This is a genomic window from Acidovorax sp. 100, assembly GCF_003688355.1.
GTDB classification, from domain to species: domain Bacteria; phylum Pseudomonadota; class Gammaproteobacteria; order Burkholderiales; family Burkholderiaceae_C; genus Acidovorax; species Acidovorax delafieldii.
In genome coordinates this window covers 911,235-1,024,263 of record NZ_REFD01000001.1, presented here as the reverse complement: position 1 = coordinate 1,024,263, position 113,029 = coordinate 911,235, and the positions used below count along the sequence as shown (strand labels likewise).

The following is a 113,029-nucleotide window of genomic DNA, read 5'->3' as shown; positions in this document are numbered from 1 at the left end:
CAGGGGGGCGTCTGCTCGGTAAAACCCGCTCATGAGTAGTACTCCATCTACATCCGCAGCCGGCGATCCATTTCGCGCATCGTCGTCGAACAACCACGAAGCCACGTGGCACGCCCCTGCAGACTGCCCCCAAAGAACCAGCGGAGCTGCGTCGCCGTTGGCTTCGCGGTCTTGCATCGTCCACCTAACTACTGCTTGCAAGTCCAGTGTGCCAGCAGGCCAGCTGTGGTCTGGGGCGAGCCGGTAGTTTGGCAGCACCGCCGTAAATCCTTGGCGCGCGAGCCAGCACCCGATGTTGCGGTAGAAACTGCCATCACCGTTCTTGTCCCCGGCGACGAAGCCACCGCCGTGCACGTACATTACGGTCGCACGGCTTCTTCCACTGGGCCGATAGACGTCCAGGCGGTGGCGCTCATGCGGACCATAGACTTGGTCGAGATGCTCATCACCCGAGGGTGCGAGGTCCAACAAGGGGCGGTAGAGCGCGCGTGTCCCGGTAAGTACCTCGCCGTCGAAAGCCGCACCGAACGCGGCCAGTTGCCGTTTGATATCGGCGACGGTGTCATTTTGTAGAGCCTTCACCTTGAAGTTCCTTTCAGCTGTGATTCAGATACCGATGCTTCATCAAGACAGCGCAAATTTTCGAGTCCGCGTTTTTCGCTGTTGACGCCGAAGTGTGTCCAACCGTGTTCAAGCTCGACCAAGCCTCGGTAGCCACGGCGCGCTAGCACCTTTAGCACGCCCATGAAGTCCACTTGCCCTGTTCCTGGCTCCAGGCGGCCGGGACTGTCGGCGAGCTGCACAATCTCGATGTGATCCCATGCGGTGTCGAGTTGGCGGAGCAAATCACCGTCCATAGACTGCACGTGCGCGGTATCGAAGATAAGACGCACTGCCGGGTTGTCCACTGCGCGCACCACCGCGAGCGCATCGGGCATGTGGTGCAGCAGCATGCCGGGCACGCTCTGGTGATTCAGCGTCTCCAGGCACAGCACAAGACCGTCTCGTTCCACGAGATCAGCGGCATATCGCAGGTTCTGCACAAAGACCTGTTGCTGTTCGGCTATGGGTCGCCGCGGGTCTGAGCCCCCGAGCACTGCGAGTTGGCGCGCGCCCACACGCCGCGCCGCCGTTGAAGCCTGCGCCATTTCGTTTGCGATCCAGCGACGCGCATCGTCGCTGTCCGTGGCCCAACTGACGTTCCGTAGTTGGTCGAAGGTGGTGTAAAGCAAGCAGCCCGCCTGCAAGTTACGCTGTGCGATCGCGCGGCCCACGCGCTCCTGCTCTTCCGCAGATCGCGCGCGGCCGGCGGCGTAGAGCACACCCGCAAATCCCTGGTCGGCCGCGAAGGCCACGTGGTTCACCGGGTCGTTGCTGCCGACCAAGGCGCTGAACAGAGGCTCGAATGGCGGGCGGTAGCCGAGGTGGGGTGCGTAGCGCAGCGCCCAGTTCATGAAACCCCCTTGAGGAAGCGCCGAGACAGCGCACCGGGGTTGAGACAATTCGCAGGCTTTGCATCGTCGAGCAGCAAGGTCCGGAGCGCGTCAATGGCCAGGGTGCCCATCCCGTTGCGCGCGTCGTGTGTAGCGCTACCGATGTGTGGCAGCAGTGTGGTTCGCGGCAGTTGCTTAAAGCGTGGGTCGATCATCGGCTCATTACAGTAAACATCGAGGCCCGCGCCGCCCACCTTCCCCGACGTGATCGCGGAGATGAGCGCATCTTCATCCACCAAGTCACCACGCGCGATGTTCACAAACACCGCGCCGGTCGGCAGTAGCTTCAAGCGTTCGGCGTTGATTGCACCCCGCGTCTGCGGTGTCGAAGGGGCGCAGGCGCAAAACACGTCGCTATGGGCCATCAGCGATTCGAGCGAAGCGTGGTAGGTGTATGCGCTGGCTGATGAGTGCCGTGTGCGATTGTGGTAATGCACCTGCATGCCAAAGGCCAATGCACGTTGCGCAATGCCCATGCCGATCCGGCCCATGCCATAAATTCCCAACCTTCGACCGGTGAGCTGCTGGCCGAGAAAATGCGTAGGTGACCAAGGTCCCCAGTTGCCGTCTCGCAGGGTGGCTTCGGCTGTGGACGCATTGCGTGCCGCAGAAAGAATCAGCAATAGCGCAGTTTCGGCGACGGCATCGCTCAATACATCGGGGGTGTTGAAGACGGGCACGCCGCGATCGGCGGCCGCTTCGAGATCGATGTGGTCATGGCCCACCGAGTAGGTGGCGATGGCCCGCACTGAACTTGGCATTTGCTGCAGTGTGCCCGCGTCCAGCCGATCGGTGGCCATTACCAGCAAGGCATCGCAGCCTTGCGCCCATGGCAACAGCTGCGCACCAATAGGGTAGTCGTGCGGCCATAGCTTGACCTCGAACGATGCGTCCGCCAATTTCAACACTGGCTCTGGAAGGCCGCGCGTTATCAAAAGGTTTGGTCGGCCCATGGCAATGCCTTCCGATCTTGCAAGAGAGATATATCGATGTCGGCGACGCGCTGTGTGCCGCACAGTTGCATCGCTCGGCGCAGCTCTTCCGAGAGTATCTGCAGTGCGCGCTCTGCTCCCGCTTCGCCACCGGCCGCCGCTCCGTACAACGTCGCGCGGCCGATCGCCACCGCCTGTGCCCCAAGAGCGACCGCCTTCACGATATCGGTGCCACGACGCACACCAGAATCGAGCAACACCGGCACGCGGCCCTTCACCGCCGCAGCCACGTCCGGGAGGGCATCCACGGAAGACATGGCGCCATCCAACTGGCGGCCGCCGTGGTTGGAAACCCAGATCGCGTCGACACCAAGCGCGGCGAGTCGCGCCGCATCATCACCGCGCAAAACTCCCTTGACCATGAACTTTCCAGCCCAACGGTCTCGCAAGCGCTTGAGCGCGTCCCAATCGAACGACGCGTCAAGGCTCTGCCCGACCTTTGCCGCAATTGACGCACGCGGATCCTGGTGGCCTTCAAAACCCGCTAGGTTTTTGAAGCGAGGTTGACCATGGCGAAGCATTTGCAAGCACCAACTCGGATGGCAGGCAAAGTCGAAAATGGTGTGCGCATTCGGCCGGAGCGGCACAGTGAATCGGTTGCGCAAATCTCGCTCGCGCTTGCCGCCCGCGACGAGATCCAGTGTGACAACCAACGCCTCGTAACCAGATCGGTCCGCGCGTTGGAGCAAAGTGTTCGCGAAGGACTCATCGCGCAACACATACAGCTGAAACCAAAGACGTCCCCCCACGGCGGCGACTTCTTCGATCGACGAGGTTGCCATCGTCGACAAGGTGTAGGGAATCCCCAGCAGCGCGGCCACACGCGCAATCGACACATCTGCTTTCGGCCAACCCGCTCCGATCGCACCGGTTGGAGCGACTACTAGTGGCACAGCCGACTGCCTACCGACGATAGTGGTGGACATATCGGGCTGTTGTACGTTCACCAGCACGCGCGGGCGCAACCGCAAGCGCTCGAAGCCCTCGCGGTTGGCGCGCAGGCTGATCTCGTCGTCCGCACCACCATCGAAAAAATCAAACACACCACGCGGCAGCCGCGACTGGGCAAGATGGCGCAGGTCTTCAATCGAGCAAGCCTCGGCCAGCCTTCGCGAAAGAGCTGTCATGTTCACGGAGTGGGTGTCTTGGAGGCTGCGAACTTCACGTCTGGAAATGCCGCCACCGAGCCTGCACCTCCGTCCACCGCGATCACTTCGCCGGTTATATGCGCACTCAGGTCCGAAGCAAGGAACAACAGTGGCCCGGCGATCTCTGCCGGCGTGGCGGGGCGCCCGATCGGAATGACCTTTCCAATGGCGTTCCACGCGTCTTCGTCTAGCCGCTCGTTCAGGCGCGGAGTCCGCACATAGCCTGGTGCAACCGCGTTGACGCGCACCCCCCGACCCGCGTACTCCACACCGGCACAGCGCACCAGGTGATGCAGCGCGGCTTTGGAGGTTGCGTAGGCGCTCTGATTGGGCACGGCGCGATTGCCGCTCATTGAGCCCACAAAGGCCATGCTGCCGCCTCCATCTGCGGCCATCATCTCGCCGCCGATTTGGATAGCGAGGAACGCATGGCGCAGCACAATGTCGAACTGCTGTTCCCAGCCAGCGTCGTCCACGGCCGACAAAGCCTTGATGCCCGCCACACCGATGATGTCCACCATGCCGTGCACGCGGCCGAAATGCTGACGCGCCGTGTCAAACACGCGCTGCATTTCGGCGCGAGATGTCACGTCTGCTACGCACGGGACGCCGCCTACTGCATCGGCGATCTGGCGCGCGAGCTCTTCGTCACGGTCCACGCAGAGCAATCTCGCACCAGCTTGCGCCAGCGCATGCGTAGCCTGTTCGCCGATACCTTGCCCCGCGCCCAGGACCACAAACCCGCGGCCTTGCAGGCGCAGCAGCGAGAGGTAGTCGGGCGTGCCGCCAGAAATGAGGTCGTTCATGCAGATGTGCCTTTCATGCCGCAGCGGTTTCACGGTGGCTTGGCACAAGATCCTGCCAGAGCGCTCCGTCTTCCATTTGCACATCGCAGGCGCTGACACTCCGCAAGTCCAGCCCCACACCGGGCGGCGTGCCGTTCTCGGCCGCAACTTTCACTGCATTGAGCAGCGCGCGTCGAACACGCACGACGCCCTGGTCGGCCGGCACGAGGTGCTCCTTGGAGCGGTCGTACAGCGGACCTTGCGACAGTGCGATGGTCGCGTCCTCCACCTCAACACCAACCAGCCCGGTCCAGCTGTCCTTCATACGCTCGCGATCCTGGCCAAAGTTGTCTGCCCAGGTGGATGTATACGCGCAGGATTTGCGGTCGTAGTAGCGCTTGTCGTCAAGACCCAGCAACTCAATGATCTTGTCATCAGTCACCGGCGCATTACCGTGCACCACGATGTAGGTGCTGGTGTGTGTGTCGTCATCGGGCACCTCGAACACAGTGAACAAAAACGCGGGGGCAGGGATGATGCGGCCGTAGGGAATAATGAAAGGCACCACACGTGCGTTCTTCACTCCTGGCTCGTTGGTCTTGCGCAAGGCCACATACTGAAAGCCGAACGCAGTCTCTTCGATCTTGAGCGCGGGCTCGAGGTCGTTGGACACGAGCGCTGCCGGGTTCACCACATCGGGATTGGGCACGAAACTGTCATCGATCCAGCCTGGTCGGGCCATGTTGGTGTGCAACACGCCGACGTGCGAACTGTCCTCCCCGCCTTCGACCAATTGCAGGTAGTTGCAGCTCACGTTGACGCGTAGTGCCACGCGGTGTTCGGGCTGTGCTTCCATGAACGCGTACCGGGAGAACTCGGGCACCTGGTCTTTCGGCCCAACGTACGCCCACACCAAACCGCCGGCTTCGCGCACAGGGTAGGCCGGCGCCTTCATTCGTTCGCGGTACTTCGGATCGGCGTGGTTAGGCGTTTCCATCACGCGGCCCTTCACATCGAACTTCCAGCCGTGGTAAAGGCAGCGCAGGCCACCCTCTTCCACCCGACCTAGTGCGAGCGAAGCCCCTCGATGCATGCAGAGTTCGTCGAGCATGCCGACCTCCCCCGCAGTGTCGCGAAACACCACGTAGTCCTCACCAAGAAGACGCACACGCAGTGGAGGTGCATCAGGCGATGGCAGTTGCATTGAGGTGCACACGGGGTGCCAGTAACGGCGCATCAGTACACCCATGGGTGTGCCAGGGCCTACGCGGCATAGAGTGTCGTTGTCTTTGGTGCTTAACATGTTGATGTCCTGTGTGTCTGTGAAGTGGGTGTGGCACTGGCCTAGTGCGTTCGATCAGCCGATGCGGCCACGCTGATGGTCTTCAAGATGCGATGTTGCGGTACGAGGGTTCGCCAGTCTTCGCTCTGGCCGATTTCGGCTGACGTCCCCACAACGCAGCTCACGTCGGCATGCAGCGAAGGCGGCTCTTGCCCTTCGCGAACCGCACGGGCGCTCGCCAGCAATACGCGGTACAGGCGACTGATCGCGATGTCGGCGGTGGACAGCATCTCTTGCGAGCGGTCGCGGATCGCCCCACCAGAGACACTACACGCCGCGTCTTCTTGCGTGAAACTGGCCAGGCCGGTGAAGTGACCGGCTCGTTGTAGTGCGCGGTCCTGGTGGTATCCGTTCGTCCAGCTCATTGCTGTGGGACCGTCGCACGTGGTAGCAGTCATGCCGTGGCGCGAGAGCGTCTCGTCATCTAGGCCCACGAACGAGAGCTGCTGCGTGCGCAACGGCTCTTGGCCAATCGGCTTCTCGGGATTCCACCAAACGTGGTAGAAATTGCAACGCTCGTCGTTGACCGGCACCACGGCGAACCACAGATCGCCATTCGGATTGGCAACAAAGCAGGGCGCGATGAACGACGCCACGCGAGCCATGCGGCGGCCGTCGCCAGCGCCGCGCATGGCGACGTAGTGAAAGCCGAACTCGGTCTCTTCCGCTTCGATCTGCGGCGAGGCATCGAACTGCATATGGTTGGTCTTCTTGGCAAAGTCCAGCTCTGCGCCGTTTGTCTTGGCCAAGCCCGATGCATGCAGCACCGTGAGGTGCGACGAGTCCACAAGGCCTTCCACCACCTGCACGAAGTTGCAGTTAACGACCGCATTGGCGTTGATACGGTGGTCGGCGTCAACATCCATGAAGGGCAAACGAGGGAACGCCGGCTCCTGCTCGCGCGGGCCGAGGTAGACCCATAGGAAGCCACCTGCTTCGCGCACCGGGTAGGTACGGCCTTTGATGCGTTCCTTGAACTTCGGATCTGCCACGTTGGGCGTATCGAGCACCTGACCATCGACAGCGAATTTCCAACCGTGGTAGATGCAGCGCAGGCCATCGCCTTCTGCACGAGCTAGCTGCATCGACGCTCCGCGGTGCAGGCATGACTCAGCGAACAGCCCGGGGCGGCCGGCCTGATCTCGCCAGGCGACGAAGCGCTCGCCCAGTAGTTCGATTACCCTCGGGTCCGCGCCTGCAGCTGGCATCTCACTCAACTGCAGGGCCGGCAGCCAGAAACGACGCATGGCGTCACCCTGGGCTGTTCCAGCGCCTGTTCGGCACATCAACTCGTTGTCGTGTTTGCTAAGCATGGAAATTCCTTTCGTGGGCGGGGTATCTTTTAATCAGAGGTCCAGCACAAGGCGAGGCGTGCACGAACGTGAGCAGCAGGGCATGAAGTGTTCATGCTTTTCTTCGTCGGTCAGGTAGAGATCGCGGTGATCGGGCACTCCTGCGAGTACGCGGGTCTGACACGTGCCACACACGCCGGCCTCGCAAGACAGCGAGAGCGGAACGCCTGCGTCGATCAGCGCCTGCGCGGCCGACTGGTCGGCCTTCACTGAAATGCAGCGTCCGCTATGACTGAGCTCGATCTCGAACGGACCGTCGGTCGAATGGTCAATAGGTGCGGCAGCGAAATACTCCCGGTGCAGATGTGACTCCCCCCAACCGAGTTCGCGTGCAGAGGACAGCACGTGGTCCATGAACCCGGTTGGTCCGCACACATATATTTGCCTGTCCACTACAGGTGAACCAATGACGGCACGTGCATCCAACAGCTGATCAGCGGCGCCATCATCAGAATGCACCTGTACGCGGTCGGCAAAGCCGGCGGAGCGCAAACGATCAAGAAATGCCATGCGTGCCGGCGTACGGCCGCTGTAATGCAGCTCAAACGAACGCCCTTCGCGCGCCAGCTGTTCTGCCATACACATGATGGGTGTGATGCCTATGCCGCCCGCAAAGAGCATGGCGTGGTCGGGTCCGCTGTGCAACTGGAAATGGTTGCGTGGGCGCGAGATCGATAATATGTCGCCTTCTTTTACTCCATCGATCAAGCGCACCGAGCCGCCTCGGGATTGCGGGTCGCGCAGCACCCCGATGCAATAGCGCGGCAAGCTATCGGGCAACTGATACAGAGAGTACTGACGTACAGGCCCACCTGGAACATGCACGTCAATGTGTGCGCCAGCCTCAAACCCGGGCAGCTCGACCCCGTCGAGCGGCGCGAACTCGAAAGCGACTACGTCTTCGGCCACGACCTTCCGTGCGGCCACACGCACTTGCAATAGCGTTTCCATCAGCATCTCAATTCATCTTCCATGGAAGATATTAAGTTAAAAAAATAGAAGACTTAGATCAAGGCCACAACCGGGCTCTTCAGCCTCTGAATCACCACCGGAGAACCGCCAATGCGGCGCTGTTGGAGCCAGCGCGCTAGACCAAGGTCCATCACCTGCGCGTGGCGCGGAAACCATTCTGCAAGTGCTTGCGCGAAGTGCCGCACGACCTCGTGTCGACCTTGTGCCAACGCATCGCGCACTTCGTCGAGCGACTTCAACACGGCAGCATGTTCGTCAACATGGCAGCCCGCCGAGCTGTAAGCGCTGTCGCGCATAGCGTCATCTTCCTCTAAGAAGTGACGACGTGCGTGGCTTTCGAATGCGCTCAGCGCTGCACCTTGCTGGGCATCTGTGGCACGCAGCATCGCGTCCACGCAGTCAACAAATTCTCGGTGCGTGTCGTCCATGCCGCCGTCTCCAACACTGAACTCCTCGTCCCATACGAAGCTGGTCTCGCCATTTCGAAAGCTCATTGATTGGGCTGTGGCAGGAGATTGCGGGGGATTAAATTGCGCTGCGCTCATGACGCACCTTCCGTTTCGGGGTCTTTGCGGCGCGCGATCAAGTCGCGCCAGTCCTCACTCGTCATCAAGCCGTGCCGGCCTTGAACCTGCGACCAGTTCACGCCCCGCGCTATACCCAACGGCGGTTCACCTCTTTCTACCGCATCGGCGCATCCAAGCAGAGTGCGATATAGACGGGAAATGCCGATGTCCGCGGCCGACAGCATTTCGTGTCGGCGGTCTCGCACTGCACCCGCCGACACAGATGCCGCGACGTCTTCCTCGATCAACCCAGGCAAGCCGCTCCAGCTGGTACCCAGCCGCATGGCCTCGCGGTCCTGATGAAAGTTGTTGCGCGGGTTGGGACGGTCGGTCCGACCAAGCGTATCGTCAGTCAGCCCAAAGCCGTCGAGCACCTCGGGCGTAAGACCGATGAACTCAAGGTGGCGGCTGCGCAGAGGTTCACGGTTCAGCTCTTGCGTATCGCTCCAGAATACGTGGATGAAGCTCGTGCGCACATCGTCCAGCGGAACCACGAATGTGGCTATGTCGCCGTTCGGGTTAAGCACGCAGCAAGGCGCGACGAATGCGGCGATGCGCGCCTCGGTGCGAGGACCGTGTTCGTCATCGATATCGCGAAGCGCGGCGTAGTAAAAGCCGAAATCCGTGTCCTGCACCTCTAGGCGGGGCGCGAGGTTGCGCTGCATCGAGTTCACCTTCTGAGCAAAGCCCAGGTCCACCTCGCCAGACTGCTGAAGCCCGTTCATGTGCAAGACGCCGAGGTGCGAGGAGTCGACCAACCCTTCGATCACCTGAACGAAGCTGCATTCCTCCACATGTCGGGTTATGAGTCGCTGCGCATCCGACAGATCCATCCATGGCCAGTGTGGAAACGCCGGCTCACTTTCACGCGGTCCAAGGTAGGCCCAGAGCAAGCCACCGGCTTCGCGCACAGGGAAGGTACGGCCTTTGATGCGGCTTTTGAAGTTGGGGTCGGCGACGTTGGGCGTGTCGATTACCGTCCCATCGACAGAGAATTTCCAGCCGTGGTAGATGCAGCGCAGACCGTCCCCTTCGGCCCTAGCCAGTCGCATCGAAGCGCCCCGGTGTAGACAGGACTGGTGGAACAGACCCGCGCACCCTCTGTTGTCGCGCCAGGCCACGAAGCGCTCGCCCATCAACTCAACACCGTGCGGATCGTCGCCTTCAACGAGATCGGCGGAGTTCATGAAGGGCAGCCAATAGCGGCGCATAGCTTTGCCCATGGTGTCATCGGGGCCAATGCGACACAGGCGCTGGTTAGATTCGTGGCTTAGCATCTACTTGCTCCTAGTTCAGTGATACACCGACCCACCGTCGACGGCCATGATCTGGCCGGAAACAAAAGCCGCATCGCTACTCGCGAGGAACGCCACAGCGCCCACGATGTCGGCGGGCCATCCGTCACGTGGCACTGCGCGCGTTTGTATCGCGGCGTCTCGGTAGGCCGAGAGAAATTCCTTGTTGGCGAGATTGCCTTCGCTCAGCGTATATCCCGGTGAGACGGCGTTCACGGTGATGAAATCCTTTCCCAGTTCGCGGGCAAGCGCGCGCGTCATCGTCATCAATGCGCCTTTGCTGGACACATAGTCGAGCATGAATGGGGCGCCTTTGAAGGCTGTTCCCGACGTGATGTTGACAATACGTCCGTGCTGTTGCTCGCGCATGTGCGGCGCGACAGCGCGCGCGCATAGGAAAGGGCCCATAGCGTTGACATCCTGCATGCGTCGCCATTCGGACACTGTAATTTGCTCGAACGGTCGTAGCTCAATCGTGGCGGCGATAGCCGCGTTGTTCACCAGGATGTCTATGCGACCAAACGTCTGTACGGTTTGCTCGACCATTTTCTGGACCGAGGCTTCATCCGACACATCTGTGTACACGGCCAAGGCGCGCGCGCCACGTGCACGTATCTGCTCAGCGACGGGCTCGGCGTCGGCCACATCGGCCAGCACCACGGCCGCGCCCTCGGATGCCAACCTCTCGGCGATAGAGCGGCCAATACCAGTTTGCGCGCCGGTAACGATAGCCACCTGTCGGTCGAATCTCATGGGTTGGTTCTCCAAGTCAATGCCCAAGGCCCATCAGCCCGGCGAGTTGCGTTTCTTCGCGGGCGAGCGTGGCGGAAGTGCCTTCGTGCACGCAACGTCCTCGGTCCATCACGATGCATCGGTCAGATAGGTCAAGCGCAATGTCCACGCGTTGCTCCACCAGGAGCAATGCGATCGATCCTGACTGCACGATTTTTCGAATGCTGCGGACCAGATGTTCTACGATGATGGGGGCCAGACCCTCGAATGGCTCGTCCATCAACATCGCGCGTGGGTTACCCAGTAGAGCGCGGGCAATTGCCAGCATTTGCTGCTCGCCACCTGATAGTTGGTTGCCGTAGCTGGCTAGGCGCTCGCCCAGTCGAGGAAACAGTTCGATCACCCGCGGCTGCGTCCAGTGACCCGGGCGGGCGGCCACCTGGAGGTGCTCAGCTACTGTGAGGCTGGGAAACACCTCTCGCCCTTGCGGTACATAACCAAGGCCAGTCCTTGCACGCTGGTGCACTGGCAAATCGTTGATTTCTCTCCCGTCAAGCGAGACTACTCCACTGCGGCACTGCGCGCGCCCCATGATGAGTTCCAGTAAGGTGCTCTTGCCCACACCATTGCGACCTATGATGGCCAGGGTCTCGCCGCTGGCTATCCGCAGACTTACGTCTTCGTTCACTAGAGTAGGCCCCCAGCCACCGCTGAGTTTCTGAATCTCAAGCATGGGCTAGTGCTCCATCGAAGCGTTTCTTGCCGGCAGCGCCGAGGTAGACCGATTGCACCTCGGGATGTGACATTACCTCGGCGGGCCTGCCTGACATCAACAGCGCGCCATTTACTAGAACCGATACATCGGTTGCGAAGCGGCGCACCATCTCCATATCGTGCTCGATCATGAGTACGGCAATATCGCGCGGGAGGCTTTCGATGGCGCCGTGCAGTAGATCAAGTTCATTGCTTGGAATGCCGGCGGCCGGCTCATCGAGCAGTAAGACGCGCGGCATGAGTGCCAGGGCCAGTGCGATCTCCACCAGGCGTTGGCGGCCGTACGCGATTTCATTCACCTTGTTATGTCGATCAGCCTCCAGCTTGAGTTGTACTACCAGTTGCTCAGTGCGCTCTAGCAGGTCTTTCTGGCGTCCCGCAGCATGCCAGATGCAAAAGCCGCGACCCGCCGCCTGCGCCACCGCGATGAAGATGTTCTCAAACACGCTGAGTTGCGCGAACAAGCTTGAGATCTGGAACGTGCGCACCAGACCCTTGCGTGTGCGCGCCGCTGCGGAGGCGGACGTCACCTCTTCGCCAAACAGACGCAAGCGGCCCTGGTCGGGTTGGATAACGCCTGTGAGCAGGTTGACCAGAGTAGTCTTGCCTGCACCGTTGGGGCCGATTAGCGCGGTGCGCGCACCCACGAGCAGGGAAAGACTCACATCCTGCGTGACGTGTAGAGCTCCGAAGCGCTTGCTCAACCCGTTGGCCTCCAGGGCAATGGACGGCGTTGCACTCATGTTTTGTCCTTGCGCAGGCAGCGCATCGCCGACTGCAAGATTCCCAATATGCCCCCGCGGCCGAACAGGACCACTACGATCAACAGCAGGCCGATGACCAACATCCAGTAGAAGGGATTCCATTGAGAAGAAAAATGTTTGAGCATCATGTAGACCGGTGCGCCCACCAGTGCGCCGTGCAGCCCGCCAATTCCACCGAGCACTAGCATGACTAGCACGTCGACCGATGTGTCGACGGCCAGCACGCCCAAGCCGACAAACGCATTCGCCTGCGTGAACAGCGCACCGGCCATGCCTGCGACCGTTCCGCTGATCACGTAAGCTAGCGTGAGGTGCGGCAATACGAGATTGCCGATCAAGCGCATACGAGCCGAGTTCTCGCGCACGCCCTGAAGCATGACGCCGAACGGTGATGCCACCACCCGCTTGAGCAGCACGAAGACTACGCACAGCCAGGTCAGCACATAGAGGTATGCAGTGGCGCCACCCAGACCCCATTCAAATATGCCCAAAATTGGCGCGAACTGGATGCCGGCCAGACCATCGTCGCCGCCGGTGATGGTGGTGGCCTTGTGCGCGGCCTCGAACACCAACACACCAAGTGCCAGCGTCACCATCATGAGGGGCAGGCCGGTCAGACGTAGTAGGAACGGTCCGACCACCGCGGCAAGTCCGGCCGAAGCTACCCCGGCAACAATCACTGCGCTCACTGGCTCGGTCCAGCCTGCGAGGGACAACCAGCCTGCCGCATAGGCGCCCAATCCGAAGAACACTGCATGCCCCAGTGAGAGTACGCCTGAGAAGCCGAGTAGCAGATCGAACGACATCACCAACACCACCATGATGAGCACGGTGGTGCCCAGTGCGAGGTACTGCGGCAGTAAAAAGTAGCAGGCCAGTGCGACGGCAAGCCAAAGCAACTCGCCCACACGCCACCGGTGGCGGCTTAGGATGGAGTCTTGGGGAATGGTGGTCATGGTCAGGCAGTCTGGCGGCGCACGAGCAGGCCTTTGGGGCGCCACACCATCAGACCGATCAGCAACAGGTAGATGAAGAAGGCGCCGTATTGAGGGAACAGGTAGCGCCCTGCGGTTTCGACCACGCCCACGAGGATGGCTACGGCCACTGAAGCCGAAACCTGCCCGTGACCGGCTAGCGATACGATCACCAGCATGAGCACCAGGTACTTCATTGGCCACATGGGTTCCATTGGCAGCATCGGTGCGGCGAGGATGCCGCCCAGCGCGGCGAGGCCGCAACCCAGCGCGAAAGTGGCGGAGAAAAGCATCGGAACATTCATGCCCATTGCCTGTGCCATACCCTGATTGTCGACCGCAGCGCGCAAGCGCGCCCCGGTGCTGGTGCGCTCAAACACCCACCACAGCCCACCGATGATCACGATACAGATGCCAGAGGCGACCACGCGGTATAGCTCAAACTCCCGGATGCCCAGGTCGATGTTGCCGCGCAAGTAGGTCGGCAGTTCCATTCGCACGATGTTCGGGCCGAACAGCATGGTCACGACAGCAATCACCACAAAGTTGAAGCCGATTGTCACCAGTACTTGATCAAGGTGGCTGCGTTTGTAGAGACGCACGTACAGCACCCTTTCGGCCAGCACGCCAAAGGCGGCGACGCAGAGCACTGCGGTGGGAACGGCCACTGCGTACGGCCAACCTTGCTGCTGCATCAGACTGATGGCTAGATAGCCCCCGATGGCGGCGAATGCGCCGTGTCCGAGGTTGATCACGTGCATGAGACCCATGGTGATCACCAAACCCAGCGCGATAAGGCAAAGGACGAGACCGTACGAGAGTCCGTACAGAAGAATGAATGCGACAGTAGACACGATGTTCGCAATGATTGAGGCCGAAGACGGAAAGACAGGACGTCAGAACTTCACTTCAGCGGCGTGGGCTTAACCTGCTCCCAGGTTTTCACCACCCGATTGCTCTTCACACCGTCTGCACCCTTCACCACCTCGCGCAGGTAGAAGTTCTGGATAGGCTCGCGCGTCACGGGGTCGACAGTGATGGACCCTCGTGGACTCTTCCAGGTGAAGCCAGGCATCGACTTCATGGCGACTTCGCCGTCGAAGGGCTTGCCCTTCTGATCGTTGAGCATCTTGTAGGCCAAGTGCATGGCATCAAATGCACCGATACTGAACGAGTTCGGCTTAACGGTCGCGCCGGCGTTCTTCTTCAGCCAGTCGGCAAAGGCAACGTTCTCTGCGTTTTTAGCGTTGGCGTCGATGTAGATGATGGAGTTAAAGCCCACGATTGAATCGTCGAACAACGGCAGATCGCTATCTTCGGCCTCTCCTTGGCCAATAATCAAGACCTTCTTCGTCAGGCCGCGTGCCGCCAACGCCTTGCTGAATGCCACTGAAGCTGCACCTGGCGGAATAAAAATCTGCAGTACGTCTGGATTGGCGTTGGCGATGCGTTCCGCAATGGGTGCGAAGTCGGCAGTGTTGAGCGGAATGCGCACATTGCCTACGATCTCCCCGCCTTCGCTCTTGAACTTGTCAATGAACGATTGCTCGACGATGTGGCCTGGAGCGTAGTCGCCCACCGCAACGTAGCCGCGCGACTTTCCTTGTTGGCGAGAATAGGCCGCCGCCAGCTCGGCTGGCTGGTTGATCGCCTGTCCCATGCGAACAAAGAAGGGCGACATCTTCATTAGCGCAGGCGTAGCGGCGTTTACGATAAACAGCGGCGTCTTGGCCGCGTTGGCAACTGGAGCAGAGGCTGCCACCTCCGGGCTTAGGTAGAAGCCTAGGAGCATCGACACTTTGTCTTTCACCACCAACTCTTCGGCCAGGCGCTTGGAAAGCGTTGGGTCAGCTCCCGCGCTGTCACGATAGAGGACCTCGACCTTACGGCCGCCCGCTTGGTGACCGTTGAGCGCCATATAGGCATCAACGCCTTGGCGATATGACTGCCCTGAAACCGCGAAGGGCCCCGTAAAAGGTCCAACGACACCGATCTTGATGATGTCTTGCGCCAGTGCTGCCGGCGCAGTTGCAATCAGTGCGCCGCCGGTGGCGACGGCGCCCAACAGGCGCAAAAGTGTTTTCTTCATAGGGTTTACCTAAAACGTGGGGACAGAGGGCGCTATTAAAGGAGGGGCATGGCATCTAGCAAACTCCCCACTTAATGTCTTCCATGGAAGATATCATCCGACTCGAATCTGCCTCATAGGGAAAACCAGCGCCCATAGCCTGTGAAGTCGTTAAGAGGGTGCAGTCAGTGCAAAGCTAAGATACAGACTTGAACTGAAAAAATCTTCTAAGGAAGGGAAATGGCAAGATGAAACACAGCCCTCGCTCCCAAAGCAAAAGCCGGCTCCACGCTGCCACGGAATCGTCTGAGCAGAAGCCGCAACTGCCTGGTCTGGGCGAGCTCATCACGCTGCAGTGGCAACGCGAGCGTGAGGATTTGGACCTGCAGAACTTTTTGCTGGCGATCTACTTCATGCGCCTTGGCACGCTAGTGGATCGAGCTTACGACCGCTACTGCCAGAAGCATTTCAGCATCAATGGCGGCGACATGCGTCTGATGCTGGCCCTGCGTCGCAGCGGGCCGCCTTACGTGAAGCGCCCTACCGATCTGTTTCGTGCACTTCTCGTGACCTCTGGCGCGATCACGAAGAAGGTTGATCGCCTGGAAGCGGCAGGCTACGTCGGGCGCTCTGTCGACCCGAGCCACAGTGGCGGCTTCCTGGTACACCTCACCAAGAAGGGCTTACACGCGGTGGAGCAAGCTATCGAGCACCTGGCCAACCACTCGGTGCTGGCACCCGCTATGGCGCGATTGAGTCCGGAGATGCGCAAGCAGGGTTCCGAATTCACCCTGCACATGCTTTCTGCGCTGGAGCACGCGGAAATCGATGCAATGGATGGGGAAAAGCCGTCGCCGAAGAGCAGTCTCAAGTAGCCGCATCGACACCAGTTTGGTCCTGGACGCGCTGCTGGTGGCGCTGTAGCGTCGCAGGCCGAAAGTCCCTGTCAAGGTGCACTCGGATCAGGGTCGCCAATTCACTGGCCACGAGTTGCAAGCGTTCTTGCGCGAACATAGTCTGATCAGCAGCATGAACCGGAGAGGCAACGACCGCGGTAGTGCCGTTGCAGAGAGCCTCTTCCAACTGCTCAAGCGCGAGCGCGTGCACTGCCGGATCTACCACACGCGTAGTAGGGCACGCGCCGAAATTTTCAACGACATCGCAATGTTCTGTAGCCCTAAGCGGCGCCACGGCACTTCCGGCAGTACCTCGCCGGTTGATTTCGGACGACGCCTCTTTCTACGGATCAAGATTGACTAGAGAATCCCGTGCGATTTCACCTATGACATTGCGATCGTCGCCAGCAGTCGTGCCAACGCTTCGGGTTGGGATAGAAATGGGGAATGGCTGGTATTCATCGAATGCACGATCGTCTTGTGTTGCGGAAACTCCGCGTCAGCAGTGTCGATCATTTTCTGCGCTAAAGCCGGGACTACTGCCCGGTCTTGAAGGCATTTAATGTAATGGCGCGGCACGGCCCCCCACTTTGAAGCGCTCCGGGTGATAGGTGTAACTGCAGGCGCTACCGGCTCATCGGGTGTTAGCAAATTCCCCATTGCAACGGAAACGTCTTCAGCGACGTCGGCGTAAAAGGCCGATTTCAGCTTAGCTTGATAGACTGGATCGGGACTATCTGGATCAATGCGGTTTGCGCCCGTGGCTACGGCATCGCCGATCATGAGACCAGGCACCTCATTCAAGGCTCCTTCTGGCGCAAGAGACGTCTCCAAGAGTGTCTTTCCATTGAAAGGCAGAAAGGCGGTAAGGTAAACCAGCTTTGAAAGCTTACCGCTGGCGATCTCGCCAACTTGGGTGATGGTGGCTCCTCCAAGGCTATGCCCGACAAGCACCACCTTTTCATTACCGAGACCACGCATCCTGTCGATAGCCTCGACTACGTGATTTGCGTAGTCATTCAGCGTAACGTTGGCAACGGGGGAGGGCTCCATAGCGAAAGCGGGTGCATTGAAGGGGCGTTGCCTCCAACTTCTCGGCAGTCGCGCTCGCAGGCCATGGCCAGGAAGGTCTACAGCCACCGCCGCATGGCCAAGCTGGGCTAGAAACGCTATCACCTCGGTATATGTGCTGCTGTTGTGCCACGCACCATGCACCAGCACAAAAGCGGGCTTGCTGGTGTTTTCGGCCTGGCTGCCTCCGCAGGCGGCAACACCGGCTCCGAGTAGACCAGAGGAAAGATACTTCATTGCGCCGCGGCGCGACTCACTGACTTGCATACGTTGTCTCACTCAAAAGTTGTGTTTCGACAAGTGTGTAGTCAAGCACTCCAACGCGCGGTCGTAGAGGGAAATTTTTGTCTGACAGCGCAAAAAATGGACTTCCTGTGTTGGCTGAGCCTTTTGCGATGCTGGTTGCACTGCCAATCCGCGTGTAAACCCTATGAAATGTCAAAGATCTGCTGGCTAAGCTCACGTTGCATAACAAGCAGGAGATCAGTGCAATGGAGTGGTCCCTTGGTCAGCGGGGGTGGAGTTCACTGCGCGAGCGTGCAGTACTCGATCACTGCTTCGTCAAGATGCAACTAGAGTGGGCTCACTCAGGGCGAGAGCGCATGTGGGTTAGACACCGCGATGTTGGCGCACTGAAGGTAAACAATGTGAGAGGAGATTCTGTTCGCTTGTATCGCACGCGACGATTCGCGGAGCTCGATAACTGCTCTGTTGTGTTCCTGAATTTGGTACTTGCTGGGAGTGGTCGAATCGAGCAGGCTGGCAGATCTCACCGTGCCGAGGCCGGCGAGTTAATGCTCTTCGATGGCATGCAGCCGTTCGTAGTTGAAGGTTGTGGCCCGGATGCCCACATGCTTGTAGTCCGAATCCCGTATGAGGAGTTCGGGCGTGGGATAACTCAACTGCGCGAACAATGTGCGGTGCATGTTGGTACCAAGTCTCCCTGGATACATGAATGTATCGCGGGAGTACTCGCGCCGCTCTGCAAATGGCACGGCGAGGTCGATGGGACAACCGGTGAGGCGGTCGCGCAAGCCGTTGTGGCGCTGCTCAGTGCGGTGTCTCATGCAGTCCCGGAACCTTGTGCTAGCCAAGAGGGCGATGCCCGACGGCTGCGCCGGTTCATCCAAGATAACTACTCCAACGTCAACTTAACGCCTAGCGATATCTCTTCAGCGCTCGGTCTCCCTCTTCGCCGCCTGCACCTTCTGTGTGCGGCAAAGGAAACCAGCTGTATGGAGATGATTTATGCTCAAAGGCTTGAGCGGGCGCGAGCGGTCTTGCTGACGCAATCGACCTCGAGGAGGTCGATGCTCGAAGTTGCCCACGCTTGCGGGTTCTCGTCGGCTGCTCACTTCAGTCGCAGATTCGCACGACACTTCGGCTACAGCCCCAACGCATTGAAAATCTTAAAACACCAACGGATGAACTCCGGCATCGAAAGCGTAGAGTCCGGTGTACTGGGCGGCGGCATCCGATAAGCGCGTGCTCGCGAGCCAGCAGTGAAGCACGTTGTTGATTTCCACGCAGAAGTGATCCACTAACCCCCAACGGGTTACCTCCGCGTGGAAGTAGACAATCTGGTTCTCATTGCCGGATCTTTCCTGCAGCACTAACAATCGACAGTTCCACAAACCGCGATCCCATGCGCAGCCCCTGCCGGTACCCCACCGTGTATCCGCCCAGATCTACGTTGTCGATGTTCTCCAGTGCGGCGGCCAAGCCTTCGCGATTGAGCTTGGTTCCCGCACGGCGGACCACCTCGGCGATCACTTTCGCAGTGATGAAGCCTTCCATCATGGCGTAGCTCACAGGCACATCAGGTTCGCCACTTTTGGCATGTACCTCTCGAAACTCTTTGCTCAGTTTGCTCGAAACTCGATAGGGGTTTGGCGTAACCTGCGCGATCGAGATGCCTTGCATGTGTTCGTCTCCCAGTCGCTTGGACATTTGCTCCAGATCCACATCTGAGGAGGCGAAGAGACGAGCAGTCCCCCCTTCCAGTCTGTATTTCTCGACAAATGCAGCGGCGGCCGCGCCGCTGGCGGCCATGATGATGGCCTGGGGCTTCGTCGCAAGAAACGTTCGATTGGCGGCCTCTATACGCAAAGTGTCAGCTTCGTAGGAGGCTTTGGCGACGAGCTTTCCACCATGCTTCTTGATGGTTTCATCAGCCCTTGCGAGCAACGCTGACGCATAAGCACTTTCCTCATAGAAAAATCCAAGCTGGGTGACGCCTACTGTTGCCAGGTGCTCTGTGATTTTTCCAATCTCTTCGCGCAAGTCAGCGCGAACGTTGTATAGCTGGGGGATGTCCGGCTGGAATGCTCCACTACGATAGCCAATCAGCGCAATTTTCTCCCTGGCAAGGATGCCTGATTTCTGCAACGCTGCGAGGTTGCTGCTACCCATGTATCCCGCAAGCAGTACGGGGCGTTGCTCGGAGAGAAGCTGCTCAGTCGCAGCCAGGGTTTGATCGACTGTGCCGGCATCGTCTTTGCGTGCCAACACCAGAGTGTTACCGTTGATCCCGCCGGTCTTGTTGACGTGGTTAAAGTACATCTGCATTCCTGCAGAGTACCCACGAGCATCACCGGCTCGAAGACCCGACAGCGGAGCCACCTGACCGACCACGACAGGCGCAGCCATTGCGGCTCCAAAAAATGCTGCGCTGGCCAACGCACCAAATGCGATACCCCAAAATCGGTGGACCGTAGCCCTCCCAAAAACTGCTCTATGCATATATCTCTCTCTTGATTATTGCTGCAGCGTCAAGCCTCGTAGTCGGCGCATTCTCAAGGTAACTAGCCGCATTTTTGAATGAGGGAAATCCACATCCATCGAGCCAGAGTTCACCTCGACTCCGACTCACCTCAAGTTAGTGCAGCATCCACTCCGGTTAGCTGCGGATCGCCCCTGAGCGTATGGTTTGGAATGAGCAGCCCAACCATTCACTGTCACTGCGCATTGAGCAGTGCCAGCGCCTTGCGCTTGCCCATTTTTGAGTACTTCAGCCATGCGCTCCAACTGCGCTGCCCGTGGGTGTACGTGGCCCGACTCCAACTTGTAAAAAGACAGCGATGAAGCACCCAGCAGCAGGGCCAACTTGTCGGGAAGGCTAAGCAGCTTCCCGGGACCATCGTGCCTGCGCCCGTTGGTTCGCTTTGAATCAGCCGTTAGAGATCCAGGACCAGCCTAGGCGACTTGGAGCGTGAGCAACATGGCAGAAACTGGTCGTTCTTGGCGTGCTCCTCTTTCGTCAGGAACATGTCTCTATGATCGGGCTCTCCCTCAAGCACTCGAGTCAAGCAAGTGCCACACACACCTTGCTCGCAAGAAACTAGAACGGGGACACCGGCATCCTCGAGCGCGTGAACCACCGTCTGCTCCTTCGAGACAAGCACAATGCGACCCGAACTCGCGAGCTGCACCTCGAAGCTGCCGTCCGACTCCGACTTCTCCGGCGCAGCACCGAAGAACTCGTAGTGCAGTTGATCTTCTGACCAGCCGTGCTCGCGCGCATTGCTCAACACAGCATCCATAAAACCCTTGGGGCCACAGACGTATAACTGCACTCCTGCAGCCGGACTTTTCAGAGTCGACTCAAGCTTCAACTTCTGTTCGTCTGGTCCATCATCGAAATGGAAATGTACTTTCGGCGCAAAGCTTGAGGAACCGATGCGCGGCAAAAATGCGGTCCGCTCTCGTGAGCGAGCGCAGTAATGCATTTCGAAAGACTCACCGATGGCGGCAAGCCGCTCGGCCATGCACAGAATTGGCGTGATACCAATGCCGCCTGCGAATAGGATGGAGTGATTGGCCGCATGAGCCAGTGCGAAGTGGTTCCTAGGCGGGCTAATCGTGAGCACGTCACCTTCATTTACTTCTTCGTGAAGTGCGCGCGAACCGCCCCGGCTTTTCTGGTCTTTCAGAACGCCAATCACATACCGGTGCGTCTCGCCAGATTCATTGCACAGCGAATACTGTCGAGTGATACTCCCAGGCAATTCCACGTCGATGTGTGAACCCGCAGAGAAGGCAGGCAAATGCAGGCCATCGGCACTCACGAGCTCGAACGTGCAAATATCGATCGCTTCAATGGTCTTGCGTTGGACGCGCACCTTCAAACTTGCAGCTGCTTTCACAATAATCTCCCAAACTAAGATAAAGGCTGTGGCGGACAGCTAGATCTACCAACACAAAACTGCTGTTGCAGGCGCTGCCTAGTCGGTCCGCTTCCATTGGCCGGCGCCGATCAGCAAGTCCGATTGCCGTAGTCCATACGCATCAAGGGGTTCAACTCAAAGAAGTTTGCTTCCGCTGCGAACGGCGTCATTGCTCAACCTTTACGTTGCCAGCGCGGATCAGCTCTCGGTAGTGCTCATAGTCATTCTTGACCGCACTCGAGAATTCAGTAGCCGAGCCGCCACCTGGTAGTGAGCCGATATCTTTCAATCTCGCTTGTACCGACGGTGTGCGAAGGGCTTCGTTAACGTCCTGGTTCATTTTCTCCACGATGTGTTTGGGGGTTGCCGAAGGCAAAAAGAGACCGATCCAGTTCAACCTCTCGAAACCCTTCAGTCCGCCCTCGGCGAGCGTCGGCACGTGAGGCAACGACTCCGCGCGCTTCGAGCCCGTCACTCCAAGAGCAACTGCTTTTCCAGATTCCAGAACTTGGCGAGCGGTCGTGTACGGCAGCAAACCGAATTGCACTTCGCTGCTCATCAACGCCTGCGCAACGGGTGCCGTGCCTTGATAGGGGACGTGGATTAGCGAAAGACCAGCGCTTCTCTCTAGAGCAATCAGCAGCAAATGAGCAGTGGAGCCATTGCCGAATGAGCCGAACGCGAACCTTCCAGGTTCCGCTTTGACGACCTCCGTGAAACTCTTCACGTCGCGAGCCTTAGTGGAGGTTGAGGCGACAAGAAAAAGCGAGTCAAAAGCCAAAGGCACGACGGGTGTGAGATCCTTAAAGGTGTCAAAGGGCAGCTTACTGCGCAAGCTTGGGTTCTGCACAAGCAGCGCAATGTTCACCAGAACCGTGTGGCCGTCGGGCTTTGCGCGAACCACTTCACCGGTCGCAATAATTGAACTACCGCCAACCTTGTTGTCGATGACCACAGGCTGCTTCCACATCTCAGATAGACGCTGCCCAACCAATCGGGCAACGGTGTCCGGTCCACCGCCAGCGGCGAAAGGAACGACGAAACGCACCGGGCCGGTCGGATAGTTAGTGTCGGCGGCGGCCGGTGCATTGATGAGAGCGCTCGCCAATGTGGCGAGAAGTCCATAAACAAGACTGCTACAAAATTGACTTTTCATTTGAGTGTCTCCGAGTTACAGAACTGGACCGACGCTGGATGAGGCGGCGACGTATTCACGAATCATTTGTTCCACAAGTTGACGAGTGGATTGCCGCGGACCTGCAGATGCGATTCCGTGTCCTGCCGACCACGCCGCGCTGTCCGACCAGCTGCCTACGTTCAGAGACGGAGCGTTTGCCGGGTCGAGGCCCAGCCGCTTGAGAGAAGCCGTCATCAGATTTGCAGGAATGCCACTTGCGGCCTTGCTCAGCACCAAATCGTCCAGCGATCCATTGGCTACCGCGTCCTTGTACTCGTTAGCTGCAGCGCTCTCGTCTGTTGCGATGAAGGGGGTTCCGATGTAGGCAAGATCGGCACCAAGGAGTTGTAGTGAATAAGCCTGTGCTCCGTCAGTGATGGCACCGGCCACCGCGACAACGCCGGTGTAGAACTTTCGTACTTCTTTGACGAAGGCGATCGGATTGATCCATCCGGTATTGCCGCCAGCGCCCGCGCACACAAGCACCAATCCATCCACGCCCGCGGCAGCAGCCTTGCGAGCATGCTCGATCGAGATCACATCGCACCAAACGCGGCCACCGTACGCCCGCACTGCATCCATGACAGGGCGAGGCGACCCGACGCTTGTGACTACAAGGGGGCAACGGTGCGAAGCTACGATGGTCAAATCGTCTGCGAACCGCGGGTTGCTGGCATGCGCGACGAGGTTGATGCCCCAGGGCGCGAATTGGCCCGGACCGAACGCACGGATGGCAACGGCCATGTCATGTAGAGCCGAATCAAACTCAGCCGAGGACGCCAAGTTGTGTGCGGGAAGCACTGCAACAGCACCTGCCGCGCCCGCCTCCAGAACCAGGCGTGCCGTAGTCACCATGTACATCGGCGCGACCACGATCGGCGCGCGCAACCCGGCCCACCATTCGTCACGGCTGCCATCAATGCGCATAGAGTGCAGCATGCTCTTGCTCACACCAGCGGTTCTGCAAGACTGTCACGCAGTTTGCGCTTCAGAATTTTCCCGGCTGAGTTACGCGGAAGCACATCACGAAGGATGATCTGCTTAGGAGTTTTCACTCCGCCCAGTTTGTCGCGGCAAAAGGAGCGCAACACCTCCGGCTCAAGTGACTGACCAGGCCTTACCACGACGACGGCACATACCGCTTCGCCCCACTTCGGATCGGGCACGCCTACTACAGCGGCCTCCAACACGGCGGGGTGCTCGAACAACACCGCCTCCACTTCGGCCGAGTAGACATTGAAGCCGCCGGAGATGATCATGTCTTTCTTGCGGTCAACAATAAAGAGGAAGCCTTCCTCGTCGAGCCTCCCGATGTCACCTGTATGGTGCCAGCCATGGGTGCGCATTGCTTCCGTGGCCGCCGGATCCCCAATGAAGCACTGCATACCTCCCAGCGAGCGCGTCACGATCTCACCGACCTCGCCTGAAGATAGTTGTCGTCCCTCCTCGTCCATGATCGAGACCTCGCCCTGAGCTGTGGCCCGACCAGCACTGGCGAGGAGGTGCTCATCACCCCCTGCAATTCGCTCATGGTCCTCCCGGGTCAGTGATGTGACCGGGTAGATCAGCTCAGATTGGGAGTACACATTCATTAGGATGGGCCCAAAGACTCGCATCGCCTGTTGCAAGCGAACTGGCGAAATTGCCGAGCCGGCGTATATCAGCACCTGCAACGAGGACAGCTTGCGCGGCTTTCTTAACTGCTCATCGAGCATTCCGTAGACCAGCGTCGGCGGTGCGAACAGCAAGGTTGCCGACTCGCGCTCAATGGCATCTAGAATGTCGCTGGGATGTGTTGAATCGAGCAGAACCTGGGTGCAACCCATTCCCGTAGTCGCATATACAACGCCCCCCGCGACGTGCGTGATAGGCCCTACCACCAGTTGCTTACCGCCTGACGTTATCTTGAGCAGTTCGCGGTAGCCACGCGCCATGGTCGACATGCCAAGGTGGCTGTGCACTACCCCCTTCGGCTCGCCAGTGGTTCCACTGGTCGGGAAGATGGCCGCAGCATCGCTGCCATTTGTGAACTGTTCGGGAAAGCGCTCTTCAGTAGCAAGATCGCGCCAAGCATCGAAAGCGGGTCCGCAATCCGGCTGGGAGTCGAGTGGCACCACACAGCGCAGCCCTGGCACTTCGCGTGCGAGAAGGTCCCGTTCGATCAGACCGGTTTGGACGAACAGGGCCTTGCAATTGAAGCGACGCAGCAGCACCAGGTTTTCGGCAACACTATTGCGTGCGTTCAGCGGAACGAAAAGCGCCTTGCATCGCAGCGCCCCGTAGATTGCTTGCAGCATGCGGAGGTCATTGCGCGACCACACTGCGATCGCTTCGCCCGGCTGCACGCCTTCGCGACGCAGCCCATGTGCAACCTTATGCGTAGCCGCCACGAATTCGGAGTAGGTGAGCGCTTTTTCACCCTGCACGGAGTGCAGTCGCTCGCCATCGGCTCGAGCAAAGGCATCCAGTTCAACAACAAGGCTCTGCATACTTATATTCCTGGAGTGATCAGAGTGCGATACGTTCGGCGTCGTACGAATACAACCAGTCGTATCGCTGGCTGACGTTTTCTTCGCTCCACTCTCGATTGACGAATGCGCGAGCCTTGGTGGGATCGAGCATCTCGTCGTTGTGGAATCTCTTGCCGTTTTCCTCGGCCTTGCTCACGATCTTGTTCGCGCGTTCAATTCGCGCCCCGTCGTAGGCCTGCAGTGCAGCACCGATGTCCGACTTCTCGTCGAGGGCCCGTGCCAGCACGTACCCGTCTTCGATGGACATCGCAGCACCTTGTGCCAGGAATGGCAGGGTGGGATGGCAAGCGTCGCCCAGCAACGTGATACGCCCCGTGCTCCAACGCTGAAGCGGTTTGCGCCCTCGCAGGGACCATTTGAAAGGGGTTTCGATCTGGTCGATAAGGGCGTGCACGTGAGAATGCCATTTGGAAAAGTCTTCGTGCAGTTCCTCATGCGAGCCTTGCTGCGACCAGGACTCCGACGTCCACTCAGCCTTCTCGACGACCCCGACGAAGTTGAGGAGCTCGTTCCGACGTATCGGGTAGGTCACGATGTGTGCCCCTGGTCCCACCCAAAGGACGCTAGTAGCCTGCTGCAGTTTCGCGGGCAGCTGGTCCATCCTCATCACGCCGCGCCAGGCCATGTTGCCGGAATACACAGGCTCGCCATCGCCGAATATCTGACTGCGGATGACCGAATGCACGCCATCGGCGCCCACGACGAGGTCGCCTGATGCGGACGTGCCGTCTTCGAATTCCAGTTGCGCCACATCAGCGTCGTGGCTGACGTTCTTGATCCTCTTGCCCAAATTGATCGTTCCTGGGCTGGCAGCCTCGACTGCCGATGCCAGGATGTTCATAAGGTCCGGCCGATAGACAGTGAAGTACGGCGCACCGAATTTGTGTTCCGAGACTGTTCCCAGATCGAAGTAATCCCAGCTTTCACCGCTATCCCACAGCCGCAGCTGTTTGCCGCTTGGGCGTGAAACGACAGCCTCCAGCTGAGTGCGTAGGCCGAGCGCGAACAGCACTCGGTTCGTATTAGCGCTCAACTGCAAGCCGGCACCAACCTCGCCTAGCTGCTTGGCTTGTTCGTAGACCTGGACGGGAAAGCCTCGCTTCAGCAGCGACAGTGCGGCCGTCAATCCGCCGATGCCTCCGCCGGCGACGAGGATCTTGGGTTTCGTGGTGCTTGTCATACCTTGTCTCCAACTTGATGTGCTCGACCGGTCAAGCCGGCCAAGCGAACGTTCCGATTGCGGTTGCGGCCAACTGGCCCGAATCAGCTCCGACGATCTGCACCTTGGCAAAGCTCAAGGTTCGGCCTGAACGTACTACCTCCGCATGAGCAACCAAGCTCTCGTTGCCAAGGCCGCGCATGTAGGTCACGTGCAGATCGACTGTGGCAACCGGACGTCTGCCGCGGCCATCGCACCATAGGGCAAAGCACATGGCCGAATCAGCGAGCGCGGCGATCGCCTGGCCAGAAAAAAAACCGCCTTCGCGGCAGGCTGCCTCACTCGATGGCATCTTCAGGCTCGCTGCGTTCTCCCCCAATTTGTCGACGGTGATCGACAAGGAACGCACGCAACCGGGCATCACCTCGCGCAGAACCTCGTCTGCGTTGTCCATGGTCAGGGAGCTCACGCTGTCTCTCCGATCGAATGAAACTTCGATCCTGATTTCGCCCGATCGCGCAGCGACGCTGGCGCCTCGAATCGCTTCCCGAAGCGGGCGGCCAAGGCTTCGCACTCCTCAACGAATTGCGCTAATCCCACGTCGTCGATATGACCCAGCACGCCACCGCGCCAGATTGGATAGCTCCAGCCAAGCACTGCGGCCGCGTCGAGCTCCAACGGGTCACTGGCGACGCCTTCGTCGATGGCATGCACCGTCTCCAACGATTGGATATGTAACAACCGCTTTGCGACCTCGCTGACTGCGGGCTGAATTTCCGCCGGCGGAAACAGTTTGGACAGCCCCTCCCAGATCACCTTTCCTTCAGGGGAGTAGTCGTACACCCCACCCGCGCCTTTACGGCCGACACGCCCGGCGGCTACCAGGCGCTCGGCAGCCTCGAGGGCACCCTGAGAGTCCGAAGCCGTTCCCCGACCGTCGCGCGCAAGGCTGCCCAAGATGTCTGTGAGCAGATCGTAGGACGTCAGGTCCCCCATGGTCAGAGGCCCGATGGGGAACCCCGCGATCACTGCTGCGTTGTCGACGATAGCGGGTGAGATGCCCTCTTTCAACATATGCAGCGCTTCACGGGTGTACGCTGCAACGACCCGAGAGGTATAGAAACCCGGCCCATCGTTCACGACAACTGCCGTCTTGCGCAGCAACTTGAGCAGGTCGAGCGCGCGGCTCATGGTCGCGGCAGACGTATCGTGACCCATGATCACTTCCACGAGTGCCATCCGGTCGACCGGCGCAAAAAAGTGCAGGCCGATCAGGTTCTTTGGCTGAGCGACGCCCTTGGCCAGGTTCGTGATCGAAAGTGTGGACGTGTTCGTTGCAAGCAACACATCGGGGCCGGCGGCGGCAATGACTCGAGCGAACACGTCGGTCTTTGCTTCGGGAACCTCGATCACCGCCTCGACGACGACTTCGCAGCCTCTGAGCATGCCGTAGTCCGCGCCGGCCTCGAGCCGCGAAAGAATAGCCTCGCGCTCCTGTGCGGTCATCAATTTGCGTTCGACAGAACCGTCGAGCGTCTTGGCGATACGCTCGAGGCCACGCGTTGCTGTTTCCTGGTCCCTATCGAGCAACACCGTTTGCAGGCCAGCGCGCGCGCAGACCAGGGCGATACCGCCGCCCATGAGGCCTGCGCCGATCACCCCCACTCGACGCGGTTCGAATGGAGGCGTCACCGCATCTCTGCGCTTTTGTTTCCGAGCGGCGTTGCCAGCGATGAATTGAGTACGAATGCGGTTCTTGGCCGCAGGGGAGATCACAGCCTGGGCGAAGTAACGCTTCTCGATCACCAACCCGGCGTCGATGTCGCGCTCGAGCCCTTGACCCAGCACCTGGAGCAGTGCTCCCGGCGCATAGTCGCCAGGAGGTGTCTTGCGGCGCAGTTGCGGCCAGGCATTGAAGAAGAACGCGCGGCCTTTGAGCGACTGCGGTTCGAAGTCCGGATACTCGAAACCTTTCCGATCCCAAGGCTGCTGTGCATCCGGCCCGGAAAGCACCCAAGCGCGTGCAGCATCAATCAGCTTGTCCGCCTGCACAATCTCGTCAATGAGCTTGAGCTTGAGTGCCTCCTGCACACCGATCGGCTTGCCTTCCAACAGGAGTTTGGACGCTGGAGCAATCCCAATCAGGCGCGGCAACCGCTGTGTGCCGCCGGCACCAGGGATCAGGCCCAAGGTGACTTCGGGTTGGCCAAGCTTCAGACGCGGATCGTCAGCTGCCACACGGCGGTGGCAGGCCATCGCCAGTTCGAGGCCGCCACCAAGCGCAGAGCCATTGAGCACTGCCACAAAAGGCTTTCCCGAGCGCTCCATACGCCGCAGGCAGGAACTTATGGCATCCACCTTTGCATTTGCTTCCTCAACGGTGCGCGCGGCGTAGAGTTCAAGTAGGTCACCTCCGGCCACGAAATCACGCTTGGCTGAGCGCACCAGCACCCCCTTTACGGATTCGTCGGCGATTGCCTCATCGACAGCCGCAGCAAAGGCTGTGATCGCCACGTCGCTCTTCACGTTGACGGGGCTGTCCGGGTTGTTCCAGACGATGTGGGCTACGCCGTCGGCGTCTTTCTCGTAGTTGATCATTTTCGATATTCCCTAGACCAGTTCAACAATGGTGGCCACGCCCATGCCAAGGCCAGTGCACATCGTCACGAGGCCGCGGCGCAGGCCACGGCGTTCGAGTTCGTCAACGATAGTGCCGATCAACATACCGCCCGTGGCGCCGACGGGGTGACCAAGCGCGATGGCTCCGCCCGCAACGTTGACCTTTTCGTGGGGCACGCCAAGATCCTTCATGAACTTCAGGACCACGGATGCAAATGCCTCATTGACCTCGAAGAGGTCGATGTCCCCAATGCTGAGTCCCGCCCGAGCCAGTACCTTCTCGGTAGCGGGCGTGGGTGCGGTGAGCATGATGCAAGGGTCGGCAGCGGCACTTGCAGTTGCCACGATCCGAGCGCGCGGCAACCTTCCGAGGCGGGATCCTACTTTTTCGCTGCCGATCAAGACGGCCGAAGCTCCATCGGAAATCGCCGAGGAATTCCCGGCGTGGTGTATGTGGTCAATCCGATCAACTTGCGGATAGCGATAGCGCACAGTCGCATCAAAGCCCATCTTCTCGCCGCTGGTTAGGAACGAAGCCTTCAGTTTGGCGAGCGACTCGACAGTCGTTTCCGGCCGAACCAACTCGTCTTGCGCCAGGCAGAGCGTGCCGTTGGCATCGCAAACTGGAACGATAGATCCCCGAAACCAGCCCTCGCGTTGTGCTTCCGCCGCGCGCTGGTGGGACGCTGCGGCAAATGCATCCACGTCGCTTCGCTTGAAACCTTCCAGGGTAGCGATCAGGTCGGCAGCCACACCTTGCGGTGTCTGCATAACTTGGTCGTTAAAGAAGACATCAGAAACGGAAGGTCCCCCCGTACCAAACAGCATCGGCACGAGGGAATTCATTTCCACCCCTCCTGCAACTACGCAGTCTGCTTGGCCACTCATTACCTTCGCAGCGGCGGCGTTGACCGCATCCAGTGCAGAGCCACAGAAGCGGGCCACCATGAAACCTGGCACTTTATCTCCATAGCCCGCAGCTAATACCGCCGAGCGAGCCAGGTTGGCGCCTTGATCGCCGACCGCTTCAACGCAGCCCATGATCACTTCGTCCACCAGCGCGGAATCGAAGCCACTGCGCTCGGGAAGCGCGCGCAGCACAGTGCTGGCCAGTTCAAGTGGCGAGAGCGTATGAAGCGATCCGTTAGATTTGCCGCGCGCCCGAGGCGTACGGACGGCATCGTAGATAAATGCTTGCACGTAAATTCCTATGCTTTATTGATCGACCGTGAACAAAAGTTCGTGCGAGGTCTGGATGTCATGAAATGCGGCCCGAAAGAGACGCCGAGATCCTTGACGCAGCTCGAACCACAGTGCCTGCCCATTCGATTGCGTCAGTGCCTCCAACCAGCCGATATTCCGGAAAGGCATCTAAAAAACTACTAATTGCAATCTGCGCTTCAAGCTTCGCGAGGAAAGAACCCAGGCAAAAGTGTGGTCCATGACCAAACGCCAAGTTAGGCACTGGCTTGCGAGTGATGTCGAATTGATTCGGATCTTTGTATACCTTCGGGTCACGGTTGCAGTGCGCGAGAAAGACCCGCACAAAGTTGCCTGCAGGGATAACCGAGCCGCCAAGATCGACGTCTTCCAGCGTCGCGCGCATCGTAGTTTGGTGCACAGGCCCGTCGAAACGTGCGACCTCTTCCACCATCTGTTGCAGCAAGCCTCGATCCGCAATTAGTTTCTGACGCTGCTCGATGTGCCGGTCAAGAAGGATGAGCGCGTTTCCGATCAAACCCACCGTGGTCTCGTGCCCGGCGATGAGCAGCAGGAAGGACATACTCACCAGTTCTTCATCTGTCAACACGTCGGAGGCGAGCCGAGATGCGCACATGGCGGAAAGCACGTCCGGTTGCTCGTCCGGTGCAACGTCGGGGTCAATGGAATCGCGCTTCGCCGCCACCAGTCCGGCAAGGTAGTGCAGCAACTTGGCCCTGCACTCGGCTTGATTCGACGCACCGGGAATCATGGATTGCGTGGCGAGATGGCGGAATTCCCCCCTGTCGGCAGGTGGTACGCCAAGGACGTTGCAGATCATTGTTAACCCGATGGGGTAGGTGAACCCCGAGACAAGATCGACCTGATCCTTGCCACGCAAGTTATCGATCACCTCCACAACAAGACGTTCGACCTGCTCTCGCAGCAATTCGATGCGACGGGGCGAGAACGACAGGTTGACGAGCTGACGCAGGCGCGTGTGCTCTGGCGGATCGGTGTTGAGCAAATTGCTGCCCTTCACCGCAGAGATTGGGAAGCCAGCGCTGGCGGCCTCGAGGCCCTGTCGGTCCAGCGCTTTGTGCATTGCCGCAGCCGACTTCGAAATGCGCTGATCGCGCAAGGCCTGACGAGCGAGGTCCGAATCGAAGATTCCGTAGTACTCAACGCCGACGTGACTCTTCAAGACGCGCACCGGACCAGCAGCGGCCAAGGACGCGTACTCGGGGTATGGATCCAACATAGATTCGAAGTTGGGGACCTGAACCGCGACTGCCGAGTTAAGAGAACTGTTGTTCATGATGTACTCCTAGTGATCTCCGACCCGGCGTTAATCGAGCTTGATGTTGTTGGTCTTGATTACTTGCGCCCAGCGTTTTTGCTCGCGCGCGATGAACGATGCGACCTCCTCGCGGCTGCCCAACATGCGCTCGAATCCGAGAACGTCGTAACGCTCCTTGACGGCCTGGCTGTCGAGCACCGCAACCAACGCTTCGCGAAAGCGACTGACCTGCGCCGGGGGTGTCTTCGAAGGCACCACCACGGCTTGCCACGCATAGGTCTCGAATTCGGGTAGACCCTGTTCGATGAACGTGGGAACGTTAGGAACGTTCAGAGAGCGCTTGGCGCTTGAAATACCGAATGCTTTGATCTTCCCCGCAACGATGTACTGACGGGCTGTCGCCAAGTCAGCCATGCCAAGTGGAATCTGCCCTGCAACCACATCGAGAATTGCTGGGGCTGCACCTCGGTAGGGTATGTGTGCCAACTTCAGACCCGATTGGGCTTTCAACAACTCGGCTGCGAGATGATGTGGAGTAGCTGGGCCTGCGGACGCGTAAGACAACTCTTGCGGACTTTTGTTCACCCAAGCGACAAGCTCCTTGAAGTTGTTCGCCGGAACGTCCATTGATCCCACTAGAACCATCGGAGTGCGGGCCTGCATGCCGAGCACGATGAAATCCCGCTCAGGAGAGTAGCGAAGCTTCGGGAACAGGCTGCTGTTCGTTGCCAACGTAGAGAAGTCGGCAGTGAAAATCATGTTGCCGCCCTTCGCTGCGGCGACATAGTCCGCAGCAATTTGCGTGCTAGCGCCAGGCTTGTTTGTCACGATGATGGTTCGGCCGAGATTCTTGGACATGAGTTCCGCAAGAAACCGCGAGCTCGAGTCGGCGCCACCGCCAGGTGGAAACCCCACCACCCACTCAATTGTCGAAGCTTCGTCGGATTGGCCTAAGACGGGTAGCGCAGCCGCGGAAAGCAGCGTGGCGATCATGGAACGGCGGGATGGATTGCTTGTCTTCATGTCAGTCTCCAGTTCGTTGTTGAGCTTCAAATTGACCCATTTCGTGCTTCAGAGTGTCAGCACCGTTCGGATACCTACGCCTTGGCGCAAGTCATCGAACGCCTCGTTGATTTCTTCCAGTGGGCGAAGACGCGTGAGCAAGGCGCTGAGATCGAAGCGCCCGCCGCAACACAGGTCGAGATAGCGCGGCAGGTCGCGTTGCGGATGGCTGTTGCCGAGGAAGGAGCCGCGCACCGTGAGTTGGCGCATCACAATGTCCAAAGCCGGAATGGCAAGCGGCACTCCGACGGGCGGGACCCCAATGAGAGTGATAGCGCCTCCCTTACGGACGAGCTTGGAGGCGTATGCCAAGGTCTGGGCGCTGCCAACAACGTCGAAGACGTGATCGAAGCCACCTTTTCTGGAAACTAGCCCGGAGACATCCGACTCAAAATCGGGTGTCGTTGGGTCAAGGACACTGTCAGCACCAAACAAAATTGCGCTTTGTCGACGCTGCTCATGGACTTCAATCCCGACGATCTCGCGTGCGCCTGCGACTCGAAGGGCTCCAATAAGAGACAAGCCAACAGCACCTGTCCCGATGACCGCAGCAATGTCGCCACCCTTCACCTGGGCGATGTTCAGCACCGACCCGAGCCCGGTTTGCACGGCGCAACCGACAAGACAGGCCTGCGCCAAAGGCAGGCCTTCGGGCACGGCGACAACCCCGCTGCGCTCGGCAAGGACGAACTCAGCAAAAGCGCCAAGACGCAGGCCACGCGTAATCGGCATGCCTCGCAGTCGGACCCGCGGAAGTGCCGCAGCTCGATCCAGCGGGCTAAGTGGCCCACCCGATCGGTCGCACATCACGGGCTGACCAGACAGACAACTGGCACAGTTTCCACAAGGTGCCTTCATGGAAAGCACTACGCGATCTCCCACCTTCAAGTCATCCACGCCTTCGCCAACGGCTGCAATGGACCCGGCCGCCTCGTGGCCAAGAATGACGGGAAACGGATAGGGAAGCTTTCCTGCAGCGATGCCCAGATCTGACTGGCAGACCCCGCAATGGCTCACGCGAACCAGCACTTCGCCGCGAGCCGGGTCGTCGATTTCAACCCCATCAACGACCTCTAACGGTGCTTCCGGCTTGAATTGAATGGCCGCACGCATCGTCCTCATACCAGTACACCTCTTGGCACATTGAGGACTTTGCGCACACTGAAGTCGTCCGCGCCCCACTCGCCGAGCTCGTAGCCGAACCCACTGGCCTTGGTCCCGCCAAAGGGGATTGCCGGGTCAGGCGGAACCGCATGCTGATTCACGTACAGGTTGACTGCCTCAAGGCGTGCAGCCACCTTTGCCGCAACGTCCGGATCACCCGACCAGACAGAGCCTCCGAGGCCATACGGCGATGCGTTGGCCCGCGCAACCGCTTCATCAATTTCGTCGAAGGCGAGGATGGGCAGCGCTGGGCCGAACTGCTCTTCGGCAACCAGGCGAGCATCGTCCGCGAGACCACTGACGATTGCCGGACGCAGAAAGTGACCCGGCCATTCACCAATCGCCTCCCCACCAGTGTGGATTCGGCCGCCTCTTTGCTTCGCGTCCGTCAAAAGGTCGCGAACGTGGTTCCGCTGAGTTGCCGTATGTAGCGGGCCCATCTGCGTGTCAGGCGACAAGCCGTGCCCAACGCGCCAACCCGCAGCAATCGCAGTCATACGTTCAACGACCTCATCATGGACTCGACGGTGAACATACAGACGCTTGATCGCGCAGCACAACTGGCCGGCATTGCCGAAGGCATTTGCAAAGAGGCGGGGTGCGATCGTTGCAGGATCCGCGTCATGCAAGACGATCGCTGCGTCGTTACCCCCGAGTTCGAGGGTCAGGCGCTTCAACGACTCTGCAGCCGTTGCCATGACGCGTCTGCCAGTTGGGCTCGATCCAGTAAATGAAATTTTTCCGAGGCCTTCATGTCTGACCAGCGCTTCGCCGATGTCTCCGTTTCCAGTGACGGTGTTGAAGGTTCCAGGGGGAAGCACCTGGGCAAACAACTGAGCAATGCGCAATGTCGTCAAGGGGGTGGTTGGCGCCGGCTTAACCACGACCGAATTCCCCGCCCACAACGCCGGACCCAGCTTCATCATCAGAATGGTCACAGGAAAATTCCACGGCACGATGAGACCGACTGCGCCGATGGGGGCACGTATCGCGCGAACCAATCCATCCTCGTTTTGCCGAATGATCTTGTCGTCTTCGACGAGCGTCGAAAAGTAGCGCAGCAGCCGATCCCCCATCTCTATCTCTCTACGTGCCGCCATGAGCGGCTTGCCCTGCTCTCGACTGAGCACCTCGGCCAATTCCTCTTCATGGCTTATCAGCTGGTCTGCACACTTGCCAATGGCCTCGCGTCTCAGCGCAGCATCGTTAGACCAGGCCGATTTCATGGCGGCGCGAGCAGCCACCACGGCTTCATTTAGCTGCTCTGACGAGGACTGCGGCACGTTGGCCACCACCTCTAGCGTGGCGGGATCAAACACTGGTACAGAGTCAAGCGTTGCCGCTGCGCGACCTCCGCAGGTATTGACGAAGCTGTTTTGCATGAGTACTCCAAAAAGGTGGTTGATGTCTCTTTGTCATCTAGGTGCCTTGGCAAGGCCGCTGCTGCATTTCCGATCCCGCATTCCAAGGAAAGAGCAGCAACGCCAAATGTTGAACAGGACAGTCCATCCGAAAAAATGAATTCGTGTTCACCAAGCCAATGACAGCCGAAATTGAACACTCTTACTATGTGTAGCGTCGTGCAATCCCGAAGACACGCATAGTAAATCATGATTCACTTTTGCAGTAAAGGTCCTTCCTACTAGGGGTTTCCACTATGATTTGCTCCACGCACCCGACTTCCACATGTCAAAATTTCGCACATGAATGACGATTCAGAACTAAATGAGCCCTTGCCGCGAGTAACGAAGGGGACGCTGACGCGCAGTGCCATCACGCAAGCCGCGAAACGGGTAATCGCGATCGATGGTTTCGCCGGGATGAAGGTCGCGGATGTCATGGCCGCAGTGGGCAAGTCACCAGGCGCGTTCTATGTGCATTTCAAAAGCAAAGAAGCACTGTTGCACGAGCTTCTTGCGGTCTTTCAGCACCGTCTTCGAGTTGAAGTGAACGCTCCGCTGCGCGCTGATGAGGATCCCTCAGCGCATTTGGAGAATCGACTTCGTACGTTCTGGCGGATCTATCGCGAGGATTGGCCGATCGCAACTGCAGCCTTCCAGATGTCGATGACCGACAAGCAGTTCGCGCGTTCATGGCACAACATTCGCCAGCAAGGGATTCGGGGATTCGCAGCGGTCGTGCGCGCAGCCCAGAAGAGCGGCGGTAGCGTGGGCCTGGACCCGGAACTTGTCGCTTCAGCAGTCACGTCGATGATCGAATACGCTTGCTACAACTGGACAGCAGCGACGGGTGATTTTCCAGACCGATTTATCGACGACGAAACCGCGATCGGAGTTCTATCTCATCTTGTCCTGCAAGCTTTGCGCGGAAGCGAAGTGCCAACCTGTCAATAGCGGAGTGATCCAAAGTGCACAGTGCCCCGGGCAGTTCCACCAAAGTAAGGGGCGGCGATTCCACAATGAGGGCCGCGCGTGAAGCGGGCAATGTCCCCACGACGGAGGATCCCCATTTCCACCGTGCCTGCACGGGCGCAGGAATGCTGAACACGAATAAGAAGCTGTGGGGCCAGGAGGTTGGATTGGGGGGTGTACTGAAGATCTGCGAGTTTCATGGGGCGAAGAGGGGTCAAAACCTGGCAATCTAGGCAACAGACTGAGACCCACATCGCGCCAAACTATCTGCAGCGTGATTTTGATGCCAGTGGTCCAAACCAGAAGCGGGTGGTCACCAGAGCAAATTCTCAAGGCTTGCGGGTCGACTTCCCCTACGATCCGTCATGCGGATCTCCCATGAATTTTTCTACCATGCACCGCACATCCAGGGCCGCGGAGCTCTCACGCGTGGGTTGGCGACCTACTGCGCACAGGCCGCGCATTACGCATGCCCCGGGCCAGAGCGCAAGCTTAAACATGGGCGTACGTTAGCGAAGAGTAATGATCTCCAGCCGGCCTGCAGAGGCCGAGGACCGTGCCGTTGCTGGTCACGGGGAAGGGGACCTGATCAGCGGTCTGCACAGGTCTGCCATCGGCACGTTGATTGAACGATCCACCCGTTTCACCATGCTCGTACGCCTGCCTCGCGAAGCCGGCTACGGGCTGACTCCAAGTACGAAGAACGGCCCCGCTCTGGCGGGATATGGCGCCGTAACCATGTCGATTTGGTGTTCGGGTGGCAGGCAGTGGCATCTCGTACTATCAGGGCCATGAATACATTTTCCAATGCCTTTCGCACTGAAGTCGTCCGCATGGCGCGCAAGGAGCTCAAACCTGAACTCCAGGGCATGCGCAAGGCGATCACCGGCCACCGATCGGAGATCGCGGCACTGAAGCGGGAAGTGAAGAGCCTCACCTCGCAGCTGAAGGCGGCTCAACGCCAGACCAAGGTTGGGGGCGTGGCTGCACCATCTGATCAACCCAAAGTTTCGAGACGCGCCGCACGCGAGGAGTTCTTGTTCGCCCCGGTGATGCTGACCCAGATGCGCCAAGCACTGGAAGCGACGCAACTTCAGATGGCAGCTTTGCTGGCCGTCTCTCCACTCACGTACTCGCGGTGGGAGAAGGGGCAGGCTCACCCCCGAACCAAACAGCTGGCGAAGATTGAGGAAGTGGTGAACATGGGGCCAGCCAAGGCCGCAAAGAAGATTCGCCAGGCTGCGAAAGCCTGAGGTCTATTCAGCGCTGCGTGCGGGGCGCAGCGTCTTGCGGGAACTAGGCGAAGCTGCCTTTCTGGATTTGCAAGAGCGTCGCTCGGACCACGGCCAGCCCTTCGGGCTCTTGCAGCACATCTAACGGGCGGCGGTTTCCAAATGCGGGAAGTGGCGCCGCTAGCCACTCCTGCAGCCAAGCCTCGGCGTTGAAGCCTTCAGGATTACCAGACTCCACCACGATCTGCTGGACCAGGTCCGTCAGAACTTGTTGGAGATGTGCGTCGTTGGTGTGGGCCATTCCGCATTCTGGTCTCGTGCCCTGCCACTCGCAACCCTGGAGCCGAGCCTCGACATGACGATGCAATCCGCGTGTTTGCCTACCACGCGCGCGTTAGATAACATGGCCGTGTTACTGTCGTCGCCGTCATGCCCTCCTCCAAGACATTGCCACGAACTGCGCAAGCGCTGCAGCGCGTGGCTGGGCTGTTCGAATCCAAGGGTTGGAAGGTCCAGGCCAGTGAGCCCGGCAGCACGGGGCCGGACCTCGTCGTTCGGCGGCGGGGTACGCGCTACGGGGTGGTACTCAAAGCCACATCAGAGGGGCGGGCGGACCGCGTGATTCCGCTGTTGTCCCAAGCCGTGCTTGAGGCCCGGGCATATGCCCTTCAGTCGCGTGGATCCATTCCCCTGGCCGTGGTGCATGTGGACCATGCGCCGAGAGCGCTCATTGCCAGTGTGATGGCTTTTGCGCAGGAGTTTGCGGCGGAGGTTGCCGTGGGCTTCGTCTCTGCGGAGGGGGCTAGTGAGTTTCGGGGGGAGGGACTGTCAGATCTCCACAGTGCCGTTCCTTACAGGCCACGACAGGTCAAGAGCACGCTGATTCGCACGGACAACCTGTTTTCTGATCTGAACCAGTGGATGCTGAAGGTCTTGTTGGCGCCAGAGCTGCCAGAGGGGATGTTGAACGCTCCCCGGGGCCGGTACCGCAATGGGGTGGAGCTTGCGCGGGCTGCGCAGGTTTCCGCAATGACTGCCTCCAGGTTCTTGCAGCAGTTGCGGCGCGAGAGATTCCTGCTGGAGTTCGAGGAGTTCCTCACGCTGGTGCAGAAAGAGGAGCTGTTCGAGCGCTGGAGCGCAGTCGCGCCGTACGGCACAGCAGATGTGCCTGCCCGGTTCTTGGCCAACATACAAATTGGCGAACGTGTTCAAGAGCTCTTGAACAAAGTCGAAGGAGATGCCTGCCTGGGGCTGTTTGCGGCAGCGGATGGGCTCCGCGTGGGGCATGTGAGCGGTGTGCCCAGGTACATCAGCGTTCGCCGTATGCCTCGGTTCAATCGGGCGTTTCCAGGGACCAATCCATGGAATGCCCTCCAGCCTTTTCCGAAGGAGGCGCCGCACGTGTTGCTGCGGGTGGCAAGGTTTCCGGAATCGACGTTTCGTGGGGCGGTGCGGCGGGATGGGGTGATGGTGGCCGATGTGATCCAGGTCTGGCTGGATGTTTTGAATCACCCGACGCGGGGGCAGGAGCAGGCGGAGCACATTTTTAGGAAGGTGCTACGGCCTTTGCTTTGAAACGGCTGTCTTGAACGCAGCCAAACACAGGATCGACCGAACGATCACTTGGCAACGCTCCTTAAGACGGCCTCGCCACTCGTGCCGTGCTTGTGCAGCGCCCGGTCGATGAGCCAGGAGAACCCACTTGCTTTGACGCACAGTCTTCGCAGATGCATTGGTTTATGGGGGGGCTGATCGAGCAAGGCTTTGGCTGGGCCAAGACAGTGGGCGGCATGAGGCAGGTGATGGTGCGTGGGGTCAAACGCGTGGACCAGATGTTCGTGCTGACGATGGCCTCCCACAACCTGATGCGCACGCTGGGGCGATGGGGACAAGTGCGTCTGCAGGGAGTTATTGAGGGCAGATGGGCGCAAAAGCGGCATCCAACTTGCGAAAGAACGACTGATTGCCTGCTGCAATTGCAAGATGTCAAAGCAAGCGAGCCCGCCTGCGACTGCGGGGCCGGACTGACTTGGAATCTGGGGAGTATTTCTTCATCCTGCGAGAGGACGCTTTTGAGATATTGTCCGGCGCCACCTAAATGTTTGTACGACAAGAAACGTCACGTACACACCTAGCGTGAAAAGAATTACTGGAGCCAGTCGGCGAGTGCGGCCAGTACGACCGATGACAAAAAGCCTACGCGTCCTAAACAGTTGCACTTTTGCTGATATAGCAAACAACCTCCGAGCACTCGTCCATAGTGAGTGCACCAACTCAGGCACTCATGACGAAGTGGGGTTGAGGATCCGCCGTACCTAAGCAGGCCAACTTCGCGCAAGCTGCTTCGTGAGGTGGGGGAAAGCTTAGCTCGCGTGCCAAGTGCCTCTTGTGTTCGATCCCGAGGTCACATCAACAACGCCGCGCCGATCACCTGCGGTCGACACACGCCAATTGCCCTGATTTGCATATCTTTTGAACCAATGTTTAGACAGCTGAAAGTTCGCTGCGACTTCAACTTGATTGAAGGGCCTCGCTGCGCTCGGCCGGACTTCCACTACGACTGCCAGATGACCTTATTCTTTACAAACTCAAGGGTGTGCTAATAACCTTGCCACCCGAGACGCAGACCATAACCTTGTCACCGTCTTCAATCAGGCCAAAGTCGGTGATGGCCTGGGCCACCTGGCGCACCAGGCGCTTTTCGAGCTTGAGCGCGGCGTGGGCGGCGGCTTTGGCAGCCGCTGCGGCAGCGTCGTCGCCCTCCACAAAGGAAGAGGCGGGCGGGGTGGCGGTATCAAGCATGGAATGGACGGACCAGACGGCGAAACGGGAAGGCGCAATGAAGGGGGGATTGCAAGGTTGCCGCACCCAGCGGCGCCTTGCAATGGGCTGCCGCACTGCGCTGGTACGGCATTGACTACTATTTTTATAGCTACCAGCGCATATAGAACAGGCGCCAGCAGCCAATTCGACTCAAATTCAGGCTTCTGCGGGGTAGAACATCTTGCGGGTGGGCACGTTCTCGACTGCCTTGGCGATGGCGCCGATGTGGTCCGGCGTGGTGCCACAGCAGCCGCCCAGAATGTTGACCAGCCCCTCGGCCGCGAACTCATGCACCAGGCGGCTGGTGATTTCTGGCGTTTCGTCAAAGCCGGTGTCGCTCATGGGGTTGGGCAGGCCGGCGTTGGGGTAGCAGCTGATGAAGGTGTCCTCGGCCACCCGGTTCAGCTCCTGGATGTAGGGGCGCATCAGCGTGGCGCCCAGAGCGCAGTTCAGGCCAATGGCCAGCGGGCGCGAGTGGCGCACGCTGTGCCAGAAGGCGGTGACGGTCTGGCCCGACAGGATGCGGCCCGAGGCGTCGGTCACGGTGCCGCTGATGATGAGCGGCAGGCGCTCGCCGCTCTTCTCAAAGAACTCGTCAATCGCGAACAGCGCCGCCTTGGCGTTCAGGGTGTCGAAGATGGTCTCGACCAGCAGCACGTCGGCGCCGCCTTCGACCAGCGCCTCGGTCTGCTCGTAGTAGGCAGCGCGCAGGGTTTCAAAGTCGATGTTGCGCGCACCGGGGTCGTTCACATCGGGGCTGATGCTGGCCGTCTTGGGCGTGGGGCCGAGGGCGCCGGCCACAAAGCGGGGCTTGTCGGGCGTGCTGTATTTGTCGCAAGCGGCGCGCGCCAGCTGGGCCGAGCGCAGGTTCATCTCGCGCGCCAGCTCGGCCATGTGGTAGTCCTCCTGCGCCACGGTGGTTGCGCCGAAGGTGTTGGTCTCGATGAGGTCGGCGCCAGCCGCCAGATAGCGCTCGTGGATATCGCGGATCACGTCGGGCCGGGTGATGCTGAGCAGCTCGTTGTTGCCCTTCACGTCGTAGGCAAAGTCCTTGAACCGGTCCCCCGCGCCATCCGGCCCGGTGTAGCCCTCGCCCCGGTACTGCGCTTCACCCAGCTTGAAGCGCTGGATCATGGTGCCCATGGCGCCGTCGAGGATGACGATGCGTTGGGCGAGGATGTCGGGCAGTTGCGCAGCGCGCGTGTAGTGGAGGGCTTGCATAGGCCCCTATTGTAGAAAGTGCGGCCCCTAAGCCCTTGCAGCGCACAATATGCGCCTGCCGCGCTCAGGGCCAAGCCCTGGCGCGCCAGAAAATACTGGCCTTATCGGCACCAAGCGCTTGATTTATATGCGCTTGCAGCTATCCATTTCAGAGTATCCGCTTGTCCTCTCGCCCGTCTCCCGCGCTGTCCCCTGCCCATGCCGTTTTGCAGGACGTTTTTGGCTACGAGCAGTTTCGCGGCCCGCAGCAGGCCATTGTTGAGCACGTGATCGCCGGTGGCGATGCGCTGGTGCTCATGCCCACCGGCGGCGGCAAGAGCCTGTGTTACCAGGTGCCGGCCATCGTGCGCCAGCGGCAGGGGCGCGGGGTGACCATCGTGGTCTCTCCGCTGATCGCGCTGATGCACGACCAGGTGGGGGCACTGCACGAGGCGGGGGTGGATGCGGCCTTTTTGAACTCCACGCTGAGTTTTGACGAGGCACAGGATGTGGAGCTGCGCCTGCAGACTGGCGACATCACCCTGCTGTACGCCGCGCCCGAGCGGCTGAACACGCCGCGTTTTCTGGGCCTGCTCGATAGCCTGTACGAAGGCGGCCACCTCTCGCTGTTTGCCATCGACGAGGCGCACTGCGTGAGCCAGTGGGGCCACGACTTTCGCCCCGAATACCGCGCGCTCACGGTGCTGCACGAGCGCTATGCGGGCGTGCCACGCATTGCGCTCACGGCCACGGCCGACGACCTCACACGCGCCGACATCATCGAGCGGCTTCATCTGGAAGACGCGCGGCTGTTCATCAGCAGCTTCGACCGGCCCAACATCCGCTACACCATCGTCGAGAAGAAGGACGCCACCACCCAGCTGCTGCGCTTCATCGAGCGCGAGCACGCGGGCGAGGCGGGCGTGGTGTATTGCCAGTCGCGCAAGCGCGTGGAGGAGCTGGCTTCCACCCTGAGCGACGCGGGCATCACCGCCCTGCCCTACCACGCGGGGCTGGACACCAAGGTGCGCCAGAAGAACCAGGACCGCTTTCTGCGCGAAGAGGGCATCGTGATGGTGGCCACCATCGCGTTTGGCATGGGCATCGACAAGCCTGACGTGCGTTTTGTGGCCCATGTGGACATGCCCAAGAACATCGAGGGCTATTACCAGGAGACCGGCCGCGCGGGCCGCGACGGCCTGAATGCCGATGCCTGGATGGCCTATGGCCTGAACGACGTGGTCAACCAGCGCCGCATGATCGACGAGAGCCCCGCGGGCGAGGAGTTCAAGCAGGCGCTGCGCGGCAAGCTCGATGCGCTGCTGGCGCTGGCCGAGGCCACCGACTGCCGCCGCGTGCGGCTGCTGGCCTATTTCGGCGAGCAGTCCACGCCCTGCGGCAACTGCGACAACTGCCTGACACCGCCCGCGATCTGGGATGCGACCGACGCGGCGCGCAAGCTGCTGTCCACCATCTACCGCGTGAACCAGGCCAGCGGTATCAGTTTTGGCACGGGGCACATCATGGACATCCTGCGCGGCAAGAAGACCGAGAAGGTCGCGCAGTTCGGGCACGAAAAAATCTCCACCTTCGGCATTGGCGCGGACCTGACCGAGCCCCAACTGCGCGGCGTGCTGCGCCAGCTGATCGCCACGGGCGCGCTCGGCCTGCAGAAGGTGATGCTGGACAGCGGCCACAGCTTTGACACCCTGTGCCTCACGGAGGGCTCGCGCGCCGTGCTCAAGGGCGAGGTGCCGGTGCAGCTGCGCGAATCGGTGTCGTCCGCCCCCGCCAAGCGCACGCGCAAGGGCAGCGCACCGCCAGCCGCTGCCGCCAATCTGGGGCCCGACGCACAGGTGCGCTTCATCAACCTCAAGGCCTGGCGCGCCGAAGTGGCACGCGAGCACAACCTGCCCGCGTATGTGATCTTTCATGACGCCACCCTGGCGGCGATTGCCGAGCGCAACCCGGGGTCGCTGGATGACTTGCAAGGCATCAGCGGCATGGGAGCGAAGAAGCTGGAGGCGTATGGGGCGGAGGTGTTGAGGGTGTGCACAAGCACCTAGCCCGGCTGGGTGGGGTAGCCGGGGGAGAGGAGTTTGTATGCCTTGCCGTGGAGGCCCCAAAACACCAGCGCAACACGCGCCCGCCGTGCTTGATATGCATCAATCATTAGGCGCAATATCAGCACCAATGGCGCACCAGTGTGTTCTGTATTGCCTGATTTATTAACAAATTCTCGACCAATACACTGACCTCACCTTCTGTACGAACGGGGTTGCCAGGCAAAGGCCCAAAAGGTTTCGCCGCCTCGCACGTGGAAGGTGCACCGTTGTCGAGGTCATCATGTCATCGCTCCCACTCACTGCTTCCTCGTTCGCCTCCCGTGAGGCGAACGATCCCCTGATGCGCGTCCTGCGCATGCTTGTGGGCTTTTTCTACCTGCCCCATGTGCTGTCCAAGATCGTCGGCTTTGCAGGCACCGTGGTGTTCTTCGGCAAGGCCGGCTTCCAGCCGCCGGAGGTGTTTGTGGTGTTGTCCGGTTGCATGGAACTCGCGGTGGGGGTGGCGCTGCTTATGGGCGTGTTCACCAAGTACGCGGCGCTCCTGTCCGCTGGCCTGATGGTTGTGGCTGCGGGCGCGATCATGATCGTCAACGGTGTGGGCTGGTACTGGAACAAGTCCGGGGTGGAATACCTGGTGTTCTGGGCCGTGGCCTCCCTGGTCGTTTTTGCCGATGCATGGCGCAAGGAACCGGGCCTGCTCGGCTGGGTGCCCGGCCGCAGCTGAAACCAGCGCTGAACCCACGCGACCAGGGCGGCCTACGACACGACGTGGCTGCCCTGTTCGCTTTTCTGCGGGCGCGCCGCCGTAGGATCACCCCCAACGTTGCAGGGCTGCAACTTCCACCGCACGGCCCCCGCGTTGGCCAGCGTGTTGCCCAGCACCTGCAGTTCCTCGGTTGGGAACAGCCCGGCATGCCAGGTGGTGCGGCACTCGTACGCCACGCCACTGGCCACCAGAAGACCCAGCGACTCCCATGCACGGCCCCCGCTGCCCGGCACACCCGTGATGGCGTCGTACCGATGTTGGGGTCCCTTGATGTCCAGCCCCACCCAGTCCAGCAACGGCAGCAAACCGGCCAGTCGTTCGGGGTACATGCCCCCGGTGTGCAGACCGGTAGCAAAACCCATGGCGCGAACTTCCGCCAGGGCTGCGGGCAGCGCGGCCTGCAAGGTGGGCTCGCCGCCAGAAAACACCACACCATCGAGCAGGCCCCGGCGGCTTTCGAGAAACACCCGCATCTGCGGCCACGGCATCGCGGCGGGTGCCGTGGCGTCCAGCAGTTCGGGGTTGTGGCAGTAGCTGCAGCGCCAGGGACAGCCCTGGCAATACACCACCGCCGCGAGCCGGCCCGGGAAGTCGATGGTGGTGAGCGGCGTGAGGCCGCCCACGCGCAGCGCCTCAGCGGATGTTGCTGCAACCACGCGACTGCTCAGAGAAAAAACGGCGCTCGTGGTGCTCGCCCTGCTTGCCGACGTTGAAGCTCGCCACCGGACGGTGGTAGCCCATCACGCGGGTCCAGACCTCGCAGGGCTGGCGCTCGGTGTCGGTGAGCTGGATGTCAGCAATGGCAGTGTGTTCGGTGGCGAAAAAGTGGCTCATGGGTGTGTGCTCCTTGGGGTCAATAAACGGGCGTGCCGCAGCGGGTGCTGCGCCGCCAAGGGCAACGGGGCAAAGGTTGAACGGGGTTCTGCCTGCCCCGTTGATTCACTATGAAATCAATAGCTGTCTGTGCTTATAAAACCGGCACCAACGGGCTGTTTGACGTCAATGCGCGGCAACCCTGCGTTCAGGCCGCCCGTGCCGCACGCTTGGCGGCCAGGCGTTCTTCATCGCAGCGCGGGCAAAACGGGTGCTCGCCCGCCAGATAGCCGTGGCTGGGGCAGATCGAGAACGTCGGCGTGACGGTGATGTAGGGCAGGCGAAACCGTGTGAGCGCGCGCCGCACCAGGTCGCGGCAGGCCGCGCCGCTGGACAAGCGTTCGCCCATGTACAGATGCAGCACGGTGCCGCCGGTGTATTTGGCTTGCAGCGCCTCCTGGCGCATCAGGGCCTCGAACGGGTCGTCGGTGAAGCCCACGGGCAGCTGCGACGAGTTGGTGTAGTACGGCTGCTCGGCCGTGCCCGCCTGCAGGATGCCGGGCCAGCGCTTCTTGTCTTCCTTCGCGAAGCGGTAGGTCGTGCCTTCGGCGGGTGTGGCCTCCAGGTTATAGAGGTGGCCGGTTTCCTCCTGGAAGGCGGTCATGCGCTCGCGCACATGGTCGAGCAGGCGCACCGCGAAGGCGTGGCCCCAGTCGCTGGTGATGTCGTGCTGGTCCGCCGTGAAGTTGCGGATCATCTCGTTGATGCCGTTCACGCCCAGCGTGGAAAAGTGGTTGCGCAGCGTGCCGAGATACCGCTTGGTGTAGGGGAACAAGCCCTGGTCCATCAGGCGCTGGATCAGCTTGCGCTTGGTCTCCAGGCTTTGTTTGCCCAGTTCCAGCAGGCGGTCTAGCGCGGCGAGCAAGCCCGCTTCATCCCCGGCATGCTGGTAGCCCAGCCGCGCACAGTTGATGGTGACCACGCCCAGGCTGCCCGTCTGCTCGGCGCTGCCGAACAGGCCGTTGCCGCGCTTCAAGAGCTCGCGCAAATCGAGCTGCAGGCGGCAGCACATGGAGCGCACCATGTTGGGCTCCAGCTCGGAGTTGATGAAGTTCTGGAAGTACGGCAGGCCGTACTTGGCCGTCATGTCGAACAGCAGGCGCGCGTTCTCGCTCTCCCACGGGAAGTCCTTGGTGATGTTGTACGTGGGGATGGGGAAGGTGAACACCCGACCCTTGGCATCGCCCGTGGTCATCACGTCGATGTAGGCGCGGTTGATGAGGTCCATCTCGGCCTGCAGGTCGCCATACGCGAAGGGCATCTCCTGGCCCGCGATCACGGGCACCTGCTCGCGCAGGTCTTCCGGGCAGGTCCAGTCGAAGGTGAGGTTGGTAAACGGCGTTTGCGTGCCCCAGCGCGAGGGCACGTTGAGGTTGTAGACCAGCTCCTGGATGCACTGGCGCACGGCGGCGTAGTCCATGGCATCGATGCGCACAAACGGCGCCATGTAGGTGTCGAACGACGAGAACGCCTGCGCGCCCGCCCACTCGTTTTGCAGCGTGCCCAGGAAGTTCACGATCTGTCCCACAGCCGAACTCATGTGTTTGGGCGGCCCCGCCTCCACCTTGCCCGGCACGCCGTTGAGCCCCTCGTGCAGCAGCGTGCGCAGCGACCAGCCTGCGCAGTAGCCGCTGAGCATGTCGAGGTCGTGGATGTGGATGTCGCCTTCGCGGTGCGCCTTGCCGATCTCGGGCGTGTAGACGTGCGACAGCCAGTAGTTGGCCGTGACCTTGCCCGCCACGTTCAGGATCAGCCCGCCCAGCGAATAGCCCTGGTTGGCGTTGGCGTTCACGCGCCAGTCGGCACGCGTGAGGTATTCGTTGATGGAGCTTTCCACATCGACCAGCGTCTGCCTGTCCGCGCGCAGCGTGGCGTGCTGCTCGCGGTAGACGATGTAGGCACGCGCCGTGGCCAGGTGGTTGGCGGCGATGAGGGTCTGCTCGGCCACGTCCTGGATCTGTTCGACCGTGGGTGCCTCGCCATGGAAGCGGTGGAACAACACCTTGGTGACCTGCGCGGTGAGCAACGCGGCTTCTTCTGCGCCATATTCACCCGAGGCCTGGCCCGCACTGGCCAGCGCAGCGCGGATGCGTTCGGCATCAAAAGGAGCGCGCTGGCCGCTGCGCAACACAACATCGCGGGGCAGGGTGACAAGGGTGGGCGCCATGGGTTCGACCAATCTATGGAACGGTTTAGAAACACTACCTATGGTGTCCACGATACCCATCAAACACTATAGGTAGTTTGACCCAACACAATCGAGGCGGTAAGCAGGGGTAAAAAAATGCCGGCACAAAGGCCGGCAAAAGGAAGGTGCCGTCAGGCCCTACCGATGGATCAGAGGTGCATGCGCAGGCATGCAGTGGGAGCAGGAGGACTGCTTAATGGCAGGCGGCTTCTTCCTCCTCGATGCGGGGATAGAAGTCATGGTCTTCGCGCTGCATGCGCTCGAACACCCGGCGCAGCACCACGTTGGCCTCATTGCGGAAATCCTGCGCATCGCGGCGCACGTTCTCGGCCGTGTTCCAGCGGCGCGCGAAGGCGTCGTAGGCGCTGGCAATCGAGGCCATCTCGCTCTGGTACTGGCGGCCCAGGCGCGCCAGTTCCACATTGCCGCCACGCTGCAGCGCGGGATACAGCACCTGGTCTTCCACGGCCAGGTGCAGCTTGATGGTGCCGCTCATCGCCACAATGCCCTGGGCGATGGCCGTGGCGTTGGCCTCCACGCCTGCGTGGGCCAGGGCGCGCAAGGTGGCGATGCTGCGCAGGATGTCGGTGTGCTGGTGCTTGAATTTTTCGAGGTTCATGGACAGTCCTTGTGGGATGAATGAAGGACCTGCGCTGCCGCCGAGGGGGGTGGTGGCGCGCGGCGCAGGTCGGTGGCGTATCAGCGGCGGGTCTCCGCGAGGTAGGCGCCAGCGTTGGCAGCAGGGGCCCGCGAGCCAAACACGCCGCTTACTACCTGCCAGGCCATGGCCAGCGCGCCGACAATGAAGACCACGTCGCCGAAGGTGCGCACCCAGCGCAGCGTCTGGATGAAAGGCTGCTGCATGAAGGCCTCACCCCGGGCGTACCACAGGCCTTCGCTCACGCTGGCGTGGAACTGGAACAAGCCGATGGGCAGCAGGCTGGTGGCGATCATCAGCACCAGGCCGGCATTGAGCCACCAGAAGCCCGTCGTCATGAGCCGCTCACTGAACACCAGCTGCGGCCGGATGTAGCGCAGCACCAGCAGCGTGAAGCCCAGCGCCAGGAAGCCATACACCCCGAACAGCGCGGCGTGGGCATGCACCGGCGTGGTGTTCAGGCCCTGCACGTAGTACAGCGAGATGGGCGGGTTGATCATGAAGCCGAAGACACCCGCGCCCAGCATGTTCCAGAAGGCCACGGCCACGAAACACATCAGCGGCCAGCGCAGGCGGGCCATCCAGGGCGTGCGGTGCTGCAGGCGCCAGTGTTCCCAGGCCTCGTGGCCCAGCACGACCAGCGGCACCACTTCGAGCGCGCTGAAGGCTGCGCCCACGGCCATCACCGGGGTGGTAGTGCCTGCAAAGTACAGGTGGTGGAAGGTGCCGGGCACACCACCCAGCATGAACAGCGAGGCCGAGGCCAGGCTGGCCGTGGTGGCCATGCGCACCGACACGAGCCCCAGCGTCGAGAAGATGAAGGCCAGCGCCGTGGTGGCGAAGACTTCGAAGAAGCCCTCTACCCACAGGTGCACCACCCACCAGCGCCAGTACTCCATCACCGACAGGTGGGTGCGTTCGCCGTAGAAGAAACCCGCGCCGTAGAACAGGCCGATGGCCACCACCGACGCCGTCAGCAGCGCCAGCAGGTTCTTGTCGCCGCCGGGGGTGCGCAGCGCCGGCACGATGCCGCGCAGCATGAGCACCAGCCAGAAGGCAATGCCGGTGAACTTGCCGATCTGCCATAGGCGGCCCAGGTCCACGTATTCATAGCCCTGGTGGCCCAGCCAGAAGTTCCACTCGGGCGGCATGATCTGCGCGATGGCCAGGTAGTTGCCGGTGAACGAGCCCACGACCACCACCACCAGCGCCCAAAACAGGATGTCCACGCCCAGCTTCTGGTAGGCCGGTTCCTTGCCGCCGTTGATGAGCGGCGCGAGGAACAGGCCGGCAGCCAGGAAGCCCGTGGCGATCCAGAACAGCGCGCTCTGGATGTGCCAGGTGCGCACCAGCGAATACGGGAACCACTGCGACACGTTGATGCCGTAGAACTGCTGGCCCTCCACCGTGTAGTGGGCCGTGAAGCCACCCAGCAGCACCTGGAAGCTGAACAGCGCCACGATGAGGAACAAATACTTGCCCAGCCCGCGCTGCGACGGCGTGAGCGGCACGCGCGAGAGCGGGTCGTGCTGGGGTGGCGTGGGCTCCACCTCGTCATGCTTGCGCAGGAAAGACCAGCCCCACACGAGGAAGCCCACGCCCGCCATCATCACGACCACACTCATCACCGACCAGACCATGTTCTCTGCGGTGGGTTGGTTGCCTATGAGTGGCTCGTGCGGCCAGTTGTTGGTGTAGGTGGCTGTGGTGCCGGGGCGCTCGGTGGCGGCGGCCCAGGCCGTCCAAAAGAAGAAGCCCATCATCTGCGCGCGCCGCTCGGCGCTGGGCAGGGTGTTCTCCTTCATGGCGAAATGCTCGCGGGTCTTGTGCATCGCGGGCGCGTCGCTGAAGAGCTGGTCGTAGTACAGCGCGGTCATCGCGATCGCGTCGGCCCGCGTGGACGACACCGTGGCCACACCCGTCTCGAGGCTGTAGGTGTTGGTGCGGTACTCGGTCTTCATGCGGTCGCGCAGCACGGCCTGGGCGGCGGCGTCGAGCTCGGCAAAGGGCTTGCCGTGCGCACGCTCGGCGGCGACGTCAAGCCAGTTGAGCAGCTCGCGGTGCAGCCAGTCGGCTGTCCAGTCGGGCGCCTGGTAGGCGCCGTGGCCCCAGATGGAACCCAGCTGCATGCCGCCCACCGACTGCCAGGCGGTCTGACCGTCCAGGATGCTGTCGTGGGTGTAGAGAACTTCGCCTCCGGCGGTGGCGATCTTGTCGGGAATGGGCGGCGCGGTGCGGTAGACCTCGGCACCGTAGTAGCCCAGCAGGCTGAAGGTGACGATGAGCACGCCGATCAGCGTGAACCAGAGCTTGCGGTAGTTACCCATGGCGGGCCTCCTGCCTCAACAGAACAACAACGAAGGGGCGGCGCCAGCGGGCGCTGGCGGCATGGGGTCGGGGTCTTGTGGTCATGGCTTTTCGGAACGAGTGAATCGGTGTCACTGCCCACATCGCAAGCGCCGGACCAGGGCCGCAGGCCCATCAAATCAACCACTTACGCCGTTCATGGTCTTTTTAACCGCCTCTATATAGGGTTTAATTCACCCATTAGAGGTAAATATCACCATGGACCACCGCTCCCTGCTGGCCGACCTGGCCACCGACCTGCCCCAGGCTGTGCGCCTGCAGCGGCTGGTGGACCACCTGCGCACGCGCTTTCATTCCGGCGCCGTGGCGCTGCTGCAGCTGGAGGAAGACCACCTGCGCCCCGTGGCCGTGGAGGGCCTGGTGCGCGAGGCGCTGGGCCGGCGCTTTGTGGTCGGCCAGCACCCCCGGCTCGCGGCCATCCTGGCGCGGCGCGAGGTGACCTGCTTTGACCACGACAGCACCCTGCCCGACCCCTACGACGGCCTGCTCGACACCCTGGTGGGCGAGCCCCTGCCCGTGCACGACTGCATGGGCGTGAGCCTGTGGGTGGACGGCCAGCCCTGGGGCGTGCTGACGCTCGACGCACTGCAGACCGGCACCTTCGGCGACGCCGCACGCGCCGCGCTGGCCGACTGCAAGGTGCTGGTGGAGGCGGCCGTGCGCATCTCGCGGCTGGAGCGCGAGGTGCAGGCGCTGCGCAGCGCCCCCCACACCCGCAGCGCCGACGACGAGCGCACCACCCGCGCGGGCGACGGCGACATGGAGATCGTCGGCCAGAGCGAGCCCCTGCTGCGCCTGCTGCACGAGCTGGAGGTGGTGGCAGGCTCGGACCTGCCCGTGTTGCTGCTGGGTGAAACCGGCGTGGGCAAGGAGCTGTTCGCGCGCCTGCTACACCGCCAATCCACGCGCCGAACCAAACCGCTGGTGCACGTGAACTGCGCGGCGCTGCCCGAGTCCCTGGCCGAGAGCGAACTCTTTGGCCACGTGCGCGGTGCGTTCTCCGGCGCAGTGGCCGATCGGCCCGGGCGCTTCGAGGCGGCCGAGGGCGGCACGCTGTTCCTAGATGAGGTGGGCGAGCTGCCGCTGGCCGTGCAGGCCAAGCTGCTGCGCACGCTGCAGAACGGCGAGATCCAGCGCCTGGGCGCCGACCGCCCGCGCCGCGTGGACGTGCGCGTGATCGCCGCCACCAACCGCAACCTGCGCGACCAGGTGCGCGACGGCGCGTTTCGCGCCGACCTGTACCACCGGCTGTCGGTGTACCCCGTGCCCATCCCGCCGCTGCGCGAACGGGGCAACGATGTGCTGCTGATTGCGGGCCGCTTCCTGGAACTCAACCGCGCGCGCCTGGGCCTGCGCAGCCTGCGGCTGTCCACCTCGGCACAGGCGGCACTGCGCCGCTACCCCTGGCCCGGCAACATCCGCGAGCTGGAGCATGTGATCAGCCGCGCCGCCCTCAAGGCCCTGAGCCGGGGCGTGAACCGGGCCGACATCGTGACGCTGGAGCCCGCGCTGCTCGACCTGGACGCCGACGCGGCCAGCGCGGCCCATGCCCCGCTGAACACCAGCGCCTCCACCCCGGCGGCAGAGCTGCCCGCGACCGCCACCACCCCAAACACCGCCGACAGCCCGCTGCGCGATGCCGTGGATGCCTGCCAACGGCACGCCATCACGCAGGCCCTGGCGCGCCACCAGGGCAACTGGGCCCAGGCCGCGCGTGCGCTGGAGGTGGACGCGAGCAACCTGCACAAACTGGCGCGCAGGCTGGGAATCAAATAGACAATCAAAATTGATAGCAAACAGTGCATGAATTTCTAGCGCTTGCGGCACTTTTCATTCAATTTCTTGCCCGGCACCCGCCACAGTGCTCCACCGGCCCGCGTTGCGCCACAATCGGCCCATGCTGACCCTCCAAGACATCCGCGACGCCGCCACCCGCCTGCAAGGCCAGGTGCTGGACACCCCCTGTGTGGAATCCAAGACGCTCTCGCAGATCGTGGGCGCGCAGGTCTTCCTCAAGTTCGAGAACCTGCAGTTCACCGCGTCCTTCAAGGAGCGCGGCGCCTGCAACCGGCTCACGCTGCTGACGGACGAGGAGCGTGCGCGGGGTGTGGTGGCCATGAGCGCCGGCAACCATGCCCAGGGCGTGGCCTATCACGCGCAGCGACTGGGCCTGCGCGCCGTGATCGTGATGCCGCGTTTTACCCCCGGTGTGAAAGTGGAGCGCACGCGCGGTTTTGGCGCCGAGGTGGTGCTGCATGGCGACACCCTGGAAGAGGCACGCGCCCACGCCTACGCGCTGGCCGATGCGCAGGGCTTGACCTTTGTGCACCCGTATGACGATGAAGGCGTGGCCGCCGGCCAGGGCACGCTGGGCCTGGAGATGCTGCAAGCCGTGCCCGAACTGGACACGCTGGTGATTGCCGTGGGCGGCGGCGGGCTGATCTCGGGTGTGGCGACGGCGGCCAAGGCGATCAAGCCCGGCATCGAGGTCATCGGCGTGCAGACCATGCGCTTCCCGGCCATGGTCAACGCGGTCAAGGGCACGCACCACCCGCAGGGCACATCAACAATAGCCGAGGGCATTGCCGTGGGCACGCCGGGCAAGATCACGCAGGAGATCGTCAAGCGCCTGGTGGACGACCTGGTGCTGGTGGACGAGGGCGACATCGAGCAGGCGGTGCTGATGCTGCTGGAGATCGAAAAGACCCTGGTCGAAGGCGCAGGCGCCGCCGGCCTGGCGGCGCTGGTGCGCTACCCCGAACGCTTCCAGGGCAAGCGCGTGGGCCTGGTGCTGTGTGGCGGCAACATCGACCCGCTGCTGCTGGCGGCCATCATCGAGCGCGGCATGGTGCGCTCGGGGCGCCTGGCGCGCATCAAGGTCAGCGCACGCGATGTGCCCGGCGTGCTGGCGCGCATCACCGCCACCGTGGCCGACGCGGGCGCCAATATCGAGGAAGTGCACCACCAGCGCGCCTTCACCATGCTGGCCGCGCAGAACGTGGAGATCGAACTGGTGCTGCAAACCCGGGGCAAGCCCCATGTGGATGAGGTGCTGGGACAGCTGCGGGCGGCGGGCATGCAGGCCGACCTGATCTGAGAGCCTGTTCATAGAGACCACAGGGTTTTGCTCCTGCACAGGTTCTCGCGGCTAGAATTGCGCAAGTTTTAAGCATCTGGAGCCCACCATGTCTGACCACAACAACTCGCACGCCCCCGCAACACCATCGAACGACCCTGTGGAAAACGTCGTTCACGTGGTCCCCGTCGTGCTGCCGGTGGTGGGCGGCATCATGATGTTCCTGCTGGCGTTCATCGCCGTGATGATGGCCTGACCGCTCCGGCAGGCCTCCACCACAGCCCCGCAGTGCGGGGCTTTTTTTCGTCCAGCCCCCACTCCCACCCTCGTTTGACCTGGAGAACCCCCATGAGACCCGGACACGCACTCGTCCTCTTTTCCGGAGGCCAAGACTCCACCACCTGCCTGGCCTGGGCCCTGGAGAACTTTGCCCATGTCGAAACCATCGGCTTTGACTATGGCCAACGCCACCATATCGAACTGCAGGCGCGGCAGACCGTGCTGTCATCGCTGCGCGCGCAGTTTCCACAGTGGAACGCCCGGCTGGGCGATGACCACATGCTGGACCTGGCGGTCCTGGGCCACATCAGCGACACGGCGCTGACGAGCGACACCGAGATCCAGATGACCGCCGCAGGCCTGCCCAACACCTTTGTGCCGGGGCGCAACCTGCTGTTCTTCCAGCTGGCGGCTGCCGTGGGCTACCGCCGGGGCCTGCACACCCTGGTGGGCGGCATGTGCGAGACCGATTTTTCGGGCTACCCCGACTGCCGTGACGACACGCTCAAGGCGCTGCAGGTCGCGGTGTCGCTGGGCATGGGACAGCGTTTCACCTTCGATACCCCGCTGATGTGGCTGGACAAGGCCGAGACCTGGGAACTGGCCCGGGCCCTCGGTGGGCAGGCACTGGTCGATCTGATCGTGAACGACTCGCACACCTGCTACCACGGTGTGCGCGACACGCTGCATGCCTGGGGTTATGGCTGCGGCACCTGCCCGGCCTGCGCGCTGCGCAAAAGCGGCTATGAGCGCTGGAGCGGTGCCACGACCGCCTAGTCCCAAAGTCCACGAAGATGGGGGCAAGAACCATGCATAAGCCTATGTTATTTTTGCATGGTTTTGACCCCAGTCTGACAGACAAACCGGCGGCAGATTCATAAAATTGACATCCCAGCCGACCCGCGGAATCCGTGGAACTAGCCTCCACCCGTGGGGCTGACACACGCTCCCGCCCGCCGACTGAGCACGAAAGCCGTTTTTTCAAAGGCAGCGCTCAGCACCGCAACTGCCCCAGGCCTCGCCGTGACCCGCCCGGTCCGCTTCCTTTGAAAAAACGTTTTTTCAACTTAGGAAGCTCCCCGATGAACGCACCCACGATGCAGGGCCTGAATCTCAACGCCCCCGCTTACGTCAAAAACGCCCGGCTGCTCGCCTGGGTGGCCGACATGGCCGCCCTGTGCAAACCCGACAGCATCTACTGGTGCGATGGCTCCAAGGAAGAGTACGACCGCCTGTGCCAGCAGCTGGTCGATGCCGGCACCTTCAAGAAGCTGAACCCCGCCAAGCGCCCCGGCAGCTTCCTGGCCTGGTCCGATCCATCGGACGTGGCCCGTGTGGAAGACCGCACCTACATCTGCTCGGCCGCCAAGGAAGACGCTGGCCCCACCAACAACTGGATGGCTCCCGCTGAAATGCGCGCCACGCTACAGCCACTGTTTGACGGCTGCATGAAGGGCCGTACCATGTACGTGGTGCCGTTCAGCATGGGCCCACTGGGCAGCCACATCGCCCACATCGGCGTGGAGCTCACGGACAGCGCCTACGTGGCCGTGAACCAGCGCCTGATGACCCGCATGGGCAAGGCCGTGTACGACGTGCTGGGTGTGGAAGGCGAGTTCGTGCCTTGCATGCACACCGTGGGCGCGCCCCTGGCCGAAGGCGAGAAGGACACGACCAGCTGGCCTTGCAACCCCAAGGTCAAGTACATCGTGCACTACCCCGAAACGCGCGAGATCTGGTCCTACGGCTCGGGCTACGGTGGCAACGCTCTGCTGGGCAAGAAGTGCCTGGCTCTGCGCATCGCATCGACCATGGGCCGCGACCAGGGCTGGCTGGCCGAGCACATGCTCATCCTGGGTGTGACCAACCCCGCCGGCAAGAAGTACCACGTGGCAGCGGCCTTCCCCAGCGCCTGCGGCAAGACCAACTTCTCGATGCTGGTGCCTCCCGAGGCGGGCTTTGCCGGCTGGAAGGTCACCACCATCGGTGATGACATCGCCTGGATCAAGCCCCATGCCGATGGCAAGATGTACGCCATCAACCCCGAGGCTGGCTACTTCGGCGTGGCTCCCGGCACCAACATGCACACCAACCCCAACTGCATGCGCAGCCTGGACAAGGACGTGATCTTCACCAACGTCGCCCTGACGGACGACGGCGACGTGTGGTGGGAAGGCATGGAAAAGGACACGGGCAAGCTGCCCGACCACCTGATCGACTGGCAAGGCAAGGACTGGACGCCCCAGATCGCCAAGGAAACTGGCGCCAAGGCCGCCCACCCCAACTCGCGCTTCACGGTGGCTGCCACCAACAACCCCGCACTGGACGCCCAGTGGGATGACGCCAATGGCGTGGCCATCGATGCCTTCATCTTCGGCGGCCGTCGCTCGACCACGGTGCCCCTGGTGACCGAAGCCCGCAGCTGGACCGAAGGTGTGTACATGGCTGCCACCATGGGCTCCGAGACCACTGCCGCTGCGTTTGGCGCCCAGGGCGTGGTGCGCCGCGACCCGTTCGCCATGCTGCCGTTCTGCGGCTACAACATGAGCGACTACTTCCAGCACTGGCTCAACATGGAAGGCAAGATTGCCGCCACCGGCAAGGCGCTGCCCAAGGTGTTCTGCGTGAACTGGTTCCGCAAGGACGAGGCTGGCAAGTTCGTCTGGCCCGGTTATGGCGACAACATGCGCGTGCTCAAGTGGATGATTGACCGCATCGAAGGCCAGGCCCAAGGCCAGGAAACCATGTTCGGCGTGGCCCCGCAGTACGCAGAGATCAACTGGACGGGCCTGGACTTCAGCGCCCAGAAGTTTGACGCCGTGACCAGCATCGACAAGGCGGCCTGGGCCGAAGAGTTCAAGCTGCACGATGCGCACTTCGAACAGCTGGCTTACCACCTGCCAAAGGCGCTGCTCGATACCAAGGCGCAACTGCAAAAGCGTTTGGGTGCCTGACGCTACGACATTCAGTCAAGGAAGCTGACCATTCAAAGCCGTCCCGCCCTTGCGGGACGGCTTTTTTTCTCGTGCGGGCACTGCAAGAACACACTGCACGCGGGGCGCAACGGGGCATCAAAAAAGCCGTGGCGTCAGCCACGGCTTTGAATGGGAGTCTCTGCGCAGCGTGCGCCGCGCAAATGCTTCAGTAGTACTTGCGGATGCTGTTCACCGTGGGAATGCCCATGGCATGGTTCAGTTCAGCCATGATCCGTGGGTCCTTCAGGGCGACTTGCCAGGTGCGCTGATCTTCAGCAGCGCGGCGACGGCTTTCAGCCCATGCCAGCGCAGTGCCGCGCAGCGCAACACCGGCGCGGCGGGCGGGGCTGGTCAGGAGCGCCAGGGCCGCAAAGGCCACGAGCCACAGCACCATCCAGGCAGCCAGCAGGTGGCCTTCGGTCCAGGTGTCGATGACTTGGTTGGCCACCACCAGCAGCGCGGAGACCACGGCGGCCAACAGCAGGGAGGCTGCGCCACGCGCGCCGTCAAAATGGGCGGCAGCACTCTTCAGAGCGGCGGCTGCGTTTTCGGCGCGGACAACGCCGGGGTGTTCGGTGGGGTACTCAACGTGTGCAAAGGCGGTCATTTCGGTTTCCCTTTTCTAACGCTTGTGGCGAGATTGCCGGGCGATGGGGTGATATTAGGGTTTACCCTTTGCATGTTCAAGTTTATATTTTGAATCATTGATATTCATATCAGTGATGAATATGCTCTCGGGTGACCATGATTCCCTTGAACTTCCGCTCCCTGGACCTGAACCTGCTGCGCGTCTTTGACGAAGTGATGGCCGAGCGCAGCCTCACCCGGGCTGCGCACAAGCTGTCTATCACCCAGCCGGCCGTCAGCAATGCCATGCGGCGCCTGCGCGATGTGGTGGGCGATGAACTGGTGGTGCGCAGCGGCCAGGGGGTAGAGCCCACGCCACGTGCACTGGCCCTGTGGCCCCCTGTACGCGAGGCGCTGGCCCATTTGCAGGAGTCCCTGGCGCCGGGGCACTTTGACCCGGCAACGGCGGAGTCCACCTTTGTGCTGGCCATGGCCGATGCCACGGCGGCGACCCTGGTGCCGGCCCTGGTGGAGATCATCGAGCGCGAAGCCCCCGGCATCTCCATCCGTGTGCTGCCGCTGACCACGCGCGACCCCCGGCGTCTGCTCGAAGAAGAGGCGGCCGACATGGCTGTGGGTTACTTTCCAGCGGCACTGGCCGACCTCACCGCGCGGGCGCAATCAGGCGGCGTGGTGGCCTTTGAAAGCCGCCGGCTGTACGACGGCGAATACGTGTGCGTGATGCGCCAGGGCCACCCTCTGGCCGACGCGCCGCTGACGCTGGACACCTATTGCGCCGCGCGCCACATGCTGGTGAGCTTCTCGGGGCGCCCCTTTGGTTTCATCGACGAGGCCCTGGCGTCCCTGGGCCGCGAGCGCAAGGTGGTGATCACGGTCAACCAATTCTTCACGGCCGGTCGGGTGGTGTCGGGCTCGGACCTGCTGACCGTGCTGCCGCGCCACTTTGTGCCAGTGACCGGCATCGCCGACGCCTTGGTGCAACGGGCTTTGCCCCTGGACGTGCCCGCCGTGCACGTGGATGCCCTGTGGCGCCGGCGCGGCCCCCAGCAGGCTGCAATGACCTGGCTGCTGCAGGCGCTTGCACGGTCAGCACGGCGCACCTTTCCGGGGCAGGACCTGCACGGCACGCCTTAGACTGCACGGCTGATGAATATCCAGCTTTTGTCCGACCTCCATCTGGAGGCACACCCCCACTTTGTGCCCGAGCCCGCCCCTGGCGCCGATGTGCTGGTGCTGGCGGGGGACGTGGGCTCCTACCAGCAGGGCTCTCAACTGGACGACGACGACTTCGGCCTGGCCCGGTTTTCGCCGTTGTCCCAATATGCAGGCTGGCCGACCCCCGTGCTGTTTGTGCCCGGCAACCATGAGTACGACGCCCAGGACTTCGATGCCGCGCACCTGCGGCTGCGCCGGACCTGCGACCGCCTGGGCATTGCGTGGCTCGAACGTGAAACCCTGGTGCTGCAAGGCGTGCGCTTTGTCGGCACGACGCTCTGGAGCGATTTCGACGCGCTGGCCGACCACGAAGGCACCACCGACCTCACGCGCCGGCTCAAGCTGCGCGACAAGGCTTTTCGCGCGGCCAACTTCTACCTGCGCAAGACCGGTGGCACGCGCCACGCGGAGCCGTTTCTGGCCGAACCCATGCGCGATCAGGCGCTGGTCTGCCAGCAGTGGCTGCGCGATGCGCTGCAGCAGCCATTTGACGGTGCCACCGTGGTTGTCACCCACTTTGCGCCCAGCCTGCGCAGCGCCGACCCCCGCTACGGCCTGGTGCCTGGCACGGCGGGGTTTTGCAACGCGCTGGACGACCTGCTGATGTACACCCCGCTGTGGCTACACGGCCACCTGCATGCGCCCAGCGACTACACCGCCCAGGGCACGCACAGCGATGGCTCCGCCTGGCAGTGCCGGGTGGTGGCCAACCCGCTGGGTTATGCGCGCAAGGGCGAGCAGATAGCGTTTCAGCCGCGCTGCATGGTCACCGTATGATCGGTGCGCGGTTCGTACGAATCCGCCACGCGCCGAACAGAACAACATGACCCAGGTCAAGACAACAGGCACCCGCGCAGAGTAGTCTGCTTCATCCTTTTTCGGAGAACACTATGAACATCCTGCTTGCTGTCGATGGCAGCGCCTACACCAAGAAAATGCTGGCCTACCTGGCCACCCACGAAGAACTGCTGGGCGGCACCCACACCTACACCGTGCTGACGGTGCAGGCCCCGCTGCCTCCCCGCGCACGCGCCGCGCTGGGCAAGGAAGTGGTCGACAACTACCACGCGGAAGAAGCCGAAAAAATCCTCGCCCCGGTGTGCAAGTTCCTGGGCCGCCACGGGGTGGATGCCAAGCGCAGCGTCAAGGTCGGCGCGGTGGGCGAGACCATTGCCAAGGTGGCAGACACCGGCAAGTTCGACCTGCTGGTCATGGGCTCGCACGGCCATGGCGCCATCGCCACGCTGGTGATGGGCTCGGTGACCACCCAGGTGCTGGCCCACAGCAAGGTGCCGCTGCTGATCGTTCGCTGAACGCACAGGTCCACAGCGCACAACGGCGCAACGCCCACCCCAAAGCCCTGCCTTGCAGGGCTTTTTTTCATCTCGTTACGACTAAATGGTTATTGAATAACCAATCAGTTTACTTTCGTACCAAATGGTTATACATTCGCGCCACGCCCATCTTGGCGTGTCATTTCCATCGAAACCGAGAGGAACGACCCATGAAGAAGACCCTGATTGCACTCGCTTTGACCGCTGGCGCCACCTTCAGCGCCATGGCGCAAGACATCGTCGATACCGCCGTGAAGGCGGGCAACTTCAAGACCCTGGTGGCCGCCGTGCAGGCCGCCGGTCTGGTGGACACCCTCAAGGGCCCCGGCCCGTTCACAGTGTTTGCCCCCACCGACGAAGCGTTCGCCAAGATCCCCAAGGCCACGCTGGACGGCCTGCTGGCTGACAAGGCCGCACTGACCAAGGTGCTGACCTACCACGTGGTGCCCGGCAAGGTCATGGCCAAGGATGTGAAGGCGGGCAAGGTCAAGACCGTGCAAGGCCAGGAACTCACCGTCACCACCAACATGGGCGTGATGGTGGACCAGTCCAAGGTCATCGCCGCCGACGTGGCCGCCAGCAACGGCGTGATCCATGCGATCGACACGGTGCTGATGCCCAAGTAAGCCACAGGCACCACCGCTCTTTTCACCCACCATCCATTCACGAGGAGAAGCCGCCATGAACACCGTATTCAATCGCCGCACCGTCCTGATGGCCGCCGCCCTGGGCGCCAGCACCACCCTGTTGCAGGCCTGCGGGGGCAGCGACGACGAACCCCAGCGCAACATCGTCGAGCTGGCGCAAAACACCCCCGAGCTGAGCATCCTGGTCGAAGCCGTGGTCGCAGCTGGCCTGGCGCCCACGCTGAGCACAGGCACGCTCACCGTGTTCGCGCCCACCAACGCGGCGTTTGCGGCGTTGCTGACCGAACTGGGCGTGACCAAGGAAGCGCTGCTGGCCAACAAACCCCTGCTGACCGCCGTGCTGACCTACCACGTGCTGGGCAGCAAGGTGATGCGGGCTGATGTGCCCCTGGGCAAGGCGATCACGCCGGTGTCGGGCGGCTTCTTCAAGATCGAGTCAAACAACGGCCTGAAGATCACCGACGGCCGCAACCGCGTGAGCACCATCACCAGCACCGACATCCAGGCCAGCAACGGCGTGGTGCATCTGGTGGACAAGGTGCTGCTGCCCGCCGACAAGGACATCGTGGCCACGGCCTCGGCCCTGCCGGACTTCAGCATCCTCGTCGAGGCCGTAGTGGCCGCGGGCCTGGTGAGCACACTGCAAGGCGCTGGCCCTTTCACTGTGTTTGCCCCCACCAACGCCGCGTTCGCGGCGCTGCTGACCGAGCTGGGCGTGACCAAGGACGCGCTGCTGGCCAACAAGACCCTGCTGACCCAGGTGCTGACCTACCACGTGGTGCCCGCGCGCGTGCTCAAGGCCGAAGTGCCCGTCAATACCGCCATCACCACCGTGCAGGGCCAGACCTTCACCATCAACGCCAGCTTGGTGATCACCGACCAGAACATGCGCACCAGCAGCATTGTGGCTACCGACGTGTTCACCAGCAATGGAGTGATCCACGTGGTGGACAAGGTGATCCTGCCCAAGTGACAGGACTGCAGGTGCTGCCTGGCCCCACCGGCGCAGCACCCACACAGCAAAAAGCCCGGCATGCCGGGCTTTTTGCTGTGTGGCCTATGAAGCCGCCCGGCTCAACGCGCCGCCAGCCCGTCAAAACAGGTGCGCACCACCAGGTCCACGATTTCGGCGTCCGAATACTGTCCGCCTTCCTTGAGGAAGCTCACCACAGGGTCGCAGGCGCGCGCATACAGCGTGTAGAGCACCACCAGCGGCGGCAGCGTGGGGCTGATCACCCCCTGGGCCTGGGCCTGGGTGATCCACTCCCCAATCTGGTCGCTCACCGCCACCAGCCCGTTCAGGTAGTCCTTGTTGGCCATGAGCACCGCGCGCAGGGTGGAGTTGCGGCTCGGCAGCAGGGGCATCTCGTTGGTCAGCAGGCGCTCCAGCGACCAGCGCACCAGCGCATGCAGCTTTTCCAGCGGGGGCATGTCGGCCGGCAACCCTGCCAGATAAGCCTGTACGCGCCCAAGGATCTGCACCATGGCGGCGCTGCACAGCTCTTCCTTGCTGCAGAAATGCTTGTACAGGCTGGCCTTGGCGATACCGACGGCGTTGGCCACGTCGTCCATGGTCATGGCGTCGAAGGCTTTTTCGCCCAGCAGGCGGCAGGCGGACTGGAGGATGGCATCCTCGCGGGCCTGATGCATCTGCTCCTTGAAAGAGACTTTGGGTTGCGGCGTTTGCATGGCGTCCATTTTATACATTGCAGTAAAAAAATAAATGACTAAGTTGCAATGCAACTACGTCGTTCACGTTTTTGACAGCACAAACCGTGCCTTGCGCCCCGCATGTGGCGAACAGCAAGGCCGTGTCAGGACACCAGCGCCTGGGCCGCGGCGCCTGTCAGCGCTGCCGACAATGCATCCAGCAGCTCGGACTCCAGGTTCCAGCAATGCCAATAGAGCTGGATCGGCAGTGAGCGGCCTGGGGCCAGGTCCACCATGCTGCCGTCGGCCAGCGCCTGCCGCGCCATCAGCTCGGGCATCACCCCCACGGCCCAGCCAGCGGCCACCGCACGCATCTGCGCCTCGGAGCCCGGCACAAACAGGTGGTTGAGCGCCACGCGCTTGAGCCCGAACGCACGGGCCACAAACTCGGCCGCCATGTCGTCCTTGCGGTTGAACGACAGAAACGACACGTCGCGGAAGTTGTGGGGCGTCAGCCCCTGCGGCAGGTACTGCTGCGCGTAACTGGCCGACGCCACCGCCACATAGGGCATGGCCCCGAGCGGCACCATCTTGCAACCGCGCAGCGCCTGCTTGAGCGTGGTCACACAGCCCAGCACCTGGCCCGAGCGCAGCCATTCCTGCGTGAAGTCCTGGTCGTCCACAATGATTTCGAGTGGCAGGCGCTGGCGCACCAGATCGTGCAGCGCACCCATGGCCCAGGTGGCGATGCTGTCGGCGTTGATGGCGATCGAGATGCGCTCGTCTTCGCGCGAGCCCCCCGGCGCGCTGGGCGCCAGCTCCTGCAGGTCGCGCTCCAGGTCGGCGCGCAACAGGCGCATTTGCTTGGTGTGCTTGAGCAGCAGCTGCCCGGCCGACGTGGGCCGCAGCGGGCGGCTGCGCACGATGAGCACCGAGCCCACCTGCGCCTCCAGCGCGCGCAGGCGCTGCGAGACGGCCGACTGCGTGACGTTCAGGCGCTGCGCGGCGCGCTCGAAGCCGCCCTCTTCAACGATGGCGGCAAGGCATTCCAGGGCGGCGGGATCGTAGGTGCTCATGGTCTCGGGCTCGAACAAAAGAGGGTTGTCTCCGCAGCGCTATTCATTAGGTGCGCTGATGTTTTTGGAGTAAGTTTAATTTTGCTTTTAGTTGAATGCAATGTCGCGCACACTGCGCCCCATCGTGTCCCGCACTGGGGCGTGTGGCACGCAAAGGCTCACAAGGCATTCCGCATATGAAAACCATTGTTCTCGGCGCCGGCATCATCGGTATCAGCACGGCGTGGCACCTGCTGGAACGCGGTCACGAGGTCATCGTGGTCGACCGCCAGCCCGATGCTGCGCTCGAAACCAGTTTTGCCAATGCAGCACAGATCTCGGTGAGCTACTGCGAGCCCTGGGCCAACCGCGAGGCGCCGCTCAAGGCGCTCAAGTGGATGTTCGACAAGGAAGCCCCGCTGCTGTTTCGCCCGCAGATGGACTGGCAGCAATGGCGCTGGGGCCTGCAGTTCCTCGCACAGTGCAACGACGCGGCGTTCGAGCGCAATGTGCAGCAGATTGTGGCGCTGGGCGCCTACAGCCATGCGGCGCTGAAGGACCTGGTGAAAACCACGGGCATCGAATACAACCGGCTCGAACGCGGCATTGCCCACTTCTACACCGACCAGAAATCGTTTGACGCCGCAGGCCATGCGGTCGAACTGATGCGCAAGCACGGCGTACAGCGCCGCCTGGTCAGCCGCGACGAGCTGCTGCAGATCGAACCGGCCTTCAAGGCCTATGGCGACAAGATCACCGGCGGCACCTACACCAGCACCGACGAGAGCGGCGATGCACGGGTCTTCACCCAAGAACTGGCCCGCCGCTGCGCAGCGCGCGGCGTGCAGTTCCTGTACGGCCACGATGTGCTGCGGCTGAACAAGATTGGTAATGCTATTGATTCAGTAGCAGTCATGCCAAATTCCACTAGCGCAAGCGGCAAAAAAGACTTCATATTGAAGGCGGACGCCATCGTGGTGGCCTGCGGCTCGTACAGCGCACCGCTGCTGCGCAGCCTGGGCGTGGACCTGCCGATCTACCCTGGCAAGGGCTACAGCGCGACCTTCCCGCTGCTCAAGCCCGAGGGTGCGCCCATGGTCTCCACCATCGACGACGGCAAGAAGATCGCCATGAGCCGCCTGGGCAACCACCTGCGCGTGGCGGGCACCATCGAGCTCAACGGCTGGGACCTGACACTCGACAGCTCCCTGGCCCGCGCGCGCTGCCACATGCTCTCGCGCCGCATCGAGGCCATCCTGCCCGGCGTGTGCGACACCCGCACGCCCGAGGAAGGCGGCAACCCGCAGTACTGGACCGGCCTGCGCCCCGCCACGCCCACCAACATCCCGTTCATCGGTCGCACCCGCGTGGGCAAGCTCTGGGTCAACGCGGGCCACGGCACGCTGGGTTGGACGCACGGTGCAGGCTCGGGCAAGGCCCTGGCCGAGCTGATCAGCGGCGAACAGCCTGCGATGAACTTTGGTTTTCTGGGTGCCGAAGCCGTGCGCGCGCCGCGCGCTGTGGTCCCGGCCTGACGTAGCGACTCCTGCAGACACGGGCCGGTGCCGCTACGATGCCGGCCATGTCTGCACCCCATTACCTCTTCCTCACCACCTCCACCCGCGAACCCGGCCACCTCGGCAACACCGAATGGCTGGCGCGGCAGGCCGCCGCCGCCCTGCCTGCGGGCACGGAACAAACCTGGCACCACCTCGCGCGCATGCAGTTGCCGCCCTTTGTGGACCAGCGCCACACCACCGGCACCTACGCACCGCCTGAGGGCGACATGAAAACCCTGCTGGACGCCACGCTGGCCGCCAGCCACATCGTTTGGGTGGCGCCGGTGTATTGGTACAGCATCCCCTCGCCGCTCAAAACCTACCTCGACCACTGGAGCGCCTGGATGCGCGTGCCCGGCCTGGACTTCAAGGACGCCATGGGCCGCAAGACGCTGTCGCTCATCACCACCAGCGGCGACCGCACCAAGGCCCAGCCCATGATCGATTCGGTGGCGCTGTGCGCGCAGTTCCTGTCCATGACCTGGGGCGGTGCGCTGTGGGGCAAGGGCGGCCCCCCGGGCGCCGTACAGGCCGATGCGCAGGCGGTGGAAGCCGCCAGCCGCTTCCTGGTCACACCTGCGGCAGGCTGATCTCAGAGCCTGTGGACGATCTCGCAGGGGATCGTCCACAGGCTCTCAGCGGTCCAGCGAAGCACGCTGGGCAAGTATGCCCAGCCATTCATGCAGCGCCAGGCTGCTGTCGGACAGGGCCGATGCGCGGGGCAGCACGCGATAGAGCTTGCGTGACTGCCCCCCTTTGAAGCCCATGGGCGCAGGCAGCACCTGCAGCCCGGCGTGTTCAAAGTCCTTCGCCGCCCGAACCATGTGCCAGCCGTGGGTGACGAGCGCAATGCGCTCGATGCCCGAGGCCTTGAGCAGGACAGCCGATTTTTCGGCGTTGTTGCGGGTGTCGAGGGACTCCACTTCGGTCCAGCGCACGCGGCCCTTGAACTCCCGCTCCACCACGTCCTTCATCACCAGGGCCTCCGCCCGTGTGCCGCCCGTCGAGCCCCCCGTGGCCAGTATGGGCAAACCCGTTTGCTGCTGCAGGTAGGCGGCATAGCGAACCCGCTCGCGTGCGCCCCGGCTGAGCACGTCCACCCCGTATTCGGGCGCCACGGTGTCGGCGCCGCCGCCCAGCACCACAATGGCCTGCACCTTCGCCTCGGGCAACTGGCGCGGCGTGACGGCGGGGTAGCGCTCGAGGCTGCGCACCAGCGCGTCCGACACCGGCGGCCAGGACAACACCAGCACCGACAACAGCGACAGCACCACCAGCGTGTTGCCAGTGCGACGGTGGTAGCGCGCCAGCCACAGGCCAAACAGCGCCAGCACGATGCTGGACACCGGCGGCAACAGCAGCGCAGACAGAATTTTCTTGAGGGCAAACAACATGGAGAAAGAAGGCAGCGTTCATGCCCGGACGCGGCGGCCGGGCGAGCCAAGATCAAATGGGTCAGTGCAGCGTGCGCCGGTGGGCCAGAAAATCGAGCAGCGCAGCGTCAAACCCCTCAGGGTCTTCCAGCTGGGGCCAATGCCCCACATGCGGCAGCAGCACCGTCTGCGCATCGGGCAACACCTGGGCCAGCGCCTGCAAGGCTGCGGGGGGAGTGCACCGATCCTGATCACCGCCCACCAGCAGCACCGGCATGGCCAAGTGCGCCAGCGCGGCGGCACCCCGGTCAAACGTGGGCAGGGCCTCCAGGGCGCGGCGGTAAGCGCCCGGGAACACCTGACCCAGTGCATGGCCCGCCAGCCGCACGCCTTCGGGCAGGGCGCCGGTGCCGATGCACTGCGGCACCAGCGTCTGTGCCAGTTGTTCCATGCTGCCGCCCGCATCCAGAGCCTTGAGGGCCTGCTCGCGCGGTGCCACCCAGTCTTTCACGGCCTGGGCATCCAGCGCCGGGCCGCCTGCGCACAGCACCATGCGGCGCACCTTGGACGCATCGCGCACGGCGGCCTCCAGCGCTACCATGGCGCCCATGCCGTGGCCGACCAGCGTGACAGGGCCACAGCGCAGCGCCTCGATCAGCGCCAGGCAGCTTTGTGCCAGTGCCTTGAAGGTGTAGGGCTCCACGGGCGCACTGCGGCCATAACCTGGCATGTCCCAGGCCACGGCCCGGTAGCCAGCGGTGGCCAGGGTCTCCACCTGGGGCGCAAAGGTAAGGTGGTCGCCGTCGGCATCGTGCAGCATGAGCACGGTGGGGCCGGAGCCGAGGGTGGTGAAGGTAGGGAGCAGTGCAGCCATGCGGTGAAAAGCAGAAGTAAACCCCGCAACAGCGCAGCGGAGGGTGGCGCCTGATAATAGGTCCTGTTGCTTGCCCCCACGCCGCCACCGCTGGCGCCGCTTTTGTGAACCCATCGCTCCCCCGCCCCGCCCTCGCCCTGCCGCCGAGCTTTTCGACCCGCGAATTCCGCAATGCGCTGGGCATGTTCGCCACGGGCGTGACCATCGTGACCGCCCGCAATGCCGCGGGCGAACTGGTGGGGCTCACGGCCAGCTCGTTCAATTCGGTGTCGCTGGAGCCCCCGCTGGTGCTGTGGAGCCTGTCGCACGGCGCCAGCACCATGCCAGCGTTTGCCAACGGCTCGCACTACGCCATCCATGTACTGGCAGCGGACCAGAAAGACCTGGCCGAACGGTTTGCCACCCGCGGCATTGACCGCTGGGCCGGCCTGGAGCACCGCCCCGGCATCAGCGGCGCGCCGCTGCTGGCCGGTGCCGCTGCCACGTTCGAATGCTTCAACCGCAGCCAGTACAAGGAGGGTGACCACACCATCTTCGTGGGCGAGGTGGAGCGCTGCGAGCACCGCGAGGGCGCGTCGCCCCTGCTGTACCACGGCGGCAAGTTCTACACCGAGCACCCGCTGTGACGGCGCCCTTCATCGTCGTACGCCACGTGAACGTCGGCTCCGCCCGGCGGCTGAAGGTGGGCGAGCGGTCGGTGCTCACCGCCATCGGCAAAACATCCGTCACCGACCCCGTGGCGGTGGGCCCACTGGGGCTGGCGGGTGACGAGCAGGCCGACCTGAGCGTGCACGGCGGTCTGGCCAAGGCGGTGTATGCCTACCCCGCAGCGCACTATGCGTTCTGGCAGGCCCAACGCCGCGAGCGGGGCGTGAGCCTGTTCGACGAGGCGCTGCCACCAGGCTTCATGGGCGAGAACCTCACCATTGACGGACCGCTGGAGCATGAGGTGTTTGTGGGCGATGAGTGGCATTTCCCGGACTGCGTGCTGCGCGTGACGGCCCCCCGCGAGCCCTGCTTCAAGTTCAATGCCGTGATGGGGTTTTCCCAAGCCGGCCGCGCCATGGCGGTGGCGGGCTGCTGCGGCTACTACCTGGCGGTGGACCGGCCCGGCACCATCGCCGCCGGGCAGACCGCCACGCTGGTCGCGGGGCAACGCGGGCTGAGCATTGCCCAGGCATTTGCGGGCAAGTTCGCCAAGCACGCACGCTGACCCGGCTGCGGCAGCATTCGCGCGCCGCACTCCACCCAGGTTATTCCGTGGTCACCAGCTGGCGCGCCTGCGCCTGCAGCTGTGGGAACACCTTGCCCACCAGCTGCAGCTGCGCCGCCATGAGGCTGTGCGCGCTGGGCGCTGCCGGTACCGTGCCCCACTCGCGCAGCACCTGGGCCACTGCCGGGGCGCTGTGGGACTTGCGCACCCGGCCTGACTGCTGCGCGCGCTCCAGCTCCAGCGCCAGTTGCTGCAGGGACGCCAGCAGGCTTTGCGCCAGTTCGCGCGTGGCCTCGTCCATGGGCTGGGCCGCCGCACCGCCGCGCTGGGCACCGAGTGCCGACAGGTAGTTGAGCTGGGTGTGCGACAGGCACAGGAAATGCCCCACCACCTCGGCGTTGCCACGTACATGCAAGGGCTCCTTGAGCATGGCGCTGTACGAGTTGGACAGTGCGGCATCCGCATTGTGGGCATTGCGCCGGGCCAAGCGGTAGGCCAGGTGGTCGCACTTGCCACCCTGGTACTGCGCCAGGATCTCCCGCAGGTACAACGCTTGGGTCTGCAGCACCTGGGCGGCCAGCCGGGGCCAGTGGCGCGACTGCCACGACGGCAGCACCAGCCATGAGGCGATGGCGGCGATCACGCAGCCGACCACGGTATCGAGCAGGCGCGCGGAGATCACGCCGCTGGCCGCGCCCATCTGGTGAAAGCTGAGCAGCAACAAGGTGGTGACAGCCGCCGTAGCCAGGGTATAGCGGGTGTGCCGCGCCCCAAAAAACACAGCGCCCCCCAGCACCAGCAAGGCGGCCTGCACCAGCTCGCCCGGAAACAGCTGGATCACCGCCCACCCCAGCGCAAGCCCCATGGCAGTGCCCTTGGCGCGCTCCATCAGCCGCGTCTGCGTGGCCGCGTACTGCGGCTGGCTCACGAACACGATGGTCAGCAAGATCCAGTACCCGTGCGGATCGGCCATGGCCTGCATGAGGGCAAAGCCCACCATGAGGGACAGGCTCAGCCGCAGGCTGTGGCGCAGCCAGGGAGACTGCAGCGGCCAGTGCGATCGCAGGCGTGCCCAGGCATCGCGCAGGCTGCGGGGCTCGCGGTCAAACAGTGCGTGGTCCACCGCCACTTCGGCGTTGCCAGCTGGCAGCGCCAGCGCACCGGCAAACACCCCGGCCAGCGCGGTCAGGTTGTCGGCCAACGCATGCAGTGACCGCGACGCCCGGGACTGGGCGGGAAGGGACGCCGCACCGGCGGGCTGCGCCTGGGACTGCAGGTGCGCCACGGCGGCCTGCATGTCCTCGATGGCACGGGCCGTCACGCCCCAGTGCTGGGGCACCGACTGGGCCTCGATGGCCACCGACAGCTTGAGCGCCTGTTCGCCCAGCAGCGTGAGCACGCGCTGGCAGCGGTACAGCACGTCGCTGTGAAAGAATGACTGGGCAAGCAGGTCGTAATGCTCGTGGGACGAACTCACGCGCTCATGCACGTCCTGCGCCGCCAGGTACTGGTGCATGGCCGTTTGCTGCCACAGCGGGGGGGCGCTCGCACCCATGCGGCTGATCAGGCTCTCCTTGGTGGCGTTGAGGGCGTCCACCACGCGGCCGTTGTGCAGTGCCAGCGCCATGCGGCGGCGCTCCAGATCCACATCCCGCACCGGCTCCAGCAACAGCGCCTTCAGGCGCAGGTATTCGCCCAGCATGGCGTAGAGCTTGGCCAGGCGGTAGCGCACCGGTGCACGCGGCAGCACGGCATGCCACAGCACCGACACCACGCCGTACCAGGCCGCACCCGCCAGCATGCGGGGGATGGCGTCACCCGCACCCGCACGGCTGCTGTGGGCGGCCAGCCCCGCATAGATGAACAGGATGAGCGAACCAAAGGCAATGGCGCGGTAGCGCTCGCTCAACGCCCCAAGCATGGTGATGCCGAAGGCCAGCAGCGCCATCACCCCCATCAGCACCCAGGGCCAGGACACCGCCGCCCAGACGGCCCCCGCCATGAGGCCAAAACACGCCAGCGCCAGGCACTGCGCCCGCAGGCGTCCGCGCCAGCTGTCGTCGGTTTCGGTGAGCGCGCTGGCGATCACGCCCAGCAGCACCGGCATCAACTCGGCCTGCCAGTCGGCCCACCAGCCATAGGCCAGAACGGCGGCCAGGGCCACCAAGGCACGCGCGCCGCGCGTGACGCCTTCGTGGTTGCGTGCACGCTGCCAGCTGAGTTTCCAGGTTGTGTCCACAGGAGCCTTGTTGCCGAAAGATTAGGGATTACCCTAGTACATCTAGCAATTGTCAGGCCAAATCAGGCCACGCCGGCCCAAAAAAAAACCCTGCCGCGCAGGGTTGCGGGGCAGGGTCTGGGGCGATACCGGGGCACGATGGGAGTGCGTGGCCCGGTGGCAGTGGCTGCCTATCGCACGGTATCGGGCAACTCGATCTTGACTTCCAGCACTTCCAGGTTGTCCTGGCGTTCCAGGTGCACCTTGAGGTCGTCGGGGTTGATCTTGACGTACTTGGAGATCACCGCCACCAGCTCGCGCTGCAGCGCGGGCAGGTAGTCGGGCTCGGACGCATTGCGGCCGTTGCGCTCGTGCGCCAGGATGATCTGCAGCCGCTCCTTGGCAACGCTGGCGGTTTTTTTCTTCTCGCCGAGCAGGAAGGACAGAAAAGAAGCCATGGCTATTTGCTCCCGAACAGGCGTTTGAAGAAGCCGGGCTTTTCGGCGTCAATGAAACGCAGCGGCTTGTCCTGCCCCAGGAAGCGGTCGATCACGTCCTTGTATGCCTCGCTCACATCGCTGCCCTGCGCATGGATGGCGGGCGTGCCCTGGTTGGACGACTGCAACACCACTTCCGACTCGGGAATCACGCCGATCAGTTTGATGCGCAGGATGTCCTGGATGTCTTCCAGGCTCAGCATCTGGCCGTCCTGCACTCGGCTGGGGTTGTAGCGCGTGATGAGCAGGTGTTCCTTGATGGGCTCGCCGCCGTCAATCGCACGCTTGGTCTTGCTGCCCAGCATGCCCAGGATACGGTCGGAGTCGCGCACCGAAGACACCTCGGGGTTGGTCACCAGCAGCGCCTCGTCGGCGAAGTGCATGGCCATCAGGGCGCCGCTTTCGATGCCGGCAGGCGAGTCGCAGACGATGTATTCAAAGTCCATCGCGGCCAGGTCCTTGAGGACCTTCTCGACGCCATCTTGCGTGAGCGCATCCTTGTCGCGTGTCTGGCTGGCGGCCAGCACAAACAGGTTGTCGCACTGCTTGTCCTTGATGAGCGCCTGGTTCAGGTTGGCCTCGCCATGGATGACGTTGATGAGGTCGTACACCACACGGCGTTCGCAGCCCATGATGAGGTCCAGGTTGCGCAGGCCGACGTCAAAGTCGATCACGGCGGTCTTGTGGCCGCGCAGGGCGAGGCCGGTGGCAAAGCTGGCGCTGGTGGTGGTCTTGCCCACGCCACCTTTGCCGGAGGTCACGACGACGATTTTGGCCATGTGTTGCTGATTCTCTGTGGGGTTGGTACGAATGGGGAATGAAGGGGTCAGGCCAGCGGCTCGATGAGGAGCTTCTCGCCTTCCAGCCGCACCTGGGCTGGCTTGCCGCGCACATCGGCAGGCAGCTCGGTCTCGGTGGTGCGGTAGATGCCTGCAATGGAGACCAGCTGCGGTTCCAGGCAGGTCGAAAAGATGCGGGCTTCCGTGTTGCCCCGCGCACCGGCAATTGCGCGGCCACGCAGCGGGGCATAAACGTGGATGTTGCCGTCGGCAATCACCTCGGCGCCAAAGCTCACCACGGCCATCACCACCAGATCGGCGCCGCGCGCATAGACCTGCTGGCCAGAACGCAAGGGCTTGTCCACCACCACGGTGCCGGGGCCGGGCATGGGCACTTCGCGTACCACTTCCACCTCGACTTCGCGGATCACCTCACGCACCACCTCCTGCACCGGCGCTGGCGCCTCGGCACGCGCGGGAGGCGCGTCGGGTGCTGCGGCCAGGCCCGCGGCGCGCGCAGCCTCCATCTGGGCAGCGCTGCCGCCGCGCACGGCCACGGGCAGGGTGTTGTGCTGGCGCAGCGCGGCTGCGATGGCGGCAAAGTCGACGGGAGCTTCGGCCTCACGCACGGGCGCCAGGTCGATCAATACGGGGTCGTTATCAAAAAATCCCGGGGCGTCGGCCACGCGCTCGGCCAGATCGGCTACGAACTGGGCGGCGTCGGTGGTCTTGAGCAACACCGCCACCACTGGCAGCGAGGCGCTCTTGAGGTCAAAGCTGGAGCGGGACTGCGCCGCCGTCGTAAGGGCCATGAGGGGGATGGGAAAAAGGAGCGCGGTAACCTGTTTCAGAAGGCGCAAAGTGTACCGTGGGCCTGTGTAAGCGTCCGTATGCGCTTTTTCGGCATTCACAGCGGACTGCAAGAAGGCCAGCGGATGCACCCAGGCGACCGGCAGACCCACCGCGCCCTTTGATAATGCGCCGATGCCTTCCACCCGCAAAACACACATCGACGCCCTGGCTATCTCCCTGCTGCTCGCCTGCTGCATGTTCTGGGGCTTCCAGCAGGTGCTGGTCAAGGCCACGGTGGCTGAGGTGGCGCCCGTGTTCCAGGCCTTTGTGCGCTTTGCGCTGGCCACGGTCGCAGTAGCGGCCTGGTGCTTGTGGCGTGGTGTAGGCCTTTCCGGCGCGGGCGAGCCCGCCGGGGCCACGCGTGCCGGACTGCTGGCGGGGGCGTTGTTTGCCGGCGAGTTTGCGTGCATCTACCTGGGGCTGCAGTACACCACCGCCTCGCGGCTCACGGTGTTCTTGTATGCATCGCCCTTCTGGGTGGCACTGCTGCTGCCGCGTTTCATCCCCGGTGAGCGCCTGCAGGGCTGGCAGTGGCTGGGCTTGGCGGCGGCATTTGTGGGCGTGGGGCTGGCGCTGGGCGACGGGCTGCTGGGCCATGCCAGCGCGGCGCTGCCCAAAGGCTGGCTGGGAGATCTTCTGGGACTGGCTGCGGGCCTGATGTGGGCGCTGACCACGGTAGTCATCCGCACCACGCCGCTGGCGCGTGTGGCCCCCGCCAAGCAGCTTTTCTATCAAGTGGCGGTGAGCACGGCGGTATTGCCAGTGCTGTCGCTGGGCCTGGGCGAGGCGTGGGTCTGGCAGTTCAGCGGCTTTGCCTGGGGTTCGCTGCTGGTACAGGCGCTGGTGGGGGCGTTTGTGAGCTACCTCGCCTGGATGTGGATGCTGGCGCACTACCCGGCGACCAAGATCTCGGTGTTTGTGTTCCTCACGCCGGTGTTTGCGCTGCTATTTGGCGCGCTGTGGCTGGGTGAGCCCGTGACGCCCGGGCTGGTGGCGGCGCTGGTGCTGGTCGCAGCGGGCATCGTGCTGGTGAACCGGCGGGCGGTTTGACCATGTGTATCAAACGGTGCCAAAGCGCCACCTGGGTGGCACCGGCAGCTATCATTTTCAGGACACTCGGTGTCAAAGATTCCGCGTCTGGGTATGTGGCAGAACACATGGGGACGAGCTGAATAATCACTGCACAGTACCACCACCGGTACCCGAGCCCCGTTTAACGTTTTCTCCAAAAAAGGTATCCATGCGTCACGACACACTGACCTTTGCACCCGAAACCGTCCACCAGCGGGCCCCCCGGGCCTTGCCGACCTTGCTAGCCACGCTGGCCCTGGGCTGTGCCGCACTGGCCTTGGCAGGCTGCGGCGGCGGCGGCTCAGGCTCCGCAGAGCCTGGCCAGCCCCCCGTCACCAGCACGCTGCCCGCCCCCGAGAACTTTGAGAACAGCGGGGCTCTGAGTTTTGCGTGGAGCGCCACGCCGGGCGCCACGCGCTATGAGCTCTTTGCCGACTTGGATGGCCCCGGGCCTAAGACCGAAGTGCAGATGGGCGAGGCGCAGGGCCTGAGCTTCTACTCCACGACGCAACGACAGTTCGGCTACCTGAATCTCGCCCGAATCCCTGATTTCATCAATGCAAACTTCCGCCTGCGGGCTTGTAACAGCGATGGATGTGGAGCCTTCACCGCAGCAAAGGCGCTGGACCTTCCCAGCCGCATCAGCTACGAATTCTCCTCGGGACGCGCCCCCCTCAAATCCTCATCGGGCAATTTCGACCCCATATCCCAAGACGGCCTGACCCTGGTCCTTCGTGGCTCCAACGGTTCGACAAGCACCTTGCTGGTGTTCACGCGCACTGCAGCCGGCCAGCCATGGCAACAGCAGGCAGAGATCCCCACCAGTGCGTACCGGATCGCGCTTTCAGCGGACGGCAACACGCTGGCCGCCAGCGAAGAGTCCAAGGTACAGATCTACCAGCGCAGCAGCGGCACATGGAGCCAGCCAACCACGATTTCATCGACCCAGGCGCCCACTGCATGCGCCCAGCCCTGCCAATTGGAACCGGACCGGCTGGCTCTGTCTGCCAACGGCAACGTGCTGGCGGTCTCGGGGCGCTTCAGGGTCACCAGCAGTACCGCTGCTGCCCCCAGCACCGTTTTCACCTACGTACGCACGGGCACCACGTGGGCCGCGCAAAACCATTTTGCGCCAGAAGGCGACATCGTAGGCACAGCCCTTGCCCTGTCTGGCGATGGCAGTACGCTGGCACTGAACAGCGGCGCCATCACCCGCAGCGTGAACATCACACCACCGCTTGTGCGTATCTACGCGCAGAACGTGGTTGATGGATGGACCGAGCAAGCGCGGCTGCCTGTAGGCATTGTGTATTTCATTGATATTGCCGCATCGGTGTTTAGCGCCATGACGCTGTCCCACGACGGCAACACCCTGGCGGTGGAAGCGCGGAACTCGCCCAACACGCTTCCGCCGGAATACCACATCACGGCTGCAGACCTCACTTGCCCGAGAGCCGGAACTGGGAACGCGGCACCCGTATCGCACATTGCCCTGTTTGCGCGCAGTGGTGCAGCATGGCAACGGCAGGCTGCTATCGCGCGCGAGGCCGCCCCCTCATGGGCCCTGGCCAACGATGGCGACGCCCTCTTCTACGGGGAGCTTTTCAATCGCCGCAACGGGGCCTGGACCTGCCCCTGACCCTTGGCACCTGGCCCGTGCAGCCCGTGGGCCGGGGTCACCACTTCGGAATATAATTTCGAGGGGTCGGCAACGGCCCCGACACCACAACATCGGCGCCCACAGGCGCAGCGTGCCGCCGCTGACCAGCGGCCTGCCAAACCACCGTCTACCGGTAGACGATTTGGCGGCGACGCACGCGTGTGAAGATTCCCCGCATGCCACCCCGCCTGCCCCCGCTGAACGCGGTCCGTGCCTTTGTGGCGGCGGCGCGGCACCAGAGCTTTACCCACGCAGCGCTGGAGCTGCACGTCACCCACAGCGCCATCAGCCGCCAGATCAAGACGCTGGAGGCCCACCTGGGCGTGGACCTGTTCGAGCGCAAGACGCGGCAGGTGCTGCTCACGGCGGCGGGCCACCAGTTCCACGCACAGGTCGGGCCGGCGCTCGCGCAGATCGGCGCTGCCGCCCAGTCGCTGCGGGGCGATGCCGGGCTGCGCAGCGTGAAGATCAATGTGCGGCCCAGCTTTGCGGTGCGGTGGCTGATCCCCCGGCTGCCGGGTTTTGTGGCCCAGCATCCGGACATTGAGCCCCAGGTCATCACCAGCACGCTGGCGCCGGACCATGCCACCGAGACCTTCGACCTGGCCCTGCGGCGCGGCCCACGCGGTTGGCCGCCGGGCATGCAGGTGCAGCCGTTTCTGGAGGACGAGGCGCTGGTGGTGGGCGCTCCTGCCCTGTTCGCCCAGCGCCCGGTGGCGCAGCCCGAGGCGCTGTCGGCCCATGTGCTGCTGCTGTCCAAGTCGCGCAGCAAGGACTGGGAGAGCTGGAAGAAGCTGGTGAACGCGCCAAGGCTCCAGCCCGCCAGCTGCCTGCAGTTTGACCACCTGCACTTTGTGCTGCAGGCCGCCGTGGATGGGCTGGGCTTTGCGGTGGCCCCGGTGTCGTTGATCACCCACGACCTGGCCTCGGGGCGGCTGGTATCGCCGCTGCCCAGCTTGCGGCTGCCGCTCACGCGGCACTACCTGGGCATGGCGCCGGACCCGTCACCGGAGACGCTGCGTTTTGTGCAGTGGCTCCAGGACGAGATCAGCGCCTGAGCGGGAGACCGGGCAGGGCGCACAGAGACCCACGTGCTCGGCTGGCCAGATTTCTGCGCAAATCGGGCGGTAGCGCTAGTGAATCATGCGTGAGCAGCTATATTTTCAATAGCAAAACTCATTCACCGTCATCCATCCACCGCGCCGTTCCCGACACGCGGATGGAGCTGCCCACCACCGGCCCGATCTCGGCCCGCAGGCGCGAGCGCATGCCCATGTCCTCGCCCTGCACCACATCGATGGCGCCGCCGTGGGGCCAGCCCAGGTCGCGCAGATAACCCGCCAGCGCGGCCGTGGCGGCACCCGTGGCCGGGTCTTCCAGCACGCCGCCCGACGCAAAGGCATTGCGGGTTTGCAGCAGCCGGTCCGACTCCACCCACACCAGCACAATGGTGACCAGCTTGGCGTTCACCATCAGCGTGCGGCCAACGTCCAGCGCGTAGTGCATGGCCGCCAGTGCCTCGCGACTGCGCAGCGCCAGCACCAGGTGGTCCGCACCGCCGTGGATGAGCGCGGGCGGAATGCGCGGGTCCAGATCGACCGCGCTGAGGCCAAACAGGGCCAGCGCATCGGCCAACAGCGCCGCAGGCACAGGCCCGCTGCGCGTAGGGGGCGACTGCAGCGCCGCCTGCACCAGATCGCCCGCGCGGCGGCCTTCGACCGTGATCTCGGCCTGGCTCAGCGACAGCGCAAACACGCCGTCGCCCTCGCGCTGCGCGAGCGCGGCGCCCAGGGCAATCGTGGCGTGGCCACAGAAGGGCACCTCGCTCTCGGGCGCAAAGTAGCGCACCCGCCAGCGGCCATTGCCCAGCGGGGCGGCAAACGCAGTTTCAGAAAAACCGACCTCGGCGGCAATGCGCTGCATGTCGGCGGAGCTGGGCAGCGCGTCACCGATCCATACACCGGCGGGGTTGCCGCCCTGGGGGCCGTCGGAGAACGCTGCGATTTTTTGGAGTGCCATGGTGTTCAACATCCACAAAGAAAGGACGCGCTAGCCAGCGGCTCAGAGCTTCGGAATCCGGATCCGGCTGATCATCAGCGACCCCGACACCGCAAACAGCAGCACCAGCGGGTGCAGCGTGAAGCCGCCGATCAGCAGCTTGCCAAACCACAGGTTCTCGCGCACTGCGCCCAACCAGGCGGCCAGGGCCAGCAGGCCCACCAGCACGATGGAGGTGGGGATGGGGGTGCCCTCGAAGTATTTGACCTTGCCGTCGTCGCCCGACAGGGTTTCGGCCGTGACGTTGTAGCGCGCCAGGCGCGACACGCCGCAGGCCACGAAGTAGGCCAGCACGATGCGGTCGTACAGGCCCTGCATGCCGCAGCCATAGGCAATGATGGCCGGGGCCACGCCAAACGAGATCACGTCGGCCAGCGAGTCCAGCTCGCGGCCCATGGCCGAACTTTTCTGGCGCCAGCGGGCGATGCGGCCGTCCAGCACGTCAAAGATCAGCGCGGCCAGCACCAGGGCACATGCAAAGTACACATGCACCACATTGCTGGTCTCCAGGTACGACATGACCGAGAACAGCGCGCCCACGCCGCAGACCGCGTTGCCCAGCGTGAACCAGTCGGCCAGGTGGAACTCACGGATCATCGAAAAACGTTTGGGCGGCTGCGGTGTGTTCATGAAGTAAAGGCGCGCAGCGGGGCGCGCAGTGGCAATCAACAAGGTCCATTATGGGTGTGCTGCAGCGCCACCGGCGCGTCAAGAGCCTGTTGTCCATCGCGCAGCGGATCGCCTGTATGCCCTGAAGACCTGCCCTGACATCTGCGTGACTGCTTTTGCGCTGGCACACGGACAGACTGTGGGCAAGCGGCGACGGCCGCCAGGTAGGACGCCGCCGCATATGTGCACCGTCGGTGACCGACCTGATTCCCCACAAGACCCGAGACAACCCCATGCGCCACCCCTCGTTGCCCCCACTGCACAGTCCTTTTGCCCCGGGTGCCCCGGTGCGCAGCCTGCAGGATGTGGAACGGCTCGAAGCCCGCCCCCTGGCCGAGGCGCTGCCCGTGCAGAGCACCTACGAAATTTTTGTGAATTCGGCGGCGGCGTTTGGCGACAAGACGGCGCTGGCCTTTTTGCCCGCCGCCGACCCGGCTGCCGAACCCATCCGCTGGTCGTATGCGCAGCTGCTCACCGGCATCCACCAGACAGCCAACCTGCTGCACCACCTGGGCGTGGGCCCGCAGGACGCCGTGGCCGTGCTGCTGCCCGGCTGCCTCGAATACCACCTGGCCCTGTGGGGTGGCGAGGCGGCGGGCATCGTGCAGCCGCTCAACCCCATGCTCACCGACGAGAAGATCGCGGCCATGATGACCTTGGCCCGGGCCAAGGTGCTGATTGCCTACGGCGGCGAGGGCGACCTGGGCTACTGGAGCAAGGCCCTGCGCCTGCGCGCCCTGGTACCCACCCTGACCACGGTGCTGCGCGTAGCCCCGCACGATGAGGCAACGGGTACAACACCCGCCCTGCCCCCAGGCGTGCTCGACCTGGCTGCGCGCCACCAGCAAACTGGCGACCACCTGGTAAGCGGCCGTCGCATCGCGGCCAGCGACATCGCCGCGTACTTCCATACCGGTGGCACCACCGGCGCGCCCAAGCTGGCCCGCCACAGCCACGGCGCGCAGGTGTTCACCGCCTGGGGCAGCGTGCAGATGCAGGGCATACGGCCCGAGGACGTGGGCATCAACGGCTACCCGCTGTTCCATGTGGCGGGCGTGCTGCCGGGCTCGCTGGCGGCGCTGTCGGCAGGGGTGGAGACCATCATCCCCACCACCGGCCTGTTCCGCAACCGAGAGGTGATTGCCAACTACTGGCGGCTGGTGGAGCGCTACCGCTGCACCTACCTGTCGGCCGTGCCCACGGTGCTGGCAGCGCTGGCCAATGTGCCGCTGGACGGGGCCGACATTGCCACGCTGCGCTACTGCCGCACCGGCGCGGCCATCCTGGCGCCCGAACTGGCGGCGCGGTTTGAACGGCTCTTTGGCCTGCACATCCACGAAAGCCTGGGTATGACGGAGATGGCGGGCATCTCCACCATCACGCCCCCCGGCGTGAACGCGCCCGCAGGCTGCGTGGGCTGGCGGCTGCCGTACACCCAGCTGCGCGTGGTGGCGCTGGATGCGCAGGGCAATGCGTCGGACCAGGACCTGCCGCCCGGCCAGCCGGGCATGGTGCTGTTCCAGTCGCCCAACCTGTTCTCGGGCTTTCTCGATGCAGCCGACACGGCCAAGGCGTTCACGCCCGATGGCTGGCTGGCCACGGGCGACCTGGGCTTTGTGGACGAGCAGGGCCGCCTGCACCTGAGCGGCCGCTCCAAGGACCTCATCATCCGCAGCGGCCACAACATCGACCCCAAGGTGATCGAGGACGCGCTGGGCGCCCACCCCGCCGTGCAGCTGTGCGCCGCCGTGGGCGCGCCCGATGCTTATGCGGGCGAGCTGCCCGTGGTCTACGCCACGCTGGTGCCCGGTGCACCGGCTGTGACCGAGGCCGAACTGCTGGCCTTCACCGCCGAACGCGTGGACGAGGCCGTGGCCCGCCCGCGCTGGGTGCAGGTGCTGCAGACCATGCCCGTGACCAACGTGGGCAAGATCTACAAGCCCGATCTGCGCCAGCGCGCGGCCTGCCACACGGTGCAAGCGCTGGTCGATGGGGTGTGCGGACAAGCCACGGACGGCCTCCGTCCCCAGGTACAGCCCGAGGGCGACAACGCCGTGCGCGTGACCGTGGCCCCGGGCCCCGACGCCGACGCGCTGCAGGCCCGCCTGCGCGAAGTGCTCGCGCCCCTGCCCCTCACCGTGCGCGTCACCACCGGCCCCGCCCCAGGGAGCCCCCAGACCGCATAAGCCCATGGCGTGACAGCCAGGCTCCGGCCCACCACCATGTCTGGTGGAGCCCGTTCGATTTCTCATTGCTAATAACCACGACAGGAGACAACGCATGCCCTTCCCCCTGACCCGCCGTTCCTGGCTCGGCGCTGCCGCGCTGGCCGCTGCCACCACCTGCACCGGCACCGCTGCCTGGGCACAGGCCGCCTACCCCAACAAGCCCATCAAGGTGGTGGTGCCCTTCGCCCCCGGCGGCGCCACCGACGTGCTGGCGCGCGTGCTGGCCGAGAAGATGGCCGTGGGCCTGGGCCAGCCCATGGTCATCGACAACAAGCCCGGCGCGGCCGGCATCATCGGCACCGACGCGGTGGCCAAGGCCGCACCGGACGGCTACACCCTGCTGCTGGCGCTGAGCAACTCCATGCTCACCAACCAGTTCCTGTACACCAAGCTGCCCTACAGCCCCGAGAAGGACATCGCGCCCATCTACCAGATCGCCATCGCGCCCCTGGTGCTGGTGGCCCACCCCAGCGTGCCGGTGGCCACGGGCCCTGAGCTGCTGAAATACATCGCCGCCAACAAAGGCAAGGTGGCCTACGGTTCGTACGGCACGGGTGCCTACCCGCATCTGGCCGGCGCGTACATGAGCCAGTCGCAGAACGCCGACATGAGCCACGTGGCCTACCGGGGTGAGGCGCCCATGGTGCAGGACCTGCTGGGCGGGCAGATCCAGATTGCTTTTGCGAGTGCACTGCAAGTCAAGGCGCACATCGACGCCGGCAAGCTCAAGGCCATTGGCGTGAGCGGCGAGCGCCGCATGGGCACGCTGCCCAACGTGGCCACGCTGGGCGAACAGGGCCTGAACGACGAGGCCTACCGCGTGGCGGGCTGGCTGGCGTTTGGAGCCCCCGCAGGCACACCGCCCGCCATCCTGGAGCGCGTTGCGGCCGAGGTGCGCAAAGCCACCGAGCATCCCGATGTGGCCCAGCGCATCACGGCCATGGGCTTTGACGTGCAAAAGAGCTCACCGGCTTTGTTCACCGCGGCCATGAACAAGGAGCGCCCGGTGTGGGAGCGGCTGATCAAGGCGTCTGGCGCGAAGCTGGACTGACCCCCTGGGGTACAGCACGCCTCGGTGCCGCACGAATCCTTGCATCCAAACAAGGCGCTAGCGCTTATTCAATAAGCGCTGGCAGCTATTATCTTTGGAGCGTACTCGCCCGCTGCGCCGCAAACGCCACATACCAGTCCAGACACCCCGGGTTGGCCATCGCGTCCTTGTTGACCACCTTTTCGATGGGCTGGCCCAGCAGCAGTTTCTTGATGGGCAGCTCCTGCTTCTTGCCGCTCAGCGTGCGCGGCACCTCGGCCACGGCAAAGATGTCGTCGGGCACAAAACGCGGGCTCAGCGCCGTGCGCACGGCGCCGTTGATGCGCGCGCGCAGGGCATCGTCCAGCGCGTAGCCGGGGCGCAGCACCACAAACAGCGGCATGTAGCTCTCGCGGCCCAGGTACTCCAGGTCCACCACCAGGCTGTCGAGCACTTCGGGCAGCGATTCGACCGCGCTGTAGATCTCGCTCGTGCCCATGCGCAGGCCGTGGCGGTTGATGGTGGCGTCAGAGCGGCCATAGATCACGCAGCCCCCGTTGGCGCCGATCTTGAGCCAGTCGCCATGTCGCCAGACTGCGCCCATGCTCGCGGGGCCATCGCCACCGCCGGGCTGGCGGCCGTGGCCTGCGGGGTACATGTCGAAATAGCTCGACAGGTAACGCGAACCATCCTTGTCGCCCCACAGGTAGAGCGGCATCGACGGAATCGGCTGCGCGCAGACCAGTTCGCCCACCGCGTCCAGCACGGGGCGGCCCTCGGCGTCCCAGGACTCCACGGCCGCGCCCAGCATGCGGCATTGCATCTCGCCGGGCACCTGGGGCATCTCGCGGTTGCCGCCGATGAAGGCGCCGCAAAAGTCAGTCCCGCCCGAAATGTTGTTCCACCAGATGTCATGGGTGCCCAAGGCCTCGAACTGGGCCGTGCCCCATTCCTGCACCTCGGGCGACAGCGGCGATCCGGTGGTGCCCAGCGCGCGGATGCGCGTGAGGTCGCCGTAGTCGGTGAGCGTGATGCCCGCCTTCATGCAGTTGGCAAAGAACGCCGCGCCCGCACCGAAGAAGGTCACGCCCGTCTCGGCAGCAAAGCGCCACAGCACGCCCCAGTCGGGGTGGTCCTTGCTGCCACCGGGGTTGCCGTCGTAGATCACGCAGGTGGTGCCCGACAGCAGGCCGCTGAGCTGCGCATTCCACATCACCCAGCCCGTGGAGCTGTACCAGTGGTAGCGCTCGCCAAAGCTGTTGGGCTCGTAGCTGCAGCCGATGTCGTTGTGCAGCACCTTGAGCTGCAGCGCCACCAGCACCGTGCCGCCGTGGCCGTGCACGATGGGTTTGGGCAGGCCGGTGGTGCCGCTGGAGTAGACGATCCACAGCGGGTGGTCAAACGGCAGCCACATCGGCTCGAAGGCAGCCGTTTCTGCATCGTTTTGGGCGGTAGCGCTAGTCCAGCTTGCCCAGCCAGCTATCGAAACAGAAGCATCCAGATTGCCCAGCAGCACCGCGTGCTGCACGCTGGGCAGGGCCTCGCGCAGCTCGGCCAGCACGGGGCGGCGGTCGTGGTCGCGGCCGCCGTAGCTCACGCCGTCCACGCCGATCAGCACCTTGGGCTCGATCTGGCGGAAGCGGTCGAGCACCGCATGCGTGCCCATGTCCGGCGCGCAGATGCTCCACACGCCGCCGATGCTCACCGTGGCCAGGAAGGCGATCATCGCCTCGGGCACGTTGGGCAGGTAGGCTGCCACGCGGTCGCCGGGCTGGATGCCCTGGGCCTTGAGGTGCAGCGCCAGCGACGCGACCTGGCGGCGCAACTCGGGCCAGCTCAGTTCGCGGTGCTGGCCCTTTTCGTTGCGACTGATGATGGCGGGCAGGCCCGCCGCGTTGGCGGCATCCACATGCCGCAGCGCCTGGCGTGCGTAGTTGACCTGCGCACCGGGGAACCACAACGCGCCGGGCATGGTGTTCTTCGCCAGCACAGCCGTGTGGGGCGTGGGCGACTGCAGCTGGAAGTAGTCCCAGATGCTCTGCCAGAAGGCGTCGAGGTCTGTGGTGGACCAGCGCCACAGCGCGTCATAGCTGTCGAACTGCAGACCGCGCTGGTCGCGCAGCCAGTTCTGGTACAGGCGGATCTGGGGAATGTAGGGCGGGGTGTTGTGTGTTGTCTCCATGGCGACGCAGCGTACCAGCGGCGCCCGGCAGAGGCCAGCCACACCCGTCGCCCGGTTGACAGCGCGGGGATTGCCTTGTTTCGCACAATCGTGCTAAATTTCACCCATGGACGCCAAAACCCAGAAAGCCGAACTCACCCGCGCCGCCATCGTCGGCGCGGCGCTGGACCTGGCTGCGGCCGAGGGGCTGGAGTCGATCACGCTGCAGGCCGTGGCCGACCGCGTGGGCCTGTCCAAGAGCGGCGTGTTCTCGCGGGCCGGCTCGCGCGAGGCGCTGCAAAAAGCGGTGATCGAGGAGTTTGGCCGCCGCTTTCTGGCCGACGTGTTCGTACCCGCCATGCAGCAGCCCAAGGGCCTGCCGCGCCTGCAGGAGATCCTGCGCCGCTGGATTGCCCGCACGCGCGACGTGGAGGCCTTCACGGGCTGCATCTACACCGCAGGCGCCTTCGAGCTGGACGACCGCGAGGGCGAGCTGCGCGACCTGCTGCACGCTGAAATCACCCGCTGGCGCGCCGCATTGCGCCGCACCGTGATCCAGTCCATCGAGGCCGGGCACCTGGCGGCCGACACATCCCCCGACCAGCTGGTGGGCGAAATCTATGGCCTGATCATGGGCTTGTTGCACGACGTTCGCTTCCTGCGCGATCCGCAGGCAGTGGCACGCACCGAGGCGTCCTGGGCGCGCCTCGTCAAGAGTTACCTCCCCTCCCCCGCTTGATACGCGGTGGTGCGCCAGGGAGTGCTCTTGTTTTTTTATGTCCCAATTTCGCACAACCGTGCGAAGAAAGGAACCACCATGTTGATCATCCTGGGCATTGCCGTCATTGCGGCCGCAGTGGGCGCCATCCGGTCGCTGCGCAGCACCCTCACCAGCCTCCCGCGCAGCAACCGGGACTGGATCTTTTACTGACCGTCCACCCGGTCCACCTCCCCCATCTACCCCCATCTACCCCCATCTCCCTTCTGGAGCCCCACCATGAACACCTCCCCATCCGCCGCGCTGCAGGCCACGTCCAGCTTCTACGGCGAGCACCCCGGCATGCGCCTGCTGCGTGTGGCGCTGGGCACGGCCGAACGCCTGTGGCCCACCTTGGCCGTGCGCGCGGCCTACCGCCTGTTTGGCACGCCCCTGCCCCTGCGCAAACCGGGCCGCAGCGCCGTGCCACCGGGCCACTGGCGCACGGAGCGCCTGGCGTTTGAAGACGCCGAGATCACGCTGTACCTGCCCCAGGCCCAGCCACACGGCGCCACGGTGCTGCTGCTGCACGGCTGGGGCGGGCATGCGCGCCAGATGCTGCCGCTGGCCGACACCCTGGCCGCGCGCGGCCTGCGCCCGGTGCTGGTGGACCTGCCCGCGCATGGCAGCAGCCGGGGCCGCGTGAGCAATCTGCCGCAGTTCGCCCGCGCCATCGAATACACCACGGCCCGCCTGCACGCGCAGGACTCGGCGCCCCGCGCCGTGGTAGCCCATTCGCTGGCGGCCAACGCAGCGGCCCATGCGGCCAGCCGGGGCCTGGCCACCGGGCGGCTGGTGCTGCTGGCGCCGCCCGCCTCGCCGCACGAATACACGCGCCTGTTCGCGCAGGTGTTTGGCCTGTCCGAACGCACCCGCGCCGCCATGCAACGGCGCATCGAGGCGCGCGAGGGCATCCTGATGCGACAGTTCGAGCCCCCCGCCGTCGGCCCGCGCATTGCACTGCCCACGCTGGTGGTGCACGACCGGGGCGACCGCGTCAACCGCTTTGCCGACGGCGAGGCCTACCGCGACCACATTCCGGGTGCCGCGCTGCTGGCCACCGAGGGGCTGGGGCACCGCAAGATCCTGCAGCAGGCGGAGGTGCTGCAGGCCGTGGCCGACTTTGTGGCGGCGTAAGCGCCGGCCTGTGGTGGCAGACGGGTCGCGCGACCCGCCGGAATCAGCCGGTGACAGGCAGCCTCTATCATCCGCACTCGACCGCCTTCCTGGAGGCGCCCTGCCGATGAATCGCTGGTGCCCGCACCAGCGGCCCCTGCTGCCTGTTGCTACCTGCCGTGTCTCCCATGTCCACTCTCCTGTCCGCCTGGCCCGCCCTGGTCCTGTTGTTGCCCGCGCTGTGGCTGGTGTCGGCCATCGTGTTCCTGGCCAAGGGCAACCGGCGGGCGTTTGCACAGCTGATGGCCCTGCTGGCCTGTTTTCTGATCGGCGCGCTGCTGATGGAGTTCTTCACGTTCATGGGCGCCCTCATGGCCCGCTCGGGCAGCCAGCACGCCACGCCCACGCTGGGCACCGGCACGCGCCAGTTGCTGGAGACCATTGCCAACCCGCGCTCCGTCACCGCACCACCGCTGTCGCTGGCGGCTTTTGCGGCGTACAGCATCCCGGTGGGCTACCTGTGGCTGCTGGTCACCTGGGTGCTGCACCTGCGCGGCAAGAAGGCAGGCCCGGCCAAAAAGAAGTCCAGCAAAACCCCGCGCAAGGCAGCCAGAGACTGAGTTTCGATTGTTTTAGCCCCCAGGCGCTACAACCATATGCCTGAGCAGCTATTAATTGGATAGCGTCACCACGCCATGGCTTGACGCAGGGCAAAGCGTGCCCCAACCCGCCCGCCCACAATGGCGCGCGGCCTCCCCGACCCGGGGCGGGCACCTTGTCACCCTGTATTCATCCCGCCATGACCACCCACCACAGCGACGTGCTCATCGTCGGCGCAGGCCCGGCGGGCCTGTCGCTGGCCATCTCCCTGGCGCAGGCCGGGTTCACCGCCACGGTGGTCGAGCAGCAGAGCGACCGCACTCTGGCCGCGCCCGCGCCGGACGGCCGCGAGATCGCGCTGACCCACCCCAGCCGCGACACGTTGCAGCGCCTGGGCAGCTGGGGCCTGCTGGCCGGGCATGAGGTGGGCACCATCTGCGAAGCCCAGGTACACGACGGCCCGCTGGGCCAGCACGGCGCGCTGCAACTGAGCGTCCCGCAGACCCCGGAGGGTGCAGCGCCCGGCGCGCTGGGCTTCATCGTGCCCAACCATGCGCTGCGCCGCACCGCCTACGCCGTAGCGGCGCGCACGCCGGGGGTGCAGCTGGTCACCCAGGCCCAGGTCACGCGCGCAGCCACGCTGACCGGGCATGCAGAGCTGGACTATGTGCCAGCCGGCACCGTCGGCACGCCAGCCCAGCGCCTGACGGCCCCGCTGCTGGTGGCCGCCGACAGCCGCTTCTCGGCCACGCGCCGCCAACTGGGCCTTGGCGCAGACATGGCCGACTTTGGCCGCACCGTCATCGTCTGCCGCATGCGCCACGCCCTGCCCCACGGCAACGTGGCGCACGAATGTTTTGGCTACGACCGCACACTGGCCGTGCTGCCCCTGCCTGATGACCCACAGACGGGACAAGCGCTGTGCTCGGTGGTGGTCACGGCGGGCGCGGCCGACGCCGCCGCTCTGATGGCCCAAAGCCCCGAGGCTTTTGCCACCCAGGTGCAGGCCCAGTTCAACGACCGGCTGGGACCCATGGCGCTGGTGGGCGAACGCCACGCCTACCCGCTGGTGGCCGTGTATGCCCAGCGCTTTGCGGGCCACCGCTGCGCGCTGCTGGGCGACGCCGCCGTGGGCATGCACCCGGTCACGGCGCATGGCTACAACCTGGGGCTGGCGGGGGTGGAGCGGCTCACGGCCGCGCTGGTCAGCGCCCGCCAGCGCGGGCAGGACATTGGCAGCGCCGACGCCCTGGCCCCCTACGCCCAGGGCCACCACCGCCACGCCTGGCCCATCTACCAGGGCACCAACGCCATCGTGCGCCTGTACACCGACGCCCGCCCGGTGCCCCGCCTGCTGCGGCAACTGGTGCTGCAGGGCGCGCGGCGCCTGCCACCGCTGCAGGCGGCCATCGTGGGGCAGTTGACGGGCAAGGCCCCCCAATGGATGCGCGCACTGGCGCTCAGGCCGTAGCCAACCTCTGCAACGGGCGCGCCCCACGCCAGCGCCACCGTGGAACTGGCTTTGCCAGGCCACCGGTGGCTTCCCCCTCAGGGGGAAGACGCCAAGCGGCTCAGGGGGAGCCGTCCCTTACCCCCAGCGTGGCCAGGCCATACAGCGGCGCACCGAGCCAGGGGCGCCACCACATGTCCATGGCAATACCGGCCCAGCCGTAGCCCTCCGCCACGCTTTGCTCGCGCAGCAGGTGCAGGCGCGGGTGCACGGCCGCCAGCTCTGCCATGCGGCCGACACCCCACCGAAACTCCGCGCCCGTAGGCCCCACGCTGGCGTGGCGGGCCGCGCAACCCACGGCCTGGCGCGTCATCACATCCAGCACCATGCGCGAGCCCGGCGGCGCGTGCTGCGCAAACTCGGCCAGCACGGCCTGCACCTGCGCGGGTGGCAGGTACATCAACACGCCCTCACACACCAGCAGCACCGGGGGGTCGGTGCGCTGCGCGGGCAGCCCGAGCCGCTGCCACCAGCCGGGGTGCGAGAGGTCCAGATCGGCATGGCGCATGCGCGGACACTGCGGCGGCAACAGGGGCTTGCGCAGCGCCATCACCGCAGGCAGGTCCGCATCAAGCCACTGGTTGGCCCCCGTGTCCAGCCACTGAAAGTGGTGCGTGAGGCCACACCCCAGGTTGACGCCCAGGGCCTGCGGGTGCTCGGCAAAAAAGGCGCGCCCCGCCTCCTTGATGGCGCGGGTGCGCCACAGCACATGCAGCACCGTGGGCAGGTCGTCCAGGGTGCTGTTCACATCGGCATCCAACTGCGTCAGCAAGGCCTGGGCCACGGCATCGTGGCAGTCGAGCCAGGGGAAATAGCGCCCGCCGTGGGCACGCGCGGCCAAAGGGATGAGCAAGGTGCTGGGCACGGGGGGCAGCTGCGCGCGCTGCAGCAGGCTGCCGGTGCGGTGGAGCGCACGCACCGGTGGCGCAGGGCTGCGCGGCGATCGGGCAGGGCGTCTGGTGGGGGACTGCGGCACGGGGCGCTCCTCCAGTGGCTGCGGGCGCCACGGTTGCGTGGGATGCGGTGTGGCCCAGGGCAAGGGCCTTAGAGCCTGTTCAACAGGTTCTTGGACCATTCTGAACGGTCTGCCCCAGTCTGTCGTGAATGACAGCAGCGCGTGCTGCGGTATGTCAATGCACTGGCGGGGCTTGCGGCCAGCGCGACGCTGAATCCCTAGTCCTTCACCAGCGCCCACACCAGCGCCACCCCGGCGGCCAGCAGGTCCCCGGTGAACGAGCTGTCATTGGCGTCGCTGCTGGCCGTGGTGAACGCCCGCTTCTGACGCTCACGCTCGGCCCGGGTGCGGTCGCGCTCCAGGGCCACCAGGGCGTCGCCAATGTCCACGGGCGATGCCGGTGCCTTGGCGCTCGCGGCGGCATAGCCCTCCATGGCGCGCACCACGGCCTGGGGGTCGATGAGGGAGAACGCGGCGCGGCAGTAGGGGCAGGCGTGGTCCTTGCGGATGTCCACGGGCGCGCCGCAGCTGGTGCAGTAGATGGCGCCCACGCGCTTGGCGAGGTCGTCGATCTCGGGGCGCGTCATGTGGCGCACAAAGCCCTTTTCGACCATGAAGGACGAGAAGGTGCTGAAGCGCCCATGCTGTCGCCCGCAGCGGTACACCATGTAGCGGCCGCTGCGCACCACGTCGTAACCCTTGGCCAGGCTGGTGTTGCAGCGCGGGCAGGCCATGCTCTCGGCCAGGGCCTGGTGCTGGTCCACACGGTGCTCGTGCAGCAGCCGAAACAGCTCGACCACGGACTGTGGCGTGAGCTTGAGGTTCTCGTGCCGGTCAAACCACAGGCCCTGGCAGGCAAAGCAGATGTCCAGCTCCAGCGAATCGCCCAGGTTGCTGGCAAAGCGGTGTGCCTGCATGGGTTGGCGGCACGAGGGGCAAGTGGGTGCAGGAAACATGGCAGTGAGGGTCTGGGCAACGGTGCAAGGTGCCTCGCGGGGGGCGGGGGCATCGTAACCCGCCCGGGATGCTCGTTCCCCACCCTGGCCGCATCCACTAGCATTCGCGCCTCAACCACAAGGAACAACCACATGGGATTCATGAACTGGCGTGTGAAAAGCGCTGATGTGTTGCAACAAGGCGGCGTGATCGCGCCGGACGAGCGGCTGCCCTGGCCGCAGACGGCGGTGATGGGCGTGCAGCATGTGATTGCGATGTTTGGCGCCACGGTGCTGGCGCCCATCCTGATGGGCTTTGACCCGAACGTGGCCATCCTGATGAGCGGCGTCGGCACGCTGATCTTCTTCCTCGTCACCGGCGGCAAGGTGCCCAGCTACCTGGGCTCCAGCTTTGCGTTCATTGGCGTGGTGATTGCGGCCACGGGCTATGCGGGCCAAGGGGCCAATGCCAACATCGGCGTGGCGCTGGGCGGCATCATTGCGTGTGGCCTGGTCTACACCCTCATCGGCGTGCTGGTGCAGGCGATTGGCACGGGCTGGATCGAGCGCTTCATGCCGCCCGTGGTCACGGGCTCGGTGGTGGCGGTGATCGGGCTGAACCTCGCGGGCATTCCCATCAAGAACATGGCGGCCAGCAACTTTGACAGCTGGATGCAGGTGGTGACCTTTGTGAGCGTGGGCCTGGTGGCCGTGCTCACGCGCGGCATGGTGCAGCGCCTGTTGATCCTGGTGGGGCTGATCGTGGCCAGCATCATCTATGCAGTACTGACCAACGGCCTGGGCCTGGGCAAGCCGATGGACCTGACCGCACTGGCCAACGCTGCGTGGTTTGGCCTGCCGAACTTTGCGGCCCCGCAGTTCAGCGGCAATGCCATGCTGCTGATTGCGCCCGTGGCCATCATCCTGGTGGCCGAGAACCTGGGCCACGTGAAGGCCGTGACGGCCATGACCGGCCAGAACCTGGACCGCTACATGGGCCGCGCGTTCATCGGTGACGGCATTGCCACCATGGTCAGTGGCAGCGCAGGCGGCACGGGCGTGACCACCTATGCCGAGAACATCGGCGTGATGGCGGCGACCAAGATCTATTCCACCGCCGTGTTCCTGCTGGCGGGTGTGTTTGCGCTGGTGCTGGGCTTTTCCCCCAAGTTCGGCGCACTGATCCAGACCATTCCGCTGCCGGTGATGGGCGGCGTGTCCATCGTGGTGTTTGGCCTGATCGCGGTGGCGGGCGCCAAGATCTGGGTGGACAACAAGGTGGACTTTTCGCAGAACAAGAACCTCATCGTGGCGGCCATCACCCTCATCCTGGGCACGGGCGACTTCACGCTCAAGTTCGGCCAGTTCGCGCTGGGCGGCATCGGCACCGCCACGTTTGGGGCGATCCTGCTGTACGCGCTGCTCAACCGCAAAGCTGCGTAATCTGTGGATGTGGCCGGGCTGAACCGCATTTGTAAGGGTTAACCCTTAATTTGTAAGGAACGAAGGCTAGCATCCTGGGTTTTGTCCACAGGGCCATCCGCTCACCGGGCGGGTGGCCTTTTTCTTTTTGCGGAGTTTGTTCATGTCCCTGGCCGATCGGGTGCTGTACCCCGACTTTCTCTCCCGCACCATGACCGCCGATGAGGCGGCCGCCCTGATTCCTGCCGGTGCCCATGTGGGCATGAGCGGATTCACTGGCGCGGGCTACCCCAAGGCCGTGCCCGGCGCGCTGGCGCGCCGCATCGAAAGCCTGAACGCGCAGGGCCATGGCTTCAAGATCGGGCTGTGGACAGGCGCCAGCACCGCACCCGAATTGGACGGCGCGCTGGCCCAGGTGGACGGCATCGAGATGCGCCTGCCCTACCAGTCCGACCCCACGGTGCGCCGCCAGATCAATGCGGGGCAGATGCAGTACGTGGACATCCACCTGTCGCACGTGGCGCAGTTTGTGTGGTTCGGCTTTCTGGGCAAGCTGGATGTGGCGGTGGTCGAGGTGGCGGGCGTGTTGCCCGACGGGCGGCTGATCCCCTCGTCCTCGGTGGGCAACAACAAGACCTGGCTGGACCAGGCCGACAAGGTCATCCTGGAAGTGAATGCCTGGCACAACCCGCAGCTGGAGGGCATGCACGACATCTACTACGGCACCGACCGGCCGCCGCACCGCAAGCCGATCCCCATGACACGGCCCGACGAACGCATTGGCGAGCCCTACCTGCGCTGCGACCCGAACAAGGTCATCGCCGTGGTGATGACCAACCAGCCCGACCGCAACAGCGTGTACGCCGCACCCGACGACACCTCCAACCGCATTGCGGGCCACATCATCGACTTCCTGCAGCACGAGGTGAAAAAGGGCCGCCTGCCCGCAGACCTGCTGCCGCTGCAGTCGGGCGTGGGCAACATCGCCAACGCGGTGCTGGCAGGGCTGAACAACGGCCCGTTCGACAACCTCACGGCCTACACCGAAGTGCTTCAGGACGGCATGCTGGACATGCTGCGCTCGGGCAAGCTGGCCAGCGCCTCGGCCACGGCGCTGTCGCTGAGCCCTGCGGCCATGCAGGACTTCAACGACCGCATCGACTATTACAAGCAGCGCATCGTGCTGCGCCCGCAGGAGATCAGCAACCACCCCGAGCTGATCCGCCGCATGGGCCTGATCGCAATGAACGGCATGATCGAGGCCGACATCTACGGCAACGTGAACTCCACGCATGTGATGGGCTCGGCCATCATGAACGGCATCGGCGGATCGGGCGACTTTGCGCGCAATGCCTACCTGTCGATCTTCATGACGCCGTCGCTGGCCAAGAACGGCAGCATCTCGTGCATCGTGCCCATGGCCTCGCATGTGGACCACACCGAGCACGATGTGCAGATCCTCGTCACCGAACAAGGCCTGGCCGACCTGCGCGGCCATTCGCCCACACAGCGCGCCGAAATCATCATCGACCGCTGCGCGCATCCGGACTTCCGCCCCGCCCTGCACGACTATGTGGCCCGCGCCAAACGGGGCGCCGTGGGCCAGCACACGCCGCACCTGCTGAACGAGGCCTTGTCGTGGCACCAGCGGTATGTGGAGACGGGCAGCATGCGCGCGCCAGCGGGCCCGGCGAGCGCGGCATAAGGGCGCAAGGGCCACAAAGGGCAAATTCGGCACAAGGGGACGCGGCGCGCGCCCCAGGCCCTGCCGGAACCTTTGACAGCCAATTGCCAGCCTGCACAGATAAAATCAGGGTTAACCCTAGGTCTTTCGACCTCCCCCTGTCCACCCCCACCAGCCCCCATGCGGGGCTGGTGGCATTTTGTCTGCGAGTTTTTTGATGACCATGCAACGCCGTCAGTTCACCCAATCCCTCGTGGCCGCCAGCGCCGGCCTGCTGCTTGCCCCCTCGTCACGCGCCGTGGGCGTGCAAGACCCCATGGACGCCAAGAGCGTGACCATTGGCTGCTCGCTGGGAACAACCGGCGCCCTGGCCAGCCTGGGCAAGGAACTCAAGCAGGGGCTGGACGCAGGCTTGGCCCAGGCCAACGCCAAGGGCATCCACGGCCGCGAGATCAAGCTGCTGGCCATGGACGACGGCTATGACGCCGCGCGCTCCGAAGACAACGTGCGCAAGCTGATTGCCGATGCCAACGTGGTGTCGCTGATCTCCTGCATGGGCACGGCCAACAACCAGCGCATCCTGCCGTTGGTGGACGAGGCGCAGATCCCCTACGTGGCCCCGCAAAGCGGCGCCACCTCGCTGCGCAAGGCCGAGTACCGCTCGGTGTTCCACGTGCGCGCCAGCTACACCGACGAAGCCCAGCGCCTGGCGCAAAAGCTGGTGTCCATGGGCATCACCGAACTGGCTGTCGTGTACCAGGACACCGCCTTTGGCCGCGAGTTTCTGGCCGATGTGACCAAGGCCATGGCCTCCGCCAAGCAGCCCGCACCCAAAGCCTTCAAGCTCGACGCCCAAGGCACCCAGGTGGCCGACGTGGTGGGCAAGGCAGTGGCTGCCAAGCCCAATGCAGTGCTGCTGGGCACGGCGGGCGACATCACCGCCACGCTGGTCAACGAGTTCAAGAAAGTATCGCCCAGCACGCCGCTGGCCGCCACCAGCGTGGCGCTGTCGGGCGACAACCTGCGTCAGCTGGGCGGCAAGGCCTCGGGCATTGCGCTATCGATGGTGCTGCCCGACGCGGCCCGCACCAGCTTTGCCGTGGTGCGCGACTACCAGAAGGCCATGCGCGCGCTGGGCTACCAGGAGTTCTCGGCCCGCAGCTTTGAAGGCTATGTGAACGCCCGCGTGCTGGCCGAGGGCCTGGAGCGCGCCGGCCGCGACCTGACCCGCGCCAAGCTGCGCAACGCCCTCGCGGGCATCCGCAGCAACGACCTGGGCGGCCTGTCCATCGACTACGCCAGCGGCGCGCCGTATGTGGGCTCGCGTTTTCTGGACCTGGGGGTGATGGGCGCCAACGGAAAGTTTGTGGGCTGAGGCTAGGAGCCTGTCGGACTTGGAGCGTCGATAGCGAGAATCGGCCCCAGCGAGGACAGTTTTGCCGGATTTGCAGACCCATAGCCCAGCTATGGGGCAAAAAGACGGTAAAAAATGGACCGCTGCGGCCGATTTGCAGCCGACGACTTCCAAGTCGGACAGGCTCCTAGGCACCTGCGGCACAGGGCGGGACCACAGGCGTTGGCACAATCAGCGGCTTGCACTGACTTGGCCCTGCCCCGTGACCACCATGCCCATCTGGAAAAAACCCATCGACCTGGCCCTGCTGAAGGCCGCCAACCGCAACACCGCCGTAGAGCACCTGGGCATTGAGTTTGTCGAGGTGGGTGACGACTTTCTGCGCGCCCGCGTGCCGGTAGACCACCGCACCATCCAGCCTTTTGGCCTGCTGCACGGCGGTGTCAGCGTGGTGCTGGCCGAGTCCATGGGTTCCACCGGCGCTTACTACGCCCTGCCCGAGGGCTATCGCGCCGTGGGCCTGGACATCAACGCCAACCACCTGCGCTCTGCGACCAGCGGCTGGGTGACCGGCACGGCGAAGCCGGTGCACATCGGCCGCACCACGCACGTGTGGCACATCGATCTGCACAACGAAGCGGGTGAGCTGACCTGTGTGTCGCGGCTGACGATGGCGATCCTCGCACCGAGATAAAGTGCATCCCCCTGAGGCGCTTCGCGCCTTCCCCCTTCTCTCGCATCGCTAGCGCGATCCGGGAAGGGGGACACCGCCAGCGCGGTGGGGCGGCCCTTACGCGGCGGTCTTGGCCTGGGGACGCGCCCGTGGCAAAGGCTGGGGGGTGTTTTTGATGAAATCGACCCCGAGCGCTAGAAGAATATGCGCTGGTAGCTATCTATTCTGTAGCGTTTTGCTGGTCCAGGCGCTCGCTTTTCCAGTACACGTCATCACCGCCATCCATGCGGTTGAGCACGCGGGCGAGCACGAACATCAGGTCGGAGAGGCGGTTGAGGTACTGGCGTGGCGCGTCGTTCAGGGCCTCTTCGTTGCCCAGGGCGACCACGGCGCGTTCAGCGCGGCGGGCCACGGTCCGGCACACGTGGGCCTGTGACGCGGCGCGGGTGCCCGCGGGCAGGATGAACTCCTGCAGGCGCGGCAGCGCGGCGTTGTGGTGGGCCAGGGCTTCGTCCAATGCCAAGACGGCGTCGGCCTTGAGCAGCTCGAAGCCCGGGATCGACAGCTCGCCTCCCAGGTTGAACAACTGGTGCTGCACCTCGACCAGCAAGGTGCGGACTTCATCGGGCAGCGGCTCGCACAGCAACAGGCCGATGTGCGAGTTGAGTTCATCCACATCCCCCATGGCGTGAATGCGCAAGCTGTTCTTGGAGACACGCTGGTTGTTGCCCAGGCCGGTGGTGCCTGCGTCGCCGGTGCGGGTTGCGATTTCTGTGAGTCGGTTGCCCATGGGGAGCCTTGATGAAGAAACGGGAGGATGGATGCCAGCTTCTGCGCGGCACAAGCCACCGCAGTGAATCTGCCCGGATTCTCCGCCACCGCCACGCGGGTGCAAGCGTTTCGCCTCCAATCCCCTACGCACTGCGCCCTGAGCACTGACTGCCCACCACACGCAGCATGCCCGCTACGCGAACCCACGCCCTGTGGCACACAACATGGTGTGCCACAGGGCGACGGCGCAGCGCTATCAAGGCGCTGCGTACGACGAGATCAATGCGCAGCGGGGGCGCGATTGAGCTTGTCGATGTCTGCTGTGGATACGCCAGCGTTGGTGGGCTTCATGGTGTCCCATGCATGTGCGTGGTAGGTGTCCCACTCCTGGCGCGACACCATGCCGTCGCCGTTGGTGTCCATCAGGCGCGCATTGACGCGTGCATCGGCCTTGGCTGCGGCCTTGCCGCCTGAAGCGCTGGGGTTGATCTCGGCCACCGGAGCCGCACGTCCGTCGCCAGCTGCGGGGTTGGCAGGCATGGCGCTGCTGTTGGCGCTGCGCGTGTCCACCTTGTTTTGTGCCTTGGACGCCGCCGCACCACCGGATGCAGAAGGGTTCACCTCGGACGGAGGGCGCGCATTGCTGTTGGCGGGGGCCTGGGCCAGCGCAGCGGTGCATGCCAATGCGGCCAGAGCGGCGAAGACGGTTTGCTTTTGCATGGAGAACTCCTTCAGGAAAACGTGCGATCAAGCGAAATGCTTGGATGCATTGTTTTGCCGCGCCCCGACCCCGCTTGTAGGACGTACACGGGCCTGCAGGTCAGGCCAAGCGCCTGAGCAGGTGGGGTGTGAATGCGCACCAGGGGACGATTGCGTCTGGCTACAAACTGTGCGGACATCTACACACAACAGGCGTGCCGCGTTACACCGCGCTGGCAAATGTAGAGTGAGGCAACAGCAGGCAAGAGTGCTGGCGCGGCACGCTTTGCTGCGGTGCAATGCAAGCCTGTTCAACTTCAAAGGAGCCAGGCTCACCATGAAAGCACTGCAACGACGCCACTACTCGTTCGACACACGCAGCGTGATGCTCTTCGCCGCCCTCTCTCTGGGTGGTGTGGGTGCCTTGCAGGCACAGACCGCCTCACCTGGAAAAACCGCCTCTCCGTCAGAGGTCCCCTATTCGTACGGCCCAGGCACGGGCAATCCTTCCAAGGCGGCTACCACCGCATTCCAGCGCGCAGACACTGACAAGGACGGCAAGCTCAGCGAGAAGGAAGCCGCCCAATTGCCTGCGATCAGCCAACGATTCAAGGAACTGGACGCTGACCACAACGGCACCCTCTCGCCCACCGAGTTCGAGAAAGGCTTGCTGTCCTGACACCCAGCCTCCAAGTTGCGGCTTGGGTACTCAAACCTATCAGCCCCATGGTTTGACATAGCCGCCCATCGTTCCCGCGCCCGCCCGTACTGGAGCCTCCAGACCACGGGCGGGATTTTTGCGCAGTCGGTCAGGTCAGTCGTGCAGCGAGGACAAAAACTGCTGCAGCTCAGGCGTCTGTGGACTTCCAAACAGCTGGGCAGGCGTGCCCTGCTCATGCACCCGCCCCTGGTGCATGAAGATCACACGGTCGCTCACCTTGCGGGCGAACGCCATTTCGTGCGTGACCATCATCAGCGTCATGCCTTCTTGCGCCAGCGATTCGACCACGCGCAGCACCTCACCCACCAGTTCAGGGTCCAGCGCCGAGGTGATCTCGTCGCACAGGAGCACCTGCGGCTCCATGGCCAGTGCGCGCGCAATGGCCACGCGCTGTTGCTGCCCGCCCGAGAGCTGGTCGGGCATGGCGTCAAACTTTTCGCCCAACCCCACGCGCGCCAAAAGCTGGCGCGCCTGGGCCTCGGCGGTTTTGGCATCGCGCGCCTTCACCAGCGTGGGCGCCAGCATGATGTTGCGGCCCACAGAGAGGTGCGGAAACAGATTGAAGCTCTGGAAGATCATGCCCACCTGCTGGCGCAGCGCGCGCATGGCGGCGGGGCTGTCGTGCAGCAGCTTCTGGCCGTTGACGCTGAGGGCGCCTTCCTGGAACTCCTCCAGCCCATTCACGCAGCGCAGCAACGTGCTCTTGCCCGAGCCACTCTTGCCGATGATGGCGATGACCTCGCCGCGCTGCACTTTCAGGTCAATGCCCTTGAGCACTTCGTTGCTGCCATAGGACTTGCGCAGCGCAGTGATGTCCACAATGGGCGGCTCACCCACCACGATGCCGTCGTGCGCAGGGGTGGGTTTGGTTGCGGAGGCTTCAGCGGCGATGGCCATGGAGTTTCCTTTCAAGGGACTGCGCCACCAGGCTCACCGGGAAGCACAAAACAAAATACAGCAGCGCTACGCAGGCGTAGACGAGGAAGGGCTTGTAGGTGGCGTTGGAGATCATGCTGCCCGCCTTGGTCAGCTCCACAAAGCCGATGACCGAAGCCAGTGCCGTGCCCTTGATCACCTGCACCAGAAAGCCCACCGTGGGCGGCACCGCGATGCGCAGCGCCTGCGGCAGCACCACATGGCGCAGCTGTTCGCCGAAGTTGAGCGCCAGGCTCTGCGCCGCCTCCCACTGCCCCTTGGGGATGGAGGCCACACAGCCGCGCCAGATCTCTGTGAGGTAGGCACTGGTGTAGAGCGTGAGCGCCACCGCAGCGGCCGTCCACGGCGAGGTCTTGATACCGAACAGCGCAATGCCGAAGTAGGCCAGGAACAGCTGCATCAGCAGCGGCGTGCCCTGGAACACCTGCACATAAGCGCCCACGGCGCGATCCACGCCACGCACTTTGGACAGGCGCAGTACCAGCAGCACCACGCCCACCAGGCCACCACCGATGAAGGCGATGAGGGACAGGGAAACCGTCCAGCGCGCTGCCAGCAGCAGGTTGCGCAGGATGTCCCACAGGGAAAATTCAACCATCTCGATTTACCTCCCCACCAAGAATCGGGTCCCCACCCACACCAGCAGACGACGAGTCAACATCGACAGCACCAGGTACACGGCAGTGGCCAGGATGAAGGCCTCGAAGGCGCGGAAGGTGTTGCTGGAGATGAGGTTGGCGGCGTAGCTCAGTTCGGGTGTGGAGATCTGCCCGCACACGGCCGACCCCAGCATCACGATGATGATCTGGCTGACCATGGCGGGCCATACCTTTTGCAGCGCCGGCGGCAGCACCACACGGCGGAAGGTCTGGCCCGGCGTCAGCGCCAGGCTGTGCGCGGCTTCGATCTGGCCGCGTGGCGTGGCCTCGATGCCTGCGCGGATGATTTCGGCGGAATACGCGCCCAGGTTGATCACCATGGCCAGCACCGACGCGAACTCGGGCGAGAGCTTGAGCCCCAGCGCGGGCAGGCCGAAGAACAGGAAGAACAGCTGCACGATGAAAGGCGTGTTGCGCACCAGCTCCACATAGCTGGCCACGGCCCAGCGCAACGCAGTGGGCCGGTGGCCCAGATTGCGCGCACGCGCCCAGGCGCAGACCGTGCCCAGCAGCAGGCCCAGCACGGTGCCCACGATGGTGAGGGCTATGGTCCAGACCACGCCACGCACCAGCAACGGCCACGACGCGAAGACGGCAGAAAAATCGAGCGCAATCAGCATGCTTGTGCCCTGCGCCGCTTGTCGCGCCGCAGGCCCTTGGGTTTCAGCAATTCATCCTGTGCGCCGCATCACAGGGGCAGGTCACCCGCAGGACGACCCAGCCACTTGTTGGACAGCTTGTCGATGTCGCCCGACTTGCGGGCCTCGGCAATGATTTCGTTCACGCGCAGGCGCAGCTTGTCTTCGCCTTTGGCCACACCGATGAAGTTCGGGCTGTCCTTGAGGAGCAGCTTGTATTCGGTGGCCAGGTTGGGGTTCTTGACCATGATGGTGCCCGCCGTCGATGCGCTGGTCGCAATGGCCTGCGTCTGGCCCGACACAAAGGCCGCAATGCTGGCGGCGTGGTCTTCAAAGCGCTTCACATCCACGCCGGGAGGCGCGACTTTGGCCAGCTCCTGGTCTTCCATGGCGCCGCGCGTCACGGCCACCGTCTTGCCCGCCAGGTCGGCAAAGCTCTTGATGTTCAGGCTCTTGCTCGCAAACACGGCCTGGAAGAACGGTGCGTAGGCCGCAGTGAAGTCGATCACTTTCTCGCGCTCGGGGTTCTTGCCCAGCGTGGAGATCACGAGGTCGGCCTTCTGCGTTTGCAGGTACGGGATGCGGTTGGCGCTGGTCACGGGAATCAGCTCGACCTTGACGCCCAGCTTGGTGCCGATGTAGTTGGCCATCTCCACGTCCAGCCCCTGGGGTTTGAGGTCCGTGCCGACAAAGCCGTAGGGCGGGTAGTCGGTGGGAATGGCGATCTTGATTTCCTTGGCCTTGAGGATGTTGTCCAGCGCGTTCTGCGCGTGGGCGGCAGGTGCCATCAGGGCCGCTGCGAGGCCGGTGGCGGCAAGCACGCCAAGGGTCAGGCGGCGGGTGGACGAAGTGACGGTGCGGACGGTGGTCATAGCAGGGCTCCTAGGTAGGTGGATGCGTCGGCAGGTGCGTCTGGGTCAGACGCTGGGGGGATGGAACTGGTGGCGGCGCGGGGCTTGCGCGCGCGGGCTGGTGCGGTGGTTGGTGCGGGGCTCTTGCGCACCGGTGCCAGCGCGTCGCGCAGCCCGGCCAGCGGGTCGCTGCTGGCCTGCAGGCGCAGGGCCGACTGCACGGTGCCGATGTGCTCGGACATGAGTGCCTCGGCGCCGGCAATGTCTCCCGCTTCCAGCGCCTCGACGATGCGCACATGGTCGGCACAGCTCTGCGCCGCATCGTGCGATGACTGGTAGAGCATGGCGATGAGTGTGGTGCGCGCCGTGAAGTCGCGCAGCGTGTCGGCCAGCAGGCTGTTGCCCAGGCATTCGGCCAGGCACACATGGAAGTCCCCCAGCAAGAAGCTGCGCATGCCCACATCGGTGCCCGCCAGCGCGGCCTTTTCGCGTTGCAGGTGGCTCTTGAGCTGGCGCAGCGCCGTCTTGTCCACCACCTTGAGCTGATGCAGCAGGCCCAGCTCGATCACGCGGCGCGCCTCGAAGGCCTCGCGCGCTTCGTCCTGCGACGGCTCGATCACATACCAGCCCCGCCGAGCGCTGACGGTGACGATGCCCCGCGTGGCCAGCCGCGTGAGCGCCTCGCGCACGATGGTGCGGCTGCAGTCGAACAGCATGGCCAGCTGCTGCTCGCCCAGGCGGGAGCCGGGCGCGAGCTTTTGCGCCATTACGGCTTCGATGATGCGGTTGCTGATCTCGGTGGCGGTGGTCATTGCCTGCGGTATCGCAGGTTCCGTGCCAACTGGTATACAAGCTGAATGCACCAGTCTGGCGCACGGAGGCTGTGCACCATGGGGCAGTCTGCCCCGCAACGATGCGTGGGGCTGCGCTAACCTGACCCAAGGGGATGCTGGTGCATGGATGTGGTGCAGGCACTGGCGTTGGCGGGCCACCGGCTGCGCAGGGCACTCAGACGGCCATAGAAGGCGGTCGCCTCACGAAGAGGTAAGTACCAGGACCCAAGGACCCAACGAGCGGCTACACCAGCCCGGCCAGGCGCGAGAGCCAGGACAGCACCAACCCGCTGCCCAACACGACAAACACTGCTGGGTGCCACCAGGGCCAGCGCGCCACGCGGCGGCGGCCCTGGGCGCCTTCGACCACCGCCTGGCCCGCCAGCAGCGACAGCCACAGCAGCAACACCAGCGCACCCGGGTTGGCCGCCCAGGCGGCCGCCCAATCGCCCTGGACCAGGGCCGCACACGCGTGCGTGCCGCCGCACAACGGGCAGGGTATGCCCGTCAGCGCAAGAAACCCGCAACCCAGACCCAGCCCGCCCTGACCGAGCCACCAGGGCGTGGCCGCCATGGCCAGCGGCCAGCCCAGGCCCAACGCCAGCCGCTGCCGCCGATCGCCTACGCCCAGCGGCTGCCAGGCGGGTGGGCTGCCCGCCGGCACCACTGCGGGGCCGGGGTCAGAGAGGAGGAAGGGCCACCGGCTCATCGCCCACCAGCTGGCGTGCCATGTAGTAGGAGCCGATGGTGGACAGCGGCAGCGTCAGCAGCGCACCCACCCAGCACAGCAGGAAACCCAGCGAGCCCACGATGCCCAGCACCAGCGAGCAGAAGAACGCCGAGCCCAGGTTCTTGGTCACGATGGTCCAGGCCTGGCTGAAAGCCGCGACGCCATCGCGCTCGCCGCGCGCCACGAGGAACAGTGCCACCGGGGGCAGCGCCATGACCAGCAAGCCGGGGATGAAACACAGCATGAAGCCCAACGACACCACCAGCGAACTGATGAGCCCGGCCACAAAGGCGGGCACAAAGTCATCAAAGCCCCGAAAGACGTCGCCGATCTGCACCGCTTCGCCGCGCGTCTCGCGCTCGATCATGCGCATGTAGCCCACCACCATGGGCCCGGCCAGCAGGCCGGCGCTGATACCGGCGACCACCATCACCAGCAAGGTGCACACCACATGGGTGAGGACGTTTTTCTTGAAGGTGCCCCAGGCACCCGACAGGCAATCTCCCACACTGGCTGAAGCCATGGCAATCCCTCTCTCTGTAGTTGGTCAGTCGCGCGCAAGCGCTGGCTCAGTGTAGCGAGCCAACGGCCGCTGTGGTACCCCTGACAGGTGAGCCCTGAGAGAGGGTCGCTACAGAACTCCCTCCCACAGCGCAAACCGCTCCGGCTGCGTGTGGGGCGTACAAAACAGCGTTTCGCTCACATGCTGGACCGGTGGCTGCGCACCGGCATACGGCGCCCATCCAGGGTTGCCATCCCGCGCAAACGCTACCCAGCGCTGCTGCAGTGCCTCGGCCAGCACAGCGGGCGGCGTCGGCCCCGTGAGTTCCTGCCCTGTGGGCGTGTGGAGATTGCCGAACACAAACGGCAGCTCCACCCCATGCGCTGCGCCCAAGCGCCCGCGCCACTGCGGCGAGGGCCAGGTGAATTCATAACCATGGGCGCTGCGGGCCCAGCGGTGGGCCAGCGCGGCAATGCGCTGCGCGGGCACACGGTAGTAGTAGTCGGACTGCAGAGCGCACAGCCACTCGCCAGGCGTTTGCTGCGCGGGTGGCAGCATGTTTCGCAGGGCCTGTGCGGCGGAGGCATTCAAGCCCACGTCCTGCGCAAAGGCATGGACCTGCGCCTCTGTCACCCGGTCAATGGCACCGCCGGGCACGTGGTACAGGCGCATCTCCTGCGCGTTGCTGCCCACCAGCACCTGCAGGTCGGGCGGCTGGGCCGCCCACTGCTGCGCAAGCGCCTCCAACGGCGGTGCGGTGAGCACATGGCCATCCACCACGGGCCGCAAGGGAAAGAAGTTGCGTCCGCCCAGCCCGTGTTGTTGCCGCAGGGCAGGCTCGGAGGCCAGCCGGTGTACGGCGTGCAGCACAGCAGCCTGCTGCGCCGCGCCCAGTGCAGCCAGGGTGGACTCCACACCCGCCAGCACGGCCACGGCATGGCGCGCCGCAGCGGCCTCCTGCAAGGTCTGGCAGGCGACGCTGGGGCTTTGCAGAATGGCGCGCTGGAACAACCCACGCGAAGCGGGCATGCCCATCAGACAGGCCAAGGCCCCGGCACCGGCCGACTGGCCGAACACCGTGGTGCGCCCCGCATCTCCGCCCCAGGCGTGGATATGGTCGCGCACCCACTGCAGTGCCATCAGCAGGTCCAGCAGGCCGCGATTGGCGGGCGCAGCGTGCTCCTCGCCTTCGAAGTGCAAAAACCCGTCAATGCCCAAACGGTACTGCACCGACACCAGCACCACGCCCCGTCGCGCCAGCGACGCCCCGTCGTACAGCGGCTCGCTGGCCGCGCCGCGAAAGAAGCCTCCGCCATGCACCCAGACCATGACGGGCAGGTGGGCTCCTGGCTCGGCGGTTGGCGCCCACACATTGACCGCCAGGCAGTCGTCGCCCCCCAGCATGGGCGCATCGGCACGCGCGCTGCGGGCCAGCTGCGGTGCCATGGGCGCAAACGCGGTGGCATCGCGCACGCCGGACCACGGTGAAACAGGCAACGGCGCCGCAAACCGCAGCGCGCCGCGTGGCGCCTGCGCGTACGGCATGCCACGGAACACACGCACGCCCTCCTCCCACAGGCCGCGCAGTTGCCCACCGTGGGCCAGCGTGACCTGAGGCTCTGCAGTGCCCGTCGTCATTCCGTGGCCAGGCCCAGCTTGTCGATCAGCGGGCGCCACACGGCCGCATCACGCGCCGCCCAGGTGCGCGCATCGGCAGGTGCGGTGGCAGTGAGCGTGACGTTCATGGCTTCAAGGCGAGCCTTGTACTGCGAATCGCCACCCCGACACTTCTCAGTGACCGCATTGAGCCGGTTCAGCAACTCGGGGGGCGTGCCGGCCTTGGCCACCACGGCAATCCACGCGGGCCGCGCCAGGTCGCTGGCAGAGGGCAAGGCTTCGGCGATGGTCGGCACATCGGGCAGCAACGGCGAGCGCTGCGCACCAAACAGCGCCAGCGGCACCAGCTTGCCCGCCTTGACCTGTGCTGCTGCCGTGCCAATCACCAGCGTCATCGCGTGGATCTGCTGGCCCATGAGCGCGGTGAGGCCCGCGCCCTCACCCACAAAAGGCACATGGGTGCCGGGCACACCCAGCTTTTCTATCAACGCCGAGGTCAGCAGGTGCGCTGGGCTGCCCTTGCCCGGCGACCCGAAGTTGACCCCGCCCGGTGTGGACCGCGCCAGCTTCTGCAGATCCGCCAGGCTGGCAATGCCCTGCCCTGCGGGCACTGCCAGCACCAGCGGCGACGTGCCCAGCACCGCCACGCCGTCAAAGTCGCGCAGCGGATCGTAGGGCTGCTGTTTGTAGACGTAGGGCGTGATGGTCATCTGCGACATGCCGATGCTCAGCAGGTTATAGCCATCTGCAGGCTGGGCCTTGAGGTAGTTGACGGCCAGGATGCCGTTGGCCCCGGGCTTGTTCTGCACCACGACGGGCTGACCCAGTTCGCGCGCGGCGCAGTCGGCCCACACCCGCGTCATGGCGTCCGAGCCACTGCCGGGCGGCTGCTGGGCGATGAGCTGGATGGGTTTGACCGGGTAGGCAGCAGGCTGCTGCGCCTGGGCGCGACCGGCCAGGCAGGCGAGTGCGGCCAGCGCGACCATGCTTGGAACGCGCGTAAAAGCTGAGGTCATGGTTTGTCTCCTGGTAATGTTTTCTTCGATGGATGTCCGCGATGCGTGGCGTGCAGGCGGGAGATGCCGCACGACAAGCAGGCAGACAAAAGGGGTCAGCGACGGCGTGTGCGTGCCTTGGTGGACACAGCGGCGGCCGTTGATGGCGCAGCCGCTTCGCACCGGGCGGCAATCCAGTCGGCCAGGCAGGCCAGTTGCGCCTGCTGTGCGGCATCAGGCGCGGTGGGCTGGGCGGGCGCAAACAGCTGCAGCAGCCCCAGCCCGCGCAGCGACGACAGCACCAGGCCCAGCAGGCCGTCGCGGTCGGGCTCCGCCGCCAGCTCGGGGAAGGTTTCAAAAAAGCCTTCGTGCATGCGCGCCTGCACGCTCTGGCGCAGCTCGGCAATATGGCCCAGCACCTCGGGCTGATTGCGGCAGCCCAGGTAGATGTTCCAGGCCACGATGAAACGCGGCTGCGCATAGACCAGGCGCCACACCGCCTGCACAAACTTCGCCGCCCGTTCGCGCGCTGGCAGTTCCGCGCTGGGCCAGAGTTCGCCCGAGCGCACGGTGGACTCGATCAGCTCGCTCAGCACATTCATCATCAGCACTGCCTTCGACTCGAAGTGGTGCTGCACCGCGCCCGAGGTCATGCCCGCCGACTTGGCCAGCTCGTGGATGGACATCTCCTCCAGGCTGCGGTGCTGGATCACGTCGATGGCCGTGGCGATCAGGTGCTGGCGGGTGGCGGCGCTGCGCTCGGCATGGGTGCGGCGCGTCCCGGCCTTGGGGGAAACACGGTGGTTCATGGCGCTTTCACAATATACATTTCGAACGTAATGTATTTACACCCCCGCTGACCAGCAAGCCCGTGAATACCCGCATCCCCACCCGGGCCCAAGGTGGATCACCCAGGGACCAGCCACGGGGCCGAACCTAGAATGCTTCTCACTGACCGCACCCACCGGAGACACACACCATGAACGCACCCACCGCTGCTGCCCACCTGCTGCCCGAAATCCAACTGCGCGACGTACCACAAGCCCTCATCGATGCGCTGCAGGCCCGCTTTGGCGCGCAGTGCTCGCTGGCCCAGGCCGTGCGCGAACAGCATGGGCGCGACGAAGGCTCGCTGCAGGCCCCACCGCCCAGCGCCGTGGTGTTTGCCGAAAGCACGCAGGACGTGGCCGATGCGGTGAAGCTGGCCAGCCAGTACGAAGTGCCCGTGATCCCCTACGGCGCGGGTTCGTCGCTCGAAGGCCACCTGCTGGCCGTGCAGGGCGGCATCAGCATTGACGTGAGCCGCATGAACCAGGTGCTCAGCATCAACGCCGAAGACCTCACGGTGACCGTGCAACCCGGTATCACACGCAAGGCACTGAACGAAGCCATCAAGGACACCGGCCTGTTCTTCCCCATCGACCCCGGCGCCGACGCCAGCATCGGCGGCATGAGCGCCACGCGCGCCAGCGGCACCAACGCCGTGCGCTACGGCACCATGCGCGAAAACGTGCTGGCGCTGGAGGTGGTGACCGCCAGCGGCGAAGTCATCCAGACCGGCACGCGTGCCAAGAAAAGCAGCGCGGGCTACGACCTCACGCGCCTGATGGTGGGCAGCGAGGGCACGCTGGGCATCATGACCGAGATCACCGTGCGCCTGTACCCGCTGCCCGAAGCAGTGAGCGCAGCCATCTGCTCCTTCCCCAGCATCGAAGCGGCTGTGCGCACCACCATCCAGACCATCCAGATCGGCGTTCCGATTGCGCGCGTGGAACTCATCGACCACCACACGGTGCGCATGGTGAACGCACACAGCAAGCTGACCCTGCGCGAGGAACCCATGCTGCTGATGGAGTTCCACGGCTCACCAGCCAGCGTGAAGGAACAGGCCGAGATGGTGCAAGACATTGCCAGCGAATTCGGTGGCCAGGCTTTTGAATGGGCCAGCACTCCCGAAGAGCGCACGCGCCTGTGGACCGCGCGGCACAACGCCTACTTCGCCGCCGTGCAAAGCCGCCCCGGCTGCCGCGCCATCAGCACCGACACCTGCGTGCCTATCAGCCGCCTGGCCGACTGCCTGCTCGAATCGGTGGACGAGGTGGAAGCCAGCGGCATCCCCTACTTCCTCGTCGGCCACGTGGGCGACGGCAACTTCCACTTCGGCTACCTCATCGACCCGAACAGCGCCGAAGAACGCACGAAGGCCGAGGCCATGAACCACACCCTGGTTGCCAGGGCACTCTCCATGGGCGGAACGTGCACCGGTGAACATGGCGTGGGCATCCACAAGATGGGCTTTTTGCTGGACGAAACCGGCACCGGCGCGGTGGACATGATGCGCGCCATCAAGCGGGCGCTGGACCCGAAGAACATCCTAAACCCGGGCAAGATCTTTGCGCTGTAGCCGCATTGGGCGATGGCGACACCTGGCACCTAGAATGGCCGGATGATCAAGTACAACATCCCCGCAGTGCCGGTGCAGACGACATACCGCCCTGCCACGCCTCCGACGGCAGCCATGACGGGTGAACTGATCGACTACCTGGCCTGTCCGCTGTGCGAAAGCAAAGCATTCGGGTCACTGTGCAGTGCTGATTGCTCCCACCATCCGCGTTATAGCCCCGAGCTCTCCCGCACCATGCACTGGCGTCAGTGCTCGGCTTGCCGGCACGTGTTCCGTAGCGGCTACTACTCCGATGCAGCACTGAATATCGTTTTTCGTGGCACGAATGAGTCGCAGGTGGTGGGCTACGACTTGGAGCGGCAACGCTATGTGTCCGCACAAATGATCGAAAAGGTCCTTACCTACCAGACCCACGGCACCTGGCTGGATGTGGGCTTTGGCAATGCGTCGCTGCTGTTGACGGCACAAGAATATGGTTTCGAGCCAGTGGGCCTGGACCTGCGATCGCAATCCGTGCACGAGTTGCGCAAATGGGGTGTAGCCGCACACTGCCAGGACGTTGCCGAATTCCAGTTGTCCCACCCAGCCAGTGTGATCAGCATGGCGGACGTGCTGGAACACATGCCATTTCCCAAGGTCGGTCTGCACGCAGCCCACCGGCTCCTTCACCCTGGCGGAGTCCTGCTAATTTCGTTGCCCAACATGGGGTCGCCGGTCTGGAAAGCGCTGGATGCAAACAACGCGAACCCTTACTGGGGAGAAATTGAGCACTATCACAATTTTGACCGTGACAGACTCTATGCACTTCTCACCGAGTCGGGCTTCCAACCCGTGCGCTATGGCATCAGTCAGCGCTACCGCGTCTGCATGGAGTTGATTGCGGTCAAGGCATAGACTCCCCGTCGATAGTGCCGCCAACACATGACGGTGCGGGCGGGCTCGAAGCCTCTGGGGCCTCCAGCAGCAGCGGCTGAAACGACGGCAACAAAGGGACAGTGACTGTTGTCCCGTCGAGCGGGATTTTCCCCTCCCCGTTGAAGGTGATGAGGCGGTGAAGTCGAAGGCCGTGAGACAGGTATCTTGGTTCGGACAACGTCGCATGTGCGAACCCCTCGCCTGCATCGCACTGGCAGACGCTGAGGCAAACTACCGTCGGCAGTTCACCCACCAAGCCTCAGCCAGTTTCGCGCCACTACAACAAACAAATTCCGCGATCTCAAGGGCCATCCATCCACCCGACTCATCCCGTCAATGGGGTCGGTGATGACATAAGAAGACATGCATGCAAATCAAGTCACGGCAAACGCTCACGAATGCGCTAGCTCGTTGGGGAGAGCACGAGGCCCAAGGTCGGCTGGCAGGAAAAATCCAGGTTGACACCACAAATCCCATGATGTGCACAGAATTCGCACTCCTGTCCAGATCACCGTACATAGCGCGAATACTGTTGCGCGAACCGCAGGCTGTCTTTGAGGTTGAAATGAACGCGGTCGATATCGGAAATCTCGTTCTTGCAGACGGGAGATCCGTCGAATCCTGGCAAGCCGGTACGGCGCAGGACGACAGCGAATCAGCCGCCCATATTCAGCGGCTGATCCATGACCCAGGGGAAGGGGCGAGCAAGGGATATCTCCTCTGCGCCGCAACACTGGTTTCGGACAATCCATCGCAGCAGCTCAGCGATATCGTTCTCTACGACGGCTGGCACAGGGCTGCAGCCTTTATGGAGAGGGTGCGTTTAGCCCGTGCCAAGAGTATTCCCGGCTATCTGGTGGTCACTCGCACGGCAGATCGCTTCCTCCCGATGGGTCTGAGATGACTTCAGAACACCCAACTTGCCCATGGCCCTGAGTCCTGCGGGCAACATCTTTCAGATGTGGTCACATCCATGCCCGCCAGCACGTACCACGTCGCGAAATGACAGAGCCTCGCAGTTCTGATCATTTTCACACTCACTCCCGTCGGCCTCCGCAAGGAGGTGGAGCGCCATGTCCGGGCTCAGGCGGCTGCGTCACCGTGCGGGCAGGCCCAGCGTGCCTTCCACGGCCAGGGTGAAGGTGCGCTCCTCCCTCAGGATGAAGTGTCCGTCCTGCGCCAGTGCAAAGTTCGCACGGCCTTCCGGGTCTGCGCGCAGCCGCGCACGGTAGGCCTCGTAGGCAGCCAGGGACTCAAAGCCGATCAGGCCCCAGGCCTCGTAGTTGCTGCCCTCGTGCGGCAGAAAGTAGCCCAGCAGGTGGCCGCCGCAGCGGGGAATGATCTGGCCCCAGCGGCGCGCGTATTCGGCAAACGCCTCGCGCTGAAAGGGATCGATTTCGTAGCGGATGAAGCAGGTGATCATGAAGCTCTGGAAAGGCTGGTGGACAAGGGCTTCACGATAGGCGGTTGACGGCCCTTGATGGTTCGCCCAAGATCGAACCATGAAAGACGGCCCCCACATCGCGCGCATTGCCGCGCTCATCGGCGACAGCGCACGCGCCGAAGTCCTCACCGCCCTGATGGCGGACCGCGCGCTCACGGCCACCGAGCTGGCCGACATCGCAGGTGTGACCAAGCAGACCATCAGCGCGCACCTCGCCAAGCTGCTGGATACCGGCCTGGTCGCGGTGGAAAGCCAGGGCAGGCACCGCTACTTCCGGCTGGCGGACCGCGATGTGGCGCACTTGCTGGAATCACTGATGAACGTGGCGTTTCGCGCCGGTGCCGTGCGCCTGCGCTCCAGCCCGCGCGAGCCCGCGTTGCGCCGCGCGCGCATGTGCTACGACCACCTGGCTGGCGAAGTGGGCGTGCAGTTCTACGAAGCCCTGGTGCGTCAGGGGCTGCTGCACGCCACGCCCCAGGGTGCAGCGGTGACGCCCGCAGGCGCGCAGTGGTTTGCCCAGGTGGACATTGACACCACGGCACTGGCGCAACAGCGGCGCATGCTGTGCCGCCCTTGCCTGGACTGGAGCGAGCGCCGCCACCACCTGGGCGGCGCGCTGGGCGCTGCATTGCTGCAGCGCCTGTTCGACGGCGGATGGGCGCACCGGGCACAGGGCTCACGCGTCGTGCACTTCACCGCCAAGGGCGAACTGGCGCTGCGCCAGTGGCTGGCAACCAGCCCAGAGGCACCACCATCCACCGCCATTCGCTGCCCCGAACAATGATGAAGACCTTGCTGCTCTTCCTCGCCACCGCACTGGCTGAAATCGTGGGTTGCTACCTGCCCTGGCTGTGGCTCAAACAGGGCAAGCCGATGTGGCTGCTGCTCCCTGCAGCGCTGAGTCTCGCCCTGTTCGCGTGGCTGCTCACGCTGCATGACACCGCAGGCGCGGGGCGCGTGTATGCGGCCTATGGCGGGGTCTATATCGGCGCGGCGCTGGCCTGGCTGTGGATAGTCGATGGCATTCGGCCCACCGTCTGGGATACGGCGGGCGTACTGGTCGCGCTGGCGGGCATGGCGATCATCATGCTGCAGCCTCCGCGCTAACGCCCGCGCACTCTGCGTGCCCGCAGTGCTCGGCGCTCACGGCTGGCACGCGCATCACTGCAACTCCTGGTAACAACCTCCACATTTGCTACACCGGTGTTTTATAAGCAGTGATTTATCAACTTTCACAAGACTGTCCATGCGCACTTCGACCGAGAAGGTGTCCTCTGCCCTGACTCGCCGCCACTTTGCACTGTGGATGACGGCCTCTGGTTTGTCGGCCTGCGGCGGTGGCGTGGGAGAGGGCGCCCCTGCGCCAGCCCCAGCACCCGGTCCCGCACCGGGTCCAGCCTCGCTCAGTTTGATGGCGGGCGCATTGGGCGGCTCAGGTTTTCTGTCTGGCGCGTTGACCGATGCACGTTTGCCCCCAGTGATGGCGGGGCATGCCTTCAACAGCAAGGGCGATCTTTGGTTCGTTGGCAGGTACGGCCGTGAACAAAAAGTAGGAAGGATCACCCCAGAAGGTACGCTGTCGTACTTTGCGTTCAACCAAAAGGTGCCCGTGAATCTCGGGGTCTTTGATGCGCAAGACCGGTACGTGATCGCCCATGCTGTGGTGGGCGATTCCAGCGCTGTAGTTTCGTTCTTCGACAATGAAACGCTGGTGACGCTGGCAGGCCAACCCAACGCCACCAACATGCAGGATGGCAAAGGCCCTGCGGCGCAGATCCTCTGGTTCGGGAACCCGCTGCTGGCGGGCGATGGGCTGGTGTACTTTCTGGACCGCGATGCTGGCGCCGCCAACTACACGCTGCGAACTTTGGCCCCCGATGGAACCGTGGTTTCCTTGCTGCCGGTGCCCAATAACAGCCGCTTGATCGCATCCCCAACTGGGGCAGTGCGCAGGTTTACCGATGATTTTCAGAACAACCGCGTGCAATGGGCGGAACTGGCGAGGGCCTCGTCAGGCCAATACTTCTGGGAAGTCCTGCCGAACAACTGGAGAAGTGTGGCCCACGCCGAACCCTTCGCGCCCGTCAAAGGCAGCATCGACATGTACTGGGGCTTTGACGCTGCGTTCAACACGATGGCCCACTACGCGCTGGATGGCACGCGCACGGACGTCTGGCACCTGCCAGGGCGGGTGGATGCGGCGGTGTCCAACCCCCTCACCGGACACTTGGTGGCGCATGCGTGGCGGGGCCCTCTGGACCAATCCTCCCTCGAGAGCCCCGGCGTACTCTTGGTGCTGGACAGGGTGAAAACACCGATCGCTGTGCCGCAGCCTTGGGTCGGCCTGGCCGACCAACGCGGACACGCGGACAGCAGTGGCGACGGGGCGCGATTTGACTTTGAGCGGGGTGCCCACGCCACCTCGGAAGCATCGGGCCCGCTGTATGTGGCAGTGGGGGCTCAGATCCCATTGCCCGGTACGCCGCCGCAGTCGGTCCCTACGCCACTGCGCACGGTCACACCGGCAGGCCAGGTGACTTCGATGTCTGTCACCTACCCTTCCAGCTTTCGGCTGTTGTCCAGCGCATATGGTTACCTCGTGACCTACGACCAGGACACCAAGACACTGCTCCGCGCACCCAAGGGCGGGGCCGGCACGGCCTGGGAGCCTTGGGCCAAGAGCAGTCTCCTGGACAGCATGAGCCCGTCCAACGACCTGGGCTTGTCCGCGCTGCGGGCCGACACAACCGGCCTGCTGTGGTTTGCCACGCGGGTCCGCCCAATTCCGCTTAGTTGGATGCCCTTCAAAAACTCCGGCGTCTCGCTGATCGGCACCATCAGCGCTGCGGGGCAGGTGCAGGTGGTGGTGGGCGACCCGCAACTCATCCACTCACCGGACAACTACCCCCTGCTAGATCAACGCCCCTGGCACATGGACGTGACGGACCTCGCCTTCGAGGGTGGCAGCTCGCCCGTGTCGTGGGTGCTGTGCAACCGGCCCGTGCTGACCGCGGACCGCAAGAGCGTGCAGCGCCATGTGCCCGAACTGGTGCGCCTGGAAGGCGCTACGCGCCAGTCCTTTGCTCTGCCCCCGGTAAGTGGAACCGATGCGTATTCGATGCACTACCACCAGCTCTGCACCCTGCCTGATCGGCCCGGCGAGGTGTTCATCATCTCCAACGCCTGCGCCGTTTACCGCTGGACCGTTGCCAAGGGCTTGGAGCTGGTGGCCGGGCAGGCCGATCCGACTCCCGGCGGCGTGCGCCTGGGCTCCTTGCCCGCCAGCCTGAACCTGGTGAAATTCATCGGCCCCGGCCCCGATGCCAACAGCCTGTACGTCGGCAGCGAAAACAGCGTGCTGCGTCTGGGCCTGCCAGCGTGAGCGCACCGCGAAAGGTCGTCCATCAACGGACGGCCTTTCGCCCCCCAGCCCGTCAGTTCACCTTGATCAACCGCCAGTCGATGCGGTTGTCCGGCCGCTGCACCAGTTCCACGTTTTTCTTCATGGCCCAGGCCAGCATCTGGTTGTGCAGGGGAATATGGGCCACGGTGTCGTTCTGCAGCTGCAGGCCTTCGGTGAGCAGCCGGTTGCGTACGGGCAGGTCGGTCTCGGTCTTCACGCGGTCCACGACGTAGTCCATACGCTCGTTGCTGTAGCGGCCCAGGTTGTAGTTGCCATCGCCCCCGGTGGTTTTGGTGCGGGTGAGCGATTGCAGCGTGTACAGCGCATCAAACGTCGGCACGCCCCAGCTCAGCAGCGCGATGCTGGCCTCGTGCCGCTGGGCCATGGGGTAGTAGCTCACAGCGGGCATGGTGCGCAGCTTGGCCTTGATGCCGATGCGCGACCACATGGCAGCGATCGCCTGGCACAGTTGCTCGTCCTGCACGATGGCGTTGTTGCTGCAGGCAAAGTCCACCTCAAAGCCATCGCTGTAGCCGGCTTGCGTCAGCAGTTCTTTGGCGGCATTGGGGTCATAGGGCAGACGTTTGTCAACCGCCTCGGTCCAGCCGTTGACCAGGGGCGACACCATGGCACCGGTGGGTTTGGACATGCCGCGCATGGTTACGCGCTGCAGTGTTGCGCCGTCGATGGCCTGGTA

106 protein-coding genes and 4 pseudogenes (2 of these 110 only partly in view) are annotated in these 113,029 nt (G+C 63.8%); 44 read left to right on the top strand and 66 right to left on the bottom strand.

The window, feature by feature from the left end; all coding sequences use genetic code 11:
* The 16 genes from C8C96_RS04815 to C8C96_RS04740 all read right to left on the bottom strand — a co-directional run.
* A protein-coding gene (locus C8C96_RS04815) for an alpha/beta hydrolase (protein WP_121941621.1) crosses the window boundary here: on the bottom strand, window positions 1-582 show its 5' portion. It extends 303 nt beyond the left edge of the window; 582 of the gene's 885 nt are visible here — the first part of the coding sequence; its start codon is at window positions 580-582; the stop codon falls past the left edge of the window.
* Window positions 579-1,454, bottom strand: coding sequence for a TIM barrel protein (locus C8C96_RS04810; RefSeq protein ID WP_121941620.1), 876 nt, complete (start codon window positions 1,452-1,454; stop codon window positions 579-581). Before C8C96_RS04810 ends, C8C96_RS04815 begins: the two co-directional genes overlap by 4 nt.
* Window positions 1,451-2,446 carry a D-glycerate dehydrogenase gene (locus C8C96_RS04805; RefSeq protein WP_121941619.1) on the bottom strand — a complete coding sequence of 332 codons (996 nt, stop codon included), beginning with the start codon at window positions 2,444-2,446 and terminating at the stop codon, window positions 1,451-1,453. Before C8C96_RS04805 ends, C8C96_RS04810 begins: the two co-directional genes overlap by 4 nt.
* Window positions 2,425-3,612: an alpha-hydroxy acid oxidase gene (locus C8C96_RS04800; RefSeq protein ID WP_121941618.1), complete on the bottom strand. Its 1,188-nt coding sequence runs from the start codon at window positions 3,610-3,612 to the stop codon at window positions 2,425-2,427. Before C8C96_RS04800 ends, C8C96_RS04805 begins: the two co-directional genes overlap by 22 nt.
* 2 nt (window positions 3,613-3,614) lie before the next feature.
* The gene (locus C8C96_RS04795) at window positions 3,615-4,439 is read right to left on the bottom strand and encodes an SDR family NAD(P)-dependent oxidoreductase (protein WP_121941617.1); all 825 of its coding nucleotides are present in this window, start codon (window positions 4,437-4,439) and stop codon (window positions 3,615-3,617) included.
* 13 nt (window positions 4,440-4,452) lie between these two features.
* The gene (locus C8C96_RS04790) at window positions 4,453-5,667 is read right to left on the bottom strand and encodes a Rieske 2Fe-2S domain-containing protein (protein ID WP_233584158.1); all 1,215 of its coding nucleotides are present in this window, start codon (window positions 5,665-5,667) and stop codon (window positions 4,453-4,455) included.
* Window positions 5,668-5,762: 95 nt separating this feature from the next.
* Window positions 5,763-7,073 (bottom strand): Rieske 2Fe-2S domain-containing protein, encoded by a 1,311-nt coding sequence (locus C8C96_RS04785; RefSeq protein ID WP_121941615.1) that lies wholly within the window; start codon window positions 7,071-7,073, stop codon window positions 5,763-5,765.
* 33 nt (window positions 7,074-7,106) lie between these two features.
* Entirely contained in the window at window positions 7,107-8,063 is a 957-nt protein-coding gene (locus C8C96_RS04780) for a PDR/VanB family oxidoreductase (protein WP_121943878.1), read from the bottom strand.
* Window positions 8,064-8,116: 53 nt separating this feature from the next.
* Window positions 8,117-8,629, bottom strand: coding sequence for a bacteriohemerythrin (locus C8C96_RS04775; protein WP_233584157.1), 513 nt, complete (start codon window positions 8,627-8,629; stop codon window positions 8,117-8,119).
* Window positions 8,626-9,873, bottom strand: coding sequence for a Rieske 2Fe-2S domain-containing protein (locus tag C8C96_RS04770; RefSeq protein WP_158605747.1), 1,248 nt, complete (start codon window positions 9,871-9,873; stop codon window positions 8,626-8,628). Before C8C96_RS04770 ends, C8C96_RS04775 begins: the two co-directional genes overlap by 4 nt.
* A gap of 69 nt (window positions 9,874-9,942) precedes the next feature.
* A complete protein-coding gene (locus tag C8C96_RS04765) occupies window positions 9,943-10,698 on the bottom strand; it encodes an SDR family NAD(P)-dependent oxidoreductase (protein WP_121941612.1) in 756 nt (251 codons plus the stop codon).
* A gap of 16 nt (window positions 10,699-10,714) precedes the next feature.
* Window positions 10,715-11,410, bottom strand: a complete 696-nt coding sequence (locus C8C96_RS04760) for an ABC transporter ATP-binding protein (protein ID WP_121941611.1) — start codon at window positions 11,408-11,410, stop codon at window positions 10,715-10,717.
* The gene (locus C8C96_RS04755; RefSeq protein ID WP_121941610.1) at window positions 11,403-12,194 is read right to left on the bottom strand and encodes an ABC transporter ATP-binding protein; all 792 of its coding nucleotides are present in this window, start codon (window positions 12,192-12,194) and stop codon (window positions 11,403-11,405) included. Before C8C96_RS04755 ends, C8C96_RS04760 begins: the two co-directional genes overlap by 8 nt.
* The gene (locus C8C96_RS04750) at window positions 12,191-13,171 is read right to left on the bottom strand and encodes a branched-chain amino acid ABC transporter permease (RefSeq protein ID WP_121941609.1); all 981 of its coding nucleotides are present in this window, start codon (window positions 13,169-13,171) and stop codon (window positions 12,191-12,193) included. The genes C8C96_RS04755 and C8C96_RS04750 overlap by 4 nt, the downstream gene beginning before the upstream one ends.
* Window positions 13,172-13,173: 2 nt before the next feature.
* A complete protein-coding gene (locus C8C96_RS04745) occupies window positions 13,174-14,043 on the bottom strand; it encodes a branched-chain amino acid ABC transporter permease (protein ID WP_199737440.1) in 870 nt (289 codons plus the stop codon).
* A 50-nt stretch (window positions 14,044-14,093) separates the two neighbouring features.
* A complete protein-coding gene (locus C8C96_RS04740) occupies window positions 14,094-15,278 on the bottom strand; it encodes an ABC transporter substrate-binding protein (RefSeq protein ID WP_121941607.1) in 1,185 nt (394 codons plus the stop codon).
* Between the two features lie 227 nt (window positions 15,279-15,505).
* Here C8C96_RS04740 and C8C96_RS04735 point away from each other — a divergent pair, with 227 nt between their 5' ends.
* Both C8C96_RS04735 and C8C96_RS04730 read left to right on the top strand, forming a co-directional pair.
* Window positions 15,506-16,132, top strand: coding sequence for a MarR family winged helix-turn-helix transcriptional regulator (locus C8C96_RS04735; RefSeq protein ID WP_121941606.1), 627 nt, complete (start codon window positions 15,506-15,508; stop codon window positions 16,130-16,132).
* Window positions 16,131-16,517: pseudogene (locus C8C96_RS04730) on the top strand (DDE-type integrase/transposase/recombinase); the annotation flags it as partial. The gene C8C96_RS04735 and the pseudogene C8C96_RS04730, both read left to right, overlap by 2 nt.
* 20 nt (window positions 16,518-16,537) lie before the next feature.
* Here C8C96_RS04730 and C8C96_RS04725 read toward each other — a convergent pair.
* On the bottom strand, window positions 16,538-17,491 hold the full coding sequence (locus C8C96_RS04725; RefSeq protein ID WP_233584156.1) for an alpha/beta fold hydrolase: 954 nt from the start codon (window positions 17,489-17,491) through the stop codon (window positions 16,538-16,540).
* A 224-nt stretch (window positions 17,492-17,715) separates the two neighbouring features.
* Between C8C96_RS04725 and C8C96_RS25395 the strand changes: the two genes are divergently transcribed.
* On the top strand, window positions 17,716-18,705 hold the full coding sequence (locus C8C96_RS25395; RefSeq protein ID WP_147455645.1) for a helix-turn-helix domain-containing protein: 990 nt from the start codon (window positions 17,716-17,718) through the stop codon (window positions 18,703-18,705).
* 106 nt (window positions 18,706-18,811) lie between these two features.
* On the opposite strand, the gene C8C96_RS04715 is transcribed toward C8C96_RS25395, so the two are convergent.
* The 13 genes from C8C96_RS04715 to C8C96_RS04655 all read right to left on the bottom strand — a co-directional run bounded on the left by C8C96_RS04715 (window position 18,812) and on the right by C8C96_RS04655 (window position 34,984).
* Complete coding sequence (locus C8C96_RS04715; RefSeq protein WP_233584154.1) at window positions 18,812-19,873, bottom strand: ABC transporter substrate-binding protein; 1,062 nt, start codon at window positions 19,871-19,873, stop codon at window positions 18,812-18,814.
* 527 nt (window positions 19,874-20,400) lie between these two features.
* Window positions 20,401-21,369 carry a PDR/VanB family oxidoreductase gene (locus tag C8C96_RS04710; protein WP_121941601.1) on the bottom strand — a complete coding sequence of 323 codons (969 nt, stop codon included), beginning with the start codon at window positions 21,367-21,369 and terminating at the stop codon, window positions 20,401-20,403.
* A 187-nt stretch (window positions 21,370-21,556) separates the two neighbouring features.
* Window positions 21,557-22,546, bottom strand: a complete 990-nt coding sequence (locus C8C96_RS04705) for a tripartite tricarboxylate transporter substrate binding protein (RefSeq protein WP_121941600.1) — start codon at window positions 22,544-22,546, stop codon at window positions 21,557-21,559.
* 15 nt (window positions 22,547-22,561) lie between these two features.
* Window positions 22,562-23,518, bottom strand: coding sequence for a nitronate monooxygenase family protein (locus C8C96_RS04700; RefSeq protein ID WP_121941599.1), 957 nt, complete (start codon window positions 23,516-23,518; stop codon window positions 22,562-22,564).
* Window positions 23,515-25,056, bottom strand: coding sequence for a class I adenylate-forming enzyme family protein (locus C8C96_RS04695; RefSeq protein ID WP_121941598.1), 1,542 nt, complete (start codon window positions 25,054-25,056; stop codon window positions 23,515-23,517). Before C8C96_RS04695 ends, C8C96_RS04700 begins: the two co-directional genes overlap by 4 nt.
* Before the next feature lie 19 nt (window positions 25,057-25,075).
* The gene (locus tag C8C96_RS04690) at window positions 25,076-26,278 is read right to left on the bottom strand and encodes an FAD-dependent monooxygenase (RefSeq protein WP_121941597.1); all 1,203 of its coding nucleotides are present in this window, start codon (window positions 26,276-26,278) and stop codon (window positions 25,076-25,078) included.
* A gap of 31 nt (window positions 26,279-26,309) precedes the next feature.
* Entirely contained in the window at window positions 26,310-26,726 is a 417-nt protein-coding gene (locus C8C96_RS04685; protein ID WP_121941596.1) for a PaaI family thioesterase, read from the bottom strand.
* Entirely contained in the window at window positions 26,723-28,855 is a 2,133-nt protein-coding gene (locus C8C96_RS04680; protein WP_121941595.1) for a 3-hydroxyacyl-CoA dehydrogenase NAD-binding domain-containing protein, read from the bottom strand. Before C8C96_RS04680 ends, C8C96_RS04685 begins: the two co-directional genes overlap by 4 nt.
* A 12-nt stretch (window positions 28,856-28,867) precedes the next feature.
* Complete coding sequence (locus tag C8C96_RS04675; protein ID WP_199737439.1) at window positions 28,868-30,076, bottom strand: acetyl-CoA C-acetyltransferase; 1,209 nt, start codon at window positions 30,074-30,076, stop codon at window positions 28,868-28,870.
* A gap of 58 nt (window positions 30,077-30,134) precedes the next feature.
* Entirely contained in the window at window positions 30,135-31,394 is a 1,260-nt protein-coding gene (locus tag C8C96_RS04670; protein WP_121941593.1) for a cytochrome P450, read from the bottom strand.
* 30 nt (window positions 31,395-31,424) lie between these two features.
* A complete protein-coding gene (locus C8C96_RS04665; protein ID WP_233584153.1) occupies window positions 31,425-32,399 on the bottom strand; it encodes a tripartite tricarboxylate transporter substrate binding protein in 975 nt (324 codons plus the stop codon).
* Between the two features lie 48 nt (window positions 32,400-32,447).
* Complete coding sequence (locus C8C96_RS04660; RefSeq protein WP_158605745.1) at window positions 32,448-33,551, bottom strand: alcohol dehydrogenase catalytic domain-containing protein; 1,104 nt, start codon at window positions 33,549-33,551, stop codon at window positions 32,448-32,450.
* A gap of 5 nt (window positions 33,552-33,556) precedes the next feature.
* Window positions 33,557-34,984: an aldehyde dehydrogenase family protein gene (locus C8C96_RS04655; RefSeq protein ID WP_121941590.1), complete on the bottom strand. Its 1,428-nt coding sequence runs from the start codon at window positions 34,982-34,984 to the stop codon at window positions 33,557-33,559.
* 321 nt (window positions 34,985-35,305) lie between these two features.
* On the opposite strand from C8C96_RS04655, the gene C8C96_RS04650 reads away from it, so the two are divergent.
* The 3 genes and pseudogenes from C8C96_RS04650 (at window position 35,306) to C8C96_RS04640 (ending at window position 37,227) form a co-directional block, all read left to right on the top strand.
* Window positions 35,306-35,956: a TetR/AcrR family transcriptional regulator gene (locus C8C96_RS04650; RefSeq protein WP_121941589.1), complete on the top strand. Its 651-nt coding sequence runs from the start codon at window positions 35,306-35,308 to the stop codon at window positions 35,954-35,956.
* 328 nt (window positions 35,957-36,284) lie between these two features.
* A pseudogene (locus tag C8C96_RS24990) lies at window positions 36,285-36,718 on the top strand (transposase); the annotation flags it as partial.
* A 47-nt stretch (window positions 36,719-36,765) separates the two neighbouring features.
* On the top strand, window positions 36,766-37,227 hold the full coding sequence (locus C8C96_RS04640; protein WP_121941588.1) for a helix-turn-helix transcriptional regulator: 462 nt from the start codon (window positions 36,766-36,768) through the stop codon (window positions 37,225-37,227).
* A gap of 43 nt (window positions 37,228-37,270) precedes the next feature.
* On the opposite strand, the gene C8C96_RS04635 is transcribed toward C8C96_RS04640, so the two are convergent.
* Complete coding sequence (locus tag C8C96_RS04635) at window positions 37,271-37,507, bottom strand: MbcA/ParS/Xre antitoxin family protein (protein WP_121941587.1); 237 nt, start codon at window positions 37,505-37,507, stop codon at window positions 37,271-37,273.
* A 128-nt stretch (window positions 37,508-37,635) separates the two neighbouring features.
* Between C8C96_RS04635 and C8C96_RS04630 the strand changes: the two genes are divergently transcribed.
* Both C8C96_RS04630 and C8C96_RS04625 read left to right on the top strand, forming a co-directional pair.
* Window positions 37,636-38,781 carry a hypothetical protein gene (locus C8C96_RS04630; RefSeq protein ID WP_147455644.1) on the top strand — a complete coding sequence of 382 codons (1,146 nt, stop codon included), beginning with the start codon at window positions 37,636-37,638 and terminating at the stop codon, window positions 38,779-38,781.
* 173 nt (window positions 38,782-38,954) lie between these two features.
* A pseudogene (locus C8C96_RS04625) lies at window positions 38,955-39,110 on the top strand (transposase); the annotation flags it as partial.
* Between the two features lie 703 nt (window positions 39,111-39,813).
* Here the strand turns inward: C8C96_RS04625 and C8C96_RS04620 are convergent.
* Window positions 39,814-40,008: pseudogene (locus C8C96_RS04620) on the bottom strand (tRNA 2-thiocytidine(32) synthetase TtcA); the annotation flags it as partial.
* 177 nt (window positions 40,009-40,185) lie between these two features.
* Window positions 40,186-41,250 (bottom strand): homocysteine S-methyltransferase family protein, encoded by a 1,065-nt coding sequence (locus tag C8C96_RS04615; protein WP_121941585.1) that lies wholly within the window; start codon window positions 41,248-41,250, stop codon window positions 40,186-40,188.
* Window positions 41,251-41,435: 185 nt separating this feature from the next.
* On the opposite strand from C8C96_RS04615, the gene recQ reads away from it, so the two are divergent.
* The gene (gene recQ / locus C8C96_RS04610) at window positions 41,436-43,295 is read left to right on the top strand and encodes a DNA helicase RecQ (protein ID WP_121943877.1); all 1,860 of its coding nucleotides are present in this window, start codon (window positions 41,436-41,438) and stop codon (window positions 43,293-43,295) included.
* Between the two features lie 340 nt (window positions 43,296-43,635).
* On the top strand, window positions 43,636-44,019 hold the full coding sequence (locus C8C96_RS04605) for a DoxX family protein (protein WP_199737438.1): 384 nt from the start codon (window positions 43,636-43,638) through the stop codon (window positions 44,017-44,019).
* A 32-nt stretch (window positions 44,020-44,051) separates the two neighbouring features.
* On the opposite strand, the gene C8C96_RS04600 is transcribed toward C8C96_RS04605, so the two are convergent.
* From C8C96_RS04600 to C8C96_RS04580, 5 genes are all read right to left on the bottom strand, one after another.
* Window positions 44,052-44,717: an anaerobic ribonucleoside-triphosphate reductase activating protein gene (locus C8C96_RS04600; protein WP_121941583.1), complete on the bottom strand. Its 666-nt coding sequence runs from the start codon at window positions 44,715-44,717 to the stop codon at window positions 44,052-44,054.
* Complete coding sequence (nrdD, locus tag C8C96_RS04595) at window positions 44,695-44,895, bottom strand: anaerobic ribonucleoside-triphosphate reductase (protein ID WP_121941582.1); 201 nt, start codon at window positions 44,893-44,895, stop codon at window positions 44,695-44,697. Before nrdD ends, C8C96_RS04600 begins: the two co-directional genes overlap by 23 nt.
* Before the next feature lie 187 nt (window positions 44,896-45,082).
* Complete coding sequence (locus tag C8C96_RS04590; protein ID WP_199737437.1) at window positions 45,083-47,101, bottom strand: ribonucleoside triphosphate reductase; 2,019 nt, start codon at window positions 47,099-47,101, stop codon at window positions 45,083-45,085.
* A 214-nt stretch (window positions 47,102-47,315) separates the two neighbouring features.
* Entirely contained in the window at window positions 47,316-47,741 is a 426-nt protein-coding gene (locus tag C8C96_RS04585) for a hemerythrin domain-containing protein (protein ID WP_121941580.1), read from the bottom strand.
* Window positions 47,742-47,821: 80 nt separating this feature from the next.
* Window positions 47,822-50,107, bottom strand: coding sequence for a nitric-oxide reductase large subunit (locus C8C96_RS04580; RefSeq protein ID WP_121941579.1), 2,286 nt, complete (start codon window positions 50,105-50,107; stop codon window positions 47,822-47,824).
* 238 nt (window positions 50,108-50,345) lie between these two features.
* Between C8C96_RS04580 and norR the strand changes: the two genes are divergently transcribed.
* The 5 genes from norR to C8C96_RS04560 all read left to right on the top strand — a co-directional run bounded on the left by norR (window position 50,346) and on the right by C8C96_RS04560 (window position 56,456).
* On the top strand, window positions 50,346-51,923 hold the full coding sequence (gene norR / locus C8C96_RS04575) for a nitric oxide reductase transcriptional regulator NorR (RefSeq protein WP_121941578.1): 1,578 nt from the start codon (window positions 50,346-50,348) through the stop codon (window positions 51,921-51,923).
* A 121-nt stretch (window positions 51,924-52,044) separates the two neighbouring features.
* A complete protein-coding gene (locus C8C96_RS04570; protein WP_121941577.1) occupies window positions 52,045-53,244 on the top strand; it encodes a threonine ammonia-lyase in 1,200 nt (399 codons plus the stop codon).
* 88 nt (window positions 53,245-53,332) lie between these two features.
* Window positions 53,333-53,479, top strand: a complete 147-nt coding sequence (locus tag C8C96_RS24985; RefSeq protein WP_199737436.1) for a hypothetical protein — start codon at window positions 53,333-53,335, stop codon at window positions 53,477-53,479.
* Between the two features lie 92 nt (window positions 53,480-53,571).
* Entirely contained in the window at window positions 53,572-54,279 is a 708-nt protein-coding gene (gene queC / locus C8C96_RS04565) for a 7-cyano-7-deazaguanine synthase QueC (RefSeq protein WP_116748539.1), read from the top strand.
* Window positions 54,280-54,584: 305 nt separating this feature from the next.
* On the top strand, window positions 54,585-56,456 hold the full coding sequence (locus C8C96_RS04560; protein WP_121941576.1) for a phosphoenolpyruvate carboxykinase (GTP): 1,872 nt from the start codon (window positions 54,585-54,587) through the stop codon (window positions 56,454-56,456).
* A 187-nt stretch (window positions 56,457-56,643) separates the two neighbouring features.
* Here C8C96_RS04560 and C8C96_RS04555 read toward each other — a convergent pair whose 3' ends face one another.
* Window positions 56,644-57,084: a hypothetical protein gene (locus C8C96_RS04555; protein WP_056057089.1), complete on the bottom strand. Its 441-nt coding sequence runs from the start codon at window positions 57,082-57,084 to the stop codon at window positions 56,644-56,646.
* 137 nt (window positions 57,085-57,221) lie between these two features.
* Between C8C96_RS04555 and C8C96_RS04550 the strand changes: the two genes are divergently transcribed.
* From C8C96_RS04550 to C8C96_RS04530, 5 genes are all read left to right on the top strand, one after another.
* Window positions 57,222-58,199, top strand: a complete 978-nt coding sequence (locus C8C96_RS04550; RefSeq protein ID WP_056742341.1) for a LysR family transcriptional regulator — start codon at window positions 57,222-57,224, stop codon at window positions 58,197-58,199.
* 12 nt (window positions 58,200-58,211) lie between these two features.
* Window positions 58,212-59,057 (top strand): metallophosphoesterase, encoded by an 846-nt coding sequence (locus tag C8C96_RS04545; RefSeq protein ID WP_116748535.1) that lies wholly within the window; start codon window positions 58,212-58,214, stop codon window positions 59,055-59,057.
* Window positions 59,058-59,170: 113 nt separating this feature from the next.
* Window positions 59,171-59,593 (top strand): universal stress protein, encoded by a 423-nt coding sequence (locus C8C96_RS04540; RefSeq protein WP_015011999.1) that lies wholly within the window; start codon window positions 59,171-59,173, stop codon window positions 59,591-59,593.
* Window positions 59,594-59,784: 191 nt separating this feature from the next.
* Window positions 59,785-60,240, top strand: a complete 456-nt coding sequence (locus C8C96_RS04535) for a fasciclin domain-containing protein (RefSeq protein ID WP_056057084.1) — start codon at window positions 59,785-59,787, stop codon at window positions 60,238-60,240.
* Between the two features lie 55 nt (window positions 60,241-60,295).
* Window positions 60,296-61,234, top strand: a complete 939-nt coding sequence (locus C8C96_RS04530; RefSeq protein WP_099731587.1) for a fasciclin domain-containing protein — start codon at window positions 60,296-60,298, stop codon at window positions 61,232-61,234.
* Between the two features lie 101 nt (window positions 61,235-61,335).
* Here the strand turns inward: C8C96_RS04530 and C8C96_RS04525 are convergent, their stop codons facing one another.
* Window positions 61,336-61,959: a TetR/AcrR family transcriptional regulator gene (locus C8C96_RS04525; RefSeq protein ID WP_082522288.1), complete on the bottom strand. Its 624-nt coding sequence runs from the start codon at window positions 61,957-61,959 to the stop codon at window positions 61,336-61,338.
* Window positions 61,960-62,075: 116 nt separating this feature from the next.
* Complete coding sequence (locus tag C8C96_RS04520; RefSeq protein ID WP_056057711.1) at window positions 62,076-62,987, bottom strand: LysR family transcriptional regulator ArgP; 912 nt, start codon at window positions 62,985-62,987, stop codon at window positions 62,076-62,078.
* Between the two features lie 176 nt (window positions 62,988-63,163).
* Between C8C96_RS04520 and C8C96_RS04515 the strand changes: the two genes are divergently transcribed.
* Together C8C96_RS04515 and C8C96_RS04510 are read left to right on the top strand one after the other, a co-directional pair.
* Window positions 63,164-64,501: a D-amino acid dehydrogenase gene (locus C8C96_RS04515; protein WP_121941575.1), complete on the top strand. Its 1,338-nt coding sequence runs from the start codon at window positions 63,164-63,166 to the stop codon at window positions 64,499-64,501.
* A gap of 38 nt (window positions 64,502-64,539) precedes the next feature.
* A complete protein-coding gene (locus C8C96_RS04510; RefSeq protein WP_108497655.1) occupies window positions 64,540-65,115 on the top strand; it encodes a flavodoxin family protein in 576 nt (191 codons plus the stop codon).
* A gap of 45 nt (window positions 65,116-65,160) precedes the next feature.
* On the opposite strand, the gene C8C96_RS04505 is transcribed toward C8C96_RS04510, so the two are convergent.
* The gene (locus C8C96_RS04505) at window positions 65,161-65,919 is read right to left on the bottom strand and encodes a YdcF family protein (RefSeq protein WP_121941574.1); all 759 of its coding nucleotides are present in this window, start codon (window positions 65,917-65,919) and stop codon (window positions 65,161-65,163) included.
* Between the two features lie 61 nt (window positions 65,920-65,980).
* Window positions 65,981-66,772 (bottom strand): alpha/beta fold hydrolase, encoded by a 792-nt coding sequence (locus tag C8C96_RS04500; protein ID WP_121941573.1) that lies wholly within the window; start codon window positions 66,770-66,772, stop codon window positions 65,981-65,983.
* A gap of 104 nt (window positions 66,773-66,876) precedes the next feature.
* On the opposite strand from C8C96_RS04500, the gene C8C96_RS04495 reads away from it, so the two are divergent.
* Both C8C96_RS04495 and C8C96_RS04490 read left to right on the top strand, forming a co-directional pair.
* Window positions 66,877-67,398 carry a flavin reductase family protein gene (locus tag C8C96_RS04495; protein ID WP_015011990.1) on the top strand — a complete coding sequence of 174 codons (522 nt, stop codon included), beginning with the start codon at window positions 66,877-66,879 and terminating at the stop codon, window positions 67,396-67,398.
* Window positions 67,395-67,985 (top strand): MOSC domain-containing protein, encoded by a 591-nt coding sequence (locus C8C96_RS04490; protein ID WP_121941572.1) that lies wholly within the window; start codon window positions 67,395-67,397, stop codon window positions 67,983-67,985. Before C8C96_RS04495 ends, C8C96_RS04490 begins: the two co-directional genes overlap by 4 nt.
* 40 nt (window positions 67,986-68,025) lie before the next feature.
* Here C8C96_RS04490 and yccS read toward each other — a convergent pair whose 3' ends face one another.
* The 4 genes from yccS to minC form a co-directional block, all read right to left on the bottom strand.
* On the bottom strand, window positions 68,026-70,224 hold the full coding sequence (yccS, locus tag C8C96_RS04485) for a YccS family putative transporter (RefSeq protein ID WP_121941571.1): 2,199 nt from the start codon (window positions 70,222-70,224) through the stop codon (window positions 68,026-68,028).
* 170 nt (window positions 70,225-70,394) lie between these two features.
* Complete coding sequence (gene minE / locus C8C96_RS04480; protein ID WP_015011987.1) at window positions 70,395-70,661, bottom strand: cell division topological specificity factor MinE; 267 nt, start codon at window positions 70,659-70,661, stop codon at window positions 70,395-70,397.
* Between the two features lie 2 nt (window positions 70,662-70,663).
* Complete coding sequence (gene minD / locus C8C96_RS04475) at window positions 70,664-71,479, bottom strand: septum site-determining protein MinD (RefSeq protein ID WP_056057067.1); 816 nt, start codon at window positions 71,477-71,479, stop codon at window positions 70,664-70,666.
* Between the two features lie 47 nt (window positions 71,480-71,526).
* On the bottom strand, window positions 71,527-72,291 hold the full coding sequence (gene minC, locus C8C96_RS04470) for a septum site-determining protein MinC (protein ID WP_121941570.1): 765 nt from the start codon (window positions 72,289-72,291) through the stop codon (window positions 71,527-71,529).
* Between the two features lie 172 nt (window positions 72,292-72,463).
* On the opposite strand from minC, the gene C8C96_RS04465 reads away from it, so the two are divergent.
* The 3 genes from C8C96_RS04465 (at window position 72,464) to C8C96_RS04455 (ending at window position 76,120) form a co-directional block, all read left to right on the top strand.
* Complete coding sequence (locus C8C96_RS04465) at window positions 72,464-73,381, top strand: DMT family transporter (protein WP_121941569.1); 918 nt, start codon at window positions 72,464-72,466, stop codon at window positions 73,379-73,381.
* A 190-nt stretch (window positions 73,382-73,571) separates the two neighbouring features.
* Complete coding sequence (locus C8C96_RS04460; RefSeq protein WP_121941568.1) at window positions 73,572-75,041, top strand: hypothetical protein; 1,470 nt, start codon at window positions 73,572-73,574, stop codon at window positions 75,039-75,041.
* 197 nt (window positions 75,042-75,238) lie between these two features.
* A complete protein-coding gene (locus C8C96_RS04455; RefSeq protein ID WP_121943876.1) occupies window positions 75,239-76,120 on the top strand; it encodes a LysR substrate-binding domain-containing protein in 882 nt (293 codons plus the stop codon).
* A 118-nt stretch (window positions 76,121-76,238) separates the two neighbouring features.
* Here the strand turns inward: C8C96_RS04455 and C8C96_RS04450 are convergent, their stop codons facing one another.
* The gene (locus tag C8C96_RS04450; protein ID WP_121943875.1) at window positions 76,239-77,081 is read right to left on the bottom strand and encodes a PhzF family phenazine biosynthesis protein; all 843 of its coding nucleotides are present in this window, start codon (window positions 77,079-77,081) and stop codon (window positions 76,239-76,241) included.
* A gap of 42 nt (window positions 77,082-77,123) precedes the next feature.
* Window positions 77,124-77,750, bottom strand: coding sequence for a CDP-diacylglycerol--serine O-phosphatidyltransferase (pssA, locus tag C8C96_RS04445; protein WP_056057700.1), 627 nt, complete (start codon window positions 77,748-77,750; stop codon window positions 77,124-77,126).
* Between the two features lie 272 nt (window positions 77,751-78,022).
* Between pssA and C8C96_RS04440 the strand changes: the two genes are divergently transcribed.
* Together C8C96_RS04440 and C8C96_RS04435 are read left to right on the top strand one after the other, a co-directional pair.
* Window positions 78,023-79,975, top strand: a complete 1,953-nt coding sequence (locus C8C96_RS04440) for an acyl-CoA synthetase (RefSeq protein ID WP_121943874.1) — start codon at window positions 78,023-78,025, stop codon at window positions 79,973-79,975.
* Between the two features lie 94 nt (window positions 79,976-80,069).
* Entirely contained in the window at window positions 80,070-81,068 is a 999-nt protein-coding gene (locus C8C96_RS04435; protein WP_121941567.1) for a tripartite tricarboxylate transporter substrate binding protein, read from the top strand.
* Window positions 81,069-81,156: 88 nt separating this feature from the next.
* Here the strand turns inward: C8C96_RS04435 and C8C96_RS04430 are convergent, their stop codons facing one another.
* The gene (locus tag C8C96_RS04430) at window positions 81,157-83,229 is read right to left on the bottom strand and encodes an acetoacetate--CoA ligase (RefSeq protein ID WP_121941566.1); all 2,073 of its coding nucleotides are present in this window, start codon (window positions 83,227-83,229) and stop codon (window positions 81,157-81,159) included.
* A gap of 106 nt (window positions 83,230-83,335) precedes the next feature.
* Between C8C96_RS04430 and C8C96_RS04425 the strand changes: the two genes are divergently transcribed.
* From C8C96_RS04425 to ubiM, 4 genes are all read left to right on the top strand, one after another.
* The gene (locus C8C96_RS04425) at window positions 83,336-83,947 is read left to right on the top strand and encodes a TetR/AcrR family transcriptional regulator (RefSeq protein ID WP_056057057.1); all 612 of its coding nucleotides are present in this window, start codon (window positions 83,336-83,338) and stop codon (window positions 83,945-83,947) included.
* 258 nt (window positions 83,948-84,205) lie between these two features.
* Window positions 84,206-85,102, top strand: coding sequence for an alpha/beta fold hydrolase (locus C8C96_RS04420; protein WP_121941565.1), 897 nt, complete (start codon window positions 84,206-84,208; stop codon window positions 85,100-85,102).
* A gap of 167 nt (window positions 85,103-85,269) precedes the next feature.
* Window positions 85,270-85,701, top strand: coding sequence for a hypothetical protein (locus tag C8C96_RS04415; protein ID WP_121941564.1), 432 nt, complete (start codon window positions 85,270-85,272; stop codon window positions 85,699-85,701).
* A gap of 179 nt (window positions 85,702-85,880) precedes the next feature.
* Window positions 85,881-87,152, top strand: a complete 1,272-nt coding sequence (ubiM, locus tag C8C96_RS04410) for a 5-demethoxyubiquinol-8 5-hydroxylase UbiM (RefSeq protein WP_121941563.1) — start codon at window positions 85,881-85,883, stop codon at window positions 87,150-87,152.
* A gap of 100 nt (window positions 87,153-87,252) precedes the next feature.
* Here the strand turns inward: ubiM and C8C96_RS04405 are convergent, their stop codons facing one another.
* Both C8C96_RS04405 and C8C96_RS04400 read right to left on the bottom strand, forming a co-directional pair.
* Entirely contained in the window at window positions 87,253-88,167 is a 915-nt protein-coding gene (locus C8C96_RS04405) for a class I SAM-dependent methyltransferase (protein WP_233584152.1), read from the bottom strand.
* Window positions 88,168-88,364: 197 nt separating this feature from the next.
* Window positions 88,365-89,102 (bottom strand): zf-TFIIB domain-containing protein, encoded by a 738-nt coding sequence (locus C8C96_RS04400; protein ID WP_121941561.1) that lies wholly within the window; start codon window positions 89,100-89,102, stop codon window positions 88,365-88,367.
* Between the two features lie 132 nt (window positions 89,103-89,234).
* Here C8C96_RS04400 and C8C96_RS04395 point away from each other — a divergent pair, with 132 nt between their 5' ends.
* The 4 genes from C8C96_RS04395 to C8C96_RS04380 all read left to right on the top strand — a co-directional run bounded on the left by C8C96_RS04395 (window position 89,235) and on the right by C8C96_RS04380 (window position 94,235).
* Window positions 89,235-90,524, top strand: coding sequence for a solute carrier family 23 protein (locus C8C96_RS04395; protein ID WP_121941560.1), 1,290 nt, complete (start codon window positions 89,235-89,237; stop codon window positions 90,522-90,524).
* A gap of 142 nt (window positions 90,525-90,666) precedes the next feature.
* The gene (locus C8C96_RS04390) at window positions 90,667-92,208 is read left to right on the top strand and encodes an acetyl-CoA hydrolase/transferase family protein (RefSeq protein WP_121941559.1); all 1,542 of its coding nucleotides are present in this window, start codon (window positions 90,667-90,669) and stop codon (window positions 92,206-92,208) included.
* A gap of 202 nt (window positions 92,209-92,410) precedes the next feature.
* Complete coding sequence (locus C8C96_RS04385; RefSeq protein ID WP_121943873.1) at window positions 92,411-93,562, top strand: ABC transporter substrate-binding protein; 1,152 nt, start codon at window positions 92,411-92,413, stop codon at window positions 93,560-93,562.
* 250 nt (window positions 93,563-93,812) lie between these two features.
* Complete coding sequence (locus C8C96_RS04380; protein ID WP_015011965.1) at window positions 93,813-94,235, top strand: hotdog fold thioesterase; 423 nt, start codon at window positions 93,813-93,815, stop codon at window positions 94,233-94,235.
* A 199-nt stretch (window positions 94,236-94,434) separates the two neighbouring features.
* Here C8C96_RS04380 and C8C96_RS04375 read toward each other — a convergent pair whose 3' ends face one another.
* Both C8C96_RS04375 and C8C96_RS04370 read right to left on the bottom strand, forming a co-directional pair.
* Window positions 94,435-95,004 carry a cob(I)yrinic acid a,c-diamide adenosyltransferase gene (locus C8C96_RS04375; RefSeq protein ID WP_121941558.1) on the bottom strand — a complete coding sequence of 190 codons (570 nt, stop codon included), beginning with the start codon at window positions 95,002-95,004 and terminating at the stop codon, window positions 94,435-94,437.
* Window positions 95,005-95,264: 260 nt separating this feature from the next.
* A complete protein-coding gene (locus C8C96_RS04370) occupies window positions 95,265-95,705 on the bottom strand; it encodes a hypothetical protein (RefSeq protein WP_056057040.1) in 441 nt (146 codons plus the stop codon).
* Between the two features lie 316 nt (window positions 95,706-96,021).
* On the opposite strand from C8C96_RS04370, the gene C8C96_RS04365 reads away from it, so the two are divergent.
* The gene (locus C8C96_RS04365; RefSeq protein ID WP_121943872.1) at window positions 96,022-96,363 is read left to right on the top strand and encodes an EF-hand domain-containing protein; all 342 of its coding nucleotides are present in this window, start codon (window positions 96,022-96,024) and stop codon (window positions 96,361-96,363) included.
* Window positions 96,364-96,498: 135 nt separating this feature from the next.
* Here the strand turns inward: C8C96_RS04365 and C8C96_RS04360 are convergent, their stop codons facing one another.
* From C8C96_RS04360 to C8C96_RS04315, 10 genes are all read right to left on the bottom strand, one after another.
* A complete protein-coding gene (locus C8C96_RS04360; RefSeq protein WP_121941557.1) occupies window positions 96,499-97,302 on the bottom strand; it encodes an amino acid ABC transporter ATP-binding protein in 804 nt (267 codons plus the stop codon).
* Window positions 97,286-97,939, bottom strand: a complete 654-nt coding sequence (locus tag C8C96_RS04355; protein WP_121941556.1) for an amino acid ABC transporter permease — start codon at window positions 97,937-97,939, stop codon at window positions 97,286-97,288. The genes C8C96_RS04360 and C8C96_RS04355 overlap by 17 nt, the downstream gene beginning before the upstream one ends.
* A 6-nt stretch (window positions 97,940-97,945) precedes the next feature.
* A complete protein-coding gene (locus C8C96_RS04350) occupies window positions 97,946-98,620 on the bottom strand; it encodes an amino acid ABC transporter permease (protein ID WP_121941555.1) in 675 nt (224 codons plus the stop codon).
* Between the two features lie 68 nt (window positions 98,621-98,688).
* Complete coding sequence (locus C8C96_RS04345; protein ID WP_056057032.1) at window positions 98,689-99,510, bottom strand: transporter substrate-binding domain-containing protein; 822 nt, start codon at window positions 99,508-99,510, stop codon at window positions 98,689-98,691.
* Window positions 99,507-100,301, bottom strand: coding sequence for a GntR family transcriptional regulator (locus C8C96_RS04340; RefSeq protein ID WP_099731604.1), 795 nt, complete (start codon window positions 100,299-100,301; stop codon window positions 99,507-99,509). The genes C8C96_RS04345 and C8C96_RS04340 overlap by 4 nt, the downstream gene beginning before the upstream one ends.
* A gap of 265 nt (window positions 100,302-100,566) precedes the next feature.
* On the bottom strand, window positions 100,567-101,031 hold the full coding sequence (locus C8C96_RS04335) for a DUF2752 domain-containing protein (protein WP_121941554.1): 465 nt from the start codon (window positions 101,029-101,031) through the stop codon (window positions 100,567-100,569).
* Window positions 101,003-101,575: a hypothetical protein gene (locus tag C8C96_RS04330; RefSeq protein ID WP_116748512.1), complete on the bottom strand. Its 573-nt coding sequence runs from the start codon at window positions 101,573-101,575 to the stop codon at window positions 101,003-101,005. Before C8C96_RS04330 ends, C8C96_RS04335 begins: the two co-directional genes overlap by 29 nt.
* A 108-nt stretch (window positions 101,576-101,683) precedes the next feature.
* Window positions 101,684-103,192 (bottom strand): carboxylesterase/lipase family protein, encoded by a 1,509-nt coding sequence (locus C8C96_RS04325; RefSeq protein WP_121941553.1) that lies wholly within the window; start codon window positions 103,190-103,192, stop codon window positions 101,684-101,686.
* Window positions 103,189-104,187: a tripartite tricarboxylate transporter substrate binding protein gene (locus C8C96_RS04320; RefSeq protein ID WP_121941552.1), complete on the bottom strand. Its 999-nt coding sequence runs from the start codon at window positions 104,185-104,187 to the stop codon at window positions 103,189-103,191. Before C8C96_RS04320 ends, C8C96_RS04325 begins: the two co-directional genes overlap by 4 nt.
* Before the next feature lie 95 nt (window positions 104,188-104,282).
* A complete protein-coding gene (locus tag C8C96_RS04315; RefSeq protein WP_121941551.1) occupies window positions 104,283-104,975 on the bottom strand; it encodes a TetR/AcrR family transcriptional regulator in 693 nt (230 codons plus the stop codon).
* Window positions 104,976-105,145: 170 nt separating this feature from the next.
* Between C8C96_RS04315 and C8C96_RS04310 the strand changes: the two genes are divergently transcribed.
* The 3 genes from C8C96_RS04310 to C8C96_RS04300 all read left to right on the top strand — a co-directional run bounded on the left by C8C96_RS04310 (window position 105,146) and on the right by C8C96_RS04300 (window position 108,389).
* A complete protein-coding gene (locus C8C96_RS04310; RefSeq protein WP_121941550.1) occupies window positions 105,146-106,570 on the top strand; it encodes an FAD-binding oxidoreductase in 1,425 nt (474 codons plus the stop codon).
* 42 nt (window positions 106,571-106,612) lie between these two features.
* Window positions 106,613-107,464 carry a class I SAM-dependent methyltransferase gene (locus tag C8C96_RS04305; protein WP_233584150.1) on the top strand — a complete coding sequence of 284 codons (852 nt, stop codon included), beginning with the start codon at window positions 106,613-106,615 and terminating at the stop codon, window positions 107,462-107,464.
* A 388-nt stretch (window positions 107,465-107,852) separates the two neighbouring features.
* Entirely contained in the window at window positions 107,853-108,389 is a 537-nt protein-coding gene (locus C8C96_RS04300) for a hypothetical protein (RefSeq protein WP_147455643.1), read from the top strand.
* Window positions 108,390-108,581: 192 nt separating this feature from the next.
* Here the strand turns inward: C8C96_RS04300 and C8C96_RS04295 are convergent, their stop codons facing one another.
* Window positions 108,582-108,908, bottom strand: coding sequence for an NIPSNAP family protein (locus C8C96_RS04295; RefSeq protein WP_121941548.1), 327 nt, complete (start codon window positions 108,906-108,908; stop codon window positions 108,582-108,584).
* Between the two features lie 79 nt (window positions 108,909-108,987).
* On the opposite strand from C8C96_RS04295, the gene C8C96_RS04290 reads away from it, so the two are divergent.
* The 3 genes from C8C96_RS04290 (at window position 108,988) to C8C96_RS04280 (ending at window position 112,311) form a co-directional block, all read left to right on the top strand.
* On the top strand, window positions 108,988-109,713 hold the full coding sequence (locus tag C8C96_RS04290; protein WP_121941547.1) for a winged helix-turn-helix domain-containing protein: 726 nt from the start codon (window positions 108,988-108,990) through the stop codon (window positions 109,711-109,713).
* Window positions 109,713-110,036 carry a YnfA family protein gene (locus C8C96_RS04285; protein WP_121941546.1) on the top strand — a complete coding sequence of 108 codons (324 nt, stop codon included), beginning with the start codon at window positions 109,713-109,715 and terminating at the stop codon, window positions 110,034-110,036. Before C8C96_RS04290 ends, C8C96_RS04285 begins: the two co-directional genes overlap by 1 nt.
* 139 nt (window positions 110,037-110,175) lie before the next feature.
* On the top strand, window positions 110,176-112,311 hold the full coding sequence (locus tag C8C96_RS04280) for a hypothetical protein (protein WP_233584149.1): 2,136 nt from the start codon (window positions 110,176-110,178) through the stop codon (window positions 112,309-112,311).
* 52 nt (window positions 112,312-112,363) lie between these two features.
* Here the strand turns inward: C8C96_RS04280 and C8C96_RS04275 are convergent, their stop codons facing one another.
* On the bottom strand, window positions 112,364-113,029 hold the 3' end of the coding sequence (locus C8C96_RS04275; protein WP_121941545.1) for an ABC transporter substrate-binding protein. The gene runs 924 nt beyond the window's last position; 666 of the gene's 1,590 nt are visible here — the last part of the coding sequence; the start codon falls outside the window, past its right edge; the stop codon is at window positions 112,364-112,366.

Coding starts and splice junctions, on each gene's coding strand:
- C8C96_RS04345 (WP_056057032.1), bottom strand. CDS start 99,510: ATGACCACCGTCCGCACCGTCACTTCGTCCACCCGCCGCCTGACCCTT.
- C8C96_RS04330 (WP_116748512.1), bottom strand. CDS start 101,575: ATGGCTTCAGCCAGTGTGGGAGATTGCCTGTCGGGTGCCTGGGGCACC.
- C8C96_RS04460 (WP_121941568.1), top strand. CDS start 73,572: ATGCGTCACGACACACTGACCTTTGCACCCGAAACCGTCCACCAGCGG.
- C8C96_RS04380 (WP_015011965.1), top strand. CDS start 93,813: ATGCCCATCTGGAAAAAACCCATCGACCTGGCCCTGCTGAAGGCCGCC.
- C8C96_RS04420 (WP_121941565.1), top strand. CDS start 84,206: ATGAACACCTCCCCATCCGCCGCGCTGCAGGCCACGTCCAGCTTCTAC.
- C8C96_RS04635 (WP_121941587.1), bottom strand. CDS start 37,507: ATGGCCCACACCAACGACGCACATCTCCAACAAGTTCTGACGGACCTG.
- C8C96_RS04780 (WP_121943878.1), bottom strand. CDS start 8,063: ATGGAAACGCTATTGCAAGTGCGTGTGGCCGCACGGAAGGTCGTGGCC.
- C8C96_RS04300 (WP_147455643.1), top strand. CDS start 107,853: ATGCAAATCAAGTCACGGCAAACGCTCACGAATGCGCTAGCTCGTTGG.
- C8C96_RS04455 (WP_121943876.1), top strand. CDS start 75,239: ATGCCACCCCGCCTGCCCCCGCTGAACGCGGTCCGTGCCTTTGTGGCG.
- C8C96_RS04765 (WP_121941612.1), bottom strand. CDS start 10,698: ATGAGATTCGACCGACAGGTGGCTATCGTTACCGGCGCGCAAACTGGT.
- C8C96_RS04555 (WP_056057089.1), bottom strand. CDS start 57,084: ATGACCGCCTTTGCACACGTTGAGTACCCCACCGAACACCCCGGCGTT.
- C8C96_RS04515 (WP_121941575.1), top strand. CDS start 63,164: ATGAAAACCATTGTTCTCGGCGCCGGCATCATCGGTATCAGCACGGCG.
- minD (WP_056057067.1), bottom strand. CDS start 71,479: ATGGCCAAAATCGTCGTCGTGACCTCCGGCAAAGGTGGCGTGGGCAAG.
- C8C96_RS04760 (WP_121941611.1), bottom strand. CDS start 11,410: ATGCTTGAGATTCAGAAACTCAGCGGTGGCTGGGGGCCTACTCTAGTG.
- C8C96_RS04535 (WP_056057084.1), top strand. CDS start 59,785: ATGAAGAAGACCCTGATTGCACTCGCTTTGACCGCTGGCGCCACCTTC.
- C8C96_RS04550 (WP_056742341.1), top strand. CDS start 57,222: ATGATTCCCTTGAACTTCCGCTCCCTGGACCTGAACCTGCTGCGCGTC.
- ubiM (WP_121941563.1), top strand. CDS start 85,881: ATGACCACCCACCACAGCGACGTGCTCATCGTCGGCGCAGGCCCGGCG.
- C8C96_RS04735 (WP_121941606.1), top strand. CDS start 15,506: ATGAAACACAGCCCTCGCTCCCAAAGCAAAAGCCGGCTCCACGCTGCC.
- C8C96_RS04425 (WP_056057057.1), top strand. CDS start 83,336: ATGGACGCCAAAACCCAGAAAGCCGAACTCACCCGCGCCGCCATCGTC.
- C8C96_RS04615 (WP_121941585.1), bottom strand. CDS start 41,250: ATGCAAGCCCTCCACTACACGCGCGCTGCGCAACTGCCCGACATCCTC.
- C8C96_RS04725 (WP_233584156.1), bottom strand. CDS start 17,491: ATGCAAGTCAGTGAGTCGCGCCGCGGCGCAATGAAGTATCTTTCCTCT.
- C8C96_RS04775 (WP_233584157.1), bottom strand. CDS start 8,629: ATGAGCGCAGCGCAATTTAATCCCCCGCAATCTCCTGCCACAGCCCAA.
- C8C96_RS04695 (WP_121941598.1), bottom strand. CDS start 25,056: ATGCAGAGCCTTGTTGTTGAACTGGATGCCTTTGCTCGAGCCGATGGC.
- C8C96_RS04510 (WP_108497655.1), top strand. CDS start 64,540: ATGCCGGCCATGTCTGCACCCCATTACCTCTTCCTCACCACCTCCACC.
- C8C96_RS04435 (WP_121941567.1), top strand. CDS start 80,070: ATGCCCTTCCCCCTGACCCGCCGTTCCTGGCTCGGCGCTGCCGCGCTG.
- minC (WP_121941570.1), bottom strand. CDS start 72,291: ATGGCCCTTACGACGGCGGCGCAGTCCCGCTCCAGCTTTGACCTCAAG.
- C8C96_RS04505 (WP_121941574.1), bottom strand. CDS start 65,919: ATGTTGTTTGCCCTCAAGAAAATTCTGTCTGCGCTGCTGTTGCCGCCG.
- C8C96_RS25395 (WP_147455645.1), top strand. CDS start 17,716: ATGGAGTGGTCCCTTGGTCAGCGGGGGTGGAGTTCACTGCGCGAGCGT.
- C8C96_RS04800 (WP_121941618.1), bottom strand. CDS start 3,612: ATGACAGCTCTTTCGCGAAGGCTGGCCGAGGCTTGCTCGATTGAAGAC.
- C8C96_RS24985 (WP_199737436.1), top strand. CDS start 53,333: ATGTCTGACCACAACAACTCGCACGCCCCCGCAACACCATCGAACGAC.
- C8C96_RS04350 (WP_121941555.1), bottom strand. CDS start 98,620: ATGCTGATTGCGCTCGATTTTTCTGCCGTCTTCGCGTCGTGGCCGTTG.
- C8C96_RS04305 (WP_233584150.1), top strand. CDS start 106,613: ATGATCAAGTACAACATCCCCGCAGTGCCGGTGCAGACGACATACCGC.
- C8C96_RS04525 (WP_082522288.1), bottom strand. CDS start 61,959: ATGGACGCCATGCAAACGCCGCAACCCAAAGTCTCTTTCAAGGAGCAG.
- C8C96_RS04705 (WP_121941600.1), bottom strand. CDS start 22,546: ATGAAAAGTCAATTTTGTAGCAGTCTTGTTTATGGACTTCTCGCCACA.
- C8C96_RS04570 (WP_121941577.1), top strand. CDS start 52,045: ATGCTGACCCTCCAAGACATCCGCGACGCCGCCACCCGCCTGCAAGGC.
- C8C96_RS04655 (WP_121941590.1), bottom strand. CDS start 34,984: ATGCAAAACAGCTTCGTCAATACCTGCGGAGGTCGCGCAGCGGCAACG.
- C8C96_RS04545 (WP_116748535.1), top strand. CDS start 58,212: ATGAATATCCAGCTTTTGTCCGACCTCCATCTGGAGGCACACCCCCAC.
- C8C96_RS04320 (WP_121941552.1), bottom strand. CDS start 104,187: ATGACCTCAGCTTTTACGCGCGTTCCAAGCATGGTCGCGCTGGCCGCA.
- C8C96_RS04415 (WP_121941564.1), top strand. CDS start 85,270: ATGTCCACTCTCCTGTCCGCCTGGCCCGCCCTGGTCCTGTTGTTGCCC.
- C8C96_RS04540 (WP_015011999.1), top strand. CDS start 59,171: ATGAACATCCTGCTTGCTGTCGATGGCAGCGCCTACACCAAGAAAATG.
- C8C96_RS04385 (WP_121943873.1), top strand. CDS start 92,411: ATGCAACGCCGTCAGTTCACCCAATCCCTCGTGGCCGCCAGCGCCGGC.
- C8C96_RS04790 (WP_233584158.1), bottom strand. CDS start 5,667: ATGGGTGTACTGATGCGCCGTTACTGGCACCCCGTGTGCACCTCAATG.
- C8C96_RS04290 (WP_121941547.1), top strand. CDS start 108,988: ATGAAAGACGGCCCCCACATCGCGCGCATTGCCGCGCTCATCGGCGAC.
- C8C96_RS04325 (WP_121941553.1), bottom strand. CDS start 103,192: ATGACGACGGGCACTGCAGAGCCTCAGGTCACGCTGGCCCACGGTGGG.
- C8C96_RS04580 (WP_121941579.1), bottom strand. CDS start 50,107: ATGGGTAACTACCGCAAGCTCTGGTTCACGCTGATCGGCGTGCTCATC.
- C8C96_RS04630 (WP_147455644.1), top strand. CDS start 37,636: ATGCCCTCCTCCAAGACATTGCCACGAACTGCGCAAGCGCTGCAGCGC.
- C8C96_RS04285 (WP_121941546.1), top strand. CDS start 109,713: ATGAAGACCTTGCTGCTCTTCCTCGCCACCGCACTGGCTGAAATCGTG.
- C8C96_RS04360 (WP_121941557.1), bottom strand. CDS start 97,302: ATGGCCATCGCCGCTGAAGCCTCCGCAACCAAACCCACCCCTGCGCAC.
- pssA (WP_056057700.1), bottom strand. CDS start 77,750: ATGAACACACCGCAGCCGCCCAAACGTTTTTCGATGATCCGTGAGTTC.
- C8C96_RS04390 (WP_121941559.1), top strand. CDS start 90,667: ATGTCCCTGGCCGATCGGGTGCTGTACCCCGACTTTCTCTCCCGCACC.
- norR (WP_121941578.1), top strand. CDS start 50,346: ATGGACCACCGCTCCCTGCTGGCCGACCTGGCCACCGACCTGCCCCAG.
- C8C96_RS04680 (WP_121941595.1), bottom strand. CDS start 28,855: ATGATCAACTACGAGAAAGACGCCGACGGCGTAGCCCACATCGTCTGG.
- C8C96_RS04770 (WP_158605747.1), bottom strand. CDS start 9,873: ATGGGCAAAGCTATGCGCCGCTATTGGCTGCCCTTCATGAACTCCGCC.
- C8C96_RS04660 (WP_158605745.1), bottom strand. CDS start 33,551: ATGCGTGCGGCCATTCAATTCAAGCCGGAAGCACCGTTAGAGGTCGTT.
- C8C96_RS04355 (WP_121941556.1), bottom strand. CDS start 97,939: ATGGTTGAATTTTCCCTGTGGGACATCCTGCGCAACCTGCTGCTGGCA.
- C8C96_RS04310 (WP_121941550.1), top strand. CDS start 105,146: ATGAACGCACCCACCGCTGCTGCCCACCTGCTGCCCGAAATCCAACTG.
- C8C96_RS04400 (WP_121941561.1), bottom strand. CDS start 89,102: ATGTTTCCTGCACCCACTTGCCCCTCGTGCCGCCAACCCATGCAGGCA.
- C8C96_RS04365 (WP_121943872.1), top strand. CDS start 96,022: ATGAAAGCACTGCAACGACGCCACTACTCGTTCGACACACGCAGCGTG.
- C8C96_RS04690 (WP_121941597.1), bottom strand. CDS start 26,278: ATGACAAGCACCACGAAACCCAAGATCCTCGTCGCCGGCGGAGGCATC.
- C8C96_RS04465 (WP_121941569.1), top strand. CDS start 72,464: ATGCCTTCCACCCGCAAAACACACATCGACGCCCTGGCTATCTCCCTG.
- C8C96_RS04280 (WP_233584149.1), top strand. CDS start 110,176: ATGCGCACTTCGACCGAGAAGGTGTCCTCTGCCCTGACTCGCCGCCAC.
- C8C96_RS04430 (WP_121941566.1), bottom strand. CDS start 83,229: ATGGAGACAACACACAACACCCCGCCCTACATTCCCCAGATCCGCCTG.
- C8C96_RS04520 (WP_056057711.1), bottom strand. CDS start 62,987: ATGAGCACCTACGATCCCGCCGCCCTGGAATGCCTTGCCGCCATCGTT.
- C8C96_RS04450 (WP_121943875.1), bottom strand. CDS start 77,081: ATGGCACTCCAAAAAATCGCAGCGTTCTCCGACGGCCCCCAGGGCGGC.
- C8C96_RS04335 (WP_121941554.1), bottom strand. CDS start 101,031: ATGAGCCGGTGGCCCTTCCTCCTCTCTGACCCCGGCCCCGCAGTGGTG.
- nrdD (WP_121941582.1), bottom strand. CDS start 44,895: ATGAGCCACTTTTTCGCCACCGAACACACTGCCATTGCTGACATCCAG.
- C8C96_RS04805 (WP_121941619.1), bottom strand. CDS start 2,446: ATGGGCCGACCAAACCTTTTGATAACGCGCGGCCTTCCAGAGCCAGTG.
- C8C96_RS04440 (WP_121943874.1), top strand. CDS start 78,023: ATGCGCCACCCCTCGTTGCCCCCACTGCACAGTCCTTTTGCCCCGGGT.
- C8C96_RS04530 (WP_099731587.1), top strand. CDS start 60,296: ATGAACACCGTATTCAATCGCCGCACCGTCCTGATGGCCGCCGCCCTG.
- C8C96_RS04665 (WP_233584153.1), bottom strand. CDS start 32,399: ATGAAGACAAGCAATCCATCCCGCCGTTCCATGATCGCCACGCTGCTT.
- C8C96_RS04315 (WP_121941551.1), bottom strand. CDS start 104,975: ATGAACCACCGTGTTTCCCCCAAGGCCGGGACGCGCCGCACCCATGCC.
- C8C96_RS04715 (WP_233584154.1), bottom strand. CDS start 19,873: ATGGCTGCGCCTGTCGTGGTCGGTCAGGTGGCTCCGCTGTCGGGTCTT.
- C8C96_RS04295 (WP_121941548.1), bottom strand. CDS start 108,908: ATGATCACCTGCTTCATCCGCTACGAAATCGATCCCTTTCAGCGCGAG.
- minE (WP_015011987.1), bottom strand. CDS start 70,661: ATGGCTTCTTTTCTGTCCTTCCTGCTCGGCGAGAAGAAAAAAACCGCC.
- C8C96_RS04585 (WP_121941580.1), bottom strand. CDS start 47,741: ATGAACCTCGAAAAATTCAAGCACCAGCACACCGACATCCTGCGCAGC.
- C8C96_RS04670 (WP_121941593.1), bottom strand. CDS start 31,394: ATGAACAACAGTTCTCTTAACTCGGCAGTCGCGGTTCAGGTCCCCAAC.
- C8C96_RS04640 (WP_121941588.1), top strand. CDS start 36,766: ATGAATACATTTTCCAATGCCTTTCGCACTGAAGTCGTCCGCATGGCG.
- C8C96_RS04750 (WP_121941609.1), bottom strand. CDS start 13,171: ATGACCACCATTCCCCAAGACTCCATCCTAAGCCGCCACCGGTGGCGT.
- C8C96_RS04795 (WP_121941617.1), bottom strand. CDS start 4,439: ATGAACGACCTCATTTCTGGCGGCACGCCCGACTACCTCTCGCTGCTG.
- C8C96_RS04395 (WP_121941560.1), top strand. CDS start 89,235: ATGGGATTCATGAACTGGCGTGTGAAAAGCGCTGATGTGTTGCAACAA.
- C8C96_RS04755 (WP_121941610.1), bottom strand. CDS start 12,194: ATGAGTGCAACGCCGTCCATTGCCCTGGAGGCCAACGGGTTGAGCAAG.
- C8C96_RS04785 (WP_121941615.1), bottom strand. CDS start 7,073: ATGCTTAGCAAACACGACAACGAGTTGATGTGCCGAACAGGCGCTGGA.
- C8C96_RS04340 (WP_099731604.1), bottom strand. CDS start 100,301: ATGACCACCGCCACCGAGATCAGCAACCGCATCATCGAAGCCGTAATG.
- queC (WP_116748539.1), top strand. CDS start 53,572: ATGAGACCCGGACACGCACTCGTCCTCTTTTCCGGAGGCCAAGACTCC.
- C8C96_RS04375 (WP_121941558.1), bottom strand. CDS start 95,004: ATGGGCAACCGACTCACAGAAATCGCAACCCGCACCGGCGACGCAGGC.
- C8C96_RS04650 (WP_121941589.1), top strand. CDS start 35,306: ATGAATGACGATTCAGAACTAAATGAGCCCTTGCCGCGAGTAACGAAG.
- C8C96_RS04605 (WP_199737438.1), top strand. CDS start 43,636: ATGCGCGTCCTGCGCATGCTTGTGGGCTTTTTCTACCTGCCCCATGTG.
- C8C96_RS04500 (WP_121941573.1), bottom strand. CDS start 66,772: ATGGCTGCACTGCTCCCTACCTTCACCACCCTCGGCTCCGGCCCCACC.
- C8C96_RS04590 (WP_199737437.1), bottom strand. CDS start 47,101: ATGGCGCCCACCCTTGTCACCCTGCCCCGCGATGTTGTGTTGCGCAGC.
- C8C96_RS04560 (WP_121941576.1), top strand. CDS start 54,585: ATGAACGCACCCACGATGCAGGGCCTGAATCTCAACGCCCCCGCTTAC.
- C8C96_RS04810 (WP_121941620.1), bottom strand. CDS start 1,454: ATGAACTGGGCGCTGCGCTACGCACCCCACCTCGGCTACCGCCCGCCA.
- C8C96_RS04370 (WP_056057040.1), bottom strand. CDS start 95,705: ATGCAAAAGCAAACCGTCTTCGCCGCTCTGGCCGCATTGGCATGCACC.
- C8C96_RS04740 (WP_121941607.1), bottom strand. CDS start 15,278: ATGAAGAAAACACTTTTGCGCCTGTTGGGCGCCGTCGCCACCGGCGGC.